This window comes from Klebsiella sp. w6 (genome assembly GCF_033100215.1).
Taxonomy (GTDB): Bacteria; Pseudomonadota; Gammaproteobacteria; order Enterobacterales; family Enterobacteriaceae; genus Klebsiella; species Klebsiella variicola.
The window spans coordinates 3,356,660-3,467,804 of record NZ_CP136907.1 but is presented as its reverse complement, the minus strand read 5'-3'; the positions used below and the strand labels follow the sequence as shown (position 1 = coordinate 3,467,804).

115 protein-coding genes and 1 pseudogene (2 of these 116 cut by a window edge) are annotated in these 111,145 nt (G+C 58.1%); 52 read left to right on the top strand and 64 right to left on the bottom strand.

What is annotated here, in order from left to right; genetic code table 11:
• Positions 1-572, top strand: the 3' portion of a protein-coding gene (locus R0140_RS17200) for an ECs1377 family protein (protein WP_016160693.1). It extends 61 nt beyond the left edge of the window; only the last 572 of its 633 coding nucleotides appear in the window; the start codon falls outside the window, past its left edge; it ends in the stop codon at positions 570-572.
• Here the strand turns inward: R0140_RS17200 and R0140_RS17195 are convergent.
• Positions 551-739, bottom strand: coding sequence for a hypothetical protein (locus R0140_RS17195; protein WP_032691162.1), 189 nt, complete (start codon positions 737-739; stop codon positions 551-553). The two genes, R0140_RS17200 and R0140_RS17195, sit on opposite strands and share 22 nt — an antisense overlap.
• A 467-nt stretch (positions 740-1,206) precedes the next feature.
• Here R0140_RS17195 and R0140_RS17190 point away from each other — a divergent pair, with 467 nt between their 5' ends.
• Both R0140_RS17190 and R0140_RS17185 read left to right on the top strand, forming a co-directional pair.
• Positions 1,207-1,893: a KPN_01159 family EAL domain c-di-GMP phosphodiesterase gene (locus R0140_RS17190; RefSeq protein WP_016160694.1), complete on the top strand. Its 687-nt coding sequence runs from the start codon at positions 1,207-1,209 to the stop codon at positions 1,891-1,893.
• A 129-nt stretch (positions 1,894-2,022) separates the two neighbouring features.
• A complete protein-coding gene (locus R0140_RS17185; RefSeq protein WP_012542134.1) occupies positions 2,023-2,433 on the top strand; it encodes a Spy/CpxP family protein refolding chaperone in 411 nt (136 codons plus the stop codon).
• 75 nt (positions 2,434-2,508) lie between these two features.
• Here R0140_RS17185 and R0140_RS17180 read toward each other — a convergent pair whose 3' ends face one another.
• Positions 2,509-4,011, bottom strand: a complete 1,503-nt coding sequence (locus R0140_RS17180) for a UbiD family decarboxylase (RefSeq protein WP_012542133.1) — start codon at positions 4,009-4,011, stop codon at positions 2,509-2,511.
• A 120-nt stretch (positions 4,012-4,131) separates the two neighbouring features.
• Between R0140_RS17180 and R0140_RS17175 the strand changes: the two genes are divergently transcribed.
• A complete protein-coding gene (locus R0140_RS17175; protein ID WP_012968530.1) occupies positions 4,132-5,022 on the top strand; it encodes a LysR substrate-binding domain-containing protein in 891 nt (296 codons plus the stop codon).
• 6 nt (positions 5,023-5,028) lie between these two features.
• Here R0140_RS17175 and R0140_RS17170 read toward each other — a convergent pair whose 3' ends face one another.
• Positions 5,029-6,813 (bottom strand): sensor domain-containing diguanylate cyclase, encoded by a 1,785-nt coding sequence (locus tag R0140_RS17170; protein ID WP_012542132.1) that lies wholly within the window; start codon positions 6,811-6,813, stop codon positions 5,029-5,031.
• A 73-nt stretch (positions 6,814-6,886) separates the two neighbouring features.
• The gene (locus tag R0140_RS17165) at positions 6,887-8,095 is read right to left on the bottom strand and encodes an HD domain-containing phosphohydrolase (protein ID WP_032754049.1); all 1,209 of its coding nucleotides are present in this window, start codon (positions 8,093-8,095) and stop codon (positions 6,887-6,889) included.
• 308 nt (positions 8,096-8,403) lie between these two features.
• Between R0140_RS17165 and fraE the strand changes: the two genes are divergently transcribed.
• From fraE to R0140_RS17145, 4 genes are all read left to right on the top strand, one after another.
• Complete coding sequence (fraE, locus tag R0140_RS17160) at positions 8,404-9,447, top strand: fructose-asparagine asparaginase (protein WP_012542131.1); 1,044 nt, start codon at positions 8,404-8,406, stop codon at positions 9,445-9,447.
• Between the two features lie 657 nt (positions 9,448-10,104).
• Positions 10,105-11,019: a kdo(2)-lipid IV(A) palmitoleoyltransferase gene (lpxP, locus tag R0140_RS17155; protein WP_008807690.1), complete on the top strand. Its 915-nt coding sequence runs from the start codon at positions 10,105-10,107 to the stop codon at positions 11,017-11,019.
• An 89-nt stretch (positions 11,020-11,108) separates the two neighbouring features.
• Positions 11,109-11,747, top strand: a complete 639-nt coding sequence (gene leuE, locus R0140_RS17150) for a leucine efflux protein LeuE (RefSeq protein WP_004203730.1) — start codon at positions 11,109-11,111, stop codon at positions 11,745-11,747.
• Between the two features lie 130 nt (positions 11,748-11,877).
• Positions 11,878-12,141, top strand: a complete 264-nt coding sequence (locus R0140_RS17145) for a DUF2534 family protein (protein WP_004203731.1) — start codon at positions 11,878-11,880, stop codon at positions 12,139-12,141.
• A 59-nt stretch (positions 12,142-12,200) separates the two neighbouring features.
• On the opposite strand, the gene R0140_RS17140 is transcribed toward R0140_RS17145, so the two are convergent.
• The 4 genes from R0140_RS17140 to R0140_RS17130 form a co-directional block, all read right to left on the bottom strand.
• Complete coding sequence (locus tag R0140_RS17140; RefSeq protein WP_012542130.1) at positions 12,201-12,326, bottom strand: hypothetical protein; 126 nt, start codon at positions 12,324-12,326, stop codon at positions 12,201-12,203.
• 119 nt (positions 12,327-12,445) lie between these two features.
• Positions 12,446-12,499, bottom strand: a complete 54-nt coding sequence (locus R0140_RS27835) for a hypothetical protein (RefSeq protein ID WP_219725096.1) — start codon at positions 12,497-12,499, stop codon at positions 12,446-12,448.
• A 20-nt stretch (positions 12,500-12,519) separates the two neighbouring features.
• Complete coding sequence (locus tag R0140_RS17135; RefSeq protein ID WP_004150782.1) at positions 12,520-12,621, bottom strand: YoaK family small membrane protein; 102 nt, start codon at positions 12,619-12,621, stop codon at positions 12,520-12,522.
• Between the two features lie 57 nt (positions 12,622-12,678).
• Positions 12,679-13,692, bottom strand: a complete 1,014-nt coding sequence (locus R0140_RS17130; protein WP_023297404.1) for a sensor domain-containing diguanylate cyclase — start codon at positions 13,690-13,692, stop codon at positions 12,679-12,681.
• Between the two features lie 301 nt (positions 13,693-13,993).
• Between R0140_RS17130 and R0140_RS17125 the strand changes: the two genes are divergently transcribed.
• Complete coding sequence (locus R0140_RS17125; protein ID WP_008807687.1) at positions 13,994-14,233, top strand: putative hemolysin; 240 nt, start codon at positions 13,994-13,996, stop codon at positions 14,231-14,233.
• Here R0140_RS17125 and R0140_RS17120 read toward each other — a convergent pair.
• Together R0140_RS17120 and R0140_RS17115 are read right to left on the bottom strand one after the other, a co-directional pair.
• A complete protein-coding gene (locus R0140_RS17120; protein WP_162493323.1) occupies positions 14,223-14,561 on the bottom strand; it encodes a DUF488 domain-containing protein in 339 nt (112 codons plus the stop codon). The genes R0140_RS17125 and R0140_RS17120 overlap by 11 nt on opposite strands.
• Before the next feature lie 4 nt (positions 14,562-14,565).
• Entirely contained in the window at positions 14,566-15,075 is a 510-nt protein-coding gene (locus R0140_RS17115) for a 2-thiouracil desulfurase family protein (RefSeq protein WP_012968516.1), read from the bottom strand.
• 145 nt (positions 15,076-15,220) lie between these two features.
• On the opposite strand from R0140_RS17115, the gene R0140_RS17110 reads away from it, so the two are divergent.
• Positions 15,221-15,913 (top strand): CTP synthase C-terminal region-related (seleno)protein, encoded by a 693-nt coding sequence (locus R0140_RS17110; protein ID WP_012968515.1) that lies wholly within the window; start codon positions 15,221-15,223, stop codon positions 15,911-15,913.
• Between the two features lie 31 nt (positions 15,914-15,944).
• Here R0140_RS17110 and R0140_RS17105 read toward each other — a convergent pair whose 3' ends face one another.
• Positions 15,945-17,120 (bottom strand): CynX/NimT family MFS transporter, encoded by a 1,176-nt coding sequence (locus R0140_RS17105; RefSeq protein WP_162494479.1) that lies wholly within the window; start codon positions 17,118-17,120, stop codon positions 15,945-15,947.
• Positions 17,121-17,226: 106 nt separating this feature from the next.
• Here R0140_RS17105 and R0140_RS17100 point away from each other — a divergent pair, with 106 nt between their 5' ends.
• Positions 17,227-18,021 carry an AraC family transcriptional regulator gene (locus R0140_RS17100; protein ID WP_008807682.1) on the top strand — a complete coding sequence of 265 codons (795 nt, stop codon included), beginning with the start codon at positions 17,227-17,229 and terminating at the stop codon, positions 18,019-18,021.
• On the opposite strand, the gene R0140_RS17095 is transcribed toward R0140_RS17100, so the two are convergent.
• From R0140_RS17095 to R0140_RS17085, 3 genes and pseudogenes are all read right to left on the bottom strand, one after another.
• Positions 18,005-18,451, bottom strand: a complete 447-nt coding sequence (locus R0140_RS17095) for a DUF441 domain-containing protein (RefSeq protein ID WP_008807681.1) — start codon at positions 18,449-18,451, stop codon at positions 18,005-18,007. The two genes, R0140_RS17100 and R0140_RS17095, sit on opposite strands and share 17 nt — an antisense overlap.
• 117 nt (positions 18,452-18,568) lie before the next feature.
• On the bottom strand, positions 18,569-19,069 hold the full coding sequence (locus tag R0140_RS17090) for a YbaK/prolyl-tRNA synthetase associated domain-containing protein (RefSeq protein ID WP_008807680.1): 501 nt from the start codon (positions 19,067-19,069) through the stop codon (positions 18,569-18,571).
• 95 nt (positions 19,070-19,164) lie between these two features.
• A pseudogene (locus R0140_RS17085) lies at positions 19,165-19,321 on the bottom strand (hypothetical protein).
• Between R0140_RS17085 and R0140_RS17080 the strand changes: the two are divergent.
• Positions 19,316-20,452 (top strand): glycosyltransferase family 9 protein, encoded by a 1,137-nt coding sequence (locus R0140_RS17080; protein WP_162822960.1) that lies wholly within the window; start codon positions 19,316-19,318, stop codon positions 20,450-20,452. The pseudogene R0140_RS17085 and the gene R0140_RS17080 sit on opposite strands and share 6 nt — an antisense overlap.
• A gap of 171 nt (positions 20,453-20,623) precedes the next feature.
• On the opposite strand, the gene R0140_RS17075 is transcribed toward R0140_RS17080, so the two are convergent.
• The 3 genes from R0140_RS17075 to umuD all read right to left on the bottom strand — a co-directional run bounded on the left by R0140_RS17075 (position 20,624) and on the right by umuD (position 22,813).
• Positions 20,624-20,866: a DinI family protein gene (locus R0140_RS17075; protein ID WP_002901096.1), complete on the bottom strand. Its 243-nt coding sequence runs from the start codon at positions 20,864-20,866 to the stop codon at positions 20,624-20,626.
• Between the two features lie 262 nt (positions 20,867-21,128).
• Complete coding sequence (umuC, locus tag R0140_RS17070; protein ID WP_012968510.1) at positions 21,129-22,391, bottom strand: translesion error-prone DNA polymerase V subunit UmuC; 1,263 nt, start codon at positions 22,389-22,391, stop codon at positions 21,129-21,131.
• A gap of 2 nt (positions 22,392-22,393) precedes the next feature.
• Positions 22,394-22,813, bottom strand: a complete 420-nt coding sequence (gene umuD, locus R0140_RS17065) for a translesion error-prone DNA polymerase V autoproteolytic subunit (RefSeq protein WP_008807676.1) — start codon at positions 22,811-22,813, stop codon at positions 22,394-22,396.
• Positions 22,814-23,306: 493 nt separating this feature from the next.
• Between umuD and R0140_RS17060 the strand changes: the two genes are divergently transcribed.
• The gene (locus R0140_RS17060) at positions 23,307-24,083 is read left to right on the top strand and encodes a BPL-N domain-containing protein (protein WP_110203827.1); all 777 of its coding nucleotides are present in this window, start codon (positions 23,307-23,309) and stop codon (positions 24,081-24,083) included.
• Positions 24,084-24,109: 26 nt separating this feature from the next.
• Here the strand turns inward: R0140_RS17060 and R0140_RS17055 are convergent, their stop codons facing one another.
• Together R0140_RS17055 and R0140_RS17050 are read right to left on the bottom strand one after the other, a co-directional pair.
• Positions 24,110-24,697 carry a TetR/AcrR family transcriptional regulator gene (locus tag R0140_RS17055; RefSeq protein WP_022065835.1) on the bottom strand — a complete coding sequence of 196 codons (588 nt, stop codon included), beginning with the start codon at positions 24,695-24,697 and terminating at the stop codon, positions 24,110-24,112.
• 386 nt (positions 24,698-25,083) lie between these two features.
• Positions 25,084-26,292, bottom strand: coding sequence for a pyridoxal phosphate-dependent aminotransferase (locus R0140_RS17050; protein ID WP_023322391.1), 1,209 nt, complete (start codon positions 26,290-26,292; stop codon positions 25,084-25,086).
• 68 nt (positions 26,293-26,360) lie between these two features.
• Between R0140_RS17050 and R0140_RS17045 the strand changes: the two genes are divergently transcribed.
• Positions 26,361-27,458 carry a glutamine amidotransferase-related protein gene (locus R0140_RS17045; RefSeq protein WP_023322392.1) on the top strand — a complete coding sequence of 366 codons (1,098 nt, stop codon included), beginning with the start codon at positions 26,361-26,363 and terminating at the stop codon, positions 27,456-27,458.
• Here the strand turns inward: R0140_RS17045 and R0140_RS17040 are convergent.
• From R0140_RS17040 to R0140_RS17010, 7 genes are read right to left on the bottom strand one after another with little or no spacing between them, the layout of a single operon-like run.
• Positions 27,442-28,365 carry a dihydrodipicolinate synthase family protein gene (locus R0140_RS17040; RefSeq protein WP_023297410.1) on the bottom strand — a complete coding sequence of 308 codons (924 nt, stop codon included), beginning with the start codon at positions 28,363-28,365 and terminating at the stop codon, positions 27,442-27,444. The two genes, R0140_RS17045 and R0140_RS17040, sit on opposite strands and share 17 nt — an antisense overlap.
• Before the next feature lie 10 nt (positions 28,366-28,375).
• Complete coding sequence (locus R0140_RS17035; protein WP_317703868.1) at positions 28,376-29,545, bottom strand: M24 family metallopeptidase; 1,170 nt, start codon at positions 29,543-29,545, stop codon at positions 28,376-28,378.
• Positions 29,532-30,632 carry a mandelate racemase/muconate lactonizing enzyme family protein gene (locus R0140_RS17030; RefSeq protein ID WP_110185149.1) on the bottom strand — a complete coding sequence of 367 codons (1,101 nt, stop codon included), beginning with the start codon at positions 30,630-30,632 and terminating at the stop codon, positions 29,532-29,534. Before R0140_RS17030 ends, R0140_RS17035 begins: the two co-directional genes overlap by 14 nt.
• A complete protein-coding gene (locus R0140_RS17025) occupies positions 30,629-31,804 on the bottom strand; it encodes a M20 family metallopeptidase (protein WP_008807667.1) in 1,176 nt (391 codons plus the stop codon). Before R0140_RS17025 ends, R0140_RS17030 begins: the two co-directional genes overlap by 4 nt.
• Positions 31,805-31,817: 13 nt before the next feature.
• Positions 31,818-32,558 (bottom strand): amino acid ABC transporter ATP-binding protein, encoded by a 741-nt coding sequence (locus R0140_RS17020; protein WP_100729939.1) that lies wholly within the window; start codon positions 32,556-32,558, stop codon positions 31,818-31,820.
• The gene (locus R0140_RS17015; RefSeq protein WP_023322396.1) at positions 32,555-33,280 is read right to left on the bottom strand and encodes an amino acid ABC transporter permease; all 726 of its coding nucleotides are present in this window, start codon (positions 33,278-33,280) and stop codon (positions 32,555-32,557) included. Before R0140_RS17015 ends, R0140_RS17020 begins: the two co-directional genes overlap by 4 nt.
• Positions 33,281-33,307: 27 nt before the next feature.
• On the bottom strand, positions 33,308-34,120 hold the full coding sequence (locus R0140_RS17010) for an ABC transporter substrate-binding protein (RefSeq protein ID WP_022065841.1): 813 nt from the start codon (positions 34,118-34,120) through the stop codon (positions 33,308-33,310).
• A gap of 192 nt (positions 34,121-34,312) precedes the next feature.
• Here R0140_RS17010 and R0140_RS17005 point away from each other — a divergent pair, with 192 nt between their 5' ends.
• Positions 34,313-35,209, top strand: coding sequence for a GntR family transcriptional regulator (locus tag R0140_RS17005; protein WP_012542124.1), 897 nt, complete (start codon positions 34,313-34,315; stop codon positions 35,207-35,209).
• A gap of 51 nt (positions 35,210-35,260) precedes the next feature.
• On the top strand, positions 35,261-36,046 hold the full coding sequence (locus R0140_RS17000) for an SDR family oxidoreductase (RefSeq protein WP_022065843.1): 786 nt from the start codon (positions 35,261-35,263) through the stop codon (positions 36,044-36,046).
• Between the two features lie 122 nt (positions 36,047-36,168).
• Here R0140_RS17000 and R0140_RS16995 read toward each other — a convergent pair whose 3' ends face one another.
• The gene (locus R0140_RS16995) at positions 36,169-37,611 is read right to left on the bottom strand and encodes a DHA2 family efflux MFS transporter permease subunit (RefSeq protein WP_048964440.1); all 1,443 of its coding nucleotides are present in this window, start codon (positions 37,609-37,611) and stop codon (positions 36,169-36,171) included.
• A gap of 165 nt (positions 37,612-37,776) precedes the next feature.
• Between R0140_RS16995 and R0140_RS16990 the strand changes: the two genes are divergently transcribed.
• Positions 37,777-38,364 carry a TetR/AcrR family transcriptional regulator C-terminal domain-containing protein gene (locus R0140_RS16990; protein ID WP_044613483.1) on the top strand — a complete coding sequence of 196 codons (588 nt, stop codon included), beginning with the start codon at positions 37,777-37,779 and terminating at the stop codon, positions 38,362-38,364.
• Positions 38,365-38,507: 143 nt separating this feature from the next.
• Here the strand turns inward: R0140_RS16990 and R0140_RS16985 are convergent, their stop codons facing one another.
• From R0140_RS16985 to R0140_RS16955, 7 genes are all read right to left on the bottom strand, one after another.
• Positions 38,508-39,641: an FAD-dependent oxidoreductase gene (locus tag R0140_RS16985; RefSeq protein ID WP_032732801.1), complete on the bottom strand. Its 1,134-nt coding sequence runs from the start codon at positions 39,639-39,641 to the stop codon at positions 38,508-38,510.
• 325 nt (positions 39,642-39,966) lie between these two features.
• Positions 39,967-40,311 (bottom strand): SLOG family protein, encoded by a 345-nt coding sequence (locus R0140_RS16980; protein ID WP_022065847.1) that lies wholly within the window; start codon positions 40,309-40,311, stop codon positions 39,967-39,969.
• Positions 40,312-40,376: 65 nt separating this feature from the next.
• Positions 40,377-42,029 carry a Na/Pi cotransporter family protein gene (locus tag R0140_RS16975; protein WP_032739599.1) on the bottom strand — a complete coding sequence of 551 codons (1,653 nt, stop codon included), beginning with the start codon at positions 42,027-42,029 and terminating at the stop codon, positions 40,377-40,379.
• A gap of 14 nt (positions 42,030-42,043) precedes the next feature.
• Entirely contained in the window at positions 42,044-42,268 is a 225-nt protein-coding gene (locus R0140_RS16970) for a hypothetical protein (RefSeq protein ID WP_016160720.1), read from the bottom strand.
• Between the two features lie 75 nt (positions 42,269-42,343).
• Entirely contained in the window at positions 42,344-45,037 is a 2,694-nt protein-coding gene (gene mgtA / locus R0140_RS16965) for a magnesium-translocating P-type ATPase (protein WP_012542116.1), read from the bottom strand.
• Between the two features lie 315 nt (positions 45,038-45,352).
• Positions 45,353-45,598 (bottom strand): hypothetical protein, encoded by a 246-nt coding sequence (locus tag R0140_RS16960; protein ID WP_071983285.1) that lies wholly within the window; start codon positions 45,596-45,598, stop codon positions 45,353-45,355.
• 400 nt (positions 45,599-45,998) lie between these two features.
• Positions 45,999-46,904 carry a LysR family transcriptional regulator gene (locus R0140_RS16955; RefSeq protein WP_012542113.1) on the bottom strand — a complete coding sequence of 302 codons (906 nt, stop codon included), beginning with the start codon at positions 46,902-46,904 and terminating at the stop codon, positions 45,999-46,001.
• Between the two features lie 167 nt (positions 46,905-47,071).
• Here R0140_RS16955 and R0140_RS16950 point away from each other — a divergent pair, with 167 nt between their 5' ends.
• A complete protein-coding gene (locus tag R0140_RS16950; protein ID WP_023339971.1) occupies positions 47,072-47,821 on the top strand; it encodes an SDR family oxidoreductase in 750 nt (249 codons plus the stop codon).
• Between the two features lie 89 nt (positions 47,822-47,910).
• Here R0140_RS16950 and R0140_RS16945 read toward each other — a convergent pair whose 3' ends face one another.
• Both R0140_RS16945 and R0140_RS16940 read right to left on the bottom strand, forming a co-directional pair.
• Positions 47,911-48,504 (bottom strand): ester cyclase, encoded by a 594-nt coding sequence (locus tag R0140_RS16945; RefSeq protein WP_023297418.1) that lies wholly within the window; start codon positions 48,502-48,504, stop codon positions 47,911-47,913.
• Positions 48,505-48,506: 2 nt separating this feature from the next.
• Complete coding sequence (locus R0140_RS16940) at positions 48,507-49,616, bottom strand: alkene reductase (RefSeq protein WP_049139534.1); 1,110 nt, start codon at positions 49,614-49,616, stop codon at positions 48,507-48,509.
• A gap of 100 nt (positions 49,617-49,716) precedes the next feature.
• Here R0140_RS16940 and R0140_RS16935 point away from each other — a divergent pair, with 100 nt between their 5' ends.
• The gene (locus R0140_RS16935; protein WP_032739602.1) at positions 49,717-50,652 is read left to right on the top strand and encodes a LysR family transcriptional regulator; all 936 of its coding nucleotides are present in this window, start codon (positions 49,717-49,719) and stop codon (positions 50,650-50,652) included.
• A 13-nt stretch (positions 50,653-50,665) separates the two neighbouring features.
• On the opposite strand, the gene R0140_RS16930 is transcribed toward R0140_RS16935, so the two are convergent.
• Together R0140_RS16930 and R0140_RS16925 are read right to left on the bottom strand one after the other, a co-directional pair.
• Positions 50,666-51,496 (bottom strand): oxidoreductase, encoded by an 831-nt coding sequence (locus tag R0140_RS16930; RefSeq protein ID WP_032739978.1) that lies wholly within the window; start codon positions 51,494-51,496, stop codon positions 50,666-50,668.
• 102 nt (positions 51,497-51,598) lie between these two features.
• A complete protein-coding gene (locus tag R0140_RS16925; RefSeq protein ID WP_032739604.1) occupies positions 51,599-52,609 on the bottom strand; it encodes an AraC family transcriptional regulator in 1,011 nt (336 codons plus the stop codon).
• Between the two features lie 226 nt (positions 52,610-52,835).
• Between R0140_RS16925 and R0140_RS16920 the strand changes: the two genes are divergently transcribed.
• The 7 genes from R0140_RS16920 to R0140_RS16890 all read left to right on the top strand — a co-directional run bounded on the left by R0140_RS16920 (position 52,836) and on the right by R0140_RS16890 (position 59,052).
• Positions 52,836-53,693 (top strand): MurR/RpiR family transcriptional regulator, encoded by an 858-nt coding sequence (locus R0140_RS16920; RefSeq protein WP_008807647.1) that lies wholly within the window; start codon positions 52,836-52,838, stop codon positions 53,691-53,693.
• Between the two features lie 128 nt (positions 53,694-53,821).
• Entirely contained in the window at positions 53,822-55,150 is a 1,329-nt protein-coding gene (locus tag R0140_RS16915) for an aspartate aminotransferase family protein (protein WP_032739607.1), read from the top strand.
• Positions 55,147-55,701 (top strand): carboxymuconolactone decarboxylase family protein, encoded by a 555-nt coding sequence (locus R0140_RS16910; RefSeq protein WP_012968484.1) that lies wholly within the window; start codon positions 55,147-55,149, stop codon positions 55,699-55,701. Before R0140_RS16915 ends, R0140_RS16910 begins: the two co-directional genes overlap by 4 nt.
• Before the next feature lie 127 nt (positions 55,702-55,828).
• Positions 55,829-56,581 carry a glutamine ABC transporter substrate-binding protein GlnH gene (gene glnH, locus R0140_RS16905; RefSeq protein WP_008807644.1) on the top strand — a complete coding sequence of 251 codons (753 nt, stop codon included), beginning with the start codon at positions 55,829-55,831 and terminating at the stop codon, positions 56,579-56,581.
• Between the two features lie 51 nt (positions 56,582-56,632).
• Complete coding sequence (glnP, locus tag R0140_RS16900; RefSeq protein ID WP_012542106.1) at positions 56,633-57,289, top strand: glutamine ABC transporter permease GlnP; 657 nt, start codon at positions 56,633-56,635, stop codon at positions 57,287-57,289.
• A gap of 2 nt (positions 57,290-57,291) precedes the next feature.
• Entirely contained in the window at positions 57,292-58,014 is a 723-nt protein-coding gene (gene glnQ, locus R0140_RS16895) for a glutamine ABC transporter ATP-binding protein GlnQ (protein WP_012542105.1), read from the top strand.
• Positions 58,015-58,035: 21 nt separating this feature from the next.
• Complete coding sequence (locus R0140_RS16890; RefSeq protein WP_032739979.1) at positions 58,036-59,052, top strand: acyl-CoA--6-aminopenicillanic acid acyl-transferase; 1,017 nt, start codon at positions 58,036-58,038, stop codon at positions 59,050-59,052.
• On the opposite strand, the gene R0140_RS16885 is transcribed toward R0140_RS16890, so the two are convergent.
• Complete coding sequence (locus tag R0140_RS16885) at positions 59,049-60,239, bottom strand: MFS transporter (RefSeq protein WP_012968482.1); 1,191 nt, start codon at positions 60,237-60,239, stop codon at positions 59,049-59,051. The two genes, R0140_RS16890 and R0140_RS16885, sit on opposite strands and share 4 nt — an antisense overlap.
• Positions 60,240-60,414: 175 nt before the next feature.
• On the opposite strand from R0140_RS16885, the gene R0140_RS16880 reads away from it, so the two are divergent.
• Complete coding sequence (locus R0140_RS16880; protein WP_032739609.1) at positions 60,415-61,296, top strand: LysR family transcriptional regulator; 882 nt, start codon at positions 60,415-60,417, stop codon at positions 61,294-61,296.
• Between the two features lie 9 nt (positions 61,297-61,305).
• On the opposite strand, the gene R0140_RS16875 is transcribed toward R0140_RS16880, so the two are convergent.
• A complete protein-coding gene (locus tag R0140_RS16875) occupies positions 61,306-62,358 on the bottom strand; it encodes an SDR family oxidoreductase (RefSeq protein WP_023322408.1) in 1,053 nt (350 codons plus the stop codon).
• Positions 62,359-62,455: 97 nt separating this feature from the next.
• Here R0140_RS16875 and R0140_RS16870 point away from each other — a divergent pair, with 97 nt between their 5' ends.
• Both R0140_RS16870 and R0140_RS16865 read left to right on the top strand, forming a co-directional pair.
• Positions 62,456-63,343, top strand: coding sequence for a LysR family transcriptional regulator (locus R0140_RS16870; RefSeq protein ID WP_044613717.1), 888 nt, complete (start codon positions 62,456-62,458; stop codon positions 63,341-63,343).
• A 105-nt stretch (positions 63,344-63,448) separates the two neighbouring features.
• The gene (locus R0140_RS16865; protein ID WP_012968478.1) at positions 63,449-63,760 is read left to right on the top strand and encodes a hypothetical protein; all 312 of its coding nucleotides are present in this window, start codon (positions 63,449-63,451) and stop codon (positions 63,758-63,760) included.
• Positions 63,761-63,881: 121 nt separating this feature from the next.
• On the opposite strand, the gene R0140_RS16860 is transcribed toward R0140_RS16865, so the two are convergent.
• Positions 63,882-64,364 carry a glutathione peroxidase gene (locus R0140_RS16860; RefSeq protein WP_012968477.1) on the bottom strand — a complete coding sequence of 161 codons (483 nt, stop codon included), beginning with the start codon at positions 64,362-64,364 and terminating at the stop codon, positions 63,882-63,884.
• Positions 64,365-64,522: 158 nt separating this feature from the next.
• Between R0140_RS16860 and R0140_RS16855 the strand changes: the two genes are divergently transcribed.
• Positions 64,523-65,086, top strand: coding sequence for a hypothetical protein (locus tag R0140_RS16855; protein ID WP_008807634.1), 564 nt, complete (start codon positions 64,523-64,525; stop codon positions 65,084-65,086).
• A 216-nt stretch (positions 65,087-65,302) separates the two neighbouring features.
• On the opposite strand, the gene R0140_RS16850 is transcribed toward R0140_RS16855, so the two are convergent.
• The 3 genes from R0140_RS16850 to yeaG all read right to left on the bottom strand — a co-directional run bounded on the left by R0140_RS16850 (position 65,303) and on the right by yeaG (position 69,453).
• Positions 65,303-65,821: a P-loop nucleotide/nucleoside kinase family protein gene (locus R0140_RS16850; RefSeq protein ID WP_032739612.1), complete on the bottom strand. Its 519-nt coding sequence runs from the start codon at positions 65,819-65,821 to the stop codon at positions 65,303-65,305.
• A gap of 328 nt (positions 65,822-66,149) precedes the next feature.
• Positions 66,150-67,433 carry a YeaH/YhbH family protein gene (locus R0140_RS16845; RefSeq protein ID WP_012968476.1) on the bottom strand — a complete coding sequence of 428 codons (1,284 nt, stop codon included), beginning with the start codon at positions 67,431-67,433 and terminating at the stop codon, positions 66,150-66,152.
• Positions 67,434-67,518: 85 nt separating this feature from the next.
• Positions 67,519-69,453, bottom strand: coding sequence for a protein kinase YeaG (yeaG, locus tag R0140_RS16840; protein ID WP_008807632.1), 1,935 nt, complete (start codon positions 69,451-69,453; stop codon positions 67,519-67,521).
• Positions 69,454-69,869: 416 nt separating this feature from the next.
• Here yeaG and R0140_RS16835 point away from each other — a divergent pair, with 416 nt between their 5' ends.
• Both R0140_RS16835 and R0140_RS16830 read left to right on the top strand, forming a co-directional pair.
• Positions 69,870-70,616: a MipA/OmpV family protein gene (locus R0140_RS16835; RefSeq protein ID WP_008807631.1), complete on the top strand. Its 747-nt coding sequence runs from the start codon at positions 69,870-69,872 to the stop codon at positions 70,614-70,616.
• Between the two features lie 94 nt (positions 70,617-70,710).
• Positions 70,711-71,562: an aldo/keto reductase gene (locus R0140_RS16830; protein WP_008807630.1), complete on the top strand. Its 852-nt coding sequence runs from the start codon at positions 70,711-70,713 to the stop codon at positions 71,560-71,562.
• 55 nt (positions 71,563-71,617) lie between these two features.
• Here the strand turns inward: R0140_RS16830 and R0140_RS16825 are convergent, their stop codons facing one another.
• Positions 71,618-72,502: a D-hexose-6-phosphate mutarotase gene (locus R0140_RS16825; RefSeq protein ID WP_008807629.1), complete on the bottom strand. Its 885-nt coding sequence runs from the start codon at positions 72,500-72,502 to the stop codon at positions 71,618-71,620.
• A 73-nt stretch (positions 72,503-72,575) separates the two neighbouring features.
• Complete coding sequence (gapA, locus tag R0140_RS16820) at positions 72,576-73,571, bottom strand: glyceraldehyde-3-phosphate dehydrogenase (RefSeq protein ID WP_008807628.1); 996 nt, start codon at positions 73,569-73,571, stop codon at positions 72,576-72,578.
• 337 nt (positions 73,572-73,908) lie between these two features.
• Between gapA and msrB the strand changes: the two genes are divergently transcribed.
• Together msrB and R0140_RS16810 are read left to right on the top strand one after the other, a co-directional pair.
• Entirely contained in the window at positions 73,909-74,322 is a 414-nt protein-coding gene (gene msrB / locus R0140_RS16815; protein ID WP_049152154.1) for a peptide-methionine (R)-S-oxide reductase MsrB, read from the top strand.
• Between the two features lie 43 nt (positions 74,323-74,365).
• Positions 74,366-74,644, top strand: a complete 279-nt coding sequence (locus tag R0140_RS16810) for a YeaC family protein (RefSeq protein WP_004203787.1) — start codon at positions 74,366-74,368, stop codon at positions 74,642-74,644.
• Between the two features lie 96 nt (positions 74,645-74,740).
• Here R0140_RS16810 and yajD read toward each other — a convergent pair whose 3' ends face one another.
• The 5 genes from yajD to sppA all read right to left on the bottom strand — a co-directional run bounded on the left by yajD (position 74,741) and on the right by sppA (position 80,319).
• On the bottom strand, positions 74,741-75,085 hold the full coding sequence (yajD, locus tag R0140_RS16805; RefSeq protein ID WP_002901254.1) for an HNH nuclease YajD: 345 nt from the start codon (positions 75,083-75,085) through the stop codon (positions 74,741-74,743).
• 147 nt (positions 75,086-75,232) lie between these two features.
• Positions 75,233-76,486 carry a chitinase ChiD gene (locus R0140_RS16800; protein ID WP_049152159.1) on the bottom strand — a complete coding sequence of 418 codons (1,254 nt, stop codon included), beginning with the start codon at positions 76,484-76,486 and terminating at the stop codon, positions 75,233-75,235.
• Positions 76,487-76,656: 170 nt separating this feature from the next.
• Positions 76,657-77,298 (bottom strand): bifunctional nicotinamidase/pyrazinamidase, encoded by a 642-nt coding sequence (gene pncA, locus R0140_RS16795; protein ID WP_023297425.1) that lies wholly within the window; start codon positions 77,296-77,298, stop codon positions 76,657-76,659.
• 9 nt (positions 77,299-77,307) lie between these two features.
• Positions 77,308-78,327, bottom strand: a complete 1,020-nt coding sequence (gene ansA, locus R0140_RS16790; RefSeq protein WP_008807624.1) for an asparaginase — start codon at positions 78,325-78,327, stop codon at positions 77,308-77,310.
• Between the two features lie 138 nt (positions 78,328-78,465).
• A complete protein-coding gene (gene sppA, locus R0140_RS16785; RefSeq protein ID WP_008807623.1) occupies positions 78,466-80,319 on the bottom strand; it encodes a signal peptide peptidase SppA in 1,854 nt (617 codons plus the stop codon).
• A 165-nt stretch (positions 80,320-80,484) separates the two neighbouring features.
• Here sppA and R0140_RS16780 point away from each other — a divergent pair, with 165 nt between their 5' ends.
• Complete coding sequence (locus R0140_RS16780) at positions 80,485-81,036, top strand: NAD(P)H nitroreductase (RefSeq protein WP_008807622.1); 552 nt, start codon at positions 80,485-80,487, stop codon at positions 81,034-81,036.
• A 736-nt stretch (positions 81,037-81,772) separates the two neighbouring features.
• On the opposite strand, the gene phoC is transcribed toward R0140_RS16780, so the two are convergent.
• Positions 81,773-82,519: an acid phosphatase PhoC gene (gene phoC / locus R0140_RS16775; RefSeq protein ID WP_032735326.1), complete on the bottom strand. Its 747-nt coding sequence runs from the start codon at positions 82,517-82,519 to the stop codon at positions 81,773-81,775.
• 225 nt (positions 82,520-82,744) lie between these two features.
• Here phoC and selD point away from each other — a divergent pair, with 225 nt between their 5' ends.
• The 3 genes from selD to R0140_RS16760 all read left to right on the top strand — a co-directional run bounded on the left by selD (position 82,745) and on the right by R0140_RS16760 (position 86,890).
• Positions 82,745-83,788 carry a selenide, water dikinase SelD gene (gene selD / locus R0140_RS16770; RefSeq protein WP_012542093.1) on the top strand — a complete coding sequence of 348 codons (1,044 nt, stop codon included), beginning with the start codon at positions 82,745-82,747 and terminating at the stop codon, positions 83,786-83,788.
• Between the two features lie 4 nt (positions 83,789-83,792).
• Complete coding sequence (locus tag R0140_RS16765; RefSeq protein WP_023297427.1) at positions 83,793-85,739, top strand: DNA topoisomerase III; 1,947 nt, start codon at positions 83,793-83,795, stop codon at positions 85,737-85,739.
• 170 nt (positions 85,740-85,909) lie between these two features.
• The gene (locus R0140_RS16760; RefSeq protein ID WP_012968472.1) at positions 85,910-86,890 is read left to right on the top strand and encodes an NAD(P)H-quinone oxidoreductase; all 981 of its coding nucleotides are present in this window, start codon (positions 85,910-85,912) and stop codon (positions 86,888-86,890) included.
• 43 nt (positions 86,891-86,933) lie between these two features.
• Here the strand turns inward: R0140_RS16760 and gdhA are convergent, their stop codons facing one another.
• On the bottom strand, positions 86,934-88,277 hold the full coding sequence (gene gdhA, locus R0140_RS16755) for an NADP-specific glutamate dehydrogenase (protein WP_008807617.1): 1,344 nt from the start codon (positions 88,275-88,277) through the stop codon (positions 86,934-86,936).
• 182 nt (positions 88,278-88,459) lie between these two features.
• Positions 88,460-88,870, bottom strand: a complete 411-nt coding sequence (locus R0140_RS16750) for a pyrimidine (deoxy)nucleoside triphosphate diphosphatase (protein WP_016160747.1) — start codon at positions 88,868-88,870, stop codon at positions 88,460-88,462.
• A gap of 86 nt (positions 88,871-88,956) precedes the next feature.
• Here R0140_RS16750 and R0140_RS16745 point away from each other — a divergent pair, with 86 nt between their 5' ends.
• Positions 88,957-89,571, top strand: a complete 615-nt coding sequence (locus R0140_RS16745) for a CDP-alcohol phosphatidyltransferase family protein (RefSeq protein ID WP_008807615.1) — start codon at positions 88,957-88,959, stop codon at positions 89,569-89,571.
• Between the two features lie 49 nt (positions 89,572-89,620).
• Here the strand turns inward: R0140_RS16745 and R0140_RS16740 are convergent, their stop codons facing one another.
• From R0140_RS16740 to xthA, 8 genes are all read right to left on the bottom strand, one after another.
• Positions 89,621-90,928 (bottom strand): sulfurtransferase, encoded by a 1,308-nt coding sequence (locus R0140_RS16740; protein ID WP_023297431.1) that lies wholly within the window; start codon positions 90,926-90,928, stop codon positions 89,621-89,623.
• 93 nt (positions 90,929-91,021) lie between these two features.
• Positions 91,022-91,654 (bottom strand): ATP-binding cassette domain-containing protein, encoded by a 633-nt coding sequence (locus R0140_RS16735; protein WP_023297432.1) that lies wholly within the window; start codon positions 91,652-91,654, stop codon positions 91,022-91,024.
• On the bottom strand, positions 91,654-93,189 hold the full coding sequence (locus tag R0140_RS16730) for an ABC transporter permease subunit (RefSeq protein ID WP_012968468.1): 1,536 nt from the start codon (positions 93,187-93,189) through the stop codon (positions 91,654-91,656). The genes R0140_RS16735 and R0140_RS16730 overlap by 1 nt, the downstream gene beginning before the upstream one ends.
• Positions 93,162-94,340: an ABC transporter substrate-binding protein gene (locus tag R0140_RS16725; RefSeq protein WP_016160752.1), complete on the bottom strand. Its 1,179-nt coding sequence runs from the start codon at positions 94,338-94,340 to the stop codon at positions 93,162-93,164. The genes R0140_RS16730 and R0140_RS16725 overlap by 28 nt, the downstream gene beginning before the upstream one ends.
• Positions 94,341-94,342: 2 nt before the next feature.
• Positions 94,343-94,903 carry a carboxymuconolactone decarboxylase family protein gene (locus tag R0140_RS16720; RefSeq protein ID WP_012542084.1) on the bottom strand — a complete coding sequence of 187 codons (561 nt, stop codon included), beginning with the start codon at positions 94,901-94,903 and terminating at the stop codon, positions 94,343-94,345.
• Complete coding sequence (locus R0140_RS16715) at positions 94,900-95,610, bottom strand: TVP38/TMEM64 family protein (RefSeq protein WP_032735335.1); 711 nt, start codon at positions 95,608-95,610, stop codon at positions 94,900-94,902. Before R0140_RS16715 ends, R0140_RS16720 begins: the two co-directional genes overlap by 4 nt.
• The gene (locus R0140_RS16710) at positions 95,597-96,253 is read right to left on the bottom strand and encodes a TVP38/TMEM64 family protein (RefSeq protein ID WP_012542082.1); all 657 of its coding nucleotides are present in this window, start codon (positions 96,251-96,253) and stop codon (positions 95,597-95,599) included. The genes R0140_RS16715 and R0140_RS16710 overlap by 14 nt, the downstream gene beginning before the upstream one ends.
• Before the next feature lie 213 nt (positions 96,254-96,466).
• Complete coding sequence (gene xthA, locus R0140_RS16705; RefSeq protein ID WP_012968464.1) at positions 96,467-97,273, bottom strand: exodeoxyribonuclease III; 807 nt, start codon at positions 97,271-97,273, stop codon at positions 96,467-96,469.
• A 438-nt stretch (positions 97,274-97,711) separates the two neighbouring features.
• Between xthA and R0140_RS16700 the strand changes: the two genes are divergently transcribed.
• The 6 genes from R0140_RS16700 to spy all read left to right on the top strand — a co-directional run bounded on the left by R0140_RS16700 (position 97,712) and on the right by spy (position 104,564).
• Positions 97,712-98,932 carry a succinylornithine/acetylornithine transaminase gene (locus R0140_RS16700; RefSeq protein WP_032754078.1) on the top strand — a complete coding sequence of 407 codons (1,221 nt, stop codon included), beginning with the start codon at positions 97,712-97,714 and terminating at the stop codon, positions 98,930-98,932.
• Positions 98,929-99,963, top strand: coding sequence for an arginine N-succinyltransferase (gene astA, locus R0140_RS16695; protein ID WP_002901491.1), 1,035 nt, complete (start codon positions 98,929-98,931; stop codon positions 99,961-99,963). The genes R0140_RS16700 and astA overlap by 4 nt, the downstream gene beginning before the upstream one ends.
• Positions 99,960-101,438, top strand: coding sequence for a succinylglutamate-semialdehyde dehydrogenase (gene astD, locus R0140_RS16690; protein ID WP_032739633.1), 1,479 nt, complete (start codon positions 99,960-99,962; stop codon positions 101,436-101,438). Before astA ends, astD begins: the two co-directional genes overlap by 4 nt.
• Positions 101,435-102,760, top strand: coding sequence for an N-succinylarginine dihydrolase (astB, locus tag R0140_RS16685; RefSeq protein WP_012542078.1), 1,326 nt, complete (start codon positions 101,435-101,437; stop codon positions 102,758-102,760). The genes astD and astB overlap by 4 nt, the downstream gene beginning before the upstream one ends.
• A gap of 9 nt (positions 102,761-102,769) precedes the next feature.
• Entirely contained in the window at positions 102,770-103,735 is a 966-nt protein-coding gene (astE, locus tag R0140_RS16680) for a succinylglutamate desuccinylase (RefSeq protein ID WP_022065123.1), read from the top strand.
• Between the two features lie 343 nt (positions 103,736-104,078).
• Positions 104,079-104,564 (top strand): ATP-independent periplasmic protein-refolding chaperone Spy, encoded by a 486-nt coding sequence (gene spy / locus R0140_RS16675; protein ID WP_008807744.1) that lies wholly within the window; start codon positions 104,079-104,081, stop codon positions 104,562-104,564.
• Between the two features lie 88 nt (positions 104,565-104,652).
• Here spy and cho read toward each other — a convergent pair whose 3' ends face one another.
• Both cho and nadE read right to left on the bottom strand, forming a co-directional pair.
• Complete coding sequence (gene cho / locus R0140_RS16670; protein ID WP_317703867.1) at positions 104,653-105,516, bottom strand: excinuclease Cho; 864 nt, start codon at positions 105,514-105,516, stop codon at positions 104,653-104,655.
• Between the two features lie 98 nt (positions 105,517-105,614).
• Positions 105,615-106,442, bottom strand: coding sequence for an ammonia-dependent NAD(+) synthetase (gene nadE / locus R0140_RS16665; protein ID WP_008807746.1), 828 nt, complete (start codon positions 106,440-106,442; stop codon positions 105,615-105,617).
• A 282-nt stretch (positions 106,443-106,724) separates the two neighbouring features.
• Between nadE and osmE the strand changes: the two genes are divergently transcribed.
• From osmE to R0140_RS16630, 7 genes are all read left to right on the top strand, one after another.
• Positions 106,725-107,063, top strand: coding sequence for an osmotically-inducible lipoprotein OsmE (gene osmE, locus R0140_RS16660; protein WP_008807747.1), 339 nt, complete (start codon positions 106,725-106,727; stop codon positions 107,061-107,063).
• 278 nt (positions 107,064-107,341) lie between these two features.
• Complete coding sequence (gene chbB, locus R0140_RS16655) at positions 107,342-107,662, top strand: PTS N,N'-diacetylchitobiose transporter subunit IIB (protein ID WP_002901547.1); 321 nt, start codon at positions 107,342-107,344, stop codon at positions 107,660-107,662.
• A gap of 19 nt (positions 107,663-107,681) precedes the next feature.
• Positions 107,682-107,798 (top strand): hypothetical protein, encoded by a 117-nt coding sequence (locus R0140_RS16650; protein ID WP_012542074.1) that lies wholly within the window; start codon positions 107,682-107,684, stop codon positions 107,796-107,798.
• Between the two features lie 11 nt (positions 107,799-107,809).
• Positions 107,810-109,168, top strand: coding sequence for a PTS N,N'-diacetylchitobiose transporter subunit IIC (gene chbC / locus R0140_RS16645; RefSeq protein WP_008807749.1), 1,359 nt, complete (start codon positions 107,810-107,812; stop codon positions 109,166-109,168).
• A 53-nt stretch (positions 109,169-109,221) separates the two neighbouring features.
• Positions 109,222-109,569: a PTS N,N'-diacetylchitobiose transporter subunit IIA gene (chbA, locus tag R0140_RS16640; RefSeq protein WP_004140356.1), complete on the top strand. Its 348-nt coding sequence runs from the start codon at positions 109,222-109,224 to the stop codon at positions 109,567-109,569.
• A 27-nt stretch (positions 109,570-109,596) separates the two neighbouring features.
• The gene (gene chbR / locus R0140_RS16635; protein ID WP_012968458.1) at positions 109,597-110,421 is read left to right on the top strand and encodes a transcriptional regulator ChbR; all 825 of its coding nucleotides are present in this window, start codon (positions 109,597-109,599) and stop codon (positions 110,419-110,421) included.
• A 110-nt stretch (positions 110,422-110,531) separates the two neighbouring features.
• Positions 110,532-111,145, top strand: partial view of a 6-phospho-beta-glucosidase gene (locus R0140_RS16630; RefSeq protein WP_317703866.1) — the 5' portion only. 733 nt of this gene lie beyond the right edge of the window; 614 of the gene's 1,347 nt are visible here — the first part of the coding sequence; its start codon is at positions 110,532-110,534; its stop codon lies beyond the right edge, outside the window.

Below are 111,145 nucleotides of genomic sequence, written 5' to 3'. Positions count from 1 at the left end.
CACGGCTCAGAGCGCAGTGGCGTGAGGTCTATCTGGAGTGTCGTCAGCAGCAGGCCGGGGCTGAGGAGCGTCTGCGCATTGCGCTATTGAATGTCGACTATGTCACCAGCTTCGAATTGCCTTTTCGCCTGCTGCTGGTGCGCGCGCCGCAGCTGATCGCCGACGTGCGCGATCAGCTGCAGCTCAATCGTAAAGCCGCCGTTTTCAACGGCAAACGTTACGGTTGTGTCTACAGTCTGAAGCAGGATTTACAGCCGATTCCGGAGTCCTTCCATTACCACCTGTCAAACCGTATCCGTCGCGTCGATCCGCAGGGACCGACGGCAGCCCCGTACCAGCAGATTGCCCGCGAGATAAAGCCGGCCCGGGAGCGGCTTCGCCATGCGTTACTTGCCGGCTTGCCGGTTACCGCGCTTGATGCGCTGTTCTGGTTCGGCAGTCAGCGGGTGGCGGCGGACATTGCGCAATTGCGCCGGTCCGGCATGGGAATTGTCACGGAAGAGGTGGAAGCCTGCGATAATCTGTTCAACACCACCCGGCGAGTACCGGTTTATCGTCTGACCAGTAAATGATGCGGCGAGCCTTCGCCCAGTCGTTGCTTCGGCAGGCAGCTCACCATTGCCCCGTCAAACCAAACGCACTGCATGCTGCCGGTGTGCCGCGGCGCAGGGCCCAGCCATGCGCTGGCGATGAGCATGAATAGCATCAGCCCCAGCGGAATCACGTTTATTTTTTTCACTGCCTGTCATCCACTTCACTCTTCTTCGCTGCAGGATAGCGGGAAAGTATGACGTTTTGTCGACTGAGTCACACTTTTTTATTGAGGACTCATGGCATGCCAGGCGAAGCGGCGCCTCAGGACGCAGCGTTATTCATATTCGGCATAATGATATGACTAAAACTGGCGGCTTGTATTTTTCATTTTTATTACCCCTCTCTTTTTTTACCTGGCAGCACAAAGCGTGAGACGACCAGGCTTTACGCAGAATACTCTGGTAACTGTCTGGTTTGAAACAATATTTTAATTGACTTTTCAGAGGGAGTTACAGCAGTGGCTAATTTATATTAATTCAATTTACCGATCAATAAATTATATCTTGATAGCTTTTAACTATCGAATGATTATTATCGATCACTTTAAACTATTTTTGTTGGCGGAAAATATATGACATGCTTTAACCCTTTCTTATTTTTGGTATTTTTTAAATGGTTGAAGAAAACGTGAAAAATACCTCTTATCGCTTCGTTCTGGAGCCCGCTATTAGCGATGACGGCAGCTACCACTCGTGGGAGTTGCTTACTAAAGATATTATAGCACCCGCACAAAATACCACCTCTGCGTCGACGTTTTCTTTCTCCACGCTTACCGAACGCGATAAGCTTGCTCTATTTATTCGGCAAATCGAGTTACTTTCTGTATTTGATTTCGCCCGGGTCGATAATAAACCGATATCGCTGAATATTGATGATTTATTAAGCCACTTTATTCTGACGGATCGCTATCTCTGTGATTTCCTGCGCTCCTGTAAACACATTGCTCTGGAAATAAATGAGAACTTTCACGAGTTTATCGCCGGACGTGAGCTGACGGCGCTGAGCACGCTGGCGGCGCTTTGCCCGGTCTGGCTGGATGATTTTGGCCGCGGACGGACGTCCTTCCCGCTGCTGGAGCGCTTCCGCTTCGATTGCGTCAAAGTGGATAAAGATTACTTCTGGGATAAAGAAAACGACCCCGCTTTTCCCGGGCTGTTGCAATCTATTCATACCCTGACCAGCCATGTGATCGTTGAGGGGATTGAAACCGAAAAGCAAAAACAGTTAATCAGCGCCGCCGGGGATATCATTGGACAGGGCCGTTACTGGAAGGATGAATATATCTTTCTGTGCTGCTGACCCGGGATCTGATTTCTGTTTCTTACCATCCTTTTTTTATCCAGTTTTAAATTAACCCTTTGTTACAGATAGTCTTTATTAGCGCAGTGATAATCGCCTCTCATTTTCTTTTTTGAAGGATCATTCACTGTGAATACTCGCTTGCGTAACACCCTGCTCGCCATTGCGCTGACCACCTGCTTTACGGCAGCCAGCCAGGCGTCGACCTCCGCCGATATACCGTCTGTCTCGCAGGATCCGGTCGTCCAGCACCTGAAGCTGAGTGAAGAGCAGGTCGCCAAAATCCAGGCGCTGCGTCAGGGATTCGAAAACAATGTAAGCCAGATTAAAATCAGCGGCTATCAGGATGGTGCCCTGGCAGACGTTATTCACTCCGGGAAATGGGATGACGCTAAGGTCAAACAGCAGCTGGCCGCCTTTGGCCAGCTGGACCAGCAGGTGCGGTATTATCGTGTGAAATACTACTTCGACGTGAGCCAGGTGTTGACCCCCGAGCAGCGTGAGCAGGTGAAAAAAGACCTCTCCGCCGCGATCAACTAACCCTGCGTCAGCCACCCGCTGCAGGTGATGCTGGCCCGGAAGATGCCGCCGTGCTCCGGCGGATACCACCTGATTTTACTGACCGTGGTTTTTTTCCAGCCGGGCAAAATACTCTGGCGCAAACGGACGCGGATCGACATCGGCAAACGGTGCGCGCTCGAAGTGTGATTTCAGCGCCCACGGCACCGTGCAATCGAAGATTGTCTTGCAACTGATACCCTCTCCGCGGATCGACGGGCTGTATGCCGGGGTCTGGGAAGGATCCAGCTGGTGACCACGGATGCCGGGGATTGTCGTGATGCTGACATCCCCCTGCATACGGGTGGTCATCGCCCACAGGATATCGTCGCTGTCAAAGATATCCACATCTTCATCGACCAGAATGATATTTTTCAGCTCGGAATAGGTCGCCAGCGCCAGCAACGCGGCCTGCCCCTGACGCCCTTCGTCGGCGGGCTGGCGTTTTTTCACCTGCAGGATCCCGAGGAATTTACCGCCGCCCGCGGTGTGGGCGTAGACATTTTGTAAAAAGCCCGGGATAGCGGCTTCAACGGCATTCCAGATACTGGCTTCCGTTGGCAGCCCGGCGAGGGTGGTATGCTCTTCGCCCGGCCCTACCAGCGTCTGCAGAATCGCATTGTTTCGCATGGTCACCGCTTTGACTTTTATCACCGGCAGCGATGGATTGGCGCCGCCGCAGTAGCCAGGAAACTCCGGCATCGCGTGGCCGCTGTTGGTGTGCTGATCTTCTCTGACGCGTACGCCCGGCAGCAGTTCCCCTTCGATAACGATCTCGGCGCGAGCGATGGCTTTCTCCGGGACGCTGACGCCCTGTACCAGCTCTACCGGACGCTGACGCAGCGCGCCGGCGACGCCCAGTTCGTTATAGCCAAACGGGGTGGTTGGCGCTTCAAAGCAGGCGCCGATATAGATAGCCGGATCGAGACCCATATTGATGGTTATCGGCAGCGGTTTGCCAGCGGCCTCGGCTTTCTGACGAAACACTTCGATATGGCGGCCAGCGGCGAGAAACATCGACAGCTCATCCCGGCCCTGGACGCACAAGCGGTGGATGGTGACGTCGGTGAGCGAGGCGTCGTCGGGATCGCTGGCCAGCGCCAGGCCCAGGCAGAAGAAGGGACCGGCGTCGATCGGGGTGTTGGTGGGCGCCGGGAGCAGGGTGCGCAAATCAAAATCCGGATCGTCGGCCAGAAAGACCTGTTCCTGACAGGGGGCGCTGCTGGCCGGAACGACCACCGGCGCGACCGGTTTTTTCACTGCTTTGCCTACCTCCAGCGCCAGCTGTGAGGCTTCGCAGCCCAGCAGCAGTGCGGCCCGCTGGCGGCTGGCGTGCATGCCCACCAGAATGCGCGAGTGCGGATAGCCCTTAATATTGTTAAACATCATCGCCGGGCCGATGCGGGTGGGGCGCTTCACGGTGCCGCCCGCGCCGATGTGGCGATAGACGCCGGCCAGCTCAGCGTTAGGGTCAACCGGATGATCGGTTTCGAGGTACTGATTGTCATGCTGTTGTAGCAGCGCGATAGCGTCGCGCAGATCCTGAATCGGTGCGGTCATGATGTTCTCCTTAGCGTGTCGATGAGGATAGTATGCTTCGCAGGCTAATGGTTATCAATTGCATCATTCATGCGTTATTGATAAGATTTTTATTATCAATTTACTCTGCGGAGTTCGGCCATGTCTTTTCGAGCGTTACGCCATTTTGTGGTCGTTGCTGAAGAATTACATATGCATCGGGCGGCGGAGCGGTTACATATCGCCCAGCCCGCCCTCAGCCAGCAGATTAAACAACTCGAGCAGCGCCTGGGCGTGGTGCTCTTCTCCCGCGCTAACCGGCGCCTGACCCTCACCGCCGCGGGCGAGGCCTTCTTGCAGAAGACGCGGCTGGCGCTGGAGATGGCCGATCAGGCGGTCCTGGACGCCCAGCGCACCGCGCGAGGCGAGCAGGGGCGATTGCATCTGGGCTATGTCTCCAGTGCGATGTATGACAGCAAACTGCCGGGGCTCCTGCGCGAGTTGCGCGCTGACTGGCCGGGGATTGAGCTGTCGCTGGTGCAGGGGGATGTGCAAATGCTCTACGAAGCGCTGCTGGATCTGCGTCTGGATATCGCCATCATCCGCGCGCCGCTGGCGTCACCGCCGGACGCGCTGGTGGTCAGGCCATTTGTGCGGGAAAAACTTTGCCTGGCGCTTTATCAACAGCATCCGCTGGCAGGCGTGGGGGCGCTCAATCTGGCCTCATTGCGCACTGACAACTGGATCTCGCTTGACGATCCGCAGGGCACCGGACTGGAGCAGGTATTTATTGACGCCTGTCGCGTCGCGGGTTTTACGCCGCAGGTGGTGCAGCGAATTAACGATGTCACCTCGATGATTAGCCTGGTCTCCGCCGGGGTGGGGGTGGCGCTGGTGCCGGTCTCGGCGCGGGCCTTACGCCTTGATAACGTGGTGTATATCGATCTCCAGGATCGGCTGGCGGAGAGTGAGCTGAGCATGGTTTACCACCGCCATTTCCGTTCGGCGGTGGTGCGGAAAGTTATCTCGCTGCTTAATGCCGCTGAGCAATAATCCCGCTTAGCGGGTCTTCAGGCGGCCAAAGCTGACAATCCTTGAACGGCCCAGCTCTTTCGCCCGGTACAGCGCGGCGTCCGCTGCGCGCAGCAGGCTGTCGCTTTGGGTGTGCTGCGGGTAGCTGGCGATGCCAATCGACACATCCACCTGGCCTATCTCGGTCAGGCCATCGCGCAGCGTCATATTGTGCACCTGGGTGTAGATCTCGCTGGCGCACTGGTGCGCCCCGGCTTCGTCAATGCCGGGGAGCAGCACTAAAAACTCCTCGCCGCCGTAGCGGAAAGCCATGCCGATATCGCGCACCGCGCGCTGCACAATGGTCGCGACGCTCTTAATCACCAGATCCCCGGCTTCATGGCCGTAGCGGTCATTGATGGCTTTGAAGTGATCGATGTCGATCATCAGGCAGCTCAGCGGGGTGTGGGTATGGACCGCCAGCGCCATCTGCGAGTGCAGCGCTTCATCAAGATGATGGCGGTTACGCAGGCCGGTCAGCGAATCGAACAACGCTTTTTCCAGCAGGGCGCTGCGTAAACGCTGATTGGCGAGCGCCAGCCCCAGCGCTTCGGCCATCAGCTCCAGGTAAGCCCGGGAAGGGGCGTCACTGGCGGTGACGTTCTGAAAGCTCAGCAGACCGATCGCTTCGCCCTGGGCGATGAGCGGTACGCAGAGCGACTGGCCGGCGTGCGCCTCCGGCAGATGATAGCAGGTGATATCGGGCTCACCCTGCACCGGCGGATGGCTGAGTCCCCGCCGTATCGCCCAGCAGTCGTCGGGAGCAAAGGACGTCGTCTCCCCGGCGGGCGACAGCCACTGCGCCACGCAGCGCATCTGCCATGGATCGGTATCCAGAATATACAGTTTACCGGGGATCGTCGGGGCGATGTTCGGCGCGAACAGCTCCGCCACCTTAATCACATCCTCTATGGTTTCACAGCCCTGCAGACGCTGGGTCATACGCGCCAGCAGTTCACGGATCGCCCAGTCGGCGTCGCGCTGCTGCTCCAGCTGCTGGCGGGCCAGGCCGTTCTCGCGAAAAATGCGGATCGCCTGGGCCATATCGCCAATCTCATCCACCTGGGTGAAGTGCGGCGTCTCCACCGCATAGTCCTGGGAGGCGAGACGCTGCACCACGTCGCTCAGACGGACCACCGGGTACAGCACCCGGCGTTTGAGAATGAAGCCGAGGACAAACAAAAACATCAGGGCGGTCAGGCCGACCATGATTTCCGACAGCGTACGCCAGATCCGCGAGCGCTCGGTGGCCTGGTCGATAGCGATGGCGGCGCGATGCTCAAGCATCTGACGGAAGCGATCGATCTGCGTCTGCATGCGCTCCAGTTCGGTCTCATACGCTTTGCCGTACAGCACCGCGATGGCCGCTGGCGCATCGCCGCGGGCGACATGCGTCAGGGCCGCCTGCTGTTCATCCTGAAGCTCATCGGCGATCCGCAGACCATCCTGGAGTAGCGCCAGCTCCTCGCGGCTGGCGCCGTTATCTTTCAGTCCGGCCAGCCGCTGCTCAATGCTTTTGTCGGTCTGCTGCAGTTGCTGATACTGCGTAAGCGTCTCCGGCGAAGGCTTAACCACGTACAGCCGGGCGAGGTCAGACAGCGCCCAGGCGTCGTTTTCCACCTCGTCGGAGAGGGTATCAAAGACCTGGCGCTGTTGTACCGCCTGGCGTTCGACGCGGTCGGCGCTGGAGGCCATAAGCATGGCGCTGCCGGATGCCAGCGTCAGGCCGACGGTGATCCCGTAAGCCCAGTTGGTGATGGTGGCGATTCTCACCCTGTATTTCCTTGCATGCAGATGAAGCTGTTTTAATTATAGAACTCGCCCCCCGCCATGACGGCGGCCTGCCTCAGGGGCGGTGCTCGCTGCGGGGGTGTTCGAGGGTCTGAAGAATGATGGCGTGCAGCGTTTCCGCATGGTGGCGCAAAACGAGAAAGACATCGCTATCCAGAGCGCCATTTATAACATCCGCTTCCATAATCTGTAAGGCCTCCTGCCAGGCCATTCCTTTACGATAAGGGCGATCTTCGGTCAGCGCGGTGAAAATATCGGCGATAGAGATAATACGGTCGGCGAGGGTCAGATGATCTTTTTCGAGATGCAGAGGGTAGCCGCTGCCGTCCAGTTTTTCATGGTGATTCGACGCCCAGTTAATGATGTCGCCGAGCTCGCTGTAGTCGCTGAGGATCTCGCCGGTCATATAGCTGTGCTCGCGCACCTGGTTCAGTTCGTCCTCATTCAGTTCGCCCTCTTTTTCGAGGATGGAAAGCGGGATAGAGATCTTGCCGATATCGTGCAGATAGCCGGCAATCTGAATTTGCTGGCAGATGGGCTCCGGCAGTTGCATCCAGCGGGCAAGCTGGCGGGCGATTTCCCCCACCATGATGCTATGGGTGGCGGTAAAGCTGCTGTAGGTGTCGACAATTTTGGCAATCAGCAGGCAGATATCTTTCAGACCATGAATATCCAGATACAGCGTGTTGATGGGACCAATAATTTCCAGCAGCCGTTGAATATGGCCGGGATGAAGGTGCTGCCAGAAGTTCGCATTTTCAGCGACCTCGCACAGCATATCGCACAGCGGCGGATCGATCTCCCGGTGCAGGGAGACGAACTGTTCCACCACCGCCCGTGTGGGCCAGCCGGCCACGTGACTCCCGGCAGGCAGCAGCCGTTCAAAGGCATCGGCGAAATAGACAATATGCTGTTCGCGGCTACCCCGGTGGTCCGGGCTAAAATGGTGATCGCGAATGAAGGGGACAATGGGCAGAAAGGTCACTAACCCTTCCAGCATCGCCGCCCCCTGGCGCTGATGCGGATCGTGGATGTTATCGATGGCATCCAGCGAATGAATGGTGCGTTTATCTCCCAGCACGCCGATATCGTGCAGCAGCGCGGCGCAAAAAATGGTCTGCTGCCGCTCGGCAGGCAGCCCCAGCCTTTGCGCCAGCGTCAGGGCGATTAAAGCCGTTCGTTGCATATGCTGGTGCAGTTCAGGGTTAATGATCTGAATGACTCTGGTCGTCAGCATTAGCGCTGATTTCAGGGCAATACGCATTTCTGTTCTCCGTACGCGTTACCTGGCGGGCAAAAATGACCTCGCGGGTGACGGAAGTGTCGATAATCTGATCGCAATGCGTGTTGTGTAGTTGGCTGCTGAACAGGTTAATACCCAGAATGTATCAGGTTCATAGCGCTGCCCGATTCAGAGCCTGCCGTGCACCAGATTTGGGCGATGTTGATGCGAGAACCTTATTATTGTCTGATAGTTAACCATTTCCCCCCCAAAAAATAAATAAATTCTGGCAAGCCCTTTGCATTAAGCAAGCGTTAGTTTGATTAATGTCTATGAAGGGAGTGACCTGTATGAATTTTAGAGCATTACTTACCATTGCGTTACTGACGATGAGCAGTCTGGCATTTAGCGAGACGCGTCTACCGCATATCGTTATTTTAGCCACCGGCGGGACAATTGCCGGTTCGGCGGCCAGCAATACCCAGACAACGGGTTATAAAGCCGGGGCGATTGGGGTGCAGACGCTGATTAACGCCGTGCCGGAAATGAGTAAAATCGCCCACGTCGAAGGCGAGCAGGTGGCGAATATCGGCAGTGAGAATATGACCAGCGACATTATCCTGGAACTCTCGAAGCGGGTGAATGCGTTATTGGCCCGGGATGATGTCGATGGCGTGGTGATCACCCACGGCACGGACACCCTCGATGAAACCCCTTATTTCCTCAATCTGACGGTCAAAAGCAACAAGCCGGTGGTCTTTACCGCGGCGATGCGTCCGGCGACGGCGATCAGCGCCGACGGGCCGATGAACCTGCTGGAAGCGGTCACAGTCGCCGCCGATCCTGATGCCCGGGGTCGCGGGGTGATGGTGGTGCTGAACGACCGCATCGGCGCGGCGCGCTTCGTCACCAAAACCAATGCCACTTCGCTGGATACCTTCCGGGCGCCGGAGGAGGGCTACCTTGGCGTCGTGGTGGGCGGAAAACCCCAGTTCGAGACGCGCGTGGATAAAATTCACACCCTGCGCTCGGTGTTCGATGTCCGCCAGCTGAAGACCCTGCCGAAGGTGGTGATCATTTATGGTTATCAGGACGACCCGGAGTATATGTACGACGCGGCGATCGCCCATCATGCCGACGGTATTATCTACGCCGGAACCGGGGCGGGGTCGGTGTCGGTACGTAGCGCTGCGGGCATCAAAAAAGCGCAGCAGGCGGGCATCGTGGTGGTTCGCGCCTCCCGTACCGGCAGCGGCGTCGTGCCGCCGGATGACAGCCAGCCTGGGCTGGTGTCCGACTCCCTCAACCCAGCGAAAGCGCGTATTCTGTTGATGACTGCGCTGACGCAAACGAAAGATCCACAGCTGATCCAGCAATATTTCCACACCTACTGATCCTCTGCGGCCAGGGCGTCGCTCACGCCTTCGCTGCGGTTTGCCCCACAGTGACCCGATGTCGGGTCACTGTCCGCGCTAAACGCCGCGCTTTATGCGTATAAGGCGTAAAGAAATATTTTTTTTACGGCGGGTGAGGGCGGTATTAAAGTGCAAACAACTGGCAAGACGCTTATTTTTAAAGCATCTTTAAATAAGTCTATTCTTAATTATTCCCTTAAGGCGATTTTAATATTCCTTATGCCGACGGATAAAAAATGTTTCACTCTGAAGCTGGAGTGCTTTAATTCTTTCGCGGTACAGACGACGATCTTGTGGACGCGGGCATGCTGTGGGGCGCGTGGCTGAGCGGGCTCAGTCCCCGGCAGACAAGGCGTCCTCGCGGCGGGTTTCGGTTATGCCTGTTAGTAACGCTGATGATTAGCGTGAAAATGATATGCACGATGAATATATTAAGAAGAGGATAAGATTTAAGTTTACATTTGGTAACATTTGTGCCGCAATTATGTTTTTTTGTCAGCAAGCTGTTTTTTACTTGCCGGAGGGAATTTCAGCGGATTAGTATTGTCGAACTTGCTGTACGTACCGCCTAATGATGATAAATGGATTCTGTTTTCCTTAAGCGTTACCACATAATTAATGTTTACAGGAAAAATCATGGCCTGCGTATTTAATAAACAACTTTTACACCCGCGCAACTGGCTGACCTGGTTTGGGCTCGGCATCCTCTGGTTAATCGTGCAACTGCCTTATCCGCTGCTGCATTTTATTGGCACCAGCGCGGGTCGCCTCTCCCGACGCTTTCTCAAACGCCGCGAACATATCGCCCGGCGCAATATTGAGCTCTGCTTCCCGGACATGTCGCCGGCGGCGCGCGAGACCCTGATCGATCAAAACTTTATGTCGCTGGGAATGGGGCTTATCGAAACCGGCATGGCCTGGTTCTGGAGCGACGAGCGGGTCAAAAAATGGTTTGATGTCGAAGGATTTGCCAACCTTAATCATGCGCTTAGCGGCGGCAAAGGGGTGATGGTGGTCGGTGTGCACTTTATGTCGCTGGAGCTGGGCGGGCGCGCGATGGGGCTGTGCCGTCCAATGATGGCCACTTATCGTCCGCACAACAGCCCGCTGATGGAGTGGGTGCAAACCCGTGGTCGCCTGCGTTCGAACAAAGCGATGATCGATCGCAACAACCTGACTGGTCTGGTGCATGCCTTAAAATCAGGCGAAGCGGTGTGGTTTGCTCCCGACCAGGATTACGGTCCTAAGGGCAGCGTGTTTGCGCCGTTTTTCTCTGTCCCACAGGCGGCGACCACCAACGGCACCTATGTCCTGTCCCGTTTATCGGGTGCGAAAATGCTGAGTATCAGTATGGTGCGCAAGCTGGATCGCCAGGGCTACAGCCTGCATATTAGCGAAGTAATGAATGATTATCCGGGTGAAGATAAGCAGATCGCTGCCGGCTATATCAACAAGGTGATCGAGCGCGAGATTTTGCGTGCCCCCGAGCAGTATCTGTGGGTGCACCGTCGTTTTAAAACCCGCCCGCTGGGTGAACCTTCCGTCTATTAACCTTCCCGCACAGGCTGCGCTTTCAAAATCCCGACAGTTGGGGTAACGTGAGCCGGATCATGTTTTAGTCGTGCGCGAAGGAGTGCAGAGTGTTCGCTGAGTTTGGTGTTCTGAATTATTTGACCTACCTGGTCGGGGCGGTGTTTATCATCCTCGTTCCTGGCCCTAATACGTTTTTTGTGCTGAAGACGGGCATTGCCCACGGCGTGAAGAAAGGCTATCTGGCAGCGGCGGGCGTCTTTATTGGCGACGCGGTGCTGATGTTTCTGGCCTTTGCCGGCGTGGCGACGCTGATTAAGACCACGCCGGTGCTGTTTAACGTCGTCCGCTACCTCGGGGCGATCTACCTGCTGTGGCTGGGGGGTAAAATGCTCTACGCGGTGCTGACCCAGCGCGATGGCCAGGCCGACGCCAGCGCGGAGCCGGCGAGCGCGATCCTCAAGCGCTCTCTGACCCTGAGTCTGACCAATCCGAAAGCGATTCTGTTCTATGTGTCGTTTTTCGTGCAGTTTATCGATGTCAACGCCAAAGCGCCCGGCGTGGCGTTCTTTATTCTGGCGCTGACCCTCGAGGTGATTAGCTTCTGCTATATGAGCTTTTTGATCCTCTCCGGCTCGTTTGTCACCCGCTACGTTAAAACCCGCAAGAAGCTGGCCAAACTTGGCAACAGCCTGATTGGTCTGGTTTTCGTTGGGTTCGCCGCGCGCCTGGCTACCCTGCAGTCCTGATCCCCTCGGGCCGGTTACCCGCTGACCGGCCCGCCGTCTCTTATTCTGCCCTGTAACAAAAACCCTTCATTTTTTATTGCATTGGTGTTACATATACAGCCGTTTATCGCTCAGCAAAAAGGAAGCCCCGATGATTCTGCAAAAACTCCTCAGCAATAAAAACTGCAAAAAATACTGTCTGTCGCTCGCGGCGGTGTTTGCTATCGCGCTGGCGGTGGTGGGGCGGGCGACCTTCGGGGGCGTGGTGAGCGAGTACAATATGCCGTACTCAGAGTGGACGACGTCCATGTTCTTCCTGCAGGGCGCGATGGTGACGGTTTACAGCATTGTCTTTACCGCGCTCTTCGCTATCCCCCTCGGCTTTATTTTCCTCGGCGACGAGCGCCAGGATTAAGCGTCAACGGGCGAACCGCGGTTCGCCCTGTCTTTTCGGCTCATCAACAGCCTGAAGGATTAATCATCGTCATGATAGTGATGATGGTGGTGATGGCGATGGGCGTGGTACCCATCGTCAATAATGCATCCCGATAACAGCGTGCACAGCGCAATAATCAACGGTAACACGATCGGTTTTTTCATCCCTTACTTCTCCCGCTATTCTGCTTTCCCCGGGGCAGAGAATGCCGCGGTGGATAACGTGAGTGTAAAGGGTTAACTTGTTGATGGGATAGGATAACTCCGCAATATCGCCGCCGCGATCACCACCAGCCGAACTGGCTGCCGGCCACCGCCACGATGGCGACAACCAGCATAATAATGGTGCTTTTTTTCATTATGCCCCACCCGGCGCCGCATAGCCGCCGACAAAAAACCAGCCGAGAAAGACGACGGCGATGATAAAGATCGCCACCGGGAAAAGAATACCCAATTTCATGATAGTGTCCCTGTACCCACGAATGATGCCCTGCATGATACTGGATATCGCGGTACTTTAGTCAATATGAATGAAATTCTCCTGACGGCGGGACTTCTTATCCTGGTACATCGCCTCATCGGCGGCGCGTAAGGCCGCTTCAACATCGATACTCTGCGGATCGCAGATGATCACCCCGAAGCTGGCGCCCTCATAGTCGATACGCTGTTCGCCGAGGAAGTAGACGCCGCACAGGGCCTGGCGCAGGGTCGTGACATACGCCTGCTGCGCGGCAGGTTGCTGGGCACTACCGACGATCAAAAACTCATCGCCGCCAAGGCGGCCAACGATATCCTCGCGGCGCGCGACGGCGGTGAGTCGTTCGCCGACCTGTACCAGAAAGCTGTCGCCGCACGGATGACCGAACCGATCGTTAATGGCTTTGAAACCGTCGAGATCGATAAAAATCAGCGAGACCTGCTGCTGCTGGGCGCGGGCGGAGGCAAAGCGTAGCGCCAGCTGCTTAAACAGCGCACGGCGATTAGGAAGCTGGGTGAGCTCATCGGTCGACGAGTGCAGCTCCAGCGCGACGTTAGCCGCCTGCAGCTGTTGCACCAGGGTGTCTTTTTCCACGTAGTGGGAAATGAGCTTCGCGAACAGGCCCATCACCTGTTCACCTTCGAGATTATAAGGTTGCTTCTGTCGGCTGGTGGCGCAGAGGGTACCGAACAGCGAGCCATCGGCCAGGCGGACGGGAATGCTTAAAAAGGTGGCGATCCCCAGCTCCTGGGCGGCGATGCAGGAGTGCCAGCGATGGGCCACGTCGTTGCTAAACGTGCACTGGTCCTCAAGGGCGCGTTTGCACAGGGATTCATCCCAGGGGACGGAGAATCCTTCCGGGATCTGCATTTCGCTGCTGTTATGGGCGAACATCACCTGCTGCCGCTGGGCGTTGATATCGATGCGGGTAAGATAGGTGGACTCCATTCGGGTCACCGCCTCAAGCATCTCCAGCAGCTGGCGCACCAGGGTTTCCAGGGACTGTTCCGCAGCGAGGGTTTGCGACACCCGGGCAAGAATAAAATCTGACATGAATAATACAGCTCCAGCACGCCAAACGTCACCCCAGCATAATGGGCTGCAAACGGACATCAGCGTCGAATAAACAGTGATATTTTTAAATTTATCACATCTGTTTGGGGAATACTTGTCCACGCGGCAGGAAAAAAAGCCCCGTCGGGGGCGACGGGGAAAAACTCATTGATTATGGAATGATCTGTTCTCTGGTCAGTTCGAGAACAGGGGCTACTCTACGGGGGAAAAGTGCAGGCAAGATGGAGAAAACGTGGAGATTCAGGCTAAAATCCCCGGGCATTCAGGAAAGGGAGGAACGATGAAAAAGTTACTGGCTATTCTGCCACTGGTATTAGCCGGCTGTGCCCAGCCGCAGTCCACCGCGCCGACGAAAACCATCGGCATGGCCAATCCCGCGTCGGTGTACTGTCAGCAATCCGGCGGTACCCGGGTGCCGGTGCAAACGCCGCAGGGCGTTAGCACCCAGTGCAAACTACCCAGCGGCGAAACCCTCGACGAGTGGGCGCTGTGGCGCCGGGATCATCCGGCTAAATCGTAACCGGCAGGGCCGCCAGCCAGGCGGCCAACACCCGGGCATGATTCTGCTCGGTGTTCTTCGCAGCGTACAGCAGCGTCAACGGCTGGCGCTGCGCCAGCGCCGCCAGCCGCAGGCCCGTTTCACGATGGGTGTCGAGCTCCTGGCGATAGCGCTGGCTGAAGTGGGCGAAATCGATCGCCTCCCCGTGAAAGGCTTTTCGCAGCTCAGCGGAAGGCGTTAACGCCTTACACCACTCATCACAGGCCAGCGCCTCTTTTTTAATCCCCCGCGGCCAGAGACGGTCGACCAGCACCCGGTAGCCGTCGCTGCTTTCCTGCGGGTCATACACCCGTTTACATTGAATCATCATCCTGCTCCCTCTGTGCCATCCAGGCGAGCAACTGCGGGATTTGCCCGTCGGAAAATACCGTGATGCCGTGAGCGCGCAGCAGATCGGCCGCGACCCCGGCGCCCGCTTTGCGTCGTCCGCGAAAGGAGCCGTCATAGACAAACTGGCTGCCGCAGGTAGGGCTGCCATCGGTGAGTAACGCTGCCTGACAGCCCGCTTCCCGGGCGGCGCTGAGCGCCAGCCAGGCGGCCAGCTGGTAATGTCCCGTGACGTCGCGGCCGTCGCTTTCCACGATCCGCGCCCGCCCGGCAAGGACATCTCCACCTGCGCCGCCGACGATCTCCGCCGGCAGACGGGGCGTGGACAGACCGGCCGCCAGCTCCGGGCAGTGGATCACCAGCCGCCCCGTCTGCTGCCAGCGGGACAGCGTCGCCGCCAGCTGTGCCTTCTCGCTACCGTTATACCGCACCTGGAATCCCATCAGGCAGGCGCTGACCAAAAGCTTACTTTTCATCCTTTCTCCCTTTCACGCTTGCTCCAGTATACCTTACCCGCCGGCGGGGGCGGTGGGGCGAAAATAAGGATTGTGTTCCACTGGAGGGATCGCTATCCTGACGTGCCTTGTGCTGCTCGTCTCGTCCAGACATAAGGAACCTGCTATGAAAACCCCTTTACGCCTCGCCCTCGTCGGCGATTATCACCCCGATATTGTTGCCCATCAGGCCATTCCCCTGGCGATAGACGATGCTGCCGCCGTGCTGGAGCAGCCGGTGAAATATGACTGGCTCGCCACCCCATCGATCGTCTCCGGCGAGGCGCTGGCCGAGTACGATGCCGTCTGGGTCGTTCCCGGTAGCCCGTATCGTCATCCGCAGGGGGCCTTTACTGCGATCCGCTATGCCCGCGAAAACGGCATCCCTTTCCTCGGCACCTGCGGCGGCTTTCAGCACGCGGTGATTGAATACGCCCGTAACGTGCTCGGCTGGCAGGATGCCGGTCATGCGGAAACTGACAGCGAAGGGCGGATGGTGATCGCTCCCCTTAGCTGTTCGCTGGTGGAGACCTCCGCCGTCGTCGAGCTGCGGGCGAATACGCTGATTGCCCGCGCCTATGGCCGGGAGAGCATTGAAGAGGGCTACCACTGCCGGTACGGGGTGGACAGCGCGTTTGCCGGTGAGCTGGAACAGGGCGATCTGCGCGTCACCGGCTGGGATGAAGAGGGTGAGATCCGCGCCGTCGAGCTGGTGACGCACCCGTTTTTTGTCGCCACGTTGTTCCAGCATGAACGCCACGCGCTGGATGGGCGTCCCTCGCCGCTGGTACAGGCGCTGATTCGCGCCGCGGCACAATAAACCCACCGGCAGCGGGCGCTGCCGGTCATCTTCAGGAATGGATTTCCCGGTCTCGTCCGGCGAGGGCGCCGCAGACCGCCATCACCAGCGAAATCAGCGCCACCGCCAGCAGCGGAATATGCCAGTCGCCATTAGCATCGTGGATCTTACCCATCAGCGGCGGCCCGCAGGCGGCCAGCAGATAGCCGACGCTCTGCGCCATCCCTGACAGCGCCGCGGCCTGGTGCGCCGAGCTGGCGCGCAGGCCGATAAACGTCAGGCCGAGGATCATGGTAGCTCCGGAGCCAAAGCCGAACAGCAGCGTCCAGCCGATCGCCAGCCCTGGCAGCAGCCACAGCCCGGCGGCGCTGATGGCGCACATCAGGGCGACCAGCACCGCGATCCCACGCTGGTCGCGCAGCCGATGCAGGATCAACGGTATCGCCAGACCTGGCGCGGCGGTCGCCAGCTGCAGCAGGCCATGCAGCGAGCCGGCCTGCGCTTCGCTATAGCCCATACTCTGTAGAATCGACGGCAGCCAGCCGATAATCACGTAATAGACCAGCGAGTTGATGCCGAGGAACAGCGTCACCTGCCAGGCCAGCGCCGACCGCCAGATCCCCCGATTATGCATGGCGCCTGAGCCGGTCAATGGCGCCTCCGCCCGGTGCCGGGACTGTGGTAGCCAGCTGAGGATTGCCAGCAGCGGGAAGACCATCAGCAGCAACAGCGCGCCGCGCCAGCCGAATCCGGCCATTGCCACGGGAACCACCAGCGCCGAGCCGAGCGCCGCCGCGCCGCCCATCGTCAGGGAATAGGCGCCGGTCATCCGCGCGACATGCTGCGAGAAATCGCGTTTAATCAGCCCGGGCAGCAGGACATTGCCCAGCGCAATACCGCAGCCGATCACCGCCGTGCCGATAAACAGCAGTGCAGCGGAGGGCAGGGAGCGCAGGGCAATGCCGGCGCAGATTAGCAGCATCGCCAGCAGCAGGCTGCGTTCCATGCCGAACCGGCGGGCAACTCCTGCCGCCAGCGGCGAAACAAGGCCAAAGGCCAGCAGCGGCAGGGTAGTGAGTAGCCCGGTCTGCGCGGTGGTCAGGCCATAGTCGCTACGAATCGCGTCCAGCAGCGGCGCCGCGCCGGTAAAGACCACGCGCAGGGTAGTGGCGATGAGCAAGATACCGGCAATCAGCAGCGCGGGGCGGCGGCCGGTAGAGGAGATCACAGAAGACATATCATTCTCAAGGTAACTAACGAGGGGGTTACGATAGCGACTTTGTCCTCTGTTTAAATCAAGCTAAAATGACAGATTATCGCTAATATCGGACAACATGATGATCGGACTGGGTCTGGATGGTTATGAACCGGACAGTGGCCACGAATCGGCCATTGCCTTTCGTATTCAGGTGGTGGAGGCGGAGCAGTATATTCCGGCGCATTCTCACCGTAAGGGGCAGCTGATCCTCGCCCTGCACGGCGCCTTGACCTGCGAGGTGGAGAACGCGATGTGGATGGTGCCGCCGCAGTATGCGGTGTGGGTCCCGGGACAGCTTTCCCACAGTAACCGCGCCACCCCCGGCGCCCAGGTGTGTTTCCTGTTCATCGAGCCGGGCGCCGCGCCGATGCCGGACCGCTGCTGTACGTTAAAGATTTCCCCACTGGTGCGGGAGCTGATCCTCACCCTGGCGGAACGCGGCGGGGAGTTGCTGGCCGCCCCTGCCACGGCCCGGCTGGTGCAGGTTCTGTTTGATGAGCTGCCCCGGCAGCCGCAGGAGCACCTGCAGCTGCCGGTATCAAACCACCCGAAAATTCGTCAGATGGTGACGATGATGGCCGAGGATCCGGCGCGCTGGCAGACCCTGAGCCAGTGGGCGGCGGTGTTTGCGATGAGCGAGCGCAATCTGGCCCGCCTGGTGGTGCGCGAAACGGGGCTGAGCTTTCGCCGCTGGCGCCATCAGCTGCAGCTGATCCTCGCGCTGCAGCTGCTGATCCGCGGGCAGACGGTGCAGCAAACGGCTCAGGCGCTGGGCTATGACTCCACCACCGCCTTCATCACCATGTTTAAAAAAGGACTCGGACAGACGCCGGGCCGCTATCACGGCAGCCTGGCTACGACTTCCCAATAAACAATGAGATGATCCCGGCGGCAATCAGCGGTCCGACCGGGACGCCGCGAAACAGGGCGACGCCGAGTACCGTGCCGACCAGCAGCCCGGCCACCAGATGCGGCTGGGTGCCCATCAGCGCTACGCCGCGCCCGCCGAGCCACGAAACAAACACCCCGACCGCAATCGCCAGCAGTGATTTCCAGTTCATAAAGGAGTGGATCAGCGTCGAGGGCGGCAGCGTACCGCTGGCGATAGGCGCCATCACGCCGATGGTTAAAATAATGATCCCGACGGTCAGCCCCTGTTTCTCAATCCAGGGAAAGAAGGTGTTCAGCGGTGTAACGCGCACGATAATCAGCACGAGGATAGAGATCGCTACGGTGGTGTTATGGCTGATAAAGCCGAGCGCCGCCAGACCCAGCAGGATCAACAGGGTGGTATCAAACATGTACAGAGGTCCTTGCCAAAAAAAGAAAGCCAAAAAATATCCCGCTTACTCTACGCATCGTGGCGTGAATAAACAGGATTTTCACGCCATGCGGCGAAAATCAGGGCGGATGCCCGGTTAGCTAAGGCGGCGAAAGGTCGCGATCTCCGGTCGGGCGATATGTAAATAATCCTCGGTATCGAGAATGATCGACCGGTCCAGGCGTCCGGCGTTAAAGGCGATTTGTGGAAAGCGCTCAAACAGCAGCGGGTCGGCCACCAGCCGCAGCGCCGGATGGAAGCTGAAGGGGGGAATGGCGCCGAACACGCAGGCGGTGAGGGCATCCACTTCCGCCGGACTGGCCAGCGAGGCTTTGCTGCCGCCGATATGCCGGGCCAGGCTGGCGAGATCGGCCTGCTGATCGGCGGCGAGGATCGCCAGCACATGCTGGTTGACGCCGTTTCCTTTTACTTTACAGACTAGCGCTTTTGCGCCCTGGCCAAGCGCGGTGCCGCGGATCGCCGAGACGGCTTCGCACTGGCCGACCGCGTCGTGCGCCATCACCCGGTAGCGCGCCTGGTGTTCGTCGAGCAGCGCGCACAGGCGCTGGTGGATATTACCTTCTACTGCTTCAAGCATAGCGTCCTCCTGACATCATCAAGCCGCCAGCTTAGCGCTGTTGCGTCAGCCTGCCAACGGTGGGCCGGGAAATTCACCATTCGCTCATTATTGCTTCACAGTGCTGTGGTGCAATCTCGCAGGCGCAGACGAGTTTTGTAAATAAAAAAAAGAATGATTTTCATTTTCAATCGAACTTTTTTTATTTCGCTCAGTCTCTATCGGACGACACAGAATATTAATAATTGCCGTAATGAGGTTAGGATGATGCACGATGCAACCATGCAGGGTTCCCCACGCAAGAAGTTTAATAAAATAAGGGAGCTCAACAGACGGCGGAATTACTTTACTAAGAAAGTACGTAATGCCCTGCGGGTGGGAGTGGCGAAAGCGCTCTGGGACCGCCGACGCCGGCAGCCGGTGGATTTGTCGTCCGCGAAAACTGTCTTACTCATGCGTAATGAGGGGGCGGTCGGCGATGTGGTGGTGGATTCCGCGCTGGTAAAATGCCTGCATCAGTCAGGTTATATCGTTGATTTTCTGCTGACGACCTCTAACAGCCAGGTGATGCGCTATAACCCGCGGATCCGCCATATTTATGAAGCTGAGCCGGTCAATTCCGCTGATTTTTTGCGTAAATTTAACCATAACGTTCCCCGCGACGTCATTAATGAACTGGCTAATAATAAGTACGATATTATTATTGACCCTTCGCTGTTCGATATTCCCGTGCATCGCCTGCGGCTTTTTCGACAAATAAAAGCCAAATCAGTACTCGGGTTTAATAAATGGCCATCGATTAAACATTACTCTCACTCTTTTGATTTTGACTGCCAGCGCTGGCACGTAACGAAGACGTTCGCGTTGATCGCCGACTATCTCCAACTGGACACCCGCGCTCTGGACACTTACGACCTGGCGGTGCCCGGGCCGATTATGCAGGAGGTGGCGCAGTATCTGGCGTCGCTGAGCGGAAAAGCGGTAGTGATTAATATTTTTGCCGGCCATGCCGACCGGAGTCTCTCCCAGACGCAGCTGGCCGAACTGCTCGACAAGCTGCGGGCTCGCCATCCGGGGCTGGCGGTTATTCTGCTCGATCACCGGCGTGAGATCCGCATCTCGCTGCCGCCGGAGGTGGTGATTAATCCGTTTAACACGCTGCACCATGCGATGGCGCTGATTGCCCAGGCGGAGCTGATTATCTCTCCGGACACCTCGGTGGTGCATATGGCGGCGGCGTGGAACAAACCGCTGATCGCGGTCTATAAGGACGTTCTGCTCAATAACCGGCTGTGGGCCCCGGGCTATGACAACGCCAGGCAGATCATTGTTAAATGCGGGAAGGTCCATCAGCATCGCGAGCTGGTGGATAGAATTATAGCGGCGCTACCGGAGACGCTGTGAGGGCGATGAGGGGAGGCTGGTAGGGCTCACCTGCTGGCCGTATGCAAGAGCCTGCAGGTGAGCGAAGGTTGCATTGCCAGTCTGCAACCGCCGCTATTGTACTGTTGCCCGCAGCTCTGACACATCCGGGAAAGCTCTTAAAGAGATGGCCACCGCCAACGACGGGCGGCATCACTCTTCAGTGAGCCACATATCCGCTTCTTCAAACATCTCCTGCACCGTACGGCTGATCAGCTCTTTTTCATGCTTGCTGGCGTCGGTGTTGATCGCCGGAAGCGTCATCATCGGCTTCACCCGCACTTCCGCTTCCGGGAAAATGCGCTGCATGCGTTTGGTCAGTTCGTTAAGAATGGCCTCTCTGGCACCCGGCAGCCCGGCAAAATTGCGCTTGTCATAAATCAGTTCCACAAACATCTTCTGTCCTCTGTATGCTGATCGCGGGCGATAGTTTTACTGTATTAATGTACAGTGTCAAGCGAATGCCGCGGTGCTGCTCATCCGCAACCTCGTGCGGGAGAGGGTTGCGCGCAAAAGCAGCACCTCGTCCGCCGGCGGTCAGGCAGGCCTCACTGACGAGCGGAGGGGATTTCCGCGCTGCAAAGGCGTTATCGCTGATTGCGTAGGCCTGGTAAACGCAGTGACCTTCACCCGAAGCGATGTCATTACCTGCGTACATTCATTTCGCGACGGGTAGGTCTGAATATCGGGTGGTGTAAGCCGGGGAAAGCATTTCACGCTTCATCGCCCAGGATTTTTCGATCCCCTGACCGGCAAACCAGACCTTTCCTTTCCCGGATTGATTTAATTGGTCGATAACATCCATTAACGCAGCACTATTTTTGCGCGGAGCGTTATCGTCAAATAAGTTTAGCTGCGCTATGCCATTACTGAAGAAATCAGCAAGCATAACACCGGCTTTCATATATCGATAACCATCAATCCAAATTCTCTGCAGGCAGTTTGTGGCACAATTTATAATGTCACGGGTATCATTAGACGGCGTTAATAGCTTCATTGACGCTTGGTTGCCATAATATGTTTCATTAACGGCGTGCGGACTCGTCCGGACAAATACGCTAACGAAGCGGCAAAATTGATGCTCACTGCGTAATTTTTCTGCTGCTCGCTCAGCATAGGCGCAAATGGCTTGATGCATATCTGAATACTGCGTTACCCGGTTGCCAAAAGAGCGACTACAAATAATCTGTTGTTTTGTTGGGGAAAATTCTTGTAGCTCAAAACATGGCTCACCACGCAGTTCGCGAACGGTCCTTTCCAGCACCACATTGAAGTGCTTTTTTATGACCCATAATGAGCTTTCTGCCAGATCCAGAGCGGTATTAATACCCATTAAATTAAGTTTTTTACTCATTTTTCGCCCAACGCCCCAGACCTCTTCAACAGGGACAAGGGCGAGTAGCCTGCGTTGGCGCACAATATTGGATAAGTCGACAACGCCGCCCGTGCCGCGCCATGTCTTGGCGGCATGGTTAGCGAGCTTGGCTAATGTCTTGGTTTGCGCAATACCTACGCCCACCGTTAAGCCAGTATTTTTCAATACGTTAGTTCTTATTTCATGGCCGAAGGTGGATAAGGGGACGCAATTCATTACTCCGGATAAATTAATAAAGGCTTCATCGATGGAGTAGATTTCTATTGATGGAGACATTGCCGTGAGCGTTTGCATAACACGGTCACTGAGGTCGGCATAAAGCGCATAGTTAGAACTGAAAAAATGAACACTGGAATAATAAGGGTTATTTTTTATTTTAAAGAAAGGTTCGCCATTTTTTATACCGAGGGATTTTGCTTCGGCAGAGCGAGAAATAATGCAGCCATCGTTATTGGACACGACCACAATAGGCTTCCCCTTTAAATCAGGGCGAAAAACCGTTTCACAAGAAGTATAGAAATTATTGACATCGACGAGGGCAAACATAATTATTTATGCGCTTTAATGCTAAAAATGACCACGCCAAATATTTCTAACTCTTCGGCATTATGAAACGAAATGGAAGCGTAATCGCGATTGTGCGGCACTAGCTGTAAAAAAGGATGAGTGCGAAGTTCTTTCACGGTGAATTCACCTGCGATAGCCGCAATGACGATATCACCATGTACGGCAGACAGTGAGCGGTCAACCACTAAAAGGTCTCCATCACTGATGCCGGCATCACGCATAGACTCTCCGCTGACTTTGATGAAGTAGGTAGCACTCGGATGTTTTATCAATAATTTATTGAGATCCAGCCTGTCCTCAACATAATCCTGAGCGGGGCTGGGAAATCCGCAGGGCACCCTCTCGGAGAAGAGGGGGAGCATGAGTGGGGGCGAAATCTCAGTTGGCCGAGTAAACTGCATGGTATCGATCCTCGAATACTGTTTTTATATACAGTATTATTGAATGTGCTGATGGATCAAGGCGCACGTGACGTTGTTTTTATAACTGCATGAATATAATGATGATTTATGTAAAACATGCCATGTGGTGTTGTTGCTGAACTGCCATCGCTGTGTAGCGCGACCAGTACGCCCAGGTTGATGTTTGCCCGGTAAGACGACCGCTGTATTACATGGAGCATGATCGACTCTTTTTTCACCCTCTCTTCGGTATTTAATATTATTGAGAAAGCGAAGGGTATGAGGATGTTTCATTGGAGGATGTTTATAAAATATTGTCACCTTTATCTTTCAGTGTGGAAAGACATTATTTATTTTAACTTAAATGGCTTGACAAATTTGATGGCAAGGATGGATTTGAGCAACTGCTCTAATTTATCTTTATCATCTGCGGGATCCGAAAGTGATACGCTGTGATTAACCATGACACTACATAACCAGGGGATCTACTGACATGAAAATTTTTTTCCAGGGCACCAGACTTAAAAAAGTAAAAATACTAACGGTTGCCTTTTCTTTCGCCTTTTTCACCGCATCGGTGCTGGCAAAGCCCTCGCAATCAGAGAGTTATAATGTCGCCGTTTATCGCGGGGAGGCCGGGTGCCCAGGCTGTTCTGAAATGGTGGTAAAATCGCTGGTCGCGACAGGCCTGCCTCTGCACATCTCTTATGTTGGCGAAAAAGAAAAGCTGAAATTAAATGCGCAAACACTGAAAAAATTCGATCTCTATATTCAACCTGGCGGCGGTCAGGATATACCCGGCTCTTATCAAGCCCTGGGTGATGAAGGGGCAGAGGCTATCCGCAATTTTGTGAAAAGTGGCAAATCCTTTCTTGGTCTTTGTATGGGAGCCTATCTTGCCGACAAAGACTGGATAGGGCTTATTGATGCGCCTTTAGAATCAGAGGTGGGGAGACCCGGTTCGCAGGCCGTTGATGAAGGCGATTATACCCTGCAACTGACATGGAATAATAAACAAGAGCCTTTTTACTACCAGGATGGGCCTTATCTCAACAGTAGTATCTCAAGTACTGGATTCCAGCCGATCGCTTACTACAAGAATGGAGATATCGCCATTGGTAAGTACCGGTATGGTAAGGGAAACATCATCCTGTCAGGTCCGCATCCTGAAGCCGATGAGACCTGGATAGACAGCGCTGCGCCAGGGAATACGACGGCAGAAAGTAAAATGCAGCGTATTTTAAGTTATCTCAATATAAAAAAGGGTTAACTGATACGCTACCTTGCTTCACCCACTCAGAAATCCTTTTTAAGGATTTTAAAGGCAAGCTCAGATATTTCATTAAGAAAAATGCTGCGTCTGTCTTCTGAATAATCGAGGATCAGCAAGCTGGAATACCCATCAATTAATGTGTTTATTTGTCTGGCTGAGGTAGCGGCGTTTTCCGCAAGGAACTCGCCTTCCTGCATCCCTACGCTAATGATGCCTTCAAGAATAGTGATCCATTGCAGGGAGTGATCGTGCACTAATTTAGCATAATCCGCATCGCGTGCTGCCATTGGCCATAGTTCAAGGTAGAGCAGCCAGTGTGCCGAAGGTGCATCGGGTAACAGCGTTCTGATATAGAGGTTTACTCTTTCACTAGCGCTCATTTTTTCTGACGCGTTTAAAAACGCATGACATTCTTGTATGTCATTTTCAAACATATACTGAATAGTGGATTTCTTGAGCGTTTCCCAGTCTCGATAATAGTGATAGATATGACTTCTGGAAATATTCATTTTCTGCGTCAAATCACGGGTTGAGACATTGCTAAACCCTTTTTCTCTGAACAGTTGTAGCGCAGCTATTTTTATCAACTCAGAAAAATTGGCCGTTTTCAATATTTCAACCTTAATCACTATCCATTAAAGCGCGAACTATATCATAATTTCTGAAACCTTGCACGTGTTCAACATTCGGGGATAGCTGTTAGCATTGTGTTTTTTATAGCATTAACAAAATAACGAAAATCTATTTTGTGGGTCTGGTATAAATTCAGCTGCAGGGAGGTTGCTTTATTATTAGCTATGCGCAGGATGCTATTCCTGCCGCGTGCGGTGGTGGCCGCAACGGTGGAGTGGAAAACCGGGAAAGAGAACGTCGCTATTACCCGGTGAGCTATCATGATGACAACGTGCTTATCGGCAAGGTAGGCGATAAGCACGGCATTTTTCAGACCGAGCGTGGTTTGCCGCCGCGTGGGTAGCCGCTGCGCCACCACACGCTTTTAACGCAATTGCGCGCAGGCGCCCGCTATCCGCTGGCAGGCTTGGGTTAGCAGGCCATCTTCTATCGCATACGCAATACGCAAATACCCCGGCATTCCAAACGCGGAGCCGTGTAAAACGGCCACCTGGGTTTGTTCTAATAGCCAGTTCGCCAGCGCGCTGTCGTTGCGAAGGATTTCGCCGCCAGGGGTCATCCGGCCCATGAGCGCCTGGCAGTTAGCAAACACATAGAATGCCCCCTGGGGAGCGGTGGCGCTCAGGCCATCGGTGGCGGCAATCATTCCCAGCACCTGCTGGCGGCGTTTATCTAACACGTTGAGCCAGCCGTCGAAGAAATTGGCTGAGTGGTTAAGCGCTGCGACCGCCGCAGCCTGCGAAATACTGCTGGGGTTGGAGGTGCTTTGTGATTGCAGGATCTGCATGGCGGCAATCAGCCATTGCGGCCCTCCCGCATAGCCCAGACGCCAGCCGGTCATGGCGTGGCTTTTGGACACACCGTTTACCGTCAGGGTACGTGAAACCATCTGCGGGGCGGCCTGGGCAAAAGTGGTAAAAGGGATATTGTCATAGCGCAGCGGCTCGTAAATATCGTCGGCCATCACCAGCACCTGTGGGTAATCCGCCAGCACCGCAGCCAGGGCACGCAGTTCCTGCTCGCTGTAAATCGCCCCCGTCGGGTTGCCCGGCGAGTTGAGGATCAGCCAGCGCGTTGATGGGGTAAGGGCGGCGGCCAGTTGTTCCGGCGTCAGCTTCCAGCCGTTTTGTTCATCACAGGGCACAATCACCGGTTCGCCATCGGCCAGAGAGACCATATCCGGATACGAGACCCAGTAGGGGGCGGGAATGATGACCTGCTGCCCGGCGTCGAGGGTGGCCAGAAAAGCATTGAAAATAAGCTGCTTGGCGCCACTGCCTGCGATGATCTCTTGCGGACGGTAATGCAACTGATTGTCGCGAGCGAACTTGGCGGCAATGGCCTCCTTTAACGCGGCGGTGCCGGAAACGGCGGTATACTTAGTCTGATGATGCACGATCGCTTCAATGCCCGCATAGCTGATATGGGCCGGGGTAGCAAAATCCAGTTCTCCTTCGCCCAGGTTGATAACCGGCTTGCCTGCGGCTTCCAGTGCCCGTACCTGGTCAGAAATGACCGCTGTCGGTGAAGGGCGTACAGATTGCATACGACGGGCGATTTGACTGTTATTCATAAATCCTCTTTTGTATCTAATGATTCAATTAATACAATTAGGTCCCCAACCTCAGCAGGAAACTCGCCGTGTCACCGATCTTTATTCTCGATAACACCTCTGCGCCCGCTCGCTACGGTATTACCGCCAGCCTGTGGGCTAATCGTCTTGGACTGCCTCTCTGGAGCCTTCGCCCCGACTTCGCCGGCGATGTTCCCGACAGCCATCAGCACGTCATTCGTGCCGGGTACTGCGTGACCAGCGGCCTCTGGCGCAGCGATACGCTGCGTGAAGAGGTGCGCGATATCGCCAGCCTGCCTGAGTCAGATGCTGTCATTGTGCTGGCGTCCTCGCAGGCAGCGCTTATCGCCGACCTGCCGGGCCAACGGCTGTTCAGCGATGACCGCAACCAGCGCCTGACGCTCAGCGACGGGCAACATACGGTGTTAGACCTCACCGCCGATCGCTATGGTCGCTGGGATGCCGGGGAGCCATCCTCTGCCGGGACGTCCTTGCGCATCGCACTGATTGGCCGTGAGTCAGACCACCGTCTGGTCTACCCCGCCACGCTTGGCTCACTGGGTGATGCCGCGGCGTCGCTGGGGCTGAACCTGGAGGTCCATTTCTTCGCGCCGGTCAGTCTGTCCCCTGGGTTACACGACCTCCACGACGTCCAGGGCGTCGTGTTGCCAGGCGGTTCCTCGATGGCCGCCGTCAAGGGACAAATCCGCGTGGCGGAAGATACGCTTGCCCGCGGACAGCCCACGCTGGGGTTATGCCTGGGAATGCAGAGCATGATGACCGCAGTCGTGCGCCGACGTCCGGGTTGCGAATCAGCCATTCCCGCCGAAGTGGCTCCGGATGAGGCTCTGCACAGCTTTGTTCCCTTTGTTGATGGCCGTCATCGCTGCGGCGTATTCCCTTTTTCCTTCGGGTTGATCCCCGGTGATATCCGCGAAATGCACTACAACCATCGCTACTGCTTTAACACCGACTTATTACCGGCGCTGGATCGCAGCGGGGTCAGCGTCAGTGCGCAAACGGACGATATCGTGGAGGCCATCTCCCAGCCGGAACTGCCGTTCTGGCATGGTGTGCAGGGGCACCCGGAACTGATGTCCCGCCCGGATGCGCCCCATCCGCTGTTCGTCGCCTTTTTACGGGCGGCGCTTAACGCGCCAGCGTAACGCCGCTACGGCTGTCGCTGGCAAGCGCCGACATGACGTGAGTCAGCTCCGCCAGCGCCGCGTCGTCGATCGGTTTTAACGGTGCGCGTACGGTGCCGCCGTTAAAACCGCGCAGCGCCATCGCCGCTTTCACCAGCTGCGGCTGACCATGTTTGCGCGCCAGCGCGCGATACGCGTACCACAGCTGATGCAGATCGCGGGCCGTGGCGGCATCGCCCTGTTCCACGGCCCGGAAGGTATTGATAATCAGCTCCGGCAGCGCGCCGCTGTTGGTGGTGCTGATGCCGTCAAACCCGGCCATCATTGGCCCGAGGAAGGCCAGATCGGAAGCACAGAACAGGCGCAGACGCCCACGCAGACGGTTGGCAATCTGGTCGATGGCGGTGGGGTTGAGATCGCCCTGTTTGATGCCGACCACGTTGGGGATCTCTGCCAGTTGTTCCAGCAGCGCCGGGGAGAGGGTGATGCCGATGCCCGGCGCGTTGTACACCAGGATGCCGGTTTTGGATAAGGGAGCCATCTCTTTGAAGTAGCTGACGATCTGTTGGTCAGTGATTTCGCTAACAAAGGGCGCGGTCACCATCGGCAGGCCGCCCAGCTCGCTTGCCAGCAGCGTCAGCTCGCGGGCATCGCGCGGGTCGGCGCTGGCGCTGCACAGCATGACCGCCACGCGGTCATCCACACAGGCCATGACTTGATGAAACAGCTCACGGCGTTCTTCGACGGTCATCACCGGGAATTCACCGTAGGTGCCGCCAATCAGCAGACCGTCATAACCCAGACCAATCACGCGTTCAATATTTTCACGTAACGCCGGAAAGTCGATCGCGCCGCTGGCGGTGAACGGGGTGACGGTGATGTTGAAAATACCGCGCAGGCGTTCACGGCATTCATTGATATCTTTCATTTTTCTTTCCTTACAGCAGTGTGAGAGGGCGAGCCAGGGAACCCAGCTGACGATATCCGGTTTCGGTCACCACCACGGTTTCACTGACGCCGACGGTAAATTGACCGTAGATCCGCAGAGCCGGTGGAATGTGGAAGGTCATTCCTGGCTGCAGCTCAGTGGTGACGCCACGATACAGACTGAGAATGCCGCCTTCGCCCCAGTCCGGCGCAAAGGCGATACCGATGGAGTAACCGGTGCGTTTTTTGAAGTTTTCGGTGAACCCGGCGCGATCAATCACCTTCTGGCAGGCCAGGTGCGGCGCTTCGCAGGTGGCGCCTGGACGAATGGCATCAAGAGAGGCCTGCAGGGCTTCCTGACACACTTTTTCCATTTCGATGGCGATAGCGGGCGGCCGCCCCAGCCAGGCGGAGCGCATCATCGCGGCGTGGTAGCGGTCGTGAGCCGCTGACATTTCCAGAAATACCGGGTCGTTATCCTGCATCACCCGACGACGCCATGTGCCATGCGGCACGCCGCTGCGTGGGCCGGTCGAGACCAGCGGTTCCATGCCGACATACTCGGAACCGGCGGCAATGGCGGCCCCCATCATCGCCGAGACCAGCGCGTTTTCGTCTGCGCCGCTGCGAATCGCCGCCATGCCCGCGCGCATGCCCGCGTCCACATAGCGCGCTGCGATGGCGATTTTTTCCACCTCCGCCGCCGATTTCACGGCGCGCAGCGGCTCGATGACGCCCGCGGTATCGGCAATGGTGCCGAGCCTGGCCTGCAGGGCTTCATACACGGCAACCGGCAGGAACCAACCGCGTTTGTCCAGCCCAATCCGTTTGTGGAGCCAGCCGCGCTGTTGCAGCATGCCCACCAGGAAATCCACCGGGTTATCGCCATCCTGGTAGATGGCGGCGTCAGAAATAAAGGTGTTGGCGATAAAGTTAAAGTATTCGAGCTGACGAATCACAAACACCGGATCCCCTTCTACCGGCAGCAACAGCGCCTGGAAGGTGTAATAGCCCGGTGTTTGCTGACCGGTGAGCCAGAAAATGTTTTCCGGGCCGGTAACGATCATGACGTCCAAGCCCGCGCGGCTTAAGCGTTCGCGGGTGCGTCGAATGCGTTGCGCATATTCATCAGCGCTAAAGGCGGACTCACTGCCCTGAATCACATTGTTAACATCTTGCATGAGTAAACTCCTGGAGTAAGTGGGCCTGCGCGGCATTAAACTGCACGCCCAGACCGGGTGAGTCATTGACGGTGACCAGGCCATTGCGGTATTCCAGCCCGCTGACGGGATCATCCGTTAAGCCATCGGCGCCATACAGCTCGGCAAATGCCGGTTGCACGACACGACACAGCTGGAGCGCGGCGGCGGTGGCAGCATGGCCTTCATTCATCTGGCCAATCATGAATGGCACGTCGGCGAGTCGCAGCCGGTTGGCGGCGGCCAGCGTCGGCGCAAGGCCACCCAGTTTCACCAGTTTGAGATGCCCCCACAGCGCACCTTTGGCGGCGATCAGCCGGGTGATGGCGGCATCACTGTTGAGGCTTTCGTCGAGCATGATCGGGATGCCGTAGGCGTACAGCTCCGCAAGCTGTCTGTCGTTTGCCGGGCTTAACGGCTGTTCGATGTAGCTGAGCTTCAGCTCGCGCAGAGACGGGAATGCCGCGTGAGCCTGCGCCAGAGACCACTGGCCGTTCACGTCAATCGCCAGCGAAATCTGCTGGCCGAACCGCTGGCGCAGCCGTTGCAGACGGGCCAGGTCGGTAGCGAAATCCGCCACGCCTGTGCGCAACTTCAGCTGGGTGAAACCGCGATCGACATAGCGTTGCGCCTGCTCCAGCATCTGTCTCTCGCTGCCCCAGAACAGGGTCTGGTTGGTGTGCCACGCAGGCAGGCCATCCCGCGCCCCCAGCCAGGCGGCAACGCTTACCCCTTGCTGACGCGCCAGCAGGTCGTGCAAGGCCATATCCAGCACCATGCGCGATGGCGGCAGGAGCGTGCAGTCTTCGTCATCTAGCGCGGCGAGTCGCGCGGCGGGCGCCTGGCGCCAGTCCCAGCGGCGAAGTATCTGAAGCAGGTTGTTCAGCACCTGCTCTTCGCGGTAGCCATGCAGGTAGCGAATGTTGAGCCGCACTTCGCCAATCCCGGTCACCCCCTGGTCTTCCAGACGCAGCCAGAGCGTGTCGAGCGCCGTCACCGGACCAGAGGCAGCGGTATGCAGCGTCACATCGGCGTAATGCAGATCTCCCCGAAAGAGCTGCGCTTTCATAAACCGGGCTCCGGCGGCAGCATGGCGAGCGCAATATCGAGATAGAGGTAGGCCGCTGCGATAAATTCATCGACAGGGACAAATTCATCGGGTTTGTGAGCCACGGCCAGCGAGCCGGGGCCAATCACGACGCCTTTTGCGCCCAGCGAACGGAAATGCACCAGGTCACATCCCCCCTGAAAACCAAACGGGCCGGGTTCGCTCTGCCCATGACGGCGACAGGCAGCAAGGCTTTGCTCGACAATGGCTTCGCGGCTGTCGGTTTGCGTCGCGCCGCCGGTAGTGGGCTGCCAGGCGATAATTTCGGCTTCCACACCTGCATGTGCGTATGCGTGGTCGAGCAGTTGCTGCAGTTCGGCTTTGACGACCTCTTCGTCTTCGCCCGGAACCATGCGACGGTCAAGCAGCAGCTCACAGCTGTCTGGCACCACGTTGTCCGCATGGCCGCCGTGGATGCGGGTTACCGTCAGGCTGGCGTTGCCGACCAGATCGTGGCAGCGGCAACGCACCTGCTGGTGGTGGGCTTCTTCAATCAACCCTAACAGACGCGCTGACTGGTAAATCGCGTTAACCCCCAGCTCCGGCGTACCGGAATGCGCGGTGACGCCTTTAACCCGCACGCGAGGACGTAAGCTGCCTTTGTGGGCGGAGAAGGTGGCATTTGAGGTCGGCTCGCCAATCACCGCGAAATCAATCGCCGGCGGATTATCGCGGACGTAGAATTTCGCCCCTTCGCTGGCGACCTCTTCATCGGCGGTGAACACCCCCATCAATGTGCCGGACCACTGCTGACGGTTGGCAGCCAGCAGACGCAGGGCTTCAACCATCGCCACCAGCGGGCCTTTGGCATCGCAGGCGCCGCGTCCATACAGGCGTCCGTCACGCTCGGTGAGCGTGAAGGGATCGCTGGCCCAGCCGCTGCCCGCCGGAACGGTGTCAAGGTGGGTGTTAAAGGCGAAACACGGCCCCGGTCCATTGTTCAGGACGGCGATAACGTTGGTCCGCCCCGGTGCGTATTCGCTAAAGGAGAGATCGAACCCGGCGGTCAGCAGCCAGCCTTCCAGACATTCGGCGGCTTCGCGCTCATGGCCCGGTGGATTCTCCGTGTTGATGGCAACCAGCGTCGCTAAGTCCTTTTTCATACGAGCGCTGTCAACCTGATAACTGGACATAGGAACTCCGTGATTAATGTAATATTTGCGTCAGGAAGCGCTGCGCGCGGTCGCTGACATGGCCTGCGAAGAAATCGCTGGTGTTGGCGCGATCGATAATTTCGCCGTCTTCCATAAACAGAATCTTGTTAGCGGCCCGACGGGCGAAGCCCATTTCGTGAGTCACCACCATGCTGGTCATGCCTTCTGCGCTAAGCTCCGCCATGACTTCCAGCACTTCACGGATCATCTCCGGGTCGAGGGCGGAAGTGGGCTCGTCGTAGAGCATCAGCTCGGGCTTCATCGCCAGCGCCCGGGCAATCGCCACGCGCTGCTGCTGTCCGCCGGAGAGCTCGTCCGGAAAATGGTCTGCACGTTCGTTGATGCGCACTTTTGCCAGCAGGTTGTCCGCCAGTTTGCGGGCATCAATACGGTTCATTCCCAACACCGTCATCGGGGCCAGCATGATGTTTTCCGCTGCGGTCAGGTGCGAGAACAGCTCGTAGTTCTGGAACACCATGCCAATGCGCTGACGCAGTTTGTGCGCCGGCACATCGCCCCGGCTGATGTGCCGGCTGGCGAAGAACACATCGCCGCTGTCGGCGGGCGAGAGCATGTTGACGCAGCGTAGCAGGGTGGATTTTCCCGAGCCGGACGGGCCAATCAGCACCACGGTTTCTCCGCGTTGCACGGTCAGAGAGCAGTTTTTGAGTACGGTCTGGCGACCAAAAGTCTTATCAATGCCGATCATCTCCAGCAGCGGTTTCTCACTCATGGTTCCTCCCGGACGGTTTTCGGTAATTTAAACAGGCGAGTCAGCCGCTTCTGGCTTTTGCTGCGGCGCTGCCTGGGATCCAGCACGCCTTCCAGCCACGACTGGAAGATCATGAACAGGCTGGTGAGCAGCAGGTAATAGATGCCCGCAGCGCAAAGCGCTTCGAAGTAACGGAAGCTGGCGCTGGCGGCCTGGTTAGCGACCAGCAGCAGTTCCTGAACGGCGATAACCGAGACCAGCGCGCTCGATTTCAGCATGCTGATCATCTGGTTACCCATCGGCGGCAGAACGATGCGTGCGGCCTGAGGCAGAACGATTTTTCGCATGATCTGGCCGTGAGTCATCCCCAGCGCCATGCCGGCGGTGCGCTGGCCGCTTTTCACCGCCTGCAGGCCAGAGCGCAGAATTTCCGCCATGTAGGCGCCTTCATTGAGCGAAAGGGCCAGCACTGCACAGGTAAACGCGGAGAAGCGTAAGCCGAAGCCTGGCAGCACGTTGTAGACAAAGATTATCTGGAACAGCACCGGCGTCCCGCGAAACAGCCACAGGTAGAAAAAGGCCAGCCCTTTCCCGGCGCGAAACGGCGCTTCCTGCAACAGCGCCAACACCAGGCCCAGCACCACGCCACACAACAGTGAGCAGAGGGTAATCAGTAGCGTCATCCACGCACCCCGAATAAATTCGGGGGAGAGGAAGTACTGCCACATTAAATCGATCGACATAGCGTTCTCCGGTTAATGGCAAACGGGTTAGAAAAGGGCAACGGAGTCTGGGAAGTTCCACTTCTTAATCAGTTGCGTGTAGGTGCCATTTTTGACGAGGCTCTGCAGACCTTGCTCCAGCAGGGCCTGGGTTGCGGTATCGCCTTTACGCACGGCAAAGGCGATGTGAGTATTCGCTTCGAACTCGGCGCCAACCGCTTCGAACATGCCGGCTTTTTCGGTAAACAGGGCGACGGTGCCCGGCGTGGAGAGGAACTCGGCATCGGCACGTCCCTGGGCGACGGCCACGGCGGAATCGGTGGCGGCGGGGAACGTCATGACGTTGATGGCCGGTTTTTTGGCCTCCACGCAGCGCTGATTGTCTGCCCGCGCCTGGCTCTCTTCGATCCCGCCGAGCGTCACGGCGATGTTTTTGCCGCAGAGGCTCAGGTCACGTCCGGTGATGTTGGCCGGGTTACCTTTGCGGACCACCACGCGGCTGCCGATTTTCAGATAGGGTACGAAGTCAACCTGCTCGGCACGGGTCGGATTGACGTACATGGCGGAGTTGATGATATCCAGACGTTTACCCTGCAGCGCCGGAATAAGCCCTTTGAATTCCATCGGCATTGGCGCCGGCGTCAGTTGGATCTCTTTGCTTAGCGCGTTGATCAGGTCGATATCGAAGCCGGTAAGCTTGCCTGCTTTCACGTATTCAAAAGGCATGAACGTCGCTGCCGTTCCATAGGTCAGTTGACCCTTGGCGATGGTTTCCACCGCCGCATGGCTGACCAGCGGCAGGGCGGTCAGCGCGAACATCAAAGTACGCACATGGCGAAACAGAAAAGAATTGCTGGACATAGTCGTCTCCTGGCTAAGGTTTAAATTGAATTTAGTGAGTCAATAAATACAATTATGCGTGTGAAAAAAATGTCTCATTCTGGTGCGTATTGCACGTTAAGCGTGCACTCCTTGCTTTACTTTGCTGCGTTTTGTTGCTCGTGATATTGTATATATCGACCACAACAATGCACTTCAGGGAATCGTGAATTCATGCAGCCTGACTCCACTGCGAGCAGTCGCCGGATAGCCCGGCAAATACTCGACCTGATATCTGAAGCAAGATTCGATCCAGGTCATCATTTACGTGAGCAACATCTTGCCGATGCGTTGGGTGTTTCGCGTACGCCGGTACGTGCCGGGCTCAAGGAACTGACCCGAATGGGGGCGGTTGAAGCGCGGCCAAACCAGGGTTTTTTCCTGCTTAAACGCAGTAATGAGCTGGATCAGCTGGAGATTGAGCAGTCCAAGAGCAATGACCAGAAGTTGTACGAGCAACTGGTCCATGACCGCATTGCAGGTATCCTGCCGGAATCCTTTACCCAGACCGAAATCAGCCAGCGCTATGATGTTGATCGCGGCGTGCTGACCCGTACACTGGTGAAGCTATCGGAGGATGGCCTGATTGCCCGCAATGCAGGGCATGGCTGGCGCTTTCTGCAAACCCTGAACTCCGATATCGCTCTGCGCAATAGCTACGGTTTTCGCCTGATGATTGAACCGATGGCGTTGCTGACGCCCAACCTGCATGTTGACCGGCAGATGCTTAAACGTCTGCGCGCCCGGCATCTGAGACTCATCACCCACCCGGACATTACGCAGGTCCCGGCCAAAGAGATTTTCGAAACCGATGCGGCGTTTCATGAGTTGCTGGCAGAGGCCAGCGGCAACCTGTTTGTATTACAGGCTATTCAGCAGCAAAACCGGCTGCGCCGCCTGCTGGAATTTGGTAGCTATCACAATAAGCGTCGCGTAAAAGAGTGGTGCGAAGAGCACGTTGCCATCATTGATGCCCTGCGAGAGAACAAACAGGAACAGGCGGCAGAGTTGATGAGAAAACACCTGCAATACGCGTTTGACCAGGTCAATGTAAAAAGCCCACGCGTATAACTGGCATCACTATTGCACATAATGCTCCTGAAAATACAATCAGGAGCATTTATGAATTTGCAGATACAACAGCGTGTGGCACTGGTTTGCGGTGCGGGAAGTGGTCTTGGACAGGCTATCGCCTGCTCGCTGGCGCAGGAAGGCGTGAAGGTCGCCGTGACAGGCCGCAACAGAGAGAAGCTGGCGCAAACGGTGGAACGCATCACTCAGCTGGGCGGTACCGCCCGCGCCTGGCCGCTGGATCTTGCCGTCCCGGAACAGTTTGATACGGTCATCGCCGATATCCGCGAGCACTGGGGCGACATCGATATTCTGGTCAATAATTCCGGTGGCCCACCGCCCACGCTGGCACAGGGGACGGACGGCGCCGTCTGGCAACAGCAATTTTCAGTAATGGTCGCCTCGTTGATCCAGCTCACCGATAAACTACTGCCCGCCATGCGCAGCCGTGGCTGGGGACGCATTATTACCTCCACCTCGTCCGGTGTGATTGCCCCTATTCCGGGTCTCGCCCTGTCGAATGCGCTGCGCATGAGCTTACTCGGCTGGTCGAAAACCCTTGCCGCTGAAGTGGCGGCCGACGGCGTCACGGTGAATGTGATGGTGCCTGGGCGCATTGCTACCGACCGGGTGGGGCAGCTGGATGCTATCAAGGCGAAACGGGAACATTCCACTGCGGAAGCGGTCGCGGAGAAGAGTCGTCTGAGCATTCCGGCGGGACGTTATGGCCACCCCCATGAGTACGGCGCTACCGCTGCCTTTTTGGCAAGCCAGCCTGCCAGCTACATTACCGGGGCGGTGATCCGGGTCGATGGCGGATTGATTGGTTCGGTTTAGTGGGGAGTCGCGTGCAATGCCAGTCGCTGGTGTCGTTGACTGGCATTCACGCCTCTCTCGCGCTCATTCAGAATGAGGTGTTAACTATTGCGTACCGGGTGCGGGACAGGACGCCAGACCGGTTATCTTGTTTCTTCCCGCGTTGATGATCCCTGATGGTTCACCATGAAAAGTGCTGAAAGGGTGAGCAGTATGGCGCCGCTGATCAGTATCCACCCGGCGTGCTGAAAGGCGGCTAAGCTACCCTGCGTATGCGCCAGTCTGACGTAGCACGCCGTCACCAGGGCCGCGCCAGCCATCGCGCCAACACGCTGCAGGATGTTGAGAATCGGTGCTGCATCAGAAACATGACGGGTACCCGCCATCGCCAGGCCTGCCGCCATCGCCGGCACTGTCGCAAGGGCTAAACCGAACCCTCTGATAGCGAGTGCGCTACCGACCAGGAGGTAGCTACTGCCTCCATCAATCATGGCCAGCGGCCATGTCGCTAACACCGAGATCAAGCCGCCAACGATCAGCACCACGCGAGGACCCAGCCGGTCTGAGAAATAACCGGCGACCGGGAATCCTATGGCAGAACCGATTAACTGCGGGGTAAGGAGCAAACCCACATCAGCCAGTGCTTCATGGCAAACGTCGCGGAAATACAACGGGAGCAGGAACTGTCCACCAAAATTCACCGCACCTCCGATAGCCATCAGCAACGCCGATAATGTGAAGCCACGATGTTTGAAAAGGCTGAGATGAAGTAAAGGCGAGTCAATGCGAAAAGAGCGAAAGATAAACAAGCCGATAAACAGTGCGCCCACGCTGAGTAAGATAATGTTCCCGCTATTTTCACCACTATTCAGGCTGACACCTTTAATACCCTCCATGAGCAGGGGAAGGCTACAAAGAATCAGTATTAACCCCATCCAGTCCAGGGAGAGCGGCTTATCATTTTTTATTGTCGGGCGAGGGAGTAATTTCCATCCCGCAAGCCAGGCACAGAGAGATAAGGGGACATTAATAAAAAACAAGACTCGCCATCCGCAGACCTGAAGCAGCACGGCACCCAGAGACGTTCCCAGTAAGGGCGCAATGACGATAGCCACGCCTATCGTACCAATGATCCGCCCGAGGCGCTCACGACCGACCACCAGACCCAGGATCGTCTGCCCGGCCGGCACGAGTAACCCGCCTGCCAGACCTTGCATTATTCTGGCGGCGAGCAGCACCTCGACATTCGGGGATAACGCGCAAACTGCCGAGAAAACACCAAATAAAATAAGTGCATAGAGCCAAAGTTGGGTGGCGCCAAACCGTTTTACCGCCCATGCGCTAACCGGAACGCCTGCGGCCAGCGCCATGAGGTACGCGGTGGCTATCCACTGGATGGAGGCGTCCGTCACCCCAAGGCCGTTTGCCATGGCCGGAAGCGCAGCACTGAGCATGGTGGATGAGAGCATGGTAGCGAATGCCCCAAGGGTGATGATGGCGGCTTGCAGCCACAAAACCGGCGGGATGGCATTGATGGGGCCAGCATGGTTTGTTTTCTTTACCTGCGTATCTCGATTGATATTCATGGGATGACCTTTAGGTGCGATGCGTTAAAAATCTATCATTGATCAATTTTTCTATCAATGATAGATTTATTTTCATCAATGGCGCCGGTAGGCTCCTGGTCAGGAGAAGATCTCTTTTCATCTACCACGGGCTCGGTTGGATGCATTAACAACAGGATGAACACCATGGCTAAAATTCAGCGGGATCAGGTCATTAATGCTGCATTAGCACTCTTAGATGAAGTCGGGCTGGAAGCGATAACGACGCGAAAGCTGGCGCAAAAGCTGGGGGTAGAATCCGCAACGCTGTACTGGCATTTCAGGAACAAGGCCAGCTTACTGGAAGAGATGGCCGCAACTGTTTTGGCCAGGCACCATTCGCTTCCGCTGGCTGAAGACACGGCCGAGTGGGCAGACTGGCTGGCAAATAACGCGCGCAGTTTCCGCCGCGCGCTTCTCGCTCATCGGGATGGCGCACTGCTCCATGCGGGGACAACACCGGCGCGGGTAGGAGGGGAAACGTTCTACCCAAAGGTGGCTTACCTTATGCGGGCCGGCTTTTCTGAGGCCGAAGCCGCAATGATATTACTCACTATGAGCGAATATACCCTGGGATGCGTATTAGAGGAGCAGTCTCGTACAGACAGACATGATGATGAAAGATTGTCTACACCCTCAACAGAAATCAGTCGTATCGATGCGCTTACCCACCAACATCCGGATACCTGTTTTGAGTTCGGTCTGTCTTTGATCATGAAGGGGTTATTAAAATAACTCGTTCCAGATTTCAGCTATTGCGACAGCGTTTTAATGATTTTATATCCGGAGCGTTATTCTCCGGACATTACTGAACATTGACCTCCCGATGGCGGGAGGGTTATTTGTTCATGGCGCAAGAATCACCGCAGCGTCGGGGATCAGGATCCTGTTTTATACTGGTTAAAAAAATGCAACAACGCGCCGGGTGTCTCGTCCCCAAAGAGAATGCCTGCCATTGCCTGCGCGTCGTTGGCCGCACTTTCGACGCGGATAAACATCTGTTCTTCATAAGCGGACAGCGCGGCTTCAGGATTATCTGCATTGGCCGCAATCGCGAGTCCCAGCTCAGCGCCATCCTCTAACGCGAGATTAGCGCCTTCGCCGAACGGCAGCATAAGATGCGCGGCGTCGCCCAACAGCGTTACGCCTGCTGTTCGCGGCCATCGAAGTCCGGGAGGTAAAAAGTGAATAGGGCGCAATACGGGCTCACCATCACCCTCCGTAATCAATGTTTGCAGTGGATGCGCCCAGCCATCGAATTCATCGACTATGCGTTGCACGTCAACCTGTGCATTAGCGGACGTCACGTCAGCGAACCAGGCCTGGGGTTGGCACAGAGCAATGTAAACGTGGATCACGCCGCCAGGCTCCCGGTGCGCCATGATACCCTTGCCTGGCGAGAGCGCAAAAAATGAGCCGCGGCCTACTGCTTGCGCGCAAGCCAGATGATCAGTATCAACGTGACTAAGCCAGCGCTCGACATACGAAAATCCCGCATAGGCAGGGACAGCATCGGTGACCAGAGCGCGGACACGCGACCAGGCACCATCTGCGCCCACCACCAGGGAGACCCTGGTGGTGGCGCCATCCGTAAAGTACAAACTATGCGTGCCGTCATCATGGGGGACGATATCTGCCACTTTACGGCCCCATTGCACGGTGTCCGCAGGAAGCGACTCCAGCAGCAGCGTGCGAAGCGCGCCGCGAGAGACTTCTGGTCGGCCGCCCAAACCATCATCGAACTGCTCGAACAATACGTTGCCCTCTTTATCGAGTACGCGCGTGGATTGACCACCAGGAAGAATAAGGGCCCGGAAGGCATCGTACAGGCCTGCCGCTATCAGCGCCCGCTGGCCATTATGATCGTGGATATCCAGCAAGCCACCTTGTGGGCGGGCCTCGGGAGAGGCTTCAGCTTCGTAGACCACAGAGGAAATGCCGTGAACATGTAAAACACGTGCGAGCATGAGGCCGCCGAGTCCTGCTCCGACGATGGCAATGGATGAGGTCATTTTTTCGCTCCAGGTAAGGTATGGCGGGTGTCGTTGTCCGGCTGTTCCTGGTTTCGATACCGCACGAATAAGGGGAGTGGACGTGAAATCTCATCCCGGGGACCAACGGAAGCCTGAGGGTATGCTGAGCGGTATTGCCCATAATGTTCCCGGACAATTGGGGGCCGGGCCCCCCGCCTGACTCTCCTCTCTGCGCTCAGCTTACACTTAGACGAGTAAGGTTCTCTATATTGACCATTGCTGGTTAATCGTCAAGGCCGTCATTCAATACCCCTTCAGCGGACGCCTGCCTGTGGCCATGGTCACCGAACTTCACCCACTCAGGTTAAACGACGTCGATGACGCGGATCCCTCTGTGTTTCGCCATCTTTATGCACTCCGCCGTATCTTCTCCGCCAGGAAAAGCCAGCAGTACGTCAGGGCGGCTGTCTTCCAGCATAAACAAATTGCGCCTTGTCTCCGCATATTTTCCGTGCAGCGCCCAGTTTGCCGGGTAGCGGATCACGTGAACGTCGATCCCGCGCGCCCAGTTTTCTATCGCGCCGCCCAGCGCCTGGTGCCCTCCGTGAATCAACACGTTAATCGTCTGTGTACGGGCATAGAGATCCAGCACATGGGTGATGGTATGGGTGTCGGCATAAAACCGACCCGAGCAGATTAACACTCGCATTTTTTGTACCTTAACGTTGCTTGCCTTGAAAAGGATCTCGTCCGCGCGCTGGCGGTTATTGTTTTTTAAACATCCGGCGGCGTTTCAATAAACCGCAGCGAGGTATCGCCCAGGCGGTCAATGACCGGGTAGGCGACGGCGGCGATATGGTGATGCACGCGGCGGTAGTCCCGTAGCACCCGCTGGAAAATGTCGCCGGATTCCGCCCAGGCATTCTTGTCCTCCCGCAGTTTTTTGAAGTGCTCGCGGCTGGCGGAGGCCTCCAGCTGGCGGATGGTTTCTTTGCGCTGCACCAGCTGGTGGGCAGCAGACAAGTCTTCACGCAGGAATGCCGCTATTCCTAAGTTCAGGCTGGTGAGGAGCTCCGCATGCAGCAGGCGAATATGGTGTAATTCAAAGTCGTTAAAATGTTCTCCCCGGCGTGCGCGGCGCGTGGCCAGCTGGGTCAGATTGCTGGAGAGAATGTCGCCCGCGTGCTCAACATTGATGATGAACATCAGGATCTCCTGGGCACGAGCGGCATCCGCATCATTCAGCCCGTCCTGACCAATGTCGGCGAGGTAGGCGCGAACCGCCGCGCTGAGCAGATCGACCGACTGCTCCAGCTGGCGGATGTCATCGGCAGCCTGTTTTTCCTGGGTCACAAACAGCACCAGCAGTCGGTCCAGCATGATGGTTAGCATGTCGGCGGCGCGCAGCGATTCGCGAACCGAATTGGACAGGCCGATATAAGCCACTTCCAGACCCGCATCGTCGAGATACATCGGCATACCCGGGTCGCCTACGCGCTCTTCTTCCGGAAACAGTCGCTCCAGGAAGCGAGCCATTGGCACGTTCAGGCCGATAAACAGCAGCGCGAGCGCCACGCTAAAGGCGGTATGAAACCACACCACCAGCTGCGGCGTGTTCAGCCCGGATTTACGGGCGATCGCCATCAGCAACGGCAGAAGCAGTAACGCCAGCGCGCAGCCGGACAGGCGGACCATCAGGTTGCCAACCGGCAGGCGGCGGGCCACCGCGGACCCGGCGTTTAACACCGGCGGTAACGCGCCGCCGATGTTGGCGCCAAGCACCAGCACCAGGGCCGTAGCCGGGGTCAGCGTGCCGGTACCGGCGAGGGAGGCGATCAGCAAAATCATCGCCACGCTGGAGTGGCACAGGAGCGTCAGGAGCGCCGCCACCAGCAGGGCAATGAAAATATCGCCCTGTAGCCCCTGCATCACGGCATGAAACACCGGCGTGACCTCAATGTCCTGCAGCGTGCCACCCAGTAAATGCAGCGCCAGCAGCATCAGGCCGAGGCCAATCAGGGCGCAGCCCACGCTTTCAAAGCTGGAATGGTCGCGTAGCTTGAAAACCACAAACCCGGCCAGCAGAAGCAGCGGAATGGCGATTTCCATGTTAAAGCTCATCAGCTGGACCACCAGCGTGGAGCCGATGTTGGCGCCGAGCATCACCGCAAGCGCGGGGGCAAGGCTTAGCGTACCTGCGGCGGTAAATGACGTCGCCATCATACTGACCGCCGTGCTGCTTTGCAGAATGCCGGTAATGCCAATGCCGGAGAGCAGGGCGGTCCAGCGGTTAGTGAGGTGGCGTCCCATCCAGTTGCGCAGCGGCGTGCCGAAGCCGCGCTGCAGCGCCGTTGAAATCATATGGCTGCCCCAGAGCAGCAATGCGATGGCGCCAGCCAGGTGAATTAACAGAGTGGTTCCGGACATTATGAATTCCCCCTCTACAGGGCGGGTAGTGAAATAAAACGCAGTAACCTGATCGAAAAACGATGTATGGCGCTGGCGAGGTTCAGTAATGCTTTAGTGTGTTGATAGTTAATCTTCCCTCCGGCGTACCATGCCAGGGCACGGACGCGAAGGGTGCGGGTTATTTTCATTAAAAATAAGACAATCAACGCGATGGTCTTATTTTTAATCAGGAAAATGATGGAATGTTGCTTTTCCATAATGCTTCCAGCCTGTGTGGCCTGCCTGAAAGGTGCCGCCGAAGCGGCACGTGAATCACCGTCTTTAACGCAGAATTAGTGCCACTGCCTGAAGCGACGGATGTAGAACGTTTTCATGCCCTGCGCCACGCAGCAGTAGGCGAGCAGGGTGCCGACCAGCCACGGGAAGTACTGCCACGGCAGCGCCTGCAGCCCAACCAACGGCCCGAGCGGAGAGAACGGCACGTAAATTCCAATAGCCATAATCAGACCGGTCATCATCAGTACCGGCCAGGCGGCGGTGCTCTGAATGAACGGAATTTTCTGGGTACGCAGCATGTGCACCACCAGCGTCTGCGACAGCAGGCCTTCAACGAACCAGCCGGACTGGAACAGGGTCTGCATGTGTTCGCTGTTAGCGCTGAACACAAACCACATCAGCGCAAAGGTCGTCATGTCAAAAATGGACGAGGTCGGGCCAATCCAGACCATAAAGCGGCCGATGTTTCTTGCATCCCACTTGCGCGGTTTGCTCAGGAACTCTTTGTCCGTTTTGTCCCACGGCAGCGCGAGCTGGGAGATGTCGTACATCAGGTTTTGCAGCAGCAACTGGATCGCGAGCATCGGCAGGAACGGAATGAACGCGCTGGCCACCAGTACCGAGAACACGTTGCCGAAGTTGGAGCTGGCGGTCATGTTCAGGTACTTCATAATGTTGCCAAAGGTCTCGCGGCCTTTGATGACGCCTTCTTCCAGCACCATCAGGCTCTTTTCCAGCAAGATGATGTCGGCCGATTCCTTGGCGATATCGGTGCCACTGTCGACCGAGATACCCACGTCGGCATCGCGCAGAGCAGGGGCATCGTTAATGCCGTCACCGAGAAAGCCCACCGTATGACCGTTGGCCTGCAGCGCCTTCAGCACGCGTGATTTCTGCAGCGGCGTTAGCTTGGCGAACACCGTGCGCTCTTCCACCAACTGCTGCAGGGCCGTGTCGCTCAACGCCTCAATCTGCGGGCCGAGTACCGGTTCGCCTGGCTCCAGTCCCACCTGGCGGCAAATCCGCGTAGTGACAATCGCGTTATCGCCGGTCAGCACTTTGACTGCGACGCCAATATCCATCAGGGCAGCAATCGCCGGACCCGCGCTCTCCTTAGGTGGATCGAGGAAGGTGAGGAAGCCGCGGATAATCAGATCGTGCTCATCAGCGGTGCTGTACAGTCTTTTCGCTTCGGCTTTCGGAATGTCGCGCGTAGCGACCACCAGAACGCGGAAGCCGTCTTTGTTGTAGTCGTTCGCCATCGCCAGCATGGCGTCACGGCGCTGATCGTCGAGGGGGATAACCTTGCCATTCTCTTCCATGTGGGTGGCGATGCTCAGCATCTCCTCCACGGCGCCTTTGCACACCAGCAGATGATTGCTCTGGCTGTCTTTCACCACAATCGACAGGCGACGGCGCACGAAGTCGAACGGCATCTCATCGACTTTGCTGTACCCCTGAGGTTGCACAAAGCCCGACTCATTTTCAGAGAAGTAAATGACCGCCTGATCCATCAAGTTTTTGATGCCGCTTTGATAGTGGCTGTTGAGCCAGGCCAGCGCCAGCACGGACTGATTTTTCTGACCGTGCGTGTCGACGTGGTGCTCAAGGATGATTTTATCCTGCGTCAGGGTGCCGGTTTTGTCGGTGCACAGCACGTCCATCGCGCCCAGGTTCTGAATCGCGTTAAGGCGCTTAACCACGACTTTACGCTTCGCCATGGCCACCGCGCCCTTGGCGAGGTTGGCGCTGACGATCATTGGCAGCATTTCTGGCGTCAGGCCTACGGCGACGGCCAGAGCAAACAGCAGGGCATCCCACCATTCGCCCTTCATCAGGCCGTTAATCAGGAACACCACCGGCACCATCACTAGCATAAAGCGGATCAACAGCCAGCTGACGCTGTTCACCCCGCGGTCAAACGCCGTTTGCGCCCGGGTGCCGACAATCGCTTTTGCCAGTGAGCCAAAGTAGGTCCTTGGCCCGGTCGCCACCACGACCGCCTGAGCGGTGCCGCTGACAACGTTGGTCCCCATGAAGCAGATGTTAGGCATATCCAACAGATTTTCGTTGTCAACCGCCTTGTCGTGCGCGGATTTCTGCGCCACGTCGCCGAGGGTGTCGTACTTCTCAATCGGCAGCGCTTCGCCGGTCAGGACGGCCTGACTGATAAACAGGTCGCGTGATTCGATCAAACGGACGTCGGCCGGGATCATGTCGCCCGCATAGAGCTGCACGATATCGCCCACCACCAGCTCGCGCATCGGGATTTCACGTGGCGTTCCTTTTTGCCCAGCGTGTTCGCGACGAACGACCGTCGCGGTGGTGCGAACCATCGCTTTCAGCGCTTCGGCCGATTTGGCCGAGCGGTGTTCCTGCCAGAAGCGCACCAGTCCGCTGAGGGCAACCATGGTGCCGATGATTATCACCGTCGTCAGGTCGCCGTCTTCGCCATGGCTGGTGGGCAGCCAGTAGTCGGTGAAGAAGCTGATCCCGGCGAGAATGGCGAGCACATAAATAAACGGGTTGTTAAACGCCATCAGCAGCTGGATCAGCGCGTGCGGTGGCTTGTCATGAGTCACTTCGTTCAGGCCATCCCGCTCCAGCCGGGCATTTGCCTGGGCTTCCTGCAGCCCTTCCCGGGTAGTGTTGAGGTTGACCAGGGTTTCTGCGATACCGTTTTGGGCTTCCTGGGCGGCACGCATAGACAGCGTGCTTTTTTTATTTCGGTTCTTGATTTGTACCGTCATGGTGCTGCTCCTGTCGCCGGGCGGCAGCAGGCTTTTTACGGTAAGACCCGGATTAAGGGCGGCCGAAAATAGCCCGATGTCGCATCAGCGATCGGTTTTAATTAATTTCGCACAGGGCTTCCCGCTGTTTATTATTAAAAATAAACAGGCGTGAAGTTTATATTTTGTTTTATTTGGACGTGATTATTCCTGCCGATGTACAAGTATGAATACATCAGTGAATAAACAGGTACCAGCAGTGACTTAACTCAGCGTGACGCACGAAAACGGGCTGCGGCATAGCGCGCAGACACGGCCTACGGCGTAACGGCTGAATCAGGCGACGAAGGGGCGACTTTGTGGGTCTTCGCCATCAGAGAAGCGGCAACGACGCTCCAGCTGGCCGGTGACAGGACTGACGCGCCAGTTAGTAATGCGTTGATTCAACTCGATGATTTTCGAAGAGAATATAGAGCTTTGCTGTTTTTTTCGCGCAGACGACGCCCGATCGCGGGGCGGCCGGACACGCAGCGTTGATGTCATGGTTTTGACACCAGGAAAAAGGGTAGATTTGAAGTTCATAACACACCTCGGGACCGTGAAAACTCTGGGCGAGGTGGGACAACACGAGAGCATCAGGCTCCGGCGAGACACACCAAAACGAAGAAGTGATCACAATCGATTTTATGTTTACTTGTCCGAATAACCGTTAAGGCCATATTCGGACCGCTACTAAATTCAGTATCCATTAGTCTCTTATGTCAGATTAGGAAAGGCCACAACTTAGGCCCATGAAATCTACCCATAGCCAATGTTATTGTCAACCCATTCATATCAATTTAAATCTTCGTTTATATTTTGTGTAGAAACATCAAATCGTAGATTTAATCATTGGTGTTTTTCGGACGGTCGTAAAAAGGAAAAATAGCGGTCAGTGCGTTCAATTGTGGACCACCCTCGGCGCTGCGTCAGATAACGCGCTTTATCCCTGCACCGCAGCCGGAAAAACCGCCGCCAGCCATTCAATAAAGACGCGGAGCCGGGGCGGCACGTGCCGGTGCCGGGCATAGACGACGTGAAAGGGATAGGGGGCCGGGCGCCAGGCGGCGAGGATCTCCACCAGCTTGCCACTTGCCAGCGCGGGTTTTAGCGAATAGGTAAAGGTTTGCACAATGCCTAAGCCCGCCTCGCCGGCGGCAATATGCGCGTTGCTCTCATTGATGCCGAGATGGGGCTCTGTCTTGAGCTCGGTACTGACGCCGTGACGCGTAAAGCGAAACGGAAACGCTCTGCCGCTGGCCGGCGACAGATAGCTGATGAGCTGGTGGCCATGATGGAGTTCATCCGGCGAGGCGGGCGTGCCGCAGCGCTGAAGATAGCCAGGGGTGGCGCAGGTGACCAGCGTCGCCTCGCCGATTTTACGGGCGATCAGCGTCGAGTCATCCATCGGCCCGCCGCGGATGGCGCAGTCAATATTGCCGCTGATGAGGTCCGCGGGTTTATCGGCCACCTGCAAATCGATACGGATATCCGGCCAGGCGGTCATAAAGTCCGCCAGCAGCGGGATCAGCACATCGCACGCGGTCGACCCACCGATGGCGATCCGTAGATGGCCCTTCGGCTTATTGTGGGCGGTATTGAAGGAGGCGTCGATCTCTTCCAGGTCTTCCAGCAGGCAGCGAGCTTTTTCATAGTACTCCCGTCCTTCCGGCGTCACGGTAATACGCCGGGTGGTGCGCTGCAGGAGGGAAACCCCCAGGTGCGCTTCCAGTTGCTTGATGGTTTTGCTGAGCGTGGCGTTGGGCATATCCAGCGAGTCCGCGGCGCGGGTAAAGCTGCCGGCTTCGACAACGCGGGTGAAGGCTTTGAGGGCTGAAAATCGGTCCATTATTCGCAGTATCCTGGTTAGCGGGCGTCCATTATCCACGGAGGGGAAAAGTGTTTTTCAGATTAGGCCATTTTTCCGCCTCTTTGAGGCGATTACAGTGCTTTCCATACCCGGCGGGGCGCTTTCGCGAGCCTGGCCTGTTTATACTCTAACCAAGGAAATGCACCATGAGCAAAAAACTTGCGGATAAAGTGGCGTTAGTGACCGGCGGCAGCACCGGGATTGGCCTGGCGTCGGCGAAAGCGCTGGCGGAGCAGGGCGCGAAGGTGTATATCACCGGCCGCCGACAGGAGGAGCTGGATGCGGCGGTAAGATTCATCGGGCCCGCCGCCCGCGGGATCCGCGCCGACGCCGCCGTGTTAAGCGACCTTGACGCGGTATTTGCGACTATTGCCGACGAGTCCGGCCGCCTGGATGTGCTGTTCGCCAATGCTGGCGGCGGGGATATGCTGCCGCTCAGCGCCATCACCGAGGCGCACGTCGAGCGGATTTTCGCCACCAACGTGCGCGGGGTGGTGTTCACCGTCCAGAAAGCGCTGCCGCTGCTCACCGACGGCGCCTCGGTGATTTTGACCGGCTCTACGGCGGCAGTCAAAGGGACGGCGAACTTCAGCATCTATAGCGCCAGTAAAGCTGCGGTACGCAGCCTGGCGCGCTCCTGGGCGCTGGAGGTGAACGATCGCGGGATCCGCATCAATGTCGTCAGCCCGGGGCCGGTGCGTACCCCGGGTCTGGGAGGACTGGTTGCGGAGGCGGACCGTCAGGGCTTGTTCGACGCCCTGGCCGCCAGCGTACCGCTCGGGCGGCTGGGCGAGCCGGAGGAGATTGGCAGGGCGGTGGTATTTTTAGCGTCTGACGAGTCGAGCTTTATTAACGCCGCAGAGATCTATGTCGACGGTGGAATGGCGCAAATCTAAGCACAGTCTGTCGCCAGGCGAGCCGCCCCGGCGGATGCCGGGGGGCTCGTGGTTATGGCGATCGCTTACTCACCGCTCGGGTGGGCAGCTTATTGCGCGCCCAGCTGTTTCATCAGCGTCAGGTTATCTTCAATATGCCAGTTGGCGGCAATTTTACCGCCGCTGATCTGATAGATATCGGTGGCGATAAAATCGATATTTTGTCCCTTACCCTTCCGGGTGCCGAAGGTCCCGGTAAAGTGGCCATGAAAATGTAAGTGTGAGACCACCCGGTCACCGGCCACAATCATTTGTTCGACATCACAGCGTAAATCCGGCACCGCCTGACGAAACGCTCTGGAGGCGAGGATCGCGCCTTCCGGCCCTTGCCGACGCCCTTCCGGGGGCGTTTTATCGATAAAATTCCCCGCCAGCGCCGCCCGGGCCAGCGCTTCATCACCGGTATTCCAGAACGTGGCGTATTGCCTGGCGACATATTCATTGGCGACGCGTGTGGCAGGGGGAAGGCCGTTGTCAACGATGAGCTGGGCTGGCTTCAGCAAACCCTGCGGGGCTGAAAACGCGGAGCCGGATATCCCGGCAAGCAGCAGCGCTGTGGCGCAGCGCCGCAGCGCGATGCCGCGTCTGGCCTGCGCGCAGACAACAGCGAAACTACGGCTGGCAGGTAACATTTTGCGGGTCATTTTCACTCTTTAAGCTCCGTATAGAAGGGATAGTCGGTATAGCCCACCTCTGTCCCGCCAAACAGCGTGGCGGGATCGCTGACGGTCGCCAGCGGCCAGCGGTGCTGAAGCCGCTGCGGCAGGTCAGGATTAGCAATAAACGGCCGGCCGAAAGCCACCAGGTCGGCGAAACCGGCGGTGAGGATACGTTCCGCCTTTTGCTGATCGTAATTGCCGGCCACGATCAGGGTGCCGCTGAAGGTCGCGCGCAGCGTGTCACGAAAGTGCTGGGGAACGGCTGGCGCATCGTCCCAGTCCGCCTCCGCCAGGTGGATAAAGGCGATACCCTGCTGTTCGCACCAGGCCGCCAGGGCAAGGATGGCGTCGATCACCTGCGGGTCGTTCATCCCGCGCTGGGTAATGAAGGGGGAAAGGCGGATGCCCGTCCGCTCGCGGCCAATGACGTCGCCGATGGCGGTCAGCACCTCCTGGGCAAAACGGATCCGGTTGCTCAGGCTACCGCCGTACTCATCAGTACGCTGGTTGGCGGTACGCCGCAGGAACTGGTCGATCAGATAGCCATTGCCGCCGTGCACTTCCACGCCGTCAAATCCCGCCGCTATCGCATTGCGCGCCGCCTGACGGTAATCGGCGACAATACGCTGAATATCCGATCGGGAGAGCGCCCGCGGCGGTGGGCAGTCCACCATCTGGCCCCGGCCTTGCTCATCCACCACCCAGACCTGGGCGTCCGGCGCCAGCGCCGACGGGGCCACGGGTTGCCCATCCGCATGAAAACGAGCGTGCGACATCCGCCCCACGTGCCAGAGCTGAGAAAAGATAACGCCGCCAGCCTGGTGAACGGCCCCGGTCGTCAGCTGCCAGCCGGCAATCTGCTCAGCGGAATGCAGGCCAGGCGTCCAGGAGTATCCCTGTCCCTCAGGAGAGATTTGCGTCGCCTCCGTGACGATCAATCCGGCGCTGGCGCGCTGGCGGTAATATTCCGCCATCAGCGCGGAGGGGATATTTCCGGGCTGCAGGGCGCGCGCCCGGGTCATGGGAGCCATGACGATGCGGTTTTTCAACGGCAGCGTGCCGATGCGGTAACGATCGAAAAGTGAGAGCCTGTTCATACGGGTGTCCCTTGCGAGTGGAATGAAAATCACTTTACAGTCGGGATCTGAATTTGATAATTAGGCTAAAAACAGATTCACTTTTCAGGAAATACGAAAAATGGGCAAGCTGGAAGATATGGCGCTGCTGGTGGCTGTCGCCGAGGCGGGGGGACTCTCCGCCGCCGGCAGACGGTTATCGCTCTCACCGGCCACCATGACGGCCCGCCTGAAGGCGATGGAGGAGCGCTACCAGACCCGCCTGTTCCATCGTTCCACGCGCGCGATCACCCTGACCAGGGCGGGGGAAGATTTTTATCATGCCGCGCGGCGCGTACTGGAGGAGGCCCGTCACGCCGAATCGTTGCTGACGCAAAAGGAAGGGGTGCTGAGCGGCAATATTCGTCTTTCCGCCCCCTCCGACTTTGGCCGACAGTATCTTAGCCCGGCCATCGTCGACTTTTCCCGCCGTCACCCGGAGGTCACGTTTTCCGTGTTCTTAGGGGAGCGCGTGGAGGATCTGGTCGCCAACCGGCTGGATATGAGCATTCGCGTCGGTAACCTGCCAGACAGTAGTTTGGCGATCCGCCATATCCGCCCCAACCACCGGGTGCTGGTGGCTTCGGAGGCTTATCTTGCTACCCACGGAACGCCTGCCTCCCTCGACGAGTTGCACCATCACCGCTGTCTGGCGCTGGAGCGGCACGGTGTGGTGATGAATGAATGGCGCTTCGAGGAGGCGGGAAAGGAGCGCGTGGTGCGGGTGACGCCGGCGATGGTCTGCGACGATGGGGCACTGCTGCGGCAGTGGGCGCTCAGCGGGGCGGGGATCGCCGGTAAATCATGGTGGGATGTGAAGAGGGATGTCGAGGAGGGACGGCTTCAGGTGCTGTTTGCCGAGCGCTTCACCGGATTCAGCCCCTTAGACCGCAAGGAGGTTGGGCTGCAGTTTGTCTTTCCCCAGCGAAAGCTGCAGCCGCCGCAGGTGTCGGCGTTTATGACGTTTTTTATCGACTGGCTGGGGGAGTCATCCCCCTCCAGCGCGAGGCGAAGGTGAGCAGAACATGACCTCAGCGCATCTGGCTGAGGATAATACGATCGAAAAGACGGTCGCCCAGCCAGACACGCATCCGGATAAGCAGTTTGGCATACTTACCGACGGCATAACGGGGGCGTGGATTTGAGGCCTTCACCGCGACCAGGACCGCCTCGGCGATCGTCTGCGGGTCGCTGCCGGTGCCATGGCCGTACGTTTTTTGGATCGACAGGGCGACCCCTCTTACCAACTGACCATACGGTCCTGTGGCCGAACGTTTGACAATACTTTCACTGGCCGCATCGCCGAAGCCGGTTTCAATCACTCCAGGTTCGATGATAACCACCTTGATGCCGAAGTCGGCAACTTCCAGCCGCAGGCAGTCTGACCACCCCTCAAGTGCATGTTTGGTGGCGTGGTACCATGCGCCGAGGACGCTATACATCTTCCCGCCCATGGAAGAGATATTGACAATATATCCGCGACGGCGGGCGCGCATCGCGGGAAGCAGTAGTTGCGTGAGATGCGCCGCGCCGAAGAGATTGACCTCAAACTGGTAGCGAGCCTCATCGATACCGATCTCTTCGACCGGGCCATACAGGCCAAAACCGGCATTATTGACCAGTACATCGACCCCTCCGGTCTGAGACAGAATGGTGTTCACGACCGCCAACCGATCGTCCTGTCGTGAGAGATCCATCTGCAGGCATTGGGCCCCTAGCGAAGCCAGATCGTCCATTTTCCCGAGCTGCCGGGCAGCAACGTAAACCTGGTAACCCTCCTGGATAAGACGACGGGCAATGGCTTTCCCCATCCCTGACGATGCGCCGGTGACCAGCGCGGTTTTCTTTTCCTGAATAAACATAAGCACCTCGGCAAGTAGACTGCGCTGAGTGTGCCTGCTGTCAGGCGCGGTGTCGCTGGCACGGTGCGCCACAATACTGGCAAAGCGCGCCATGACGCGCGCTTAGTTGAGGCGCATCATGTCTCTGAGGGTTTCTGGCGTCTGGCCGGTCCACGCCATAAAAGCCCGATAGAAGGAATTCGGATCTTCAAAACCGAGCAGAAAGGCGATCTCATAACCGGAAAGCGTGGTATTGAGAAGATAGTGGCGAGCCAGCGCTTCGCGACAAGCGTGAACAAGGGCGCGATAATTCTCTCCCTCCTGCTCCAGCCTGCGCTGCAGGGTGCGTTTGCTCATTCCCAGACGTTGCGCCGTATTGTCGATAGAGGCGTCGTTGCCCGGCAGAAGCTCCAGCAGGACTGCATGAACACGTTCAGCCGTTGAGGCCTGATCGCTAAGCTGGCTGAGACGACGCTGCAGCTCCGGCTCAAAGACCTGCCACATACCTTCGTTCACCGTCAAAAAGGGCCGCAGGGCATCAGCGGCGGCAAAGCTGATGGTCGCCCGCTTTCCATGCTGTATGGTTGTGCCGAAGAAGGCTGAAAAGTGGTGGGTCTGCTGGCGGGTGAGGGGCTTTGAGAGCGTTACTTTCACGGCCTGAACCGGTTCGCGGGTGGCCAGTCGGTTCAGACGAAGTAAAAATGCCAGCTCTGCCACTTCCAGAGAGGCAGGGATTTCTGTTGCTCCCAGCCAGCGCGGAGACACTGTCAGCGTGCCGTTCTGCACGACCGTCGTCTCCAGCACCATGGGGGCAATAAGCAGTTTATACTTGGCCAGCCGCTGGACCGCCTGCATCATGTGGGTACTACACAAGGCGGCGAACAGCGGGGGATCAAACACTTCCGCAGAGACCCTTTCTACAAAGGGCAAAGGAAAGGCCTGATCGTCGCTTTCTTTTTCCAGCACGCGCCAGAAACGCAGATACTCATCGGTAGTCAGACCGCGATTGATGTCTGAAGAAAAGGTGTCGTCCGGCAAACCGGCCTGGCGGAGGAGATGTTCAGGCTCCATCCCTGCGTCTTTGAGCAGCGCTCGCCAACGGAGATTGAGAGAAAAAGTGCGGTTGCGTGCCATGGTGAAATTTCCAGCAGTGAACAGGGCTTTGATGTGCAACGCCCCCTGATAAGAGCATACCTTTTCCCACCCGCCAGTGACATTCCTCTTGCGCCATATTTGAAGTAAAGCACGCCAGCAATGAGAAGGGGGAACGGATGTGACCCGCGGGGTCGTTAGCCACCTATAGAGTCTTGATCTCAAATATGATTAGATAGCTTTCACTTAAAACCAGTAAGTAGCTGCCATGAATCTCAGGGAAAAAATCATTAATGAATTCGGCGGGTTGTCGCCCGAGCTGCAACGCGCCGCCGAGTTCTCACTGCAAAATGCCAGCCAACTGGTGGTGTTATCGATGCGTGCCTTCGCGGCGGAAGCCGGGGTAAAACCGGCGACGCTGCTGCGTCTGGCGCAGCGGCTGGGTTACCGCGGCTGGAGCGAGCTGAAAAGCGATTTCATTGACGACCTGGGGCTGCGCAATGATACGTACGTATCAAAAGCGGAAAAAATGATGGCCCGCGGCACGCAAACGCAGCTGTATAAAGAGGTTTTTCAGGCGCATCAGGCGAATCTGACCTTTACGCAAAACGAAAATGCGCAGGAGATGGAGCAGGCGGTGACCTTGCTCGATAGCGCGGAGAATGTCTATATCTGCGGATTCCGCGCCAGCTTTCCAATCGCGTGGTCGCTGTTTTATGTCTATCGACTGTTCAACCGGCAGGTATCGTTAATCGATGGCCTGGCCAGCAATATCGAAGTTTTCACCCGCGAACTGACCAACCGGGATTGCGTCTTACTCACCAGCTTTGCGCCCTATTCACGCGAATCACTGGATGTTTTACGGGCAGCCCGGCAGGCAGGGGCGAAGATCCTCGCCATTACCGACTCGCCGGTTTCCCCCTTAGCGCAGGCGGCAGACTGCACGCTGCTGTTTTCCATCGACAGTCCGTCATTTTTCCCTTCCGTGGTCTCCGGCATGGGGCTGGCGGAGTGTTTACTGGCGATGCTGGTGGTGCGCCACGGCCGGGAGGCGGTGAGTAAAATTGAAAGTGCCGAACGCTATCTTATCGATTCTGGCGTCTATGTGATCCCCGGTAAATCCTGATAAATGATTCAAATGTATCTGGTATAAGAATTATGGATGCATTTATATCTTTATTTCGTTGACGTGATCCAAATGGATCCTGCAAGATACGCTCAATTAATGTAGCGGATTCAGGAGCAGAACCCAGTATGAGTCATGTCATTCACCGCAGCCTGCGTAGCACGCCGATCGTGGCCTCACGTGCCCAGGGGGCCTATATCTTTGATGCCCAGGGAAAGCCGTATCTTGATGCCTGCGGCGGGGCGGCGGTTTCCTGCCTCGGACACGCACACCCTGATGTGCTGGCGGCGATGCACCGCCAGATCGATCAGCTGGCCTATGCGCATACCAGTTTTTTTACCAGTGATGTCGTGGAACAGCTGGCCGAACATCTCACCCGCACGGCACCCGGCGAGCTTAACTATGCCTACTTTGTCTCGGGCGGATCCGAAGCAATAGAGACGGCGCTGAAGATAGCGCGGCAGTACTTTGTGGAGATCGGCCAGCCATCGCGCACCCGATTTATCGCCCGTAAACAGAGCTATCACGGCAATACGCTGGGCGCGCTGGCGGTGGGCGGTAACGAATGGCGCCGTCGCCAGTTTGCCCCCTTATTAATGGATGTTATCCGCGTCTCAGCCTGCAATGAGTACCGCGATCGCCGGGCTGACGAGACCCAGCAACAGTATACCGAACGTCTGCTTAATGAGCTGGAGCAAGCCATCCTTGAGGCCGGCCCGGAAACGATTATCGGTTTCTGTGCGGAAACCGTGGTGGGGGCGACGACGGGGGCCACGCCGCCGACGCCGGGCTATCTGAAGGGGGTGCGCCGCCTGTGCGATAAATACGGCATCCTGTATATCGCCGATGAGGTGATGTGCGGTATGGGGCGTACCGGGACGCTGCACGCGTTTGAACAAGACGACGTGGTGCCTGATTTAGTAACCATCGCCAAGGGACTCGGCGGGGGTTATCAGCCGATTGGGGCGGTACTGGCGAGTGAGACCATTGTTTCCGCGCTGAAGGCGGGCAGCGGGTTGTTCCAGCATGGCCACACTTACATTTGTCATGCTACCGCCGCGTCGGCAGCTCTGGCGGTGCAGCAGGTGATTGCGCGCGATAATTTACTGGCTGCCGTCAAACAGCAGGGCGCCTATCTGCAACAGGCCCTGCGCGAGGTGCTGGGTGAGTTACCGCATGTCGGCGATACGCGCGGACGCGGCCTGTTTGCCGGCGTCGAGCTGGTGCGCGATAAAGACAACAAAACCCCGTTCGATCCTGCCCTGAAGCTGCATGCTGCGATCAAAGCAAATTGTATGGCGCGTGGGTTGATGGTCTACCCCATGGGCGGCACGATCGATGGTCAGTATGGCGATCACATCCTGATCGCGCCGCCGTTTATCATCACCCCGGCGCAGATCGACTTTGTGGTCGATACGCTGAACAGCGTGATCCGCGAAGAGACGGGAAAATTATGATCAATCGTTTACCGCCCCTGGCGGAACAGGAATGGGACGAGCGGCAACGTCAGTTAGCGGAAGAGATCATCAATGGGCCGCGCGGCGCCTTACTGCCGCCTTTTGAGCCGCTGCTGCGTAGTCCCGAGCTGATGGCGCATGCCCAGCGTATGGGGGAGTATTTACGTTATCGCAGCGCGCTGGGTCAGCGTCTTTCTGAACTGGCGATTTTGCTGACAGCACGGCACTGGTCACAGCCGGTAGAGTGGGCGATCCATGCGCCAATAGCACGTGAGAAGGGCATCTCTGCCGCGGCGGTGCGGGCGATTAAGCAACGGCGCCCGCCAGACGATCTCCGGCCCGATGAGCAGGTGATCTATGACTTCTGTCAGCAACTGCATCAGCAGCAAAAGGTGAGTGATAGCACCTGGCAACAAGCCGTTGATTTATGGGGTGAGAAGGGCGTGGTAGATCTGATTGGGATAAACGGTTATTACAGTTTTCTCTCCATGGTGATGAACAGCGCCCAGACGCCCGTACCGGATACCACCGACTCTCTATTTTCTGAATAAATTAGCCTTTTCATTCGGGCGCATAATAATGCGCCCTGCATATCAAGTGTTGTTATTGGTTCTTCCGGCGATATATATCGCAGGCTGATATTCGTTGCATGCCATTTCATTGACGCTGAGGGTAATTATGACTGGACTATTTAATAAATTAAAACTGACGCTGGCTTTGGTTATTTGTTCAGCCAGTTTTGTGACAGCAGCCCAGGACAAAATAACGGTGGGCGTGGATACCGCCTTTGTCCCTTTTGAATTTAAACAAGGTGATAAATATGTCGGCTTTGATATCGATTTGTGGGATGCTATCGCAAAGAAAATGCATATCAGCTACGAATTAAGGCCGATGGATTTCGGCGGCCTCATCCCCGGGCTGCAGTCGCGTAATCTGGACGTGGCGATGGCCGGCATAACCATTACCGATGCGCGTAAACAGGTCGTGGATTTCAGTGATGGGTATTATAATGCCGACCTGTTAATAGCCGTGAAAAGTACTGATAATTCCATTGCCAAATTCAGTGATTTGACCGGGAAAAAAGTTGGCCTTAAGCAGGGGACGGCGGCGGCCAGCTTTATGAAAAGCAAATATAAAGCGAATTATATCGAGTTCCCGAACATCGATAACGCCTACCTTGATCTGCAGGCCGGCAATCTCGATGCCGTCGTTCACGATTCGCCAAATGTCCTTTACTACGTGAAGACGGCGGGTAATGGCAAGGTCAAATCCACCGGGGAGACGGACAGCATTCTGCCACAGCAATATGGCTTTGCGATGCAGAAAAACAGCAGCCTGACGCCAAAAGTGAACCAGGCTCTACAGGCCCTGCGTGCCGATGGTACCTACGACAAGATTTACGTAAAGTGGTTTGCTAAACAGCCGAAATAACCCTGCCAGGTCGGAGCGATCCGACCTCATTTCTTCTTGACGGGTAGAATGATGAATTTTGACAGTCGCTATATTTGGGATGCTTTACCGCTGCTGATGCAGGGCTTGCAGCTGACGCTGATTATCTCTTTGTCCGGTTTGTTAGGTGGGTTAATCATTGGCTTGCTGGCGGGAACCTGCCGCGCATTAGGCGGGACAATATCAAAAACGGTATCGCTGGTGTTTGTGGAATTAATCCGCGGAACGCCGATCATGGTGCAGGTGATGTTTATCTACTTCGCCCTGCCGATGGTGTTGCCGGTGCGTATTGACCCGGTTCCTGCCGCTATTATCACCATTGTGATTAACTCCGGCGCTTATATAGCGGAGATCACCCGGGGCGCGATTCTGTCGATCAATAAAGGTTTTAAAGAAGCCAGCCTGGCGATGGGGTTATCGCCACGCAGCACCCTATTACATGTCATTATGCCGCTGGCTTTTCGGCGAATGATCCCGGCATTAGGCAATCAGTGGATTATCAGTATAAAAGATACCTCGCTATTTATTGTGATTGGCGTGGCAGAATTAACCCGCCAGGGACAAGAGATTATTGCCGGTAACTTTCGGGCACTGGAGGTTTGGACGGCGGTGGCGATGATTTATCTGTTTTTGACATTGTGCCTGAGCTTCCTGCTGAAACAACTTGAGAAAAGGATCCATATTTTATGAGCATGGTTGAATTTAGCGCGGTAGCGAAAAACTTCGGCGCCACTCAGGTGCTGCACGATATCAATTTAAAGATTGAAGCGGGCGAGGTGGTGGTGATCATTGGCCCGTCCGGCTCGGGAAAATCGACCCTGTTGCGCTGCATTAACAAGCTGGAGGAGATCTCTTCGGGAACGCTGCTGGTGGCGGGCATGCATATTACGGATCCGCACGCGAATGAGTGTGATATTCGCCGCGAAGCCGGTATGGTGTTTCAACAGTTTCATTTATTTCCGCATCTGACCGCCCTTGAGAATGTCATGTTTGGTCCGGTTCGCGTGCGTAAGCAGAGTAAGGCCGCGGCGCGGGAGCAGGCGCTGGCGTTGCTGGACCGCGTGGGTCTGCGCGAACGCGCCAACCACTATCCGGCAGAGCTCTCGGGGGGACAGCAGCAACGCGTGGCGATAGCTCGTGCCCTGGCGGTAAAACCCAAAATGATGTTATTTGATGAGCCAACATCCGCTCTCGATCCCGAACTGCGGCATGAGGTGTTAAAGGTCATGCGCTCGCTGGCCGAAGAGGGCATGACGATGGTGATTGTGACCCATGAGATTGGCTTTGCCAGAGAGGTGGCTTCCCGGTTGATCTTTATTGATGGCGGCACCATTGCCGAAGATGGTTCACCTGAGGTGCTGCTCACTGCCAGCAGCAATCCGCGTCTGCAAGAGTTTTTGCAACACGTATCCTGAACATAAGTGAATGATAAAAATATGAAAACAATCGCAATCCGTGGTTCCGCCTATGCGGTCGGTCAGCAGCTTGGCGCGTTTGGTCGTGAGGCCTGGCATACTAAAATCAGGCAAACAGCGCTGTGGCAAACCGTAACCGCCCTGAAAACGGCGGAGCAAACCCAGCGCATGCGCGCAGCCGTCCAGGCTCAGTGGCCGCAGATCTGGCAGGAGCTGGAGGGCATGGCGGAGGGGCTGCAGGCGCCGGTGGATGAGGTGTTTGCCTGGAACTGTCGCGGCGATCTGGTGCGTTCGACGTCGGATGGCTGCACTACCCTGGCGGGGATAAGCGCTGAGGGCGAGTTAATTATTGCGCATAATGAAGATGGCTTCCCGCAGCTGCGCGGTGACTGCGCCATCGTCCACGTGACACCGGATGTGGGCCTCGCCTTCACCAGCTTCGCCTACCCCGGCTCCCTGTGCGGGCACACCTTCGCGGTGAATGAGAAAGGGATAGTCAATACGGTCAACAATATTCGTGCTGTGCATCGTCCGGAGGGGATGCCGCGCCAGATACTGGCCCGCGCATCGCTGAATGCCACCACGTTAGATGAGGCCATTACCCTGCTGACCGCGACACCGCGCGCGGGCGCGTTTCACCACACACTGGGTCAAATGGGCGATAGCCGTCTGTTTAGCGTGGAAGCTACCGGCTCCGGCAGCTCAGTGCGCCAGCTGACCGCCACCTTTGGGCATGCTAACCATCTGATCCATCCCCAGCTTGCGACCATTGAACAGATCGTGACCGGGAGCTCCGGCTCACGCCAGCAGCGCCTGGACGTGTGGCTGGCGACGAACCCGTCGCTGGATGGGGTGACAGCGAAAGCGATGCTCTCCGACCAGCATGATCCGCTGTTACCGATTTACCGGCTGTCTGCGGAAGATCCGGATGACGAAAATACGCTGGCGACGGCCATTTTTACCCTGAGCGCGACCCGGGTCGCATGGCAGGTCTTCACCCTGGATCGTGAAAACGCGGTTTTGCAGGGCAGCCTTTAGCCGACTGAGGGCGCTTTCAGCAGGGCGATCAGCAGCGTACTGCACGCCATGATCCCCGCCGCCAGCCACACCATGCCTGACAAGCCCGCAGTGGCGATCAGCTGGCCGCCGACAAGCGCCCCGGTGCCGATGGCGGCATTAAAAATAGCCACGTAAATGGCTGACGCCGGCTGGGCGACCGCGCCTGCGCTGCGCAGCAGCCAGGTCTGTAAGCCGACGAACACGATCGCGATACCGGCGCCCCACAGGGCTAACAGCAGCCCGCTAAAACAGAAAGGCAGGGGCGCAAGCCGTCCGGTGCCGAGGAGCGCCAGCGCGCCTCCGCTCAGCAGCAGTGAAGCAAAAATCAGCCCCTTCAGATGACGGTCAATAAGCTTACCCGCGATAACGTTACCCACCAGCCCGGAAACCCCTGACAACAGCAGCAGGCCGGAGAGGGCGGTCGCCGGTACTCCCTGAAGTGTTATCAGCAGCGGTTCAACGTAGGTGAAGGCGGCAAAGTGAGCGGTAATGATGCAGGCCGTGGCGCCATACAGGCCGCAGAGCAGCGGATTACGGAAGATATCGCGATAAACACCCAGCCTGACGGGGGTGGACGCGGCCAGCGCGGGCAGCGTCGAGCATAGCACTGCCGCTGCGGCCAGTGACAGCAGGGCCACCGCCAAAAACGCGTGTCGCCAGCCCGCCAGGGTGGCGATAAAGCTCGCCAGCGGTACCCCCACAACGCTTGCCGCCGACACGCCGCCAAAAATGATTGCCGTAGCCAGCCCCAGCCGGTGTGGCGGGACCAGCTGCGCGGCGACGATGCCAATTAAGGCCCAGAAGGCGCCATGCGCCAGGGCGCCAATCATGCGGGCGCTCATCAGGGCGAACATGGAATAAGACCGGGTCGCGGCGAGGCAGGAAAGCGCCAGGGTCAGCATCAGCCCGACCAGCAGCGCCTTGCGTGAAATACGCGCCGGCATCGCGCCGGAAAGCAGGGCCGCCAGGGCGCCCACCCAGCCGTAGGCGGTGACGGCAAGCCCCATACCGGATTCCGTCTGGTGAAAATCCGCCGCCAGGGCGCTGAGCATGCCCACCGGCGCCAGTTCGCTGGTGACGATCGAAAAGGCGCAGATCCCGAGCGCAATGACGGCTATCCAGACGCGCGCCGGGGTTGGGTTAAGGGGTAAAGCAATCTCTTTCATGTCAGGCGTATCCTAAGAAGAGGGAAGTCGCGCATGGTGCACGGACGTTCAGGTGAGGAGAGAACCGGCGATCGGATGGCCAGTTTGTCTCCGCGAGTGGCGTGCAGTATCATCCCTGCGAAAACGATAAAAAAGAGCAGAAAACGGAGAACCGTTTTCCATAATTGGAAAGTAGATGACAGCAGAGTTTAACTGGGATGATGCGCGCATCTTCCTCGCCATCGCCCGGGCGGGAACGCTAAGCGGCGCCGCCGACAAGATGAACATGGGGATTGCCACGGTGTCCCGCAGGCTGGATCGGCTGGAACAGTCGCTGAAAGTCCCGCTTTTTAGCCGCCATCAGAGCGGCTATCGCCTGACCGACGATGGCGAAGCCCTGCTCGCGCGGGCGGAGGCGCTGGAATACGCAGGCCTGGCGTTCGGCGAGGCGGCGCAACTGCAGGGGCATGTCGCCGGGGTTGTCCGCCTGGCTACCTCGGATAACCTGGCCACGCACTTTATTCTGCCCTCCCTGAAAGGGCTCCTGGACCACTATCCTGACCTGCGGGTGGAGGTGCTGAGCGGCGTGCAGCCGGTGAACCTGCATCGTCGGGATGCCGATCTGGCGATCCGCATGGTCAAGCCTGACGCCGGGCATTTGACCTTAAAGCGGCTGGGGACGGTGGGGTTTGGCGTCTATGGCGCCGCCAGCTATCTGGCCGGTGCGGACGGCCTGTCGCTGAGCGAGGCGGACTTTGTGGGGTGGCCGGAGACTCACCAGCACCTGCCGGCCGCCCAATGGATCACGCGCACCCTGCGAGGACGACCGTGTAAAGTCGAAGCCAATACGCTCGTGGCCCAGGTTTCCGCGGTATCAGCGGGACTTGGACTGGGCGTCCTGCCGCACTTTATGGCGCGGGCCAACGGGCTGCAGTGCCTGCAGCCGGAGATCGGTGCGGATCAGACACTTTGGCTGGTGATGCATTCCGACCTGGCCGGGTCCAGACGCGTGCGGGTTATCGCCGACCATCTCATCACCCTCTTTGCGGACCATCAAGACCGGCTGGCGTTGCCCTGACGCTAACGCTCAGGGGATCACCCGCGCCGTTCTCAGCTGCGAAAACAGGCTGAAAAACATCTCGTCTGTGGCCTGCATCCGCTGGAAGCCAGCCCGGCGCAGTTTACTGCCATCGCCAAACATATCGTACTGCCAGCCGAACACGAAATCGGCAAACTGACCATCGCTCAGACGCAGAATGTCCGCTTCCACCAGCCGCTCTCCGGCCAGCTCGCGCCAGACGGCACGGTAGTCATTGAATAGCTGATGAAATGAGAGCCTGACGGGCGGGGCGCATTCCAGTTCAAACCACTGCGCGATGCGCGGCCACAGCTCGCACCAGCGCCAGATATCACCATTATTGACGTTGAAGGCCTCGTTTTCCCCCGCCGGTGAGGTGGCGGCCCACAGCGTGGCCTCCGCCAGCAGGTCGGCGTCAGTATGATCGACAATGCTGTGCCAGGTGGTTAACGTGCCGGGAAAGCGCAGCGGTAAGCCCAGGGCTTTGCACAGTGACGCATACAGCGCGATGCTCAACGCAAGATTCATGGCATTACCCGGCACCGGGCTGCCCACCACGCCGGGCCTGATAGCGCTCCAGTGCCAGGTTTTGCCTTGTTGAAAGTGGCGGAGCCACGCAAGTTGAGCGGCGTTAAATTCAGCCCCGGGTACGCCGGGGTCGCTTTCCCGCGCCGGGGTTTTAAAGGGGCCAAGATGGGCGCCATACACTTTATACCCCTGCATCAGGCTGACCGCCTGCAGCGGGGCGTTTTGTTCGACGTGGCTGACCAGATTACGCAGCATGCTAACGTTCGGCTCCACCATCTCGCTCCAGTTTCCGGCATTCATCCAGGCACTGTAAAAAATGTGGGTCACGGTGGACAGCGGCTGGAGCGCTTGCGCACTGTGCCGGGCATCGCGTAAATCGACGTGAATCATCGGGATCGCCCCCGGTTGCGACAGGGCGCGGTGGCTGAGGCCGATAACCTCCCATCCACGATGTAACAGGGTGTTGACCAGCTGGCGGCCAACGATGCCGCTGCTGCCAGCGACCAGTGCGACCTGAGAGGATGTCTTGTTCATGGTGTTTCTCCTGGGAAGGTGACCGACACAGTGTGCTAGATTATTTTTTTGCCACCTATCCCATGAAACGGATGACACTTATCAGCAGAATCATGAAATGAATAATAAGCTCACCGCCATCGCCACCTTTCTGCGCGTTGCCGAAGCCGGCTCATTTTCCGCAGCCGCCCGGCAGCTCGGGATGAAGCAATCTGCCGTCAGTCAGCAGATCGCCGCGCTCGAACAGGAGCTTGGCGTGGTGTTACTCCATCGTACGACGCGGGCCATGATGCTTACCGAGCAGGGGGAGCATTACCGGCGTGATATGCAGCGGGTGCTGAACGCCATGCAGGAGGCGGAAAGGCGGCTCAACCCGGCGGAGCCTCAGTTTCAGGGACGAGTGCATGTCCAGCTGCCAAGCGGTCTCGGCAGTCTTCTGCTGCCGCATCTGCTGGCGCTGCAGAAACAGTATCCTGAACTGCACCTGATGCTGTCGCTCGACGATCGGATCGCCGATCTGGTTACCGAAGGGGTGGATGTGGCGCTGCGTCTCGGCCATGAGCCGCCGCCATCCCATGCTGCGCGGGTTCTGGCGCGGATTGAAACGGCGCTCTTTGCGGCACCAGGTCATTACGCCGTCCAGTCCGTGGACGACCTGGCGGAGTATCCACACGTTCGGTTTAGCGGCATCCCGCTTGATGCTCCGCTGCGGATAATTTCCGCAGACGAGACGAGAGACGTGCAGGTGAAGACCGTTTTTCGGGCCAACACCAGCGATGCGCTGTTGCAGGCGCTGGAATCCGGTATCGGCATCGGAGGGATGCAGCGACCGCTGGCGGCCAGGGCACTCAGGGCTGGAAGGCTGGTGCCGATCCTGGCTGACTGGCGATTACCGGACCGTTTCCTGTATGCCGTCTATCCCGATGCCCGTTTTATTCCGCCGCGGGTCAGAAGCGTGATCGCCTTGATTGAGGCGCGACTGCCTGAGCTCGCTGTGGGGAGCTGAGGGTAAGGCGCTCCCCCATTCAGAACCGTGCGCGGTATCGTGCCGCTCCCCTGCAGGTGGTTTCTGATGTTAAGGTGAGACGTTTATCACCACAGGAGAACGCAAATGATTGTCAGGACCTGGCACGGCTGTGTGCCATTGCAACATGCCGAGGGGTTTGCCCGCCACCTTGAGCAGACCGGCGTGGATCACGCCCGGGGTATCCCCGGTAACAGAGGCGCGCTGGTGCGCCAGGAAAACCAGGGCGAATGGGCGCATTTTTTTCTCGCCACCTACTGGCAGGATCTTGCGGCGGTCAAAGCCTTCGCAGGCGAAGACTATCACGTCGCGGTCACTTATCCGGACGACGACGCATTCGAACTCCTCTCCGACCCCTACGTGTTTCAGCATGAAGTTGAGGCCGTGTCGCCACTGTAGGCTGATGACCGGGCAGGTGTAAGATCGGCCAGCAACAGACGGTTGCTGGCCGCGTGAGAGCGACGTCTACCTTGTATGGGCAGCCAGCCGCCGCTGGGTGAACGTGGCATGACGGGAACACTCAGCGCGTGAGGGCCGCGACAATGGAGGCCTCCATTTTCTCCGGCGTCGTCAACGGCGCAAAACGCGCGAGGGGTGTGCCGTCGCGAGCGATGAGGAACTTGGTGAAATTCCACTTGATCCGTCCGCCGAGCACGCCGGGCAACGCTTGTTTCAGATAACGAAACAGCGGGTGTGCGGCGGGGCCGTTGACGTCCACTTTCTCAAACATCGGGAAGCTCACGCCGTAGTTAACGTGACAGGTCTGCTCGATTTCATCCGCACCGCCGGGTTCCTGCTTACCAAACTGGTTGCACGGGAAACCAAGCACTACCAGCCCCTGAGCCGCGTACTTTTTGTAGAGCGCTTCCAGGCCAGCGTATTGCGGTGTGAAGCCACAATGGCTGGCCGTATTCACCACCAGAACCACCTTGCCAGCATAGTCAGACATTGAGAGGGGCTGGCCGCGCAGGCGGGTAGCCGTCAATTGATAAAAAGGGGTCATAGCAGGCTCCTGAGAGTAGAAACAGTTCAACGCTGACGATCGCGCGAATGTTTGAAGCAGATTAGGCAGTTATGATACACAGGGTTAGGGATTTGTACCTGGAGTGTTAAAAAAACGCCAGATGTCATAGAGAAAATCGCAAACAGGAACGGCTGAAAATGATGAAATATGTCTTATCGCTGGTGGTGGTAGCGATACTCGCAGGATGTACCAGCACGCCAAACTTGCCGCCTCGGGATACCATTGTGGCGATGAAACCCACAGAGTCCGGTATTGTCGCCAGCTCAGCGAAATACAGTTACCGCTTTGTCCGTGACGGTGTGCCTCAGGAATATCAGCGTTATAAGACCTTTTATGAACGCTTTCATCAACAGGCTTCCGGCGTGCGGGTTAACTTTGTCGTGGAACAACATGAGGTGACGGCGGAATATCTGGTGGTGATGGATCAGCGCAAACTGGATGCCGGGCAGCATAGCGAGCTGGTGAATCAGTATCATGCGGTGCAAATTGATAACGATCGCCTCGGGGTGTTGTTTAAAGCGACAGGATTTTGGACTGCATCGGACGCGTCAGATCTGGCCGCCGCCTACCAGTTAGCGCACCCCGTTGTGGTATCAATCAATGATAAGACCAAAACGATTAGCTCGCTTGGCGCCGTCGCCATGGCCCCGTTGTTTCCATTTTACATGATGTATGGATGTGCCATCGGGCCTTGTGTCTGAGGATCATCATGGCCGCTGAAACGGCCTGGCTGGCAGGAGTTCCGCAGATTATCATGTCGATGTTTATCGCCTAACCGGGGGAATAGTGCTGTCGTATCCCCCTGGATTATTCTGCTTAGACGCCACGCAATGCGAGAGGAACTGATGTTGTCACCTTTTCTCCATCTGAGAGACTACAGAAACAGCCGCTATTCATTGCTATGGCTGAAGTAACGTTCATCTAACCACAATTTTGTCTGGCTCTGTTATTGCGAGAATTTTATCTACACACGCTGTTGCTGATAACATGGCGGTATCCAGCTGTAGATGTTCTCTGTCCCATGGTTCATAGTCCCGGTGTTGTACTTGCACCCAGTCAGGAGGAGTTAACCTTGGGATATCTGATTTTCTGTTCTCCACCCGATAACGGTGCTGTTCTTTATCCGAACAGATTATTTCAATCTCCAGGAAGGGAACATTCAATGATATCGCTATATCGCGGAAAGTATTTCGCACCAGAATAATATCATTCACCGAATCGGTGACAACAGTAGAACCTAACTGAAGGTTTTCTCGCGTCAATTCGTAGAGTACAAAATAGCCTTCCGGGCCAATTTTTTGGTTCTGTTCAGAGACAGAACGAATTGCCTGCTCAACCGTATCTACCCGCAGATATACCGCACTGATTTTTTTTGATAACATTTTTGCAATAGTACTTTTACCAGTACCAGGTAACCCGCTGAAAATAAATAACATAATTTATCCGGTTGATGAGACGAACTAATGTTGTGCTGTCTTTTCGATAGACCCTGTTTATTCTGCATATCTGGGAAGGTATGTATAGATGGAATTAATATGTGATTTCAGAAACACCACAGCATTTAATCCACAGAACATGGCGGGCGTAACTAAAGCGATCATTTTTGATAGCCCAGATTAAAGCGGAAGCAGCATTTTGGCTGTACAAACGGCAGTGATTAGCCCCACAATGATATTCACCCCAGTGATTCATCGAGAAATAAAAGCGTCTTAATCGCAGGGGAAATCAGCCAGGAAGTTATACTAACTGGCTGATTTTATTTAATTAAGCTTCACTTTTAGATGACTGCTTGTGAAACAGTTCGCGGAATACCGGGTAGATATCTTCCTGGTCGCGGATATGCTGCATGGCGAAATTATCAAAGGTCGCCTGCAGATGTTCATACTCACGCCACAGGGTTTGATGCGCCCGGCGGGTAATTTCGATGTAGCTGTAATAACGCACCACCGGCAGAATTTTCTTCGCCAGCAGTTCGTGGCACAGCGGGGAGTCATCGGCCCAGTTGTCGCCATCCGACGCCTGGGCGGCGTAGATGTTCCACTGCGCCGGGTCATAACGGGCCTGCACCACTTCATCCATCAGCTTCAGGGCGCTGGAGACGATGGTGCCGCCGGTTTCCTGAGAATAGAAAAATTCGTGTTCATCCACCTCTTTTGCCTGGGTATGGTGGCGGATATAGACCACATCGACGTTTTTATAGGTCCGGCTGAGGAACAGATACAGCAGGATATAAAAGCGCTTGGCCATGTCTTTGGTGGCCTGGTCCATCGAGCCTGAGACGTCCATCAGGCAGAACATCACTGCCTGGCTGGAGGGCTCCGGCCGTTTTTCATAATTTTTGTAGCGCAAGTCAAAGGTGTCGATAAACGGCACCCGTTCAATTTTGGCGCGCAGCTCAGCAATCTCTTTGCGCAGGCGTTCCTCCTCCAGCAGCTGCACCGGTTCGCTGCGGCTGATGGTCTCCAGATCCTCCTCCAGGGCGCGCAGTTCACGGCGCTTGCCAGCGGTCATCGCCGTACGCCGGGCCAGCGAGTTCTGCAGCGAACGCACCACGCTGATGTTGGCTGGCACCCCATTCGAGGTAAAGCCCGCGCGATGGGTTTTAAACTCGTTCAACTGCCGGTGCTGATTCTTCTTCAGGTTCGGCAGGGCGAGATCTTCAAATAACAGATCCAGGTACTCATCTTTCGAAATCTGGAAGACAAACTCATCCTTCCCTTCGCCGTCGGCGCTGGCTTGCCCCTGACCGCCGCCACCGCCGCCGCCACCGCCCTGCGGGCGCTCAATCCGGTCGTTTTGCACAAAATGATCGTTGCCCGGGTGGACGCGGTTGCGCAGGCCGCCGCGACCCTGATGAAACATCGGCTCGTTGATATCGTCCGTCGGGATCGAGACGGATTCTCCGCTCTCAATATCGGTGACCGAGCGCTTGTTGATAGCCTCGGAAATCGACTGTTTAATCTGCGCCTTATAACGGCGCAAAAAGCGCTGGCGATTGACGGCGCTTTTGTTTTTCCCGTTCAGGCGTCGGTCTATGAACCAGGTCATATGCCCTCCTGTACTGCATTAGCCAACTTTGCTTATCATCATTCAGCTGCAGTTGACCCGGCGGCGTGCCGCCGGGCTTGACGCATCAGGACGATTTACGAACCCGCAGGTACCACTCGCAGAGCAGGCGAACCTGTTTGCGGGTGTAGCCTTTTTCCATCATGCGGTCGACAAAGTCGTCGTGTTTTTTCTGCTCATCGGTTGATGTTTTGGCATTAAACGAAATGACCGGCAACAGCTCCTCGGTATTAGAGAACATTTTCTTCTCGATAACCGTGCGCAGTTTCTCGTAGCTGGTCCAGTTCGGATTACGTCCGCTGTTGTTGGCTCTGGCGCGCAGCACAAAGTTGACGATTTCGTTACGGAAGTCTTTCGGGTTGCTGATCCCGGCCGGCTTCTCAATTTTCTCCAGCTCAGCATTCAACGACTCACGGTCAAACAGCTGACCGGTGTCCGGATCGCGATACTCCTGATCCTGGATCCAGAAGTCGGCGTAGGTGACATAGCGATCGAAAATGTTCTGCCCGTACTCGGAGTAGGATTCCAGATAAGCGGTCTGGATCTCTTTGCCGATAAACTCGGCGTATTTCGGGATCAGATAGCCTTTGAGGAACTCCAGGTAGCGCTCGGCGTTCTCCTGCGGGAACTGTTCGCGCTCAATCTGCTGCTCCAGGACATAGAACAGATGCACCGGGTTGGCGGCCACCTCGACATGGTCGAAGTTAAACACCCGTGACAGGATCTTAAAGGCAAAACGGGTGGAGAGCCCGTTCATCCCTTCATCCACCCCGGCGTAATCGCGATACTCCTGATAGGATTTCGCTTTCGGGTCGGTATCTTTCAGGCTTTCGCCATCATAGACCCGCATTTTCGAGTAGATGCTTGAGTTTTCCGGCTCTTTCAGGCGCGACAGAATCGAGAAGCGCGCCAACGTTTCCAGGGTGCCCGGGGCGCACGGCGCGTGGGTCAGCTCGCTGCTGTTGAGCAATTTTTCATAGATGCGGATCTCTTCGGAGATACGCAGGCAATAAGGCACCTTGACGATATAGACGCGGTCGAGGAAGGCCTCATTGTTCTTGTTATTACGGAAGGTCACCCATTCCGATTCGTTGGAGTGGGCGAGGATTATCCCGTTAAACGGCAGGGCAGAGATCCCTTCGGTCCCGTTGTAGTTCCCTTCCTGGGTGGCGGTCAGCAGCGGATGTAGCACCTTAATCGGCGCTTTAAACATCTCGACGAATTCCATAATCCCCTGGTTGGCACGGCACAACGCACCGGAGTAGCCATAAGCGTCCGGGTCGTTTTGCGCATAGTGTTCCAGTTTACGGATATCCACTTTACCCACCAGCGCCGAAATATCCTGGTTGTTTTCATCACCGGGTTCGGTTTTGGCGATGGCGACCTGCTCAAGAATCGATGGCCAGACTTTGACCACGCGGAATTTAGTAATATCGCCGCCAAACTCGTGCAGGCGCTTGGCCGCCCACGGCGACATGATGGTGCCGAGGTAGCGGGTGGGCACGCCATACTCTTTCTGAAGGATCTGGGCATCCTCCTGCGGATTAAACAGGCACAGCGGGTGATCGTTGACCGGGCTACGCTCGCCGTTGGCGCTCAGCACATAGATGGGCACGCGCTGCATCAACGCTTTCAGCCGTTCAGCCAGCGACGATTTACCACCGCCCACCGGCCCCAGCAGATAGAGGATCTGTTTCTTCTCTTCCAGCCCCTGGGCGGCATGCTTGAGATAGGAAACGATCTGCTCAATGGCGTCTTCCATACCGTAAAACTCTTCAAAGGCCGGATAGCGTGCGATGACCCGGTTTGAAAAGAGACGGGATAGCCGCGGCTCGAGAGCCGTATCAACCATGACGGGTTCACCAATGGCCATCAACAGACGTTCTGCCGCATTGGCATAGGCACTGCGATCTTGCCGGCAGATGGTAAGAAACTCCTGCAGTGTGAACTCTTCGTCCTTGGCAGCTTCATAGCGCTGGCGATAGTGATCGAATATATTCATGGCATGCCGTCCTTTCGTTTTTTAGCACAGGTTGAGAGCCGTTCATATGAGTAGTGGGGGCCCCCGGAAGACATAAGCTGAACGTCGCTCTCCAGATATCCAGCAACCCTTATGCCAGGTTGCGGGTGGAGTAGCGTGAATGTGCCCTGCAATTACACCTTCTAAATTTAAGCGTAGATGCATTTAGAAATCTTGCATGCCGCAGAAAATCAATTTCAATGACATATCAATAACTCATCCTGAAAATGACGCTTTTTGACACGCCAGGACGCGAAGCTGTCACCGGGCTGTCACCTCATGGTAAGAGAAGGGTGGGAAAGTGAACGATTTGTGTCATGTCGGGTAAAGAATTTGAGGCATGAGGTCTACGACGGTAAACTGCACGGGCTGATAATTTGACAACGGGAATATGGATTGTGACTAAAATCAAACTTCTGGCACTCGGCGTGCTGATTGCGACGTCCGCCAGCGCGGCGCATGCCGACGGGAAGTTCACTCTTGGGGCTGGCGTAGGCATCGTCGAACATCCGTATAAGCAATATGATGCGGATGTCTACCCGGTGCCGGTCATTAGTTATGAGAGCGATAACTTCTGGTTCCACGGTCTGGGCGGGGGCTACTACCTGTGGAACGACACCAACGATAAGCTGTCAATAACGGCCTACTGGTCGCCGATGTACTTCAAGCCGGGCGACAGCGACAGCGCGCAAATGCGTCAACTGGATAAACGTAAATCGACCGTGATGGCCGGTCTGTCTTATGTCCACAACACGCCCTATGGTTTCCTGCGCACGACGATTGCAGGCGATACGCTGGATAACAGTAATGGTATCAACTGGGATCTCGCCTGGCTGTACCGCTACACCAATGGTAACCTGACGCTGACGCCGGGCATTGGCGTGGAGTGGAACAGCGACAATCAGAACGAATACTACTATGGTGTCTCGCAGCATGAGTCCCGTCGCAGCGGCATGCGCAGCTACGATCCGGACAGCAGCTGGAACCCGTATCTGGAGCTGTCGGCTAACTATCGCTTCCTCGGCGACTGGAGCGTATACGGCATTGCACGCTATACCCGTCTGTCGGATGAAATTACCGACAGCCCGATGGTGGACAAATCCTGGAGCGGCCTGATCTCAACCGGGATTACCTACACCTTCTGATTGCGCATCATTACAGTGCGCTTTATGCATCAAAACAGGGCTTCACGCCCTGTTTTGCTTTATGGTGGTGCAGAAAGCTAAAGAGGAGGAGACGGTGAAAAAAACAGTACGCTTTGGCGAGCAGGCGGCGGTTCCGGCCATCGGGCTGGGCACGTGGTATATGGGCGAAAACAGCGCCCAGCGTCCGCAGGAAGTGGCTGCACTGCGCGCGGGCATCGACCACGGACTGACGGTGATCGATACGGCGGAAATGTATGCCGACGGTGGGGCGGAAGAGGTCGTCGGGCAGGCGATCCGCGGCCTGCGCGATCGCGTGGTGCTGGTGTCCAAAGTCTATCCCTGGCACGCCGGCGGAACGGCGATGCGCCGCGCCTGTGAAAACAGCCTGCGCCGGCTGCAGACCGACTATCTCGATATGTATCTCCTGCACTGGCGCGGGGATATCCCGCTGCAGGAGACGGTCGAGGCGATGGAGAGGCTGGTGGCCGAGGGCAAGATCCGCCGCTGGGGCGTCTCTAATCTGGACACCGACGATATGCAGGCGCTGTGGCGGACGGCGGGTGGCGAACGCTGCGCGACCAACCAGGTGCTCTATCATCTCGCATCGCGGGGCATTGAATACGATCTCCTGCCCTGGTGCCAGCAGCACACTCTGCCGGTGATGGCCTACTGCCCGCTGGCGCAGGCGGGGCGCTTACGCGATGGACTTTTTCAGCATACCGATATCATTAATATGGCTAACGCGCGGGGGGTGACAGTCGCGCAGCTGCTGCTCGCCTGGGTGATTCGTCATCCGGGAGTGCTGGCGATCCCGAAAGCGGCCAGTATTGAGCATGTGGTGCAGAATGCTGCCGCGCTCGATATCGTCCTCAGTGCGGAAGAGCTCGCGCAGCTGGATCGCCTCTATCCACCACCGCAGCGAAAAACCCGGCTGGATATGGTTTAATCAGCACCTCAGCCAGCGGAGAAAAAAGCCCCGTCGGGAACGGGGCTTTTTGCTGTTAGCGTTTTTTCAGGCTGATGGTCTGCGCCAGGCGAGAGGGGGTCTCTTCGCTGGCTTTCTGCGGCTGGGTCACGCAACAGGTTTCGACGCAAACGAAGGTTTTGTAACCATCGTCCGGCATGTCGCCCATGCTGACGGACAGCGCCGGGCCCGGGTTCCAGGCCACCACGTTGTGCTGATGATGATGCACGACGTCGATAGTGCGGTTAAGCGCATCGTCATGGATCACGCTGCAGCTGTCAGCGTTAAGGTAGACGCGGTCGGTGCGGTCCGGGAAGGTCTGCACGCCGTTGCTCAGGACGCCTTCTTCGGCATTCTTCACTTTATCGATATAGCGCTCGCCAAGACCACTCACTTTCACCGCTGCGATATCGCCGACGTTGAAGTAGGTATGCAGGGCAGAGGTGGTCTCGAATTCACCGTGGGCTTCCAGCTCGATTTCGCAGGTTTTGCCCAGCTTAAAGCGGGCATAGAGGGTGAATTCGTGCGGCCAGAGCTTCATGGTTTCGGCGCTGTGCTGGAGCGCAAAGGTCAACATGACGCCGCTGTCGTCTTCGTCATGACCTTCCAGGGTCCATGGCAGATTGCGGGCAAAGCCGTGCGACGGCAGACCCTGCTGCGCGGAAGGGCCAAACCAGGGCCAGCAAATCGGCACGCCGCCGCGCAGGGCGACGCCCTGTTTAAATGGGGTGTTGTTGCTCAGCCACAAGACTTCTTCTTCACCGGCGGGTTTCCAGGAGAGCAGGTGCGCTCCCTGCAGCGCCACAGAGGCTTTCACCTGCGGATGGTCGATGACAATCAGCTCCAGGTCGTCCAGCTGGCGACGGGAGATCACGGGAGAAATGGTTTCATTCACCGGGAGAGCAAAAATTTTATTTATCATTGTGCAATCCTATCTCTGCAGACAAAAAAAGAGCGACCGAAGTCGCTCTTACAGATTACTTTTTCATCTCAACTTATTTGGAGATGTGAGCAATCAGGTCCAGAACTTTGTTGGAGTAGCCAGTTTCGTTGTCGTACCAGGAAACCAGTTTCACGAAGTTGTCGTTCAGTGCGATACCTGCTTTAGCATCGAACACGGAAGTGCAAACTTCGCCGTTGAAGTCGGTAGAAACAACGTCGTCTTCGGTGTAACCCAGAACGCCTTTCATTGCGCCTTCAGAAGCGGCTTTGATGGCTTTCTTGATTTCTTCGTAGGACGCTGCTTTTTCCAGACGAACGGTCAGGTCAACAACGGATACGTTCGGAGTCGGAACGCGGAACGCCATACCGGTCAGTTTGCCGTTCAGTTCTGGCAGTACTTTACCTACTGCTTTAGCAGCACCGGTAGAGGACGGGATGATGTTCTGCGCTGCGCCGCGGCCGCCGCGCCAGTCTTTGTGAGACGGGCCATCAACGGTTTTCTGAGTCGCGGTGGTCGCGTGGACGGTGGTCATCAGGCCTTCAACGATACCGAAGTTGTCGTTGATAACTTTAGCCAGCGGTGCCAGGCAGTTGGTGGTGCAGGAAGCGTTGGAAACGATGTCCTGGCCAGCGTAAGTTTCGAAGTTAGCGCCGCGAACGAACATCGGGGTGTTGTCTTTGGACGGGCCAGTCAGAACGACTTTTTTCGCGCCAGCGGTGATGTGTTTACGAGCGGTTTCGTCGGTCAGGAAGATACCGGTTGCTTCAGCAACAACGTCAACACCAACTTCGTCCCACTTCAGGTTAGCCGGGTCACGTTCAGCGGTAACACGGATTTTTTTACCGTTAACGACCAGATGACCGTCTTTCACTTCAACGGTACCGTCGAAACGACCGTGAGTGGAGTCATACTTCAGCATGTAAGCCATGTACTCTGCGTCTAACAGGTCGTTGATTGCAACGATCTCGATGTCAGAACGTTTCTGAGCAGCACGGAAAACAATGCGACCGATACGGCCAAAACCGTTGATACCTACTTTGATAGTCATATATTCCACCAGCTATTTGTTAGTGAATAAAAGGTTGCCTGTAAAATTACAAAAACCTTACGCAGCGTCAAGCGGAATCGTGTCAATCATTGCGACAAATCAATCCTGAGCACACCTTGCGCGATTGATTTGCCTCACTCTCCCTTTGAGCCCAATTCCATATGGGGGCTGCGCGCGGAATTTTAAAGGGCGTTTAAGATAAAAACGTGATTTAAGTCACAATTATCTGGCTGCCTGTTGGCACCGCATAAGTTTAGAACAAAAGTGCACGCTTCATTGTTAATGTTTTGTTAGAATTGGAGCGAAAGTTGTCCATTGCAAAGCGAGATGTAAGCCTATGGCGAATAAACCCTCCCCGGAAGAGCTGAAAAACGGCTTAAGCGAAATGCAGTTTTACGTGACGCAGCATCACGGCACCGAACCGCCTTTCACCGGACGGCTGCTGCACAACAAGAAAAATGGCCTGTATCACTGCCTGGTGTGCGATGCGCCGCTGTTTAACTCCCAAACCAAATACGACTCCGGTTGCGGCTGGCCGAGCTTCTATGAGCCGGTGAGCGATGAGGCCATTCGCTATCTGACCGACAATTCGCACGGCATGCAGCGCATTGAAATCCGTTGTGGAAATTGTGACGCCCATCTCGGCCACGTGTTTCCGGATGGCCCACAGCCGACCGGCGAGCGCTATTGTGTGAATTCGGCGTCGCTGAGCTTCACTGATGAGCAGAATGGCGAGCAGATTAAGGGTTGAAGAAACGATTCAGCAAATTATTCCAAGCGGAGTGGAGCGGAAGATGGATATTGAGCAAATTATCGACAGTATGACGCCGGAAGTTTACCAGCGTCTGGCGACGGCGGTGGAGCTGGGAAAATGGCCGGATGGCGTGGCGCTGACGCCGGAGCAAAAGGAAAATAGCCTGCAGCTGGTGATGCTGTGGCAGGCCCGGTATAACACCGACGCCCAGCACATGACCATCGACACCCGCGGGCAGATGGTGATGAAGAGTAAACAGCAGCTGAAGGAAGATTTCGGCATCGTGCCAAAGCCGATCGCCACCGTTAAGCTGCAATAAAGCGCCAGCCGGCGGCGCGTGGTTCCGGCGTCGGGGTCACCCCGCGCCGGACAGCATCAGCGTGAACGACCGCGCGCAGCGGCCAGATCGGCATGCTTACTTTTTGTTCATCATCGCTTTCAGATCGGCAAACGGGTTGTAGGTGGCCTCACCGACGCTCTTTTGCGCATCTTCGCCCGCCACCACCGTGGAGCCATACTGATCGGCTTCGGTGTACTTGGAATGTTCGTGATCGTGACAATACAGGCACAACATCTCCCAGTTACTCCCATCTTCCGGGTTATTGGAGTGGTCGTGATCGATGTGGTGCACCGTCAGCTCGCGCAGATTGGAGTAGACAAACTCCCGTGAGCAGCGTCCGCACACCCAGGGAAAAAGCTTGAGCGCCTTTTCGCGGTAACCCACTTCCAGACGCGCGTAATTTTTGGGGATATAGGCCATGGCCCCCTGCCTCCTGTCAAACGGTTAAGCTGCGCCAGCGCGTGGCGCAGCGGATAACTGGCATCATAACCTATCCCGGGCTGCGCGATATACCTGCATTGCAGGCGATGCTGTCTGCGTCACGCAGCCCGAGGGGGAGGGTCGCGACTAGTGTTTGATCCCCAGCGATTCCGCCAGCTGACGGGCCAGCTGATTCTGGTCATCGGCGCCATATTCCCAGAACATGGCCCCGGCGAGGCCCTTCGCCTTGATATAGTCCGCCTTAATGGCCACCGATCGCGGGTTCTCATAGGACAGGGCGAACAGCGGCTTGCCCTCCGCGGACTGCACTGACAGCCACGGAACCTTCGCTTCATCGTCCCAGTGCTCGGTAAAACGTTTTTGCGGATCGTTGAGCAGTTTGCCCACGATATCGTTGTATTTTACGTAGGTGTCTTTGCTCAGGTCATAACCCAGCGAGGCAAACAGCGCGACCTCCTGTGGCCCAAAATAGGGCTGGGTGACCGGATTGTTTTGCGCATCCGCTTTCGTCCAGTCAATCCCCGGTTCAACTGCCCGTTTCGGTACCCGGCCATAAAAACCAATCCCGAGGTTCATCTGGCTGGGTTTAAGCCCGGCGGCCAGGTAATTGTTGACCACAAAATCGGCGCTGTATTTATCCGCCGCAGCGACCGTTGGCCAGTGGCGGGAGTCATACAGGTTCGAGTTGAAGTACTGCGTGCCGTAGGCCATGTCGTAGGTCATCAGGTTGATGTAGTCGAGCGATGGCGCAATCGCTTTAACGTCCACCCAACTTTTCGGACTTTCTGCGTTAGCCCCCACGGCAATAGTGACCAGTTTCCTGGTACCAAACGCTGCGCGCAGCTCTTTTAACAGCGCGGTAAAGTTATCGCGATCGGCCGGTTGACTGGCAACCAGCCCCCAGGCGCCGTTGACCGGAAACTCCCAGTCGAGGTCAATCCCATCCAGACCATATTTTTCAACAATTTCCTGCGCAGACTGAATAAACACCTTACGGGTTTCTTTGCTTGCCGCCGCGCCGGAGAAACCGCGCGCCCCCCAGCCGCCGACCGACAGCAGGACCTTGAGGTCCGGGTTCTGTTTACGCAGGGCCGGGAGCTTTTGCAGATCCGCCTGCACCTTCGGCGACAGCCAGATCTCGTGCAGATGAGCGGGATCCTTCAGGGCCGCATTAGTCTCGTCTTTTTCATCGTTATAGATAAGACCAAACGAGTAGTTGAGATGGGTGATCTGCCGGACGTCCAGCTTATCGATATCGCCGCCGGGCCCGGCAGTGACGTCGCCGCCGCCGTTAAAATAGCCGACGGACATCAGAGGTTGGGCAGAGAGCGCGGAAGCGCAAAGCAAGGGCAAGGCTGCCAGCAAGGGCAAACGTTTCATAGTGGTTCCTCTTTGACATAAAAAATAACCACGCCACGGAAATGGCGTGGCGAAAAAACAGCCTTGCCAGACTACCAGCAATAACCTGTTGAAACTGCGAGAGAGTTCAATTTATGGACGATAGCGAGGCGGCAGAAGAAGACCCGGCGCGAGGGCGCCGGGGGGAGGGATCAGGCCTGAGATTCCCGCCAGTCATCGAGGGTATACAGCGTGGCGCCCGCGGCGGCCATCTCCATAAACGCCTGGCTGCTGTCCTGCGGCTGCAGGTTAACGCCGCGACAGCCGTCGATGATGACATTGACCATATAGCCCAGCGCGAGGGCATCCAGCACGGTGAATTTGACGCAGTAATCGGTGGCGAGGCCGAGCACGGTCAGTTCCACGATGCCCTGGCCGCGCAGCCAGCCGTCCAGTTCAGTTTTCTGCCGGTGACCGTTGTCAAAAAAAGCGCTGTAGCTGTCAATGACCCGGTTTTGCCCCTTATGGAACACGGCGTTGATCGCCTGCTGTTTGAGCAGCGGATGCAGCGCCGCGCCTTCGCTGTGCTGTACGCAGTGATCCGGCCAGAAGGTCTGCGCCAGGCCGTCGAGTTCGCCCTGGGTGTAGGGTTCCACCTGGTGCTGGCTGGCGAAGCTGCCGTGATCCGCCGGGTGCCAGTCCTGGCTGGCGACGATGGGCTCGCCGCGCGCCAGGCTCCAGTCGATAAGCGCATTAGCCACCTCGACGGTACTATCGCCTTCAGGAACCGCCAGCGCGCCGCCGGCGCAAAAGTCGTTCTGCAAATCAACCAGTAACAGCGCTCGATGTGCCATACGTCCTCCTTAAGCCTCGTCGGGGGTGAGTTCGCCACGCAGATTTTGCTGCATCGCCGCGCGAATGGCGTCAACATCCAGCTGCTGGCTAAGCAGATAGTGTAGCTTGGTCAGCGTCGCTTCCACCGTCATATCGAAACCACTGATGACCCCCGCCTGGGCGAGGGCGTTGCCGGTGGCATAGCCGCCCATGTTCACTTTCCCGGACATGCACTGCGTCAGATTGACCACCACAATACCGCGCTGGCTGGCTTCCGCCAGCACCTGAATAAACTCGCCATTCTGTGGGGCATTGCCGACGCCATAGGAGCGGAGGATCAGCGCTTTCACCGGCTGGCGCAGGAAATTGCGTACCACGTCGGCGGAGATGCCGGGGTAAATCGTCACCACGCCAATCGGCTGCGGGGTGATGGGGTGCACGATAAGCTCTCCGCGGCCCTGCGGCGCCGGCGGGGTACCGAGGCGGCGGATATGGATCCCGGCCTCCAGCAGCGGCGCAAGGTTTGGCGAGGCGAAGGCGTCGAAGCCGTCGGCGTGGGCTTTAGTGGTGCGGTTGCCGCGAAACAGTCGATTGTTGAAGAACAGCGCCACTTCGTTAATCGGATAGTTGGCGGCAACGTAGAGAGCGTTGAGCAGGTTAATCTGACCATCAGAACGCAGCTCGGCCAGTGGGATTTGTGACCCTGTCACAATGACCGGCTTGCCAAGGTTTTCCAGCATGAACGACAGCGCCGAAGCGGTAAACGCCATGGTGTCGGTACCATGGAGGATCACAAAGCCATCATACTCATCGTAATGGCTGCGGATATCGTCGGCGATGTGCTGCCAGTCCTCGGGGGTCATATCGGATGAATCCATCAGCGGATGGTATTCATGGATCGTGAAGTCCGGCATCTCCGGACGATGGAACTCAGGCATCAGCGCCAGCTGACGCTGCAGATGGCCGGAAACGGGGACATAGCCGTGTTCAGAGCGCTGCATACCGATGGTCCCACCGGTGTAGGCAACGTAAATCGATTTTTTTTGCATAGCATCGCTTAGGTTGGTCGTAGACAGGCGCAGTATAAAGAGACGCAGGAAAAAATACAGTGTCGGTCGCTGGCTTTGTGGCGGTGTTGGCAGGAGAGGGAAAAAGGCTGCCCCGGGAGACGGGGCAGCCGCTGCGTACTAACGGATGTTGGCGCAGGTCAGGCAGAAGGCATAGCGGTTCTGCGGGTCGTTAAACGCCGCCAGCTTGTCGCTCTCCGCTTTCACCGTCTCGGCCGCCGCGGCGACCGGTGCAGGCAGCCAGGCCTGAATGGCCGCCGGCAGCGAGGCGCGTACCGAGCCGGTCAGGCTATCCAGCACCATCGAGAAGAAGGTCGGCTCTTCCTGATAGTAGTTGAGGTGCCAGGTTTTCAGCTTCGCCAGCTCGGCGGCTTTAGCCACCGCATCGTCGAAGTCGCCGAGGCTGTCGACCAGGCCGTTGGCTTTGGCATCTTCCCCGGTCCAGACGTGTCCCTGGGCAATCTGGTCGATTTTCTCCGGCGTGCTCTTACGGGCGTTAGCCACCAGGGTGATAAAGCGCTGATAGCCATTCTCAATGCTCAACTGCATCAGCTGCTGCACTTCCGGCGGCAGCGCTTTGGTGCTGGAGACATCCGCCAGCGGCGACGTGGCGACGCCGTCGGTATGGACGCCAATCGACCCGAGGGTATTTTCCACGGTGTTGATTACGCCAAAGATGCCGATGGATCCGGTGAGGGTGCTCGGGTTCGCGACGATGTAATCCGCTGGGGTGGAGATCCAGTAGCCGCCAGATGCAGCCATGCCGCCCATCGAGACCACTACCGGTTTACCGGCGGCTTTGGCTGCCGCCAGCTCTTCACGGATAATTTCTGAGGCGGTCACGCTACCGCCCGGGCTGTTAACGCGCAGAACGATGGCCTTAATTTTCGGGTCGAGGCGCGCATCGCGAATTTGCGCCGCCGTGGTATCGCCACCAACGTTGCCCGGGGTCTCCTCGCCATCCATGATGGCGCCGTTGGCAAAGATCACCGCAATGGCGGAACCTTCGTCAGACGGTGTCTTCACGTTGTAGTCGTAATAGCTGATCGCCCGGTAATTGTTATCCGTTTTGCTCCAGCCAAACTGTTTGGTCAGCGCCTTTTCCACTTCCGTGGAGGTCGCCAGCTCATCCACCAGCTTATTGTCCAGCGCATATTTCGCCGTATCGCCGCCCACTTTACGCAGGCCATCGATAATGCCCTGGGCGCCCGGGAAGAGCTGCTGGGCGGTGATCTGGCGGTTGGCGGCAATGGTGTTGAGGTAGTTCTGCCACAGTTCGCCAATCCAGCGGCTGTCCGCTTCGCGGGCGGCAGGGGACATATCATCGCGAATGAAAGGCTCGACGGCGGATTTATAGGTGCCGACGCGGAAGACATGGGTGGAGACCTTCAGCTTATCCAGCAGCGATTTGTAGTACAGCCCATTAGTGGCGAAGCCGTGCAGGTCAACCTCGCCCTGCGGTGAGAGCCAGATTTTGTTGGCAAAGCTCGCCAGGTAGTACTGGCCCTGGCTGTAGCTACTGCCGACGGCATAGACCGGTTTGCCGCTGTCGCGGAACTCACGCAGCGCTTTACCGATGTACTGCATGGACGGCTGATCGCCGCCAACGAAGTTTTTCAGATCCAGCACAATACCGGTGATATTGCGGTCATCTTTCGCCTGGCGAATGGTCTGCACGATATCGAACAGAGAGTTCTCCTGCAGACGGTCCGAGCTGGCGCCAAACAGCTGGCGGCCAATTACGCCGAGCTTGCTGCTGGCGGAAGGTTTATCCACCACCACGCCGGTAATATCCAGCAACAGCGCGCCGCGCGCGGCATGTTCGCTGGTAGTGGTGCTGAACTGGCTCCAGATACCGATACACACCAGCACCAGCACCAGGAAGATCGCATTCAGAGCCAGTTTGCGAATAAAGTTGAGTATCCGCCACGTCCATTTAAAAAAGCTGGCAATCAGTCGCCAAAGGGTTCGCATGTCTTCTCCCTAACGTTATCTAAAAAGGGCAGGCCGCTGGGGCCGCCGCGTCTGGCTATCCTAAAGAGTGAGCCGTCGGTTGTCAGCAGGAATCACCGACCACGCTGTAACAAAATCCTTGTGCATGTTAATTTTATGAAAAATGACATCACAGGAGTTATACAGATGGATGCTCTCGATCTACTGCTTAATCGCCGGAGCGCTTCTCGCCTGGCGGAACCTGCCCCGGCTGGCGAACAGCTGGAAAACATTCTGCGCGCCGGGCTGCGCGCCCCGGATCATGGCACCCTGCAGCCGTGGCGCTTTTTTATTATCGCCGATGACGGCCGCGAGCGCTTCAGCCAGCTGCTGGAAAAAGGGGCCACAGAGGCCGGCCAGGATGAGAAGGGAATAGAGAAAGCCCGCAATGCGCCGTTCCGCGCGCCGCTGATCATTACCGTAGTCGCGCGCTGTGAAGACCACCCGAAGGTGCCGCGCTGGGAGCAGGAGATGTCCGCTGGCTGTGCGGTGATGGCGATGCAGATGGCGGCCCTGGCCCAGGGATTCAATGGCATCTGGCGCAGCGGAGCATTGACCGAGAGCCCGGTGGTGCGGGCCGGCTTCGCGTGCCGCGAGCAGGATAAAATTGTCGGCTTCCTCTATCTGGGGACGCCGCAGCTAAAAGCCTCAACCACCATTGCCCTGCCGGATACCGCGCCGTTTGTGACGCGCTTCTGAGTCGGTGCTTGTGATGCCGGGTGGCGGCTGGCGCCTTACCCGGCCAACGCATCCGGCTCTGACTGTCTGTAGGCCCGCGCAAGCGCAGCGCCGCCGGGCAAGGACAGCGGGCACGGAGCCGATTTTGTGCCGGGTGGCGGCTCGCGCCTGACCCGGCCTACGTTCGTGCGACCTGTCGTTAATTTATTCACTTTTCTTGCTGAAACTGCCGGTGCTGACGGCCTCAAAATCGCTGAGACGTTCCCGGCAGGCCGGGGCAGCCCGCATGGATGCGGGCTGAGGGCCGTGTTTTGCAGGGACGCTGCCTCGGCCCGACCCGAAGCCTGCAGGGATAAGTCGAAGGGACCGCGCAGCGGCAATTTTGCTGGCCGGAGCCCGGGGGTACAGGGGGCGGCGGCGACTGGCCGCCCCCTGTGCGCTCCCGGCGCCATGAGTGACATAACGCAGACGATTAACCGGGAGCGCAAACTACGCTGAAGCCACAGATAACATAAACAACCACACTGCAGTGCTTCCCCTCACCCTGGCCCTCTCCCGGAGGGAGAGGGAACCGTCCGGCTGGCCGCGCAAGCGCAGCGCCGCCGGGCGATGGCAGCAGGCTTGGAGCCGCATCTATGCCGGGTGGCGGCGTACGCCTGACCCGGCCTACAACCCCTACCATTCGAATCAATCGCGGTTTTTGTAGCCCGGACAAGGCGCGCCAGGCGCCGCATCCGGGAGTTCAACGGCGATGACGTTACTTCTGCGTTTTGGCGAATTCGTCTTTGGCTTTCTGCAACTGCTGCTGGAAGGCCGGGTTGGTGTGCAGCGTAGCGACCACTGCGGAGCCGACGATGCGCGCCGCATCGACATCGCTCTGCCAGTGATAGCCGCAGATCACCCGGCTCTCGCCGAGCTCATAGCCGCGCTTCAAAATTTCATTTTGCCGCTGCGGGTTGATCTCCGCCAGCACCAGGGCGGTGGCCCAGCCGATAGAGGTATGCCCGGACGGGTAAGAGCCGTTTTTCGACAGCTTGTCCTGCTCGGTGGTGTTGCAGGTGGAGACGCCATAGAACGCAAACGGGCGAATGCGCATGTATTTCTCTTTCGCGCCGCGGGTCGCCAGATCGCCGGCGTCTTCAATCATATTGGTCAGCAGTTTGTGGAGCTGAGGCGCGTCTTTCTCGGTGATTGGGGAACCAAAGGCGCTGGAGAAGGCATTGGCCACGCCGCCCGCGCTGAGGTTAGCATCCTCTGCCGCCAGCTTCCCGCGCTCGGTATTGCGCAGCAGACGCCCCTGCTCATACATCGCCTGATCGTTTAAGAACGCGATACTGCCCACCGCCGGCGGCGGCGGCAACAGCGCCAGGCTGTCGATGGCCTGGGCATTGGTCAGATAGTAGAGATCGGGCTTGGTGGTGACATCGTTCCCGGGGGGAACCAGAGCAAAGGCGTTAGCGGAGAAGAAACTGGCCAGGCAAAGAGCAAGAACACGCTTTTTCATTAGAATTTCCTTACGTCATAATCATTCCAGAGAAGACAGTCCTGTGTTGTCACATTTCTGTCATCTTTAAGTAAAAGTGAAAATGGTCGGGAAAAAATTGCCGTGTCTCGCAAAAACGGCTTTTTGTCTGCTTAATGAGCAACCATACGCGATTTCAGACTGTCGTACTTACCACCCTGGCGTTTGGGCGCTAACATAGCGGGATTGCAATGACAGGAGATGTCCATGAGCGAGCAAGCCATTCGTTTAACGCAATACAGCCACGGAGCCGGTTGTGGTTGTAAAATTTCCCCGAAGGTGCTGGAAACCATCCTGCATAGCGAGCAGGCGAAGTTTGTCGATCCGAACCTGCTTGTCGGCAACGAAACCAGCGACGATGCCGCCGTCTACGATCTTGGTAACGGCACGTCAATCGTTAGCACCACCGATTTCTTTATGCCGATCGTCGATAATCCGTTCGACTTTGGCCGTATCGCCGCCACCAACGCCATCAGCGATATTTTCGCCATGGGCGGGAAACCGATTATGGCGATTGCCATCCTTGGCTGGCCGATCAACACCCTGGCGCCGGAAATTGCCCGTGAAGTGGTGGAGGGCGGGCGCTTTGCCTGCCAGCAGGCCGGGATCGCGCTGGCGGGCGGCCATTCCATTGACGCTCCGGAGCCGATCTTCGGTCTGGCGGTCACCGGCGTGGTGCCCACCGAGCGCATCAAGAAAAACAGCACTGCGCAGGCGGGCTGCAAACTGTATCTCACCAAACCGCTGGGGATCGGTGTGCTGACCACCGCGGAGAAAAAATCGCTGCTCAAGCCAGAGCATCAGGGACTGGCGACGGAGACCATGTGCCAGATGAACCTCGCCGGCGCCGCGTTTGCCGCCATCGACGGAGTGAAGGCGATGACCGACGTCACCGGCTTTGGCCTGCTCGGCCACCTCAGCGAGGTGTGCCGCGGGGCCGGCGTGCAGGCGCAGCTGCGCTATGCCGATATCCCGAAACTGCCGGGGGTGGAAGGCTATATTGCCGCCGGCGCGGTGCCGGGCGGCACCGGGCGCAACTTTGCCAGCTACGGCCATCTGATGGGCGAGATGCCGGCGGAGTGGCGGGACCTGCTGTGCGATCCGCAGACCTCCGGCGGCCTGCTGCTGGCGGTGACTCCGGAAGCGGAAGCCGAAGTCCAGGCCGCTGCGGCGGAGTTCGGCATTAAGCTGGCCGCCATCGGCGAGCTGGTCACCGCCCGCGGCGGACGACCCATGATCGAGATCCGTTGATTCGATGCGGTTGTTTATTGCGGAAAAACCGAGTCTCGGTCGGGCTATCGCCGATGTGTTGCCTAAACCGCACCGCAAAGGCGATGGCTATATTGAGTGCGGCAACGGGCAGGTGGTCACCTGGTGTATCGGCCATCTGCTGGAGCAGGCGCAGCCGGACGTCTATGACAGCCGCTATGCCCGCTGGAATCTCACCGACCTGCCGATTGTGCCGGAGAAATGGCAGCTACAACCCAAACCCTCGGTCACCAAACAGCTCAATGTGATCAAGCGTCTGCTTGGCGAGGCGCAGGAAGTGATCCATGCCGGCGACCCCGACCGTGAGGGGCAGCTGCTGGTGGACGAAGTACTCGATTACCTGCAGCTGGCGCCGGAGAAGCGTCAGCAGGTGCAGCGCTGTCTGATTAACGATCTCAACCCGCAGGCGGTGGAGCGGGCGATCAATCGCCTGCGCGCCAACAGCGAGTTCGTGCCGCTCTGCGTGTCGGCGCTGGCGCGGGCGCGTGCCGACTGGCTGTACGGCATCAATATGACCCGCGCCTATACTCTGCTGGGGCGTAACGCCGGCTATCAGGGGGTACTGTCCGTGGGGCGGGTGCAGACCCCGGTACTTGGCCTGGTGGTTCGCCGTGATGAAGAGATTGAAAACTTCGTCGCCAAAGACTTCTTCGACGTGAAGGCGCATATCGTCACGCCGCAGGAGGAACGTTTTGTCGCCACCTGGGTGCCAAGCGAAGCCTGCGAACCTTATCAGGATGAAGAAGGGCGTCTGCTGCATCGTCCACTGGCTGAGCACGTGGTTAAGCGCATCGAAGGCCAGCCGGCGCTGGTGACCGGCTATAACGATAAGCGCGATTCCGAACCCGCGCCGCTGCCATTCTCGCTGTCGGCGCTACAGATTGAGGCGGCCAAACGTTTCGGCTTCAGCGCGCAAAACGTGCTGGATATCTGCCAGAAGCTGTACGAAACCCACAAGCTCATTACCTACCCGCGTTCGGATAGCCGCTACCTGCCGGAAGAGCACTTCGCCGGCCGTCATGCGGTGCTGAATGCGATTGCCGTCCATGCGGCGGACCTGCTGCCGCAGCCGGTGATGGATCCGGAGATCCGCAACCGCTGCTGGGATGATAAAAAGGTCGATGCGCACCATGCGATTATCCCGACCGCCCGCAGCAGCCAGGTCAAGCTCACCGATAACGAAGCGAAGGTCTACCACCTGATCGCCCGGCAGTATCTGATGCAGTTCTGCCCGGACGCGGTGTTCCGCAAATGCCAGATTGACCTCGAGATCGCCAACGGCAAGTTTGTCGCCAAGGCGCGTTTTCTGGCAGAGGCTGGCTGGCGGACGCTGCTGGGCAGCAAAGAGCGCGATGAAGAGAACGACGGCACGCCGCTGCCGGTGGTGGCCAAAGACGATGAACTGCTGTGCGAGAAGGGCGAAGTGGTGGAGCGTCAGACGCAGCCGCCGCGCCACTTCACCGACGCCACGCTGCTGTCGGCGATGACCGGGATTGCCCGTTTCGTGCAGGATAAAGATCTGAAGAAGATCCTCCGCGCCACCGACGGTCTCGGCACAGAAGCGACCCGTGCCGGGATTATCGAGCTGCTGTTCAAGCGCGGTTTCCTGACCAAAAAGGGGCGTTATATCCACTCCTCGGACGCTGGCCGGGCGCTGATTCACTCCCTGCCGGAGATGGCCGCGCGTCCGGATATGACCGCCCACTGGGAATCGGTCCTGACGCAGATCAGCGAAAAGCAGTGCCGCTATCAGGACTTTATGCAGCCGCTGGTGGGGACGCTGTTCCAGCTGATCGATCAGGCGCGGAGCACGCCAGTGCGCCAGTTCCGCGGCCTGGCCGCGCCAGCCGGGGCGAAAAAATCCTTCACTAAAGGTAAAGGCAAGCCGAAAGGGAAAAAAGCGGCAGACGATGCTGCGCCGCCGCCGCAGTAACCCGCCGGTGGTCGCGAGGATGCGAATCCCCGCGGCCACCGCTTCTCCGCCAGCCAGGTCAATGGTCTACACTAAACAGCCGGGCAGGGCTTGACGACTTCCCCCCTGAATGCGTCTTCGCGCTTGCCGATAATGTTGCTCATTTCTCTCACCGGCGATAAGGAGGACCCGTGAAATATATCGCTATTAGCCAACCGGGCGGCCCGGAGGTATTGCAGATCCGCGAAGGAGAAATCCCTGCTATTGGGGAGAATGAGGTGCTCATTGAGGTGAAGGCCGCCGGCGTCAACCGGCCGGATATCCTGCAGCGCCAGGGGCTGTACCCTATGCCCAAGGGCGTCACCCCCGTACCTGGCCTGGAGGTGGCGGGCGTTGTGGTTGAGGTCGGCGCGCAGGTCACAGCGTTTACGCCCGGCGATCGCGTTTGTGCGCTCACCAACGGCGGCGGCTATGCCGAATACTGCGCCGTGCCGGCAGGCCAGACGCTGCCGATCCCGGCGGGCCTCAGCTTTAGCGAAGCGGCCGCCATTCCGGAAACGTTCTTCACCGTCTGGGCGAATGTCTTCCAGCTGGGTAAGCTGCAGCCTGGCGAAAGCATCCTGATCCACGGCGGCGCCAGCGGGATTGGCACCACCGCGGTCCTGCTGTGCCACGCGCTGGGGATGACCGTCTATGCCACCGTTGGCCAGGACGAAAAAATCGCTGCCCTACGTCCCTATGCTACGGCGATTAACTACAAAACCGATGATTTTGCGGAAAAAATCGGCCAGTTGACCCACGATGAAGGCGTGGATGTCATTCTGGATATCGTTGGCGGCCCTTACTTTAACCGCAACCTTGGGATACTGAAAAAGGATGGACGGCTGGTGATCATCGGCTTTATGGGCGGACGAATCGCTCATGAGGTTGATATTCAGACCCTGATGCTCAAGCGAGCCACCATCACCGGCTCAACCATGCGCGGCCGGACGGCGGCGGAGAAACAGGAGATTGCCGAGGCGCTGCGGCGCCACGTCTGGCCGCTGCTTGAGGCAGGGAAATGCAAGCCGATGATCTACGCCAGCTACCCGATGGCGGAGGTTGCCGAGGCCCATGCTTGTCTGGACAGTGGTCAGCATCTGGGGAAAGTGGTGATCACGATGACGTCGTGAGACGCATCCCGGCGGGCAGCCGCCGGGATGGAGTCAGGGGAAGTTAAATCACGCCCTGGGCCAGCATGGCATCCGCGACTTTCACGAAACCGGCGATATTCGCGCCGCGCACGTAGTTGGTCTGCTTCGCTTCGCCGCCGTACTGCACGCAAGCGTGGTGGATATCCAGCATGATGTGATGCAGACGGGCATCCACTTTTTCCGCTTTCCAGCCCATGCGCGCGGCGTTCTGCGCCATCTCCAGACCGGAAGTCGCCACGCCGCCGGCGTTGGCCGCTTTGCCCGGGGCAAACAGCACGTCAGCTTCCAGGAACAGGTCGGTTGCGGCGATGGTGGTCGGCATGTTGGCGCCTTCCGCCACGGCCTTCACGCCATTGGCAATCAGCTGGCGGGCGGCATCGACGTCCAGTTCGTTCTGGGTCGCGCAAGGCAGGGCGATATCCACCGGCACTGACCACGGCTGCTGGCCTTCAAGATAGGTGAGGCCAAATTCGCGGGCGTAGTCGGCCACGCGGCCATGGGCACGCTCTTTAATGTCGATCAGGCGGGCCAGTTTTTCTTTGGTGAAGCCCGCTTCGTCAACGACGGTGCCGTTGGAGTCGGAGGCGGTGACCACCCGCGCGCCAAGCTCCATCGCTTTCTCAATGGCGTATTGCGCGACGTTGCCGGAGCCGGAAACCGCCACGCGAGCGCCTTCGAAGCCGAGGCCATGACGTTTGAGCATCGCTTCGGTGAAGTAGATCAGACCGTAACCGGTGGCTTCCGGACGGATCAGGCTGCCGCCAAAGGAGAGGCCTTTACCAGTGAAGACGCAGGCGCTGTTGTTGGAGAGCTTGCGCATCATCCCGGCCATAAAGCCGACTTCGCGGCCGCCGACGCCGATATCGCCCGCCGGTACGTCGGTATCCGGGCCAAGGTGGCGATAGAGCTCGGTCATCAGCGCCTGGCAGAAGCGCATCACTTCGCCATCGCTCTTGCCTTTAGGATCGAAATCGCTGCCGCCTTTCCCGCCGCCCATCGGCAGGGTGGTCAGAGCGTTTTTGAAGGTCTGCTCGAAGCCAAGGAATTTGAGAATCGACAGGTTAACCGACGGGTGGAAACGCATCCCGCCTTTATACGGGCCGATGGCCGAGTTGAACTGCACGCGCCACGCGCGGTTGACCTGGACCTGATTGCGGTCATCCACCCACACCACGCGGAACTGGATCACGCGCTCCGGTTCCACCAGACGTTCCAGCAAAGCAAGCTGACGATAGCGCGGATTTTCCTCAAGGAAAGGCCACAGGGTGGTCATCACCTCCCGGACGGCTTGAGCAAATTCGGTTTGATGAGGATCGCGCTGTTGAACGCGGGTGAGAAAGCCTTCCAGAGTGCACGTCTGATCCATAGATATAAGTTCCCCTTATGGTTGTGGTTGCATGTATTTATTATGATTCGGTCCTTGAAAAAACCGATTTTCCGACTATAACACCGCTAATCCTTAGGCAAGCAAGGAAAAATTAAGCCGACAACAAAATTTATAATTGTCCGCCCGTCATAACTAAAAACGATGACTAGGCGGCGGGCGGATCAGCGGCCGGAAAGGGTCGGGCGCTGGGCGATAAAGGCATGCAGCAGAGGAATATCGGCCGGGGCGAGATCGAGGGTTAAGGCGTCGGCGGGCAGGCACCAGCGCAGCTGAGTGTGATAGTGGGCCAGCGGTATGCCCTGAAAGTGCGGCACCCACCAGGCGTGCAGATGGATCTGGCGGCCGGAGACTTCCCGCTGATGGCTGGCGATATAGCATGCCGGGTGGGCGATGATGCCCATCTCCTCCTGTAGCTCGCGGGCCAGCGCCTGCGGCTGGCTTTCACCAGGCTCCACTTTGCCGCCAGCGAACTCCCACATCCCCGGCTGGTCGGCGTGGGGCGGACGCTGCGCCAGCAGAATCTGGCCATCCTGTTCAATAATGGCTGCGACAACATCAATCATTTTTAGCATAAGCATCAAGGTGAATAAGACGAATCTGGCCTATTATCACCGCCATAGACCTTGACTGACAACCGCCAACCCTGCTGGAGACCTCCGTGCTTGATAGCCACCTGCATCCGCGCCTCAAACCCCTGCTTAATGCTGTCGCCGGCGCGCTTGACCGCCCGGGTATTTCACCGGACGGGCTGACGCTCCTCGGTTTTGCCATCGGCGTGCTGGCTCTGCCCTTTCTGGCGCTGGGGTGGTATAGCGCGGCGCTGGTCGCTATTCTCTTCAACCGCCTGCTGGATGGTCTGGACGGCGCTCTGGCGCGGCGGCGCGGGCTCACGGACGCGGGGGGCTTTCTCGATATCGCACTGGATTTTCTCTTCTACGCCCTGGTGCCGTTCGGCTTTATTCTGGCAGATCCGCTGAACAATGCCCTGGCGGGGGCCTGGCTGCTGTTTGCCTTTATCGGCACCGGCAGCAGCTTTCTCGCTTTTGCCGCACTGGCGGCCAGGCATCAGATCGCCAATCCCGGCTACGCCCATAAATCGCTGTACTATCTTGGGGGCCTGACGGAGGGGACGGAGACCATCCTGTTGTTTGTCCTCTGCTGCCTGTTTCCGGCGCATTTCGCCTGGCTGGCGTGGCTGTTTGGCGCGCTGTGCTGGCTGACGACGGCGACGCGCATCTGCAGTGGCTACCAGACCTTAAAGCGGGTGGTGTGAGCGGGAAAGCGCGCGTCGCTGGCTGGGGGCGACGCGCTGGTGGGGCGTGTTACTGACTGCTTTCCGGGCCGCGTTCGCCGCGGGCGACCGGATTGTGCGGGTTGCTGCTCCATTCGTACCAGCCGCCGTCGTACACCGCGACGTGCGGCCAGCCCATGGCGCGGGCATACATGAAGGTTTCCGAGGCCCGCCAGCCGGTCCCGCAATAGAACGCCACCTGCTGGCTCGGCAGAATGTTCCACTGGCGCCACAGGGTAGCGATATCGTCAGCGCTGCGCATGGTGCCGTCCGGGTTATGGAAGTCTTCCATGTGCGTGGAGTCGCTCCCGGCGTGGCCCCAGCGGGCGCCAGCGATGTCACCCTTCGGCTTGATATAGCTGTAGCCGCTGGTGGTGCCGATAAACTCCGGCCACGAGCGGACGCTGACCAGCGAGGCGTCCTGACGATGCAGCAGCCCGCGGGCTTGTTCGGTATCCAGCATCAGCTGCGGCTGGCCGGGGATCGGCGCGCCGAAGTCCTGCGCCGGCTGCTGCGCCGGCGGCATGCCGCGCTCGACCGGCAGCCCGGCGTCGGACCAGGTCTGCCAGCCGCCGTCAAGCAGGCGCACGTCTTTGACCCCGGCGTACAGCATGATCTGCGCCACCCGCGCTGCGGCGTAGACGTCGCGACCGTAGAGGATCACCGTGGTGTCATGCCGGATGCCGTGCTTCGCCAGCATCGCTTTCAGCTGTGCGTCGGACACTTTATTCCACAGCGGTTCGCTTTCCACCTCATTGGTATCGATATAGCCCGCGCCAGGGATATGGCTCAGCAGATAGAGTTTCGGCGCTCCCCAGGCGGCTTCGAACACTTTCCAGTCGCCGGTCGGGGCGGCGGCTACGCGTTTTCCCTGCTGCAGGTCGTGCAGCCACTGGGGGTAGACCAGCTGTTCAAAGTGCGGCAGCTTTTGCAGGCGGTCGGTCTGGCTCAGCGCATCGCTCAGGGTGCTGAGCCGGGTGAAGCCCGCTTGTTTCAGCCGCGCCGCGACGCTGGCATTATCTTCCGGGTTGCCGTACAGCGCGACGGGGGTATCTGGCTGGATCTGGTGCTGCTTAGCCCAGGCGCGGAGCTGATCGTCGCTCATGGCGCCGAGCCAGCGGGCGGAAAGATTCAGGGCCTGCGGCTCATGACCTTCGGGGCCGTTGGCGCGCTGAGGCCAGCCGTTGTAATAAGCGCTCAGGCGGGTGTCAATGGCCACGCCGTGCTGCTGTTGCAGGTGGGAGAGAGTGAGCGCTGGCATGGTTTCAGCGGCGCAGGTGGTGGAAGCAGCAAGCCCCATAAGCAGGGCGAGTGCGGTCAATTGAGAAACACGTTTCATCGAAATGCCCGACGGTAAAAAGTGGAGGGCGTATTCTCCGCTCGCCAGGCGCCGATTTCTTTGCGGTAACGCAGGTTTGCACGCTATTGCTCTTCATTGCCAGGTCTCCATCGCCAGGCAGCGTCCCGCCGGCGGACCGTCCTCGCGATCGTGGGTCACCAGGATCGCCGGAATGGCCTGGCGGGCCAGTTCCTCAAAAACCCAGCGGCGGAACGCGGCGCGCAGGGTGGCATCCAGACGGCTGAAGGGTTCATCGAGCAGCAGCGCCTCGGGGCGCGCCAGCAGGGCGCGCAGCAGGCTCACCCGCGCCCGCTGCCCGCCGGAGAGCGTGGCCGGGTCGCGTGGGGCGAAGCCATGCAGCCCGGCGCGGCTGAGCGCTTGCTCCACTGCGGCTTTTCGCGCCTCGCCGCGCACACTCTCCGGCAGCGCCAGCTGTAAATTTTGCCCGACGCTGAAATGGTCGAACAGTAACGGGTCCTGAAACAGGATGCCGATGCGTCGATGCTCCGTCGGCAGCGTATCGCAGCGACGTCCATTGAGCCACAGCTCGCCCTCGGCGCGGAAGTCGCCGGCCAGGGCGCCAATCATCCAGGCAAACAGCGTCGATTTTCCGCTACCGGAGGGGCCCATCAGCGTCAGCACTTCTCCAGGCGCCACCGAAAAGGCGACCTCCCGCAGCAGCGGCTGACGTTTCACGCTCAGGGTCAGATGGTTTACGGTTAGCACTAGCGAAGTCCTCGTCGATAGCGGCCCGCCAGCCAGGCGAGAAGGGCCGTCAGGGTAAAGCATACCGCCGGCAGCAGTAATTGCCACAGCGCCTGGGCGGCGAGCGTCTGCACCTCGCCGCCGCTGCTGAGCGCCACCGCCTGACTGGTGAGCGTCGGGATACGGCCTGCCCCCAGCCATAGCGTCGGCAGATACTGCGCGATGCTCACGGAAAAGCCCACCGCCAGCGCGGTCAGCAGCGGGCGGGTCAGCGAGGGCAGGGTCAGCAGCCAGAAAATACGCGTGGGCCCCCAGCCGAGCGTGCGGGCGATAATCGCCATCCGCGGGTCGCGCTGGCGCCAGGCCGGGCGCAAAATAAACAGCATCCATGGCACCACCCACAGCAGATGGCCCCACAGAACGGTCCACCATTCGCCGTCTAGCCAGGCGTACAGCGCCAGCCGGTACTGGCCAGCGGCCAGCGGCAGGGCCGGCAGGACCAGCGGCAGCCAGACCCAGCCATCTCCACGCGTCGGGCCGCAGGCCAGCCACAGCAGGCAGACAGCCGCGCCGAGGGCGCAGGCCGCCAGCGCCAGGCCAAGGCTGTTGCCGAGGGCATCCATCTGCGGTGGCGCCGAGCGCGCCAGCCCCGCCAGCAATAGCGTGCCCAGCAGACCGCTCAGCGGCAGCAGCGCCGCCAGCAGGCGGCCGGGCAGGGCATGAGGATGAGGGTGACGAATACCGCGCAGATTGGGCTGGTACTGGCGCTGTATCCGCCACCCTCCCCAGGCCACCAGCGCCAGCCCGCCGAGGATCGTCATCAGTAACAGGCTGGCCAGCGCCCCTTTGGCCTGCTGCAGGTCATCGCCCTGGCTTAACCACTGCCACGCCAGCACGGCGAGAGTGGGCGGATTGCCGGGCCCCAGCACCAGGGCGACATCGACCGCCGACAGACTCCAGGCGGTGGCGGCCAGCAGCACCATGCCGAGGGCGGGCAGCAGGGCGGGCAGCACCAGCCAGCGCAGGCACTGCCAGCGGCCGTAGCCGAGGCTCTTCAGCGCGGTCGCCTGGTCGGCGAGGCGTTTCTCCCCCAGCAGGCCATAGATCACCCACAGCACAAAGGCGCTCTCTTTCAGGGCCATCGTCAGGCCAAGCCCGATGCCATACCGGTCGACCGGCGGCGTCAGAAGCGGCAGCCACTGCCAGATCCAACCCCCTTCGGCGAACAGCAGCAGCGCCGCCGTCGCCAGGGCAAGATGGGGTACCGCCAGCAGCAGCGGCAGACGGGAAGCCAGTCGCCGCCAGCGGAGCGAGGGCCAGAGGGCAGCGACGACGGTCAGGGCGATCAGCAGCGCGCCGCCGACGGACAGCAGCGTCGAGACGAGCGTGGCGGCCAGCGCCTGGCCCAGCTGCGGGTCGGCGAACAGCGCCCGCCAGTGGGCCGGGGAGCGCGCAGCGCCCACCAGTTCCCCGGCGGCGGGGAGCAACGGCAGATAGATCGCCGCCATCGTCCCCCAGGCCAGCAGGATCAGTGGGTACCGTAGCGGCGCAGCCATTCCTGCTCCAGCGCGTCAACCCATGCCGCGTGCGGCTCGGCAAGCACCGGCGGTAGATCCTGCGGCACGGTAGCCGCCAGCGCCTGACGCTGGCCGTCAGGCAGACGCTGCGGGTCCAGTACGCTCGGATCGCCCCAGACGGCGGCATCGGCCTTGCGCAGCTGCGCTTCAGGCGAGAGCAGGAAATTGGCCACCACTTTGGCTCCAGCGACGGCGCGGGCGTTAGCCGGGATGGTAACGAAATGGACGTTGCCGAGGGTCCCCGCGGTGAAGCCGAAGCTGTAGCTGTCCGTCGGTAATTCGCCGCTGGCGGCTTTCTGCCGGGCGTGCAGCGGGTTAAACGTGAGTGATAAGCGGAGGGTGCCATTGTTGAGCATGGTATCCATCCGTGCCGGCGACGCCGGGAAATCCTTGCCCGCCCGCCACAGGGCCGGGTGCAGCGCATCGAGATAGCGCCACAGCGGGGCCGTGACCGCCGCGAAGGTCGCCGTCTGCGGCGGCTGGCGCAGGGCGGCCGGCTGGTCGGTGAGGGCGATCAGCAGTTGCTCCAGCAGGGCGGTGCCGGTGAAGTCCGGCGGCCGCGGGTAGGTCACGCTGCCGGGATGGGCCCTGGCGAAGGCCAGCAGCGCCTGCGGGCTGGTGGGTGGCTGCGGCGTTTGCCCGCGGCGGGCGATAAACGTCAGCTGGGCGCTGCCCCACGGCGACTCCGTACCGTCGGTGGCGACAGAAAAGTCCTCCCGAACCGGCTTTTGCAGATCGACAAAGCGCCAGTTGGGCAGTGATTCGGCCCAGCCGGTGAGCAGCAGGTTGGCCTGCTTAAGCGTGCGAAAGTTTTCGCCGTTGATCCACAGCAGATCCACCGACCCGCCCCGGCGACGGCCGGCCTGCGCCTCGCTCTGGATGCGTTTCACTGCGTCGGCGGCGTCGGCGATGGGGACAATATGCAGGTCGATCGCGTAGTGGCGTTTGACCTCCTCGCTGACCCACGCCAGATAGCGGTTGACGGCCGGGTCCCCGCCCCAGGCGTTAAACCAGACGGTCTGCCCGCGGGCTTCCGTTTGGATCTGCCGCCAGCTGTCGTTGGCATTAACCGCCAGCGGCCAGAGCAGCAGCAGGCACAGACAGAGGCTGAAATCACGCAAACGGCGCATCGTTACTCCTTATTCTGCGGGGAAGAGGTGGGCATCTGACAGAACCCCTGGGCCGGGATCGCCATCGCGGCATTGAACCGCGCTGATAAATTTTGCAGGCCGATCAGGGCGGTCAGCTCGGTGAGCGCCCTGGCGTCAAAATGCGCGGCCATCGCGCTGCGCAGGGCATCATCCACCTCCGGCGGCGTCTGGGTGGCGGCTTCGGCATAGGCCAGCGCCAGACGCTCTTTTTCGCTGAACAGCGTACTGCTGCGCCAGTCGGCGACCGCCAGCAGCTTGTCCTGGCTGCCGCTCCGCGCCGCGAGGGTCATGCTGGTGATATCGATACAGAATTCACAGTGGCACAGTTGGGCGATGCGGGCGCTGACCAGCGACCGCAGCACCGGATCCAGCGGCGAGCGGCGGCGTTCAATGTAGCCCACGAACAGCGAAACCAGGTAAAACAGCCATGGGATCCGTCCCCACCAGCGAATGGGGCTCAGCACCTGGCCGTAATGCCGGCGGTGCAGCCAGGCCTGCGGACGAAGGATCAGGGGGACAGAATCCAGCGGGGGTAAGCTCATGGCGACGATCTCTTATGACGTTCACGGTAAATATTTTTGGCGATAGAGATGACCACCGCCAGGGTAAAAAGCAGCGAAAGCCCGGTGGCCAGCCAGAAGGTGCCCCCGGTGAGCAGACTCCCGGCCCAGGAATAGACGATAGTCGCCGGCAGCTGGCCCACGCCGGTGGCCAGCATAAAGGGCCAGAAGCGCAGCGAGGTTAGTCCGGCGGCATAGCTGACCGGGTCAAACGGCACAAACGGCAGCAGGCGGCAGACCAGGATCGTCTGCGGGCCAAAGCGAGTGAAATAGCCGTCGACGCTGCGCAGCACCGCGCGGCCGGTGAGTTTTTCCACCACTTCGCGCCCCAGCGCTCTGGCGATGCAGAAGCAGAGCCCGGCCCCGACCATGGCGCTGAACCATGACAGCGCACCGCCCCAGAAGGCGCCGAACAGGGCGGCGTTCGCCAGGGTAATCAGGAAAGCCGGCAGCGGAGCGACGATCGCCTGGAGGATCATCAGCGCAAATGAGACCAGCGCGGCCTGCGGCCCCCAGGCGGCGAGAAACCCTCTGACCTGCTGCGGATCCAGGGAGGCTAACGCCGTCAGACTCTGCTGCAGAAAGGTTCGCCCGCCGGGGAACCACCACCAGGCGGCCAGCCCGGCGACGGCCACCACGGCAAGGGCCAGCCGGGCGCGGCGCAGGTGACGGCGATCAGGTTGGGTCATGGCGCACCTCCTCGCCGGGCGTTGCCATACGGCGGGCGCGGGCAAACCGTTTGCCCATCTGCACCAGGGCAAACAGCAGCCCGCCGGCGAGGCTCAGTTTGAGCGCGAAGGCGAGAGTTACGCCCTCGCGGGCCAGCTCGCTGGCCATTACCGAATAGATGACCAGGCCCGGCAGGGTAGTCACGGCGGAGATCAGGGTAAAGGGCCAGAAAGGGATCGCCGTCAGGCCGTAGGCGTAATTCTGAATGTTGTAGGGAAAGAGCGGCACCAGGCGGGTGAGGATCAGGAAATCGCAGCCGCTGCGGGCGATACCGCGCTCAATCGCCTGAAAGACGGCGGTATGGCCCACATAGCGCTGCAGCAGATCGCGCCCAAGCCAGCGGGCGATTAAAAACGACAGCGAAGAGGCGAGGGTGGCGGCGGCAAACGAGAGCAGGGAGCCTGTCAGCGGGCCGAAGAGCATCCCGCCGGCGATCACCAGCAGGCTGCCGGGGATCAGACACAGGGTGGCAATGATAAACAGCGCGACATAGACCAGATATCCCCAGGCGCCCTGATGGCGCAGGGTGTCCTGAAGCAGATGAAGGTGAGTCAGCAGATCGTGGAGACCGACGCGATGGCTGATAACGGCCAGCGTGGCCACCAGCGCGAGAAGTCCCAGCCCTTTACCAATGGCCGGATGACGGCTTCTTTTGCATGAGGGGTGCTCCTGTACAGTCTGGACGCAGTGGACATCAAAAAGTGCGCGCGACAGTATCCTGTTCCGACGACCGTCACAATGGTTTACCGTCGCTTTGTTGATTTTGCTCAGGAAATTCTGCCCCCCGCACCGCGGGAGGCGAGAGAAGGGCGTAAATTATGGCCGGAAGGTGGCCCACACCGGCGCGTGGTCGGACGGTTTTTCCATTCCGCGGATCTCATAATCGATTCCGGTCTCCACGCAGCGCTGGGCCAGAGGCTGGCTGGCCAGCAGCAGGTCGATGCGCAGCCCGCGGTTATCGTCGAAGCCTTTGGAGCGGTAATCGAACCACGAGAAGTGCTCCTGATTGTCCGGATTAGCCTGACGCCAGGTATCCACCAGGCCCCAGCCCAGCAGGCGATCCATCCACTCCCGCTCTTCCGGCAGGAAGGAACATTTGCCGGTACGCAGCCAGCGTTTGCGGTTCTCTTCACCAATACCGATATCGAGATCGGTGGGACTGATGTTCATATCGCCCATGATCAGCACCGGATTCTCTTTGTTGAGTTCGGTCTCCAGATAGTTCTGCAGATTCTGATAGAACGCCGCTTTGGCCGGGAATTTGGTTTCATGATCGCGGCTTTCACCCTGTGGGAAATAACCGTTAATCACCGTGACGTTGCCGAAAGGCGACGGGATCTCCGCCATGATGATGCGGCGCTGAGCCTCTTCGCCATCGTCCGGGAAACCGCGGCGGACGGCAATCGGCGTGTCTTTGGTCAGCAGCGCGACGCCATAATGGCCTTTTTGTCCATGATAAAAGACGTTATAGCCGAGTTTGGCGACCTCTTCGAGAGGGAACATATCGTCGTGAACTTTGGTTTCCTGCAGGCCAATCACGTCCGGCTGGTGTTTTTCGACGATGGCGGCCAGTTGGTGTGGGCGGGCGCGCAGGCCGTTGATATTAAAAGAGACGAATTTCATAGTCGCTGCCACTGTGCAAGGTGAATAGTGCAGGGATGGTAGCAGAAATTCGCCTGGCTGGCTGCCACCGGATGCGTCATTCTGCCAATCGCTGCGCATGAGCGTGCCGTGGTTGCCCCTTTTACGGGCATGCCGCGCCAAAAAAGGGCAAATATCTACGATAAATTTCGCAGAGGATCACAATTACAGAATTATATCTTACCGTTGCATAACTTATCTTCTTTAATCACTGTTTATCCCCCTTTATCGGATACTTATTCACTAAATATGCATTTTATGTGAATAGCGTTCGGCTGTAACTCCTTGATTCTGCGTTATCTCAACCGGTTTATGCATTTTTATCGCTGGCTGGCACGAACCGTGCAATCTACATTTACAGCGTAATAACTCATATTTATTAACATTATTGCTACTTTTAATTTACCGGAAGAGGTCGATATGTCTCAGTCAATTACGCGTAACCACTTTGATGAATGGATGATGCCGGTCTACGCGCCAGCGGCGTTTATTCCGGTGCGGGGCGCCGGGTCGCGGCTGTGGGATCAGCAGGGCAAAGAGTATATCGATTTTGCCGGCGGCATCGCCGTGAACGCGCTGGGGCACGCCCATCCGCGTCTGGTGCAAGCTCTGACCGACCAGGCCGGCAAATTCTGGCATACCGGCAACGGCTACACCAATGAGCCGATCCTGCGTCTGGCAAAAATGCTTATCGATGCCACCTTCGCCGACCGGGTCTTCTTCTGTAACTCCGGCGCTGAGGCCAATGAGGCGGCGCTCAAGCTGGCGCGTAAATATGCCCACGACCGCTTTGGCAGTGAAAAAAGCGGCATCGTCGCTTTCCAGAACGCCTTCCACGGGCGGACACTGTTCACCGTCTCGGCGGGCGGTCAGCCGGCCTACTCCCGGGATTTTGCCCCGCTGCCGCCGCAGATCCAGCATGCGGTGTTTAACGATCTCGAGTCGGCAAAGGCCTTAATCAATGACCAAACCTGCGCGGTGATCGTCGAGCCGGTGCAGGGCGAAGGGGGCGTGGTGCCGGCCAACGTCGAGTTTTTACGCGGCCTGCGCCAGCTTTGCGACCAGCACAACGCTCTGCTGATTTTCGATGAAGTGCAGACCGGGGTCGGGCGCACCGGCGAGCTGTATGCCTATATGCACTACGGCGTGACGCCCGATGTGCTGACCACCGCCAAAGCGCTGGGCGGCGGTTTCCCTATCGGCGCGCTGCTGGCGACAGAGGCCTGCGCCAGCGTGATGACCGTCGGTACCCACGGCACCACCTACGGCGGCAACCCGCTGGCCGGGGCGGTGGCCGGCGAGCTGCTGTCGATCGTCAACACCCCGGAAGTCCTCTCCGGCGTCAGACAGCGCCACCAGTGGTTTTGCGAGCGTCTGCAGGCGATCAACGCCCGCTATGGTCTGTTCAAGGAGATCCGCGGCCTGGGACTGCTGCTCGGCTGCGTACTGAACGACGCCTGGGCCGGGAAGGCGAAAACGCTCAGCAACCTGGCGGCGGAAGAGGGGGTGATGATCCTGATCGCCGGCGCTAATGTGGTGCGTTTTGCGCCGGCGCTGAACGTCAGTGAAGAAGAGGTGAATAGCGGGCTGGATCGCGTCGAGCGGGCCTGCGCGCGTTTCGTGGCAGGAGTCTCATCATGATGGTTATTCGACCGGTGGAGCCGGGCGATTTGCCCGGGCTGCTGAAGCTGGCAGCGGAGACCGGCGGCGGGCTGACCTCGCTGCCGGTGGATGAAGCGACCCTCGCGGCGCGGATCGCCCGCTCGCAGCAGACCTGGCGCGGCGAGCTACCGAAAAGCGAGCAGGGCTATGTCTTTGTGCTGGAGGAGAGCGAAAGCGGCGCGGTGGTGGGCATCTGCGCGATCGAGGTGGCGGTGGGGCTCAACGATCCCTGGTATAACTACCGGGTCGGCACCCAGGTCCATGCCTCGAAGGAGCTCAACGTCTATCAGGCGTTGCCGACGCTGTTTCTCAGCAACGACCATACCGGCAGCAGTGAGCTGTGTACCCTGTTCCTCGACCCGCAGTGGCGCAAAGAGGGCAATGGCTATCTGCTGTCGAAATCGCGCTTCTTATTTATGGCCGCCTTTCGCGAGCGCTTTAATGAGAAGGTGGTCGCCGAGATGCGCGGGGTGATTGACGAGCAGGGCTACTCGCCGTTCTGGGAGAGCCTGGGCAAACGCTTTTTCGCCATGGAGTTTTCCCGCGCCGACTACCTGTGCGGCACCGGACAGAAGGCTTTCATTGCCGCCCTGATGCCCAAGCATCCGCTGTATATCGATTTCCTTTCCCCTGAGGCGCAGGCGGTGATCGGCAAGGTTCATCCGCAGACCGCCCCGGCCCGGACGGTGCTGGAGAAAGAGGGGTTCCGCTACCTGAACTACATCGATATTTTCGACGGCGGCCCGACTCTGGAGTGCGACATCGACAGGGTGCGGGCGATCCGCAAAAGCCGTCTGGTGACCACCGAGGCCGGTGAAACCCCACCCGGTGACTGGCCGCTGTGCCTGGTGGCGAATGAACAGTATCACCAGTTCCGCGCTCTGCTGGTGCATGCCGACCCGGATGGCGACACCCTGACCCTCAGCGCCCGCGAACTGGATATGCTGAAGTGTCATGCCGGCGACCAGGTACGCATGGTGCGCCTGATCCCTGAGGAGAAAACCGCATGAGTCTGTGGATTAATGGCGAGTGGCGGCCCGGTCGTGGGCCAGGTTTCAGTAAACAGGATCCGGTTAACCTGAAGGTTGTGTGGCAGGGCGAAGCGGGGGATGCCGGGCAGGTTGCTGAGGCGGTGGCGGCTGCCCGCCAGGCGTTCCCGGCCTGGGCGCGGCTGCCGTTTGCCGCCCGTCAGGCGATCGTTGAAAAGTTTGCCGCCCTGCTGGAGGCCAGTAAGGCTGAGCTGACGGCGATGATCGGCGCCGAGACCGGAAAGCCGCGCTGGGAGGCGGCCGGGGAAGTGACGGCGATGATCAACAAGGTGGCGATCTCGGTGAAGGCCTACCACGTCCGCACCGGCGAACAGCACAGCGATCTGCCCGACGGCGCCGCCACGCTGCGTCACCGGCCGCACGGCGTGCTGGCGGTGTTTGGCCCCTATAACTTTCCCGGCCATCTGCCGAACGGGCACATCGTGCCGGCGCTGCTGGCGGGCAATACTGTGGTCTTTAAACCCAGCGAACTCACCCCGTGCAGCGGCGAAGCGGTGGTGAAACTATGGCAGCAGGCCGGCCTGCCCGCCGGGGTGCTCAACCTGGTGCAGGGCGGTCGGGAAACCGGCGAGGCGCTCAGCGGTCAGGCGGATATCGACGGGCTGCTATTTACCGGCAGCTCAACCACCGGTTTTCATCTGCATCGCCAGCTGGCCGGGCAGCCGCAGAAGATCCTCGCGCTGGAGATGGGCGGCAATAACCCGCTGATCGTCGACGATCCGCGGGACGTGGATGCCGCGGTGCATCTGACCATCCAGTCCGCCTTTATTACCGCCGGCCAGCGCTGCACCTGCGCCCGCCGTCTGCTGGTCCGGCGCGGCGAGGCGGGCGATGCCTTCCTCTCCCGGCTGGTGACGGTAAGCCAGCGGCTGATCCCGGCGGCGTGGGACGCCGAGCCGCAGCCGTTTCTCGGCGGGCTTATCTCTGAACCGGCCGCGCAGAAAGTGCATCAGGCATGGCTGCAGCGGGTCGCCGCTGGCGCGGTCACGCTGCTGGAGCCACGTTTATTGCAGGCCGGAACGTCGCTGCTAACGCCGGGGATTGTCGACATGAGCGACGTGGCCAATGTTGAAGATGAAGAGGTGTTTGGCCCGCTGCTTGGCGTCTGGCGCTACGACACGTTCGAGGAGGCGATTGCCTTAGCCAACGCCACCCGCTTCGGCCTCTCCTGTGGGTTAATCTCTCCGGAACGGGAGAAGTTTGATCGACTGCTGCTCGAGGCGCGGGCAGGGATAGTTAACTGGAACAAACCGCTGACCGGGGCGGCGAGTACCGCGCCGTTCGGCGGCACCGGGGCGTCCGGTAACCATCGTCCGGGGGCCTGGTATGCCGCCGATTATTGCGCCTGGCCGATGGCCAGCCTTGAATCGCCGACCCTGACGCTGCCCGCCAGCCTGAACCCGGGGCTCGACTTTCTGGTCGGGGAGGCGTCATGACCGCCCGCGAAGTCAACTTTGACGGTCTGCCCGGGCTGACCCATCACTACGCCGGGCTCTCCTTTGGCAATGAGGCTTCCACCCGGCACCGCCACCGGGTGTCGAACCCGCAGCTGGCGGCAAAGCAAGGGCTGAAAAAAATGAAAGCCCTCGCCGACGCCGGCTACCCGCAGGCAGTGATCCCGCCGCACGAGCGACCGAACGTGCCGCTCCTGCGCCAGCTGGGCTTTAGCGGCAGCGATGAGCAGGTGGTGGCCCGGGCGGCGCAGCAGGATCCGGATCTGCTGTCGGCGGTAAGTTCGGCCTCGGCGATGTGGGTGGCGAACGCGGCGACGGTCTGTCCCTCCGCCGATTCGCTGGATGGCCTGGTGCACCTGACGGTGGCAAATCTGCAGGATAAATTCCACCGCGCCAGCGAAGCACCGACCACAGAGGCGCTGCTGCAGGCGATATTCCCCGACCGCACGCGATTTGCCATCCATCCGTCGCTGCCCGCCTCGGCCTGGTTTGGCGACGAAGGGGCGGCGAACCATAACCGTCTCGGCGGCGAGTATGGCGCCCCCGGCGTCCAGCTCTTTGTCTATGGCCGCCGCCGGGGGAGCGAGGAGGCGCCGCGTCGCTATCCGGCGCGGCAAACCCTTGAGGCCAGCCAGGCGGTAGCGCGCCTCAATCAGGTCAATCCTCGCCAGCTGATCTTCGCCCGCCAGCATCCGGCGGCGATCGACACGGGGGTTTTTCATAATGATGTTATCGCGGTGAGCAACCGTCATGTCCTGTTCTGCCATGAGCAGGCCTTTGCCGACCAGACCGCGCTTCTCCAGCAGCTGGCGCAGCGGGTGCCGGGTTTTACGCCGCTGGTGGTCCCCGCCAGTCGGGTCACGGTGGCAGAGGCGGTTGCCACCTATCTGTTCAACAGCCAGCTGCTGAGCAGGGCGGATGGCAGCATGGCGCTGATCCTGCCCCACGAAGCGCAGGAGCATGCCGGCGTCTGGGAATACCTCAATGAGCTGCTGGCCGGGGACAACCCCATCGCCGCGCTACAGGTGTTCGATCTGCGCGAGAGTATGGCCAACGGTGGCGGTCCGGCGTGCCTGCGCCTGCGGGTGGTGTTGACGGCCGAGGAGTATCAGGCGGTCAATCCGCACGTCCTGATGAACGATACGCTGTTTGCCACCCTCAATGACTGGGTGGATCGCTACTATCGCGATCGCCTCACCCTGGCCGACCTCGCCGACCCGCAACTGCTGCGGGAAGGGCGTGACGCGCTGGATCGGTTGACCCAGATCCTGCAGCTCGGTTCGGTTTATCCATTTCAGCAATAAGGGGGCGCGGTGGAACATTTTCTGGCATTAACCCTGGCGGGGCGTTTGCCCCACCATTTTCACGGCGAGACGGCGCACTTTCGCTGGCACTGGTTGGGTGAGGGGATCCTCGAGCTGACGCCGCATGCGCGCTGCGAGCGCGGGCTGGTACTCTCCTGCGCCATTCATGGCAACGAAACGGCACCGGTGGAGATAGTCGACCACCTGGTGCAGCGACTGGTCCGGGAGGCACTCCCGCTGCGCTGGCGGTTGCTGGTGATCGTTGGCAACCCACCGGCGCTGCGGGCGAATAAGCGCTATCTGCACAGTGATATGAACCGGATGTTTGGCGAGCGCTGGCGGCAGTTTCCGCTCAGTGAGGAGACGCAGCGGGCGCAGCGGCTGGAGCAGGCGGTGGCCCGCTTCTATCGCGACCACGATGGTCCTCGTTGGCACCTCGATCTGCATACCGCGATCCGCGGGTCGCTACATCCGCGCTTCGGCGTGCTCCCGGCCCGCGATACGCCGTGGGAGGAGGATTTTCTTCACTGGCTGGGCGGCGCCGGGCTGGAGGCGCTGGTGTTTCATCGTCAGCCAGGCGGGACCTTTACCCACTTCAGCTGCGAACGGTTCGCGGCGCTGGCCTGCACCCTTGAGCTGGGCAAAGCGCTGCCGTTGGGTGAAAACGATCTGACGCAGTTTGCCGCCGCCGAAGGCGCGCTTTCCCGGCTGCTGGTGGGGGATCTGGCCATTGCCGACGCCCCGGCGCCGCTGCGCTACCGGGTGGTACAACAGATCACCCGCCATAGCGATGATTTCCACTTGCATATGGCGGATCAGACGCTGAACTTCACCCCCTTCGAACCCGGCACGCTGCTGGCGGAGGAGGGCGAGACGCGGTATGTGGTGGGGCCTGAGCCGGAGTATGTCCTGTTTCCCAATCCGACGGTGGCGAAGGGACTGCGCGCCGGCCTGATGCTGGAGAAATTATCCTGAGGGCAAGCCGTCCGCCGGGCGGCCTGCTTTATTTCGCGCGTCTTTTTTCACCATCTTATTTTTTCGTGCGCCAGTGTAAATTTGCAGATTATTCCTGGTAAAATGCTTTGTTTTTAATCTCCCCTCCTTTATACTCTCCATAATTTCTCTGCAAAACAGTGGGTTATTTATTTTTTATTGCAATTCTTCGGCTAAATTCCTTATTTTCTCCATAATTGGCGAGAAACTGTTTTTTACACTTTCATTGTTTTACTCTTGCTCTGACTAATTGACGATTAACGTCGTAAAGTTAATCTCGTCAACACGGCAACGCGCCGTAAGAATAACGTAAAGTAAGGATTGAATGATGAAGAAACTCACTGCACTGTTTGTTGCCTCTACTCTGGCTCTGGGCGCGGCTAACCTGGCACACGCCGCCGATACCACCACCGCGCCGAGCGACAGCAAGCCGATGATGATGCATCATAAAGGCGGCCCGGGTCAGCATGACATGATGTTTAAAGGCCTGAACCTGACCGATGCGCAGAAGCAACAGATCCGCGACATCATGAAGAGCCAGCGTGAGAACATGAAGCGTCCGTCCCTCGACGAACGCCGCGCGATGCACGATTTGATCGCCAGCGACACCTTCGATAAGGCGAAAGCGGAAGCGCAGATCGATAAGATGGAAGCGCAGCATAAAGCGATGGCGCTGTCCCGCCTGGAAACGCAGAACAAGATCTACAACATTCTGACTCCAGAGCAGAAAAAACAGTTCAATGCTAATTTTGAGAAGCATCTGACAGAACGCAACGCGCCGGCAGGTAAAATGCCTGCACCTGCTGAATAATGTAGCGAACTGAATCAAGACCGCCGGTCTTGCCCAATAATGCCATCAGGCGTTGGGCAGGGCCGGCGGTTTTTTTATTGGTGGTTTCTCAGCCAAGCGGGTGCAGCGGATAGTGACCGCTGAGCAAAGGCTTACAGAGGATCTTGTAACCATCCTGGTCGAATCCGGCGGGCAGACGGGTCAACTCCGCGGCCTGGTCGAGCGAGTCGACGGCGCCCAGCCACAGCCAGTTATGAATGAAGTGATACTGCGTCATATCCGGGCCGCGCTCCTCCAGCGCCACCGGTCCCGCCCACGGCCAGCACACCAGCTGCAGTTTACTCATCTGCGCCAGCAGGCGATCTCTGTGCGCCTCCACGCTCTCCTTTCCACAGCAGGCGCCGGCGCAGCGGCCCAGCGCGGAGCGAAAGCAGGCGCGGCCGCGGCTGAGCGGTTCCAGACCAAGCAGGCCATAACAGAGGCGCTGTTCGTCGGCAAGGCTCTGCAGCATCTGCAGCGCCGCCCGCCGGTTGGCGAACAGGCCATAGAGATGCTGCTGGTGCGAGAAATCAACCTCGCGGGCATAGACAATTTGCGGCCGGTGGTCCGCAAGTCGCCAGGCGCAGAGCTGCTTGTTACGCCGTAGCCGCTTGTTAAACAGCGGCTGCTGCTCTTTAATCAGCCGCGCCTCCAGCAGCAGCGCTCCCAGCTCGCCTGCGGTGCGCTGCCAGGTGATACGCCGCGACTGACGCAGCATCGCGGCCTCTTCGGGCGTGCGCAGGTGAGATAACACACGGCTGCGAAGGTTGACGCTCTTACCGATATAGAGCGGCATTGTGTCGCTGTCGCCGTGAAACTGATAGACGCCCGGCAGCTTTGGCAGCGCCTCCAGCCACGGGCGAAGATGTTCGGGATATTCATAGATCGCCGCCGCTTCAAACTCCAGACGCGGGGCAGATTGCTTTCTGGCCACAATAACTCCTGATACTGTCTATCTATCCAGTATAGCAGGCGGTTTTTGCGGCGAAAAGCGCAAAAAATAACCCCGGCGCGGGCCGGGGCGGGGAGGGACTATTTTTTCCAGAAATCGTCAAAGACGGTGATCGGTGGCCGACGCTTGTGTTCGGTTTTCAGATACCAGCCTTCGATCGTTTTGGCGATACTGGGATCCAGCGTTTTGCCTTCCAGATAATCGTCGATGTTCTCGTAGGTGACACCCAGGGCCACTTCATCCGGCAGGGAGGGGCGATCGTCTTCCAGGTCGGCGGTCGGCAGCTTCTTATACAGATGTTCCGGGCAGCCGAGATGGGCCAGCAGCTGTTTGCCCTGACGTTTGTTCAGGCGGAAAATTGGGTTGATGTCGGTGCCGCCGTCGCCATATTTGGTGAAGAAGCCGGTAATCGCTTCCGCCGCATGGTCGGTGCCGACCACCACCCCTTTGGTCATTCCGGCGATGCTGTACTGGGCCTTCATCCGCTCACGGGCTTTTTCGTTACCGCGAACAAAGTCGCTCAGTTCGATCCCCGCTTCGCGGAGCGCCTGTTCACTGGCCAGTACCGAGGCTTTGATATTCACCGTCAGCACCCGGTCAGGCTGGATAAAGGCGATGGCGTCCTGGCAGTCCTGCTCATCCGCCTGCACGCCATAGGGCAACCGAACGGCAATAAACTGCAGGCTGCTGTCGCCCGTTTCGGCACGCAGTTCATTAATCGCCATCTGGCACAGTTTCCCCGTCAGGGTGGAGTCCTGGCCGCCGCTGATACCCAGCACCAGCGATTTAATAAACGGGTAGGTCTGCAGGTAGGACTTCAGGAAATCGACGCTGCGGCGGATCTCGCCGGCGACATCAATCTGCGGCTTTGCGCCCAGCGCCTGAATAATCTCTTGTTGTAGCGTCATCGCGCCCTCCGAAAGTGAATCTGTTTGGCAAGCTGTTGGCTTAAAGCTACCTCTTTGCCGCTGAAACGACAAGGACCGGGGTTTTGACTGCCGGAAAAGAAGGCAATCAATGACATAGGATTTCATTATAGATGCCACTGCGCGGGAGAAACCGCCGGTCGGCAGCGGCGCGTCAATCCTGTTTACGCAATAACACAATCAGACATGATTTCGCTGTTCGGCTTGAAAAATAACACTATTTATTCCAGGCTTATCGTTACACAGTAGAAGAGAGGAACCAAAATGAACAAAAGCTTAGCAGGAATACTGGGCGTCACCGTCGCGTTAACCTTACTGGCGGGCTGTACCGCTTACGATCGTACCAAAGACCAGTTTACCCAGCCGGTGGTGAAAGATGTGAAGAAAGGGATGTCGCGTCAGCAGGTGATGCAGATCGCTGGCAAACCTTCAACGGAAGTGACCATGGTTCATGCCCGCGGCACCTGCCAGACCTACATCCTCGGTCAACGGGATGGTAAAGTAGAGACCTACTTTGTGGCCCTCGACGACACTGGCCATGTGATTAACTCCGGCTACCAGACCTGCGCCGAGTATGATACTGACCCGCGCAACGCCAAGTAAGCTTCCTACTGTTTACTGAGCCCTACGTAAGCCCGACCACTGGTCGGGCTTTTTTGTGAGTACTGATGCTTATTTAATTGCGCGAATTATTTGGGTGAAAATGTGAGGGTAGTCAAAACCAGAGGTCAATGAGAGACAATTCTGTTCAACAGCGAATTATCCTGGCGGCTCAGCTTGCCGTATACTCAACCCATAAACAGAATTAACCGGATGTTACCAGTCTTACCGGCTCTCAGCGGTTGCTGAAGGCCCTGGTCTCACACATTGAGGAAGCGTTCATGGAAAAGAAACACATTTATCTCTTCTGCTCGGCAGGCATGTCTACATCACTGCTGGTCTCCAAAATGCGCGCGCAGGCAGAAAAATACGAAGTCCCGGTCATTATTGAAGCCTATCCCGAAACCCTGGCAGGTGAAAAGGGACCGGAAGCCGACGTGGTATTATTAGGACCACAAATTGCGTATATGTTACCGGAAATTCAGCGCCTGCTGCCGAATAAACCGGTAGAAGTCATCGATTCTCTTCTGTATGGCAAGGTGGATGGTTTAGGTGTATTGAAAGCCGCCGTCGCGGCCATTAAGAAAGCTGCAGCACAATAATTTTAACTTTTAAAACTCGATGTATTTTGACGCCTGGCGGCACCCTGTTGCCGGACGTCAAAAAATAAAGAGTTTATTTTCCCGTCAAAGAGTAATTTCATACATCATCGCCGTAATAGTTTATTGCGGCTTTTAAGGGTATTGACTATGAGTAAAGTGATCGACTCGCTTGAAAAGGTACTCCTTCCTTTTGCAGTGAAAATAGGAAAGCAGCCGCATATTAATGCGATTAAAAACGGATTTATTAAGTTAATGCCGTTGACCCTCGCCGGGGCCATGTTTGTATTAATTAACAACGTTTTTCTGAGCTTCGGCGAAGGCTCTTTCTTTTATTCTATGGGCATTCGACTGGATGCCTCCACCATTGAAACCTTAAACGGCTTTAAGGCTATCGGCGGGAACGTCTATAACGGTACCCTCGGCATTATGTCGCTGATGGCGCCGTTCTTTATCGGCTCCGCGCTGGCGGAAGAGCGCAAAGTCGACCCGATGGCCGCGGGCCTGCTGGCTGTGGCGGCCTTCATGACCGTGACCCCTTATAGCGTGGGCGAAGCCTATGCGGTGGGCGCCAACTGGCTGGGCGGGCAGAACATCATCTCCGGGATGATTATCGGTCTGGTGGTCGCGGAACTGTTCACCTTCGTGATCCGTCGTAACTGGGTGATCAGACTGCCGGACAGCGTGCCAGGGTCAGTATCGCGCTCTTTCTCCGCGCTGATCCCGGGCTTCTTGATCCTCTCTATCTTCGGCATTATCTCGTGGGCCCTGTCGAGCTACGGCAGCAACTTCCACCAGATCATCATGGACTCGATCTCCACGCCGCTGGCGGCGATGGGCAGCGTGGTCGGCTGGGCATACGTTATCTTTAACTCCCTGCTGTGGTTCTTCGGTGTGCACGGTTCCCTGGCGCTGACGGCGCTGGATAACGGCATCATGACCCCGTGGGCGCTGGAAAACATCGCGCTGTACAACCAGTACGGCTCGGTTGATGCGGCTATCGAAGCAGGCAAACAGTTCCACTTCTGGGCCAAGCCGATGCTCGACTCCTATATCCTGCTGGGTGGCTCCGGGGCAACGTTGGGTCTGATTATCGCCATCTTTATCGCTTCCCGTCGCGCTGACCATCGTCAGGTGGCGAAGCTGGCACTGCCGTCAGGCATCTTCCAGATTAACGAACCGATTCTGTTTGGTCTGCCGATCATTATGAACCCGGTGATGTTTATCCCCTTCGTGCTGGTCCAGCCGATTCTGGCAGCCATTACGCTGGCGGCTTATAGCCTGGGGATTATCCCTCCGGTGACCAACCTGGCGCCGTGGACCATGCCGACCGGTCTGGGAGCGTTCTTTAACAGTAACGGCAGCGTGGCCGCCCTGCTGGTAGCCCTGTTCAACCTTGGCGTCGCGACTCTGGTCTACCTGCCGTTTGTGGTGCTGTCGAATAAAGCGCAGACCGTCATCGAGCAGGAAGAGAGCGAAGAAGACATCGCTAACGCACTGAAATTCTGATACCGCGCGGTACGGGCAGTGCCCCGTACCGCCTGATAAATGAGGGAAATATTATGTTTGATCTGGACAACATCGACGCGGTAGAAACCCCAGAAAATGACCTCGAAGAGGTGGTGATGGGGTTGATTATCAACTCCGGACAGGCCCGCAGCCTGGCCTATGGCGCGCTGAAGCAGGCGAAGCAGGGCGATTTTGCCGCGGCGAAAGCGATGATGGAGCAGTCGCGCCAGGCGCTGAGCGAGGCGCATCGCGTGCAGACCCAGCTTATCGAAAGCGATGAAGGCGAAGGAAAAATGAAGGTCAGCCTGGTGCTGGTGCATGCTCAGGACCATCTGATGACCTCGATGCTGGCCCGTGAGCTGGTCGCCGAATTGATTGAGCTGCACGAGAAGGTACAATAGGCCATCGCGACGATGAGGCAGCCCAGGATGATGACCACCGAGATCAGTACCGCCAGAGAACAACAGCTGTTCAACGGGAAGAACTTTCATGTGGTCATCTATAACAAAACGGAAAGCGTGAGCGGGCTTCACCAGCATGATTACTACGAATTTACCGTGGTATTAACCGGGCGCTATTACCAGGAGATCAATGGCAAACGGGTGCTGCTGGAGCGCGGGGATTTCGTCTTTATCCCGATGGGGTCGCACCACCAGAGCTTTTACGAATTTGGGGCGACGCGCATCCTTAACGTCGGCATCAGCAGACGCTTCTTTGAGAAACATTATCTGCCGCTGCTGCCGTTTGGCCTGGTGGCCTCACAGGTTTACGCCGTGCAGAGCGCTTTTCTCGGCTACGTTGAGTCGGTCATCGCCTCACTCAATTTTCGCGAAACGGAATTTGACGAATTTATCGAGCTGGTTTCCTTTTATGTCATTAACCGTTTACGCCACTATCGCGAAGAGCCGGTTGCCGATGTTATTCCGCAATGGCTAAAAAATACCGTTGAGGCCATGCACGATAAGCTGAAATTCGGTGAGGGCGCGCTCGAGAATATGGTTCGTCTCTCGGGAAAAACGCAGGAATATTTAACCCGGGCGACCCAGCGCTATTATGGTAAAACGCCGATGCAGATAATTAATGATATCCGTATTAACTTTGCCAAAAAGCAGCTGGAAATTACCAACTATTCGGTGACGGATATTGCGTATGAATCCGGGTACAGTAGTCCGAGCCTGTTTATTAAAACCTTTAAAAAACTGACGTCGTTTACGCCGAGCAGTTATCGCAAACATTTGACCAGTATTAATTAAACCCGCGCGGTTTTAGCCGCCAGGTTTATACCGTAAATCATTCAAATTAACTGTCCGCATTGTTGCGGAGAGCGGCCTGCGTCCAGGCGTAGCGCCCAAGGGAGAAAAAGATGAGCCAGAAATTAAAAGTAGTCACTATTGGCGGCGGCAGCAGCTATACCCCGGAATTACTGGAAGGCTTTCTGAAACGTTACCATGAACTGCCGGTCACTGAACTGTGGCTGGTGGATGTGGAAGAGGGCCAGGAGAAGCTCGATATTATCCATGCGCTGTGCGAGCGGATGGTGGAAAAAGTCGGCGTGCCGATGAAGGTCTATAAAACGCTGGATCGCCGTGCGGCGCTGCAGGGCGCGGATTTTGTCACCACCCAGCTGCGCGTGGGCCAGCTGAAGGCGCGTGAAAAAGATGAGCGTATTCCGCTGAGCCACGGCTACCTGGGCCAGGAGACCAACGGGGCGGGTGGGCTGTTTAAAGGGCTGCGCACCATCCCGGTGATTTTCGATATCGTAAAAGATGTGCAGGAGATTTGCCCGGACGCGTGGATCATCAACTTCACCAACCCGGCGGGCATGGTCACCGAGGCGGTCTATCGCCACACCAGTTTCAAACGCTTTATCGGCGTGTGCAACATTCCTATCGGCATGAAGATGTTCATCACCGACGTGCTGCAGCTCAGCCCGAGCGATGAGCTGAATATCGACCTGTTCGGTCTGAATCATCTGGT

Bases quoted from the DNA above. Each gene is read 5' to 3' on its own strand.
- R0140_RS17190 (WP_016160694.1), top strand. From the start codon at position 1,207: ATGGTTGAAGAAAACGTGAAAAATACCTCTTATCGCTTCGTTCTGGAG.
- R0140_RS17180 (WP_012542133.1), bottom strand. From the start codon at position 4,011: ATGACCGCACCGATTCAGGATCTGCGCGACGCTATCGCGCTGCTACAA.
- R0140_RS17175 (WP_012968530.1), top strand. From the start codon at position 4,132: ATGTCTTTTCGAGCGTTACGCCATTTTGTGGTCGTTGCTGAAGAATTA.
- R0140_RS17165 (WP_032754049.1), bottom strand. From the start codon at position 8,095: ATGCGTATTGCCCTGAAATCAGCGCTAATGCTGACGACCAGAGTCATT.
- fraE (WP_012542131.1), top strand. From the start codon at position 8,404: ATGAATTTTAGAGCATTACTTACCATTGCGTTACTGACGATGAGCAGT.
- lpxP (WP_008807690.1), top strand. From the start codon at position 10,105: ATGGCCTGCGTATTTAATAAACAACTTTTACACCCGCGCAACTGGCTG.
- R0140_RS17145 (WP_004203731.1), top strand. From the start codon at position 11,878: ATGATTCTGCAAAAACTCCTCAGCAATAAAAACTGCAAAAAATACTGT.
- R0140_RS17140 (WP_012542130.1), bottom strand. From the start codon at position 12,326: ATGAAAAAACCGATCGTGTTACCGTTGATTATTGCGCTGTGCACGCTG.
- R0140_RS17135 (WP_004150782.1), bottom strand. From the start codon at position 12,621: ATGAAATTGGGTATTCTTTTCCCGGTGGCGATCTTTATCATCGCCGTC.
- R0140_RS17130 (WP_023297404.1), bottom strand. From the start codon at position 13,692: ATGTCAGATTTTATTCTTGCCCGGGTGTCGCAAACCCTCGCTGCGGAA.
- R0140_RS17125 (WP_008807687.1), top strand. From the start codon at position 13,994: ATGAAAAAGTTACTGGCTATTCTGCCACTGGTATTAGCCGGCTGTGCC.
- R0140_RS17115 (WP_012968516.1), bottom strand. From the start codon at position 15,075: ATGAAAAGTAAGCTTTTGGTCAGCGCCTGCCTGATGGGATTCCAGGTG.
- R0140_RS17110 (WP_012968515.1), top strand. From the start codon at position 15,221: ATGAAAACCCCTTTACGCCTCGCCCTCGTCGGCGATTATCACCCCGAT.
- R0140_RS17100 (WP_008807682.1), top strand. From the start codon at position 17,227: ATGATGATCGGACTGGGTCTGGATGGTTATGAACCGGACAGTGGCCAC.
- R0140_RS17095 (WP_008807681.1), bottom strand. From the start codon at position 18,451: ATGTTTGATACCACCCTGTTGATCCTGCTGGGTCTGGCGGCGCTCGGC.
- R0140_RS17090 (WP_008807680.1), bottom strand. From the start codon at position 19,069: ATGCTTGAAGCAGTAGAAGGTAATATCCACCAGCGCCTGTGCGCGCTG.
- R0140_RS17080 (WP_162822960.1), top strand. From the start codon at position 19,316: ATGCACGATGCAACCATGCAGGGTTCCCCACGCAAGAAGTTTAATAAA.
- R0140_RS17075 (WP_002901096.1), bottom strand. From the start codon at position 20,866: ATGTTTGTGGAACTGATTTATGACAAGCGCAATTTTGCCGGGCTGCCG.
- umuC (WP_012968510.1), bottom strand. From the start codon at position 22,391: ATGTTTGCCCTCGTCGATGTCAATAATTTCTATACTTCTTGTGAAACG.
- umuD (WP_008807676.1), bottom strand. From the start codon at position 22,813: ATGCAGTTTACTCGGCCAACTGAGATTTCGCCCCCACTCATGCTCCCC.
- R0140_RS17060 (WP_110203827.1), top strand. From the start codon at position 23,307: ATGAAAATTTTTTTCCAGGGCACCAGACTTAAAAAAGTAAAAATACTA.
- R0140_RS17050 (WP_023322391.1), bottom strand. From the start codon at position 26,292: ATGAATAACAGTCAAATCGCCCGTCGTATGCAATCTGTACGCCCTTCA.
- R0140_RS17040 (WP_023297410.1), bottom strand. From the start codon at position 28,365: ATGAAAGATATCAATGAATGCCGTGAACGCCTGCGCGGTATTTTCAAC.
- R0140_RS17035 (WP_317703868.1), bottom strand. From the start codon at position 29,545: ATGCAAGATGTTAACAATGTGATTCAGGGCAGTGAGTCCGCCTTTAGC.
- R0140_RS17030 (WP_110185149.1), bottom strand. From the start codon at position 30,632: ATGAAAGCGCAGCTCTTTCGGGGAGATCTGCATTACGCCGATGTGACG.
- R0140_RS17025 (WP_008807667.1), bottom strand. From the start codon at position 31,804: ATGTCCAGTTATCAGGTTGACAGCGCTCGTATGAAAAAGGACTTAGCG.
- R0140_RS17020 (WP_100729939.1), bottom strand. From the start codon at position 32,558: ATGAGTGAGAAACCGCTGCTGGAGATGATCGGCATTGATAAGACTTTT.
- R0140_RS17015 (WP_023322396.1), bottom strand. From the start codon at position 33,280: ATGTCGATCGATTTAATGTGGCAGTACTTCCTCTCCCCCGAATTTATT.
- R0140_RS17010 (WP_022065841.1), bottom strand. From the start codon at position 34,120: ATGTCCAGCAATTCTTTTCTGTTTCGCCATGTGCGTACTTTGATGTTC.
- R0140_RS17005 (WP_012542124.1), top strand. From the start codon at position 34,313: ATGCAGCCTGACTCCACTGCGAGCAGTCGCCGGATAGCCCGGCAAATA.
- R0140_RS17000 (WP_022065843.1), top strand. From the start codon at position 35,261: ATGAATTTGCAGATACAACAGCGTGTGGCACTGGTTTGCGGTGCGGGA.
- R0140_RS16995 (WP_048964440.1), bottom strand. From the start codon at position 37,611: ATGAATATCAATCGAGATACGCAGGTAAAGAAAACAAACCATGCTGGC.
- R0140_RS16990 (WP_044613483.1), top strand. From the start codon at position 37,777: ATGGCTAAAATTCAGCGGGATCAGGTCATTAATGCTGCATTAGCACTC.
- R0140_RS16985 (WP_032732801.1), bottom strand. From the start codon at position 39,641: ATGACCTCATCCATTGCCATCGTCGGAGCAGGACTCGGCGGCCTCATG.
- R0140_RS16980 (WP_022065847.1), bottom strand. From the start codon at position 40,311: ATGCGAGTGTTAATCTGCTCGGGTCGGTTTTATGCCGACACCCATACC.
- R0140_RS16975 (WP_032739599.1), bottom strand. From the start codon at position 42,029: ATGTCCGGAACCACTCTGTTAATTCACCTGGCTGGCGCCATCGCATTG.
- R0140_RS16970 (WP_016160720.1), bottom strand. From the start codon at position 42,268: ATGGAAAAGCAACATTCCATCATTTTCCTGATTAAAAATAAGACCATC.
- mgtA (WP_012542116.1), bottom strand. From the start codon at position 45,037: ATGACGGTACAAATCAAGAACCGAAATAAAAAAAGCACGCTGTCTATG.
- R0140_RS16960 (WP_071983285.1), bottom strand. From the start codon at position 45,598: ATGAACTTCAAATCTACCCTTTTTCCTGGTGTCAAAACCATGACATCA.
- R0140_RS16955 (WP_012542113.1), bottom strand. From the start codon at position 46,904: ATGGACCGATTTTCAGCCCTCAAAGCCTTCACCCGCGTTGTCGAAGCC.
- R0140_RS16950 (WP_023339971.1), top strand. From the start codon at position 47,072: ATGAGCAAAAAACTTGCGGATAAAGTGGCGTTAGTGACCGGCGGCAGC.
- R0140_RS16945 (WP_023297418.1), bottom strand. From the start codon at position 48,504: ATGACCCGCAAAATGTTACCTGCCAGCCGTAGTTTCGCTGTTGTCTGC.
- R0140_RS16940 (WP_049139534.1), bottom strand. From the start codon at position 49,616: ATGAACAGGCTCTCACTTTTCGATCGTTACCGCATCGGCACGCTGCCG.
- R0140_RS16935 (WP_032739602.1), top strand. From the start codon at position 49,717: ATGGGCAAGCTGGAAGATATGGCGCTGCTGGTGGCTGTCGCCGAGGCG.
- R0140_RS16930 (WP_032739978.1), bottom strand. From the start codon at position 51,496: ATGTTTATTCAGGAAAAGAAAACCGCGCTGGTCACCGGCGCATCGTCA.
- R0140_RS16925 (WP_032739604.1), bottom strand. From the start codon at position 52,609: ATGGCACGCAACCGCACTTTTTCTCTCAATCTCCGTTGGCGAGCGCTG.
- R0140_RS16920 (WP_008807647.1), top strand. From the start codon at position 52,836: ATGAATCTCAGGGAAAAAATCATTAATGAATTCGGCGGGTTGTCGCCC.
- R0140_RS16915 (WP_032739607.1), top strand. From the start codon at position 53,822: ATGAGTCATGTCATTCACCGCAGCCTGCGTAGCACGCCGATCGTGGCC.
- R0140_RS16910 (WP_012968484.1), top strand. From the start codon at position 55,147: ATGATCAATCGTTTACCGCCCCTGGCGGAACAGGAATGGGACGAGCGG.
- glnH (WP_008807644.1), top strand. From the start codon at position 55,829: ATGACTGGACTATTTAATAAATTAAAACTGACGCTGGCTTTGGTTATT.
- glnP (WP_012542106.1), top strand. From the start codon at position 56,633: ATGAATTTTGACAGTCGCTATATTTGGGATGCTTTACCGCTGCTGATG.
- glnQ (WP_012542105.1), top strand. From the start codon at position 57,292: ATGGTTGAATTTAGCGCGGTAGCGAAAAACTTCGGCGCCACTCAGGTG.
- R0140_RS16890 (WP_032739979.1), top strand. From the start codon at position 58,036: ATGAAAACAATCGCAATCCGTGGTTCCGCCTATGCGGTCGGTCAGCAG.
- R0140_RS16885 (WP_012968482.1), bottom strand. From the start codon at position 60,239: ATGAAAGAGATTGCTTTACCCCTTAACCCAACCCCGGCGCGCGTCTGG.
- R0140_RS16880 (WP_032739609.1), top strand. From the start codon at position 60,415: ATGACAGCAGAGTTTAACTGGGATGATGCGCGCATCTTCCTCGCCATC.
- R0140_RS16875 (WP_023322408.1), bottom strand. From the start codon at position 62,358: ATGAACAAGACATCCTCTCAGGTCGCACTGGTCGCTGGCAGCAGCGGC.
- R0140_RS16870 (WP_044613717.1), top strand. From the start codon at position 62,456: ATGAATAATAAGCTCACCGCCATCGCCACCTTTCTGCGCGTTGCCGAA.
- R0140_RS16865 (WP_012968478.1), top strand. From the start codon at position 63,449: ATGATTGTCAGGACCTGGCACGGCTGTGTGCCATTGCAACATGCCGAG.
- R0140_RS16860 (WP_012968477.1), bottom strand. From the start codon at position 64,364: ATGACCCCTTTTTATCAATTGACGGCTACCCGCCTGCGCGGCCAGCCC.
- R0140_RS16855 (WP_008807634.1), top strand. From the start codon at position 64,523: ATGATGAAATATGTCTTATCGCTGGTGGTGGTAGCGATACTCGCAGGA.
- R0140_RS16850 (WP_032739612.1), bottom strand. From the start codon at position 65,821: ATGTTATTTATTTTCAGCGGGTTACCTGGTACTGGTAAAAGTACTATT.
- R0140_RS16845 (WP_012968476.1), bottom strand. From the start codon at position 67,433: ATGACCTGGTTCATAGACCGACGCCTGAACGGGAAAAACAAAAGCGCC.
- yeaG (WP_008807632.1), bottom strand. From the start codon at position 69,453: ATGAATATATTCGATCACTATCGCCAGCGCTATGAAGCTGCCAAGGAC.
- R0140_RS16825 (WP_008807629.1), bottom strand. From the start codon at position 72,502: ATGATAAATAAAATTTTTGCTCTCCCGGTGAATGAAACCATTTCTCCC.
- gapA (WP_008807628.1), bottom strand. From the start codon at position 73,571: ATGACTATCAAAGTAGGTATCAACGGTTTTGGCCGTATCGGTCGCATT.
- msrB (WP_049152154.1), top strand. From the start codon at position 73,909: ATGGCGAATAAACCCTCCCCGGAAGAGCTGAAAAACGGCTTAAGCGAA.
- R0140_RS16810 (WP_004203787.1), top strand. From the start codon at position 74,366: ATGGATATTGAGCAAATTATCGACAGTATGACGCCGGAAGTTTACCAG.
- yajD (WP_002901254.1), bottom strand. From the start codon at position 75,085: ATGGCCTATATCCCCAAAAATTACGCGCGTCTGGAAGTGGGTTACCGC.
- R0140_RS16800 (WP_049152159.1), bottom strand. From the start codon at position 76,486: ATGAAACGTTTGCCCTTGCTGGCAGCCTTGCCCTTGCTTTGCGCTTCC.
- pncA (WP_023297425.1), bottom strand. From the start codon at position 77,298: ATGGCACATCGAGCGCTGTTACTGGTTGATTTGCAGAACGACTTTTGC.
- ansA (WP_008807624.1), bottom strand. From the start codon at position 78,327: ATGCAAAAAAAATCGATTTACGTTGCCTACACCGGTGGGACCATCGGT.
- sppA (WP_008807623.1), bottom strand. From the start codon at position 80,319: ATGCGAACCCTTTGGCGACTGATTGCCAGCTTTTTTAAATGGACGTGG.
- R0140_RS16780 (WP_008807622.1), top strand. From the start codon at position 80,485: ATGGATGCTCTCGATCTACTGCTTAATCGCCGGAGCGCTTCTCGCCTG.
- phoC (WP_032735326.1), bottom strand. From the start codon at position 82,519: ATGAAAAAGCGTGTTCTTGCTCTTTGCCTGGCCAGTTTCTTCTCCGCT.
- selD (WP_012542093.1), top strand. From the start codon at position 82,745: ATGAGCGAGCAAGCCATTCGTTTAACGCAATACAGCCACGGAGCCGGT.
- R0140_RS16765 (WP_023297427.1), top strand. From the start codon at position 83,793: ATGCGGTTGTTTATTGCGGAAAAACCGAGTCTCGGTCGGGCTATCGCC.
- gdhA (WP_008807617.1), bottom strand. From the start codon at position 88,277: ATGGATCAGACGTGCACTCTGGAAGGCTTTCTCACCCGCGTTCAACAG.
- R0140_RS16750 (WP_016160747.1), bottom strand. From the start codon at position 88,870: ATGCTAAAAATGATTGATGTTGTCGCAGCCATTATTGAACAGGATGGC.
- R0140_RS16740 (WP_023297431.1), bottom strand. From the start codon at position 90,928: ATGAAACGTGTTTCTCAATTGACCGCACTCGCCCTGCTTATGGGGCTT.
- R0140_RS16730 (WP_012968468.1), bottom strand. From the start codon at position 93,189: ATGGCTGCGCCGCTACGGTACCCACTGATCCTGCTGGCCTGGGGGACG.
- R0140_RS16725 (WP_016160752.1), bottom strand. From the start codon at position 94,340: ATGCGCCGTTTGCGTGATTTCAGCCTCTGTCTGTGCCTGCTGCTGCTC.
- R0140_RS16720 (WP_012542084.1), bottom strand. From the start codon at position 94,903: ATGAGCTTACCCCCGCTGGATTCTGTCCCCCTGATCCTTCGTCCGCAG.
- R0140_RS16715 (WP_032735335.1), bottom strand. From the start codon at position 95,610: ATGACCCAACCTGATCGCCGTCACCTGCGCCGCGCCCGGCTGGCCCTT.
- xthA (WP_012968464.1), bottom strand. From the start codon at position 97,273: ATGAAATTCGTCTCTTTTAATATCAACGGCCTGCGCGCCCGCCCACAC.
- R0140_RS16700 (WP_032754078.1), top strand. From the start codon at position 97,712: ATGTCTCAGTCAATTACGCGTAACCACTTTGATGAATGGATGATGCCG.
- astA (WP_002901491.1), top strand. From the start codon at position 98,929: ATGATGGTTATTCGACCGGTGGAGCCGGGCGATTTGCCCGGGCTGCTG.
- astD (WP_032739633.1), top strand. From the start codon at position 99,960: ATGAGTCTGTGGATTAATGGCGAGTGGCGGCCCGGTCGTGGGCCAGGT.
- astB (WP_012542078.1), top strand. From the start codon at position 101,435: ATGACCGCCCGCGAAGTCAACTTTGACGGTCTGCCCGGGCTGACCCAT.
- spy (WP_008807744.1), top strand. From the start codon at position 104,079: ATGATGAAGAAACTCACTGCACTGTTTGTTGCCTCTACTCTGGCTCTG.
- nadE (WP_008807746.1), bottom strand. From the start codon at position 106,442: ATGACGCTACAACAAGAGATTATTCAGGCGCTGGGCGCAAAGCCGCAG.
- osmE (WP_008807747.1), top strand. From the start codon at position 106,725: ATGAACAAAAGCTTAGCAGGAATACTGGGCGTCACCGTCGCGTTAACC.
- chbB (WP_002901547.1), top strand. From the start codon at position 107,342: ATGGAAAAGAAACACATTTATCTCTTCTGCTCGGCAGGCATGTCTACA.
- R0140_RS16650 (WP_012542074.1), top strand. From the start codon at position 107,682: ATGTATTTTGACGCCTGGCGGCACCCTGTTGCCGGACGTCAAAAAATA.
- chbC (WP_008807749.1), top strand. From the start codon at position 107,810: ATGAGTAAAGTGATCGACTCGCTTGAAAAGGTACTCCTTCCTTTTGCA.
- chbA (WP_004140356.1), top strand. From the start codon at position 109,222: ATGTTTGATCTGGACAACATCGACGCGGTAGAAACCCCAGAAAATGAC.
- chbR (WP_012968458.1), top strand. From the start codon at position 109,597: ATGATGACCACCGAGATCAGTACCGCCAGAGAACAACAGCTGTTCAAC.